Below are 115343 nucleotides of genomic sequence, written 5' to 3' on the forward strand. Positions count from 1 at the left end.
ACAACTCGTCGGGCACCAGCCGCCTCGACAAGGCGTCGGTCACGGCCAACGATTATGCAGCACAAGCGATCACATCACGAAACTCACGACGTGAGACACGGTCTAAGCTGCCGCGTCCTAGATCCGCACTTCGCTATGAATCGACCGTGTCGCCGTAGAAGCTGCCCGGTACTCGCGACTGACCAAGCTCGGACCGAACGGCGTTAAGGAACTGCTCAAACGCACGGCGAGCAGGACCCGACCACGACGCCAATCGTCGTCGCTGAACGCTTCAGCGGAAACGGGCAGCAGCCCATCAGCGACCTCGGCAAAGGCCGCTTCTCGGTGTCCGCGCACCGTCGGCGACCTCTGCCGAACCAGTAGGCGTTCTGGGCTGCGTCCGGATCGGTCGACATACCAGACCCCACATGTGTCGCCTGCAGCACGACCATGCGCTGCCCACCGATCCACGCCAACGACTCGAGGCAATTGCCGACCCAGTCCGAGTCAAGCTGATGCCATTGCCAATACGCCGGGCGAGCGAACTGGCGGTGAACTCGCCATCGCGCAGCCCGGATCGAACATGAAACACACTATGCCGCTTTCGATATCACGACAGCTTTGCGAAATCCCTACCCGCAGATGAAGCCACAGCGCCCTAACAAACATCAGCCCTCTGCTGCGAGTTGCCCACACGCCGCAGCGATCTCCTGGCCGCGGGTGTCGCGCACCGTGCACGACACCCCCTGGGCGATCACGCGGCGCACGAATTCCCGCTCGACCGGTTTCGGGCTGGCGTCCCACTCACTGCCCGGCGTCGGGTTCAGCGGGATCAGATTCACATGCACGAGCGCACCCAGCGCTTTGTGCAGCTTCTTGCCCAGCATGTCCGCCCGCCACGGCTGATCATTCACATCCCGAATCAACGCGTACTCGATCGACACCCGACGCCCGGACTTGTCGGCGTAATACCGTGCCGCATCGAGTACTTCGGCGATCGACCAGCGATTGTTCACCGGCACCAGGGTGTCGCGCAGTTCGTCGTCGGGGGTGTGCAGCGAGACCGCCAGGCGCACCGACATGTCCTCGTCGGCCAGCTTGTGGATCGCGGGCGCGAGACCGACGGTCGAGACCGTCACCGAGCGCTGCGAGATACCCAGACCATCGGGGGCGGGCGAGGTGATCCGGCGGACCGCGTTCACCACCCGCTTGTAGTTGGCCAGCGGCTCGCCCATGCCCATGAACACGATGTTGGACAGCCGGCCGGGACCACCGTGTACCTCGCCGTCGCGCAGCGCGGCGGCCGCGGCGCGCACCTGGTCGACGATCTCGGCGGTGGACAGGTTGCGGTTGAGGCCGGCCTGTCCGGTCGCGCAGAACGGGCAGGCCATGCCGCAGCCGGCCTGACTCGAGATGCATAGGGTGTTGCGGTCGGGGTAGCGCATGAGCACGCTCTCGAGCAGAGTGCCGTCGTGGGCGCGCCAGAGCGTCTTGCGGGTGTCGCCGGAGTCGCAGGCCAGGTGGCGCACTACCGACAGCAGCGGCGGGAACAGTGTTTCGCCGACCTTGTCGCGCACGTCGGCGGGCAGATCGGTCATCTGGGCCGGGTCGGCCTGCAACCTGCCGTAGTACTGGCGGGCCAGCTGGTCGGCCCGGAACTTCGGCAATCCCAGCTCCTGCACCGCAGTCTTGCGCTCGTCCGCGTCGAGATCGGCGAGGTGGCGCGGCGGCATACCGCGACGCGGGGCATCGAAGACGAGGGGCAGGGAGATGGCCATAATGGCACCATTCTCCCAAACGCGGACCGAGCGCCGGTCGGCGGGCCGCCACGCCGGGCGACGTTATCGAGAAGATGCGTGCACCGGCCATAGCCGTCGGCAATGATCGAGACATGTCCACCAACGCAGAATCGGGCGCCACCCCCGCCGCGGGCGAGCCGGTCCCCGAGTACTCCGGCGGCAAGCACCACCGGCCTGCGCCCGGCGATCAGTCCCCCGCCCACCGGCCGGTGCCGGACGCGCTGGTCAAATCGCGCACAGGCTACACCTGGATAGCGCTGCTGGCCGCGGCCGTGCTCGGCATCCTGCTGCTCATCTTCATCATCCAGAATCTCGACCAGGCCCCGGTCCAGCTGTTCTTCTGGGACTTCTCGCTGCCCCTTGGCATCACCGTGCTGCTCTCGGTGATCGTGGGTGCCCTGGTGATGGGCCTGGTCGGTGGCGTGCGCATCCTGCAGCTGCGCCGCGCCGCCAAAAAGCCGTGACCGTGCTCAGAGCAGGGCGCTGAGGACCAGCCAGGACACGAACGCCGAGGGCAGCATCGAGTCGAGCCGGTCCATGATGCCGCCGTGCCCGGGCAGCAGCGTGCCCATGTCCTTGATGCCGAGCTCGCGCTTGATCTGCGATTCGATCAGGTCGCCGACGGTGGCCACGACCACCAGGCCGACGCCGAGCACCACACCGATCATCGAGTTCGCGTCCAGCAGCAGCGTGACGGTCAGCAGACCGCCGATCACGCTGAACACCAGCGAACCGCAGAACCCCTCCCACGACTTCTTCGGGCTGATCGCGGGCACCATCGGATGCCTGCCGAACAGTACCCCGGCGACATAGCCGCCGACATCGGAGCAGACGACCAGGATCATGAACGTCAGCACCCGCAGGTTGCCGTCGGGTTCGAGCAGAAGCAGCGTCGAGAACGCCGCCAGCAGCGGAATCCAGGCCAAGGTGAACACCGTGATCGAGGTGTCGCGCAGGAAGTTCTTCGGTGCCGTGCTCAAGCCGTGGTCGAACAATCGCCACACCATGCAGACCAGCGCCGTCGCCGCGAACGCGCCGACCACGCCGCTCGCGCCCCACGGCCAGCCCAGCCAGAACACCGCCTGGCCGCCGACCAGCAGCGGAATCCGCGGCACCAGCACATCGGCCTCGCGCAGCCGCTTGGTGACCTCCCAGGTGGCGACCGCGACCGCCACTCCGACGACCCCGATGAACACCTTGGGGACGAACAGCAAGATCGCGATCAGCGACAAGCCGAGGCCGAGACCCACCGCCAAGGCCGCGGGCAGATTACGGCCCGCGCGTGACGCCGGTGGCGGCGTGGCCGCGTGCTCGGTCGCCTCGACCGTGTCCGGCATCGGTTCCGGTGCCGCTCCGGTGGCGGCGGCGTCTTCGGCCACGATTGTCCCGTCGCTCAACTCGTCGTTCCGTTCATCCCCCGCACGAGCGGGACTGGCGAGATCTGGCGCTCAGACCTCGAGCAGTTCGGCTTCCTTGTGCTTGACCAGCTCATCGATCTGGCCCACGTACTTGGCGGTGGTCTTGTCGAGCTCCTTCTCGGCGCGCCCGACCTCGTCCTCCCCCGCTTCGCCATCCTTCTGGATCCGGCCCAGTTCGTCCATCGCCTTGCGACGGACGTTGCGAATCGAGACCTTGGCGTCCTCACCCTTGCTCTTGGCCATCTTGACCATCTCGCGGCGGCGTTCCTCGGTGAGCTGCGGCACGGTGATGCGCAGGATGTCACCGTTGTTGGTCGGGTTCACGCCCAGGTCGGAGTTGCGGATCGCGTTCTCGATCGGGCCGAGCTGGCTCTGCTCGTAGGGCTTGATCACGACCATGCGCGGTTCGGGCACGGTGATGCTCGACATCTGGGTGATCGGCGTCGGCGAGCCGTAGTAGTCGACCACGACGCGGGCGAACATGCCCGGGTTGGCGCGGCCGGTGCGGATGGTGCCTAGGTCGTCCTTCGCCACCGAGACGGCCTTCTCCATCTTCTCCTCGGCGTCGAAGAGCGCTTCATCAATCACGACCGGTTCCTCCACAGCGTCATCGTCATCTTCCGCGGTTGCGGGATCAGGACCGAACCAAGGTGCCGATGTTCTCACCGGCGACCGCGCGGGCAATATTGCCCTTGATCAACAGATTGAACACCAGCATCGGCATCTGGTTGTCCATGCACAAGCTGAAGGCCGTCGCGTCGGCGACCTTGAGCCCCTTCTCGATCACTTCCTTGTGTGTGATCTCGGTGAACATGCTCGCGTTCTCATCCACCCGCGGGTCGGCGTCGAACACGCCGTCGACCGCCTTGGCCATCAGCACCACGTCGGCGCCGATCTCGAGCGCGCGCTGGGCGGCGGTGGTGTCGGTGGAGAAGTAGGGCATGCCCATGCCCGCGCCGAAGATCACGACCCGGCCCTTCTCCAGGTGCCGCTTGGCGCGCAGCGGGAGATACGGCTCGGCGACCTGGCCCATGGTGATGGCGGTCTGCACGCGGGTATCGATCCCCTGCTGCTGCAGGAAGTCCTGCAGCGCAAGGCTGTTCATCACGGTGCCGAGCATGCCCATGTAGTCCGAGCGGGCGCGTTCCATCCCGCGCTCCTCGAGCTCGGCGCCGCGGAAGAAGTTGCCGCCACCGATGACGACCGCCACCTGCACCCCGGTCTCGACGATCTCGGCGATCTGCTCGGCGACGGTCTGCACGACATCGGGATCGAGGCCGACCCCGCCGCCACCGAACATCTCCCCACCCAGCTTGAGCAGCACCCGGTTGTATCCAGGGCGTTCGTTACCCGGGTCGGTCATGGGTGTTCGTCTCCTTCGGCGAGGTCGAGATCGGATAGAACTGCGGGCGCGCGAACACGTCGCGGCACAAGGCAGAGCGGCATCCATCCTGCCTTATCCGGTTGCGAGCACCACACAAGACCCCCTTGCGTGCGGCGGCCACCCCGGAACCATGGGCATGGATCCACCGCGGGGCGAGCACGGCAAAACGCCCCCGACGCACAGCGGCATCGGGGGCGTTCTACACGACGGTCAGGACTGGCCGACCTCGAAGCGGGCGAAGCGCTTGACCTTCACGCCTGCCTCTTCCAGCAGCGCCTTGACGGTCTTCTTGGAGTCGGTGACGGCCGACTGCTCGAGCAGCACGACATCCTTGAAGAAGCCGTTGACGCGACCCTCGGTGATCTTCGGGAGGGCGGCCTCGGGCTTGCCCTCCTCACGCGCGGTCTGCTCGGCGATGCGGCGCTCGTTGTCGACGATGTCGGCCGGCACCTCCTCGCGGGTCAGGTACTTGGCCTTGAGCGCGGCGACCTGCATGCCCGCGGCGCGAGCGGCCTCGGCGGCGGCGTCGCCCTCACCCTCGTACTCGACCAGCACGCCGACGGCGGGCGGCAGATCCGAGGCACGCTTGTGCAGGTAGGTGGCGACCGGGCCGTCGAAGGCCACGACGCGACGCAGTTCCAGCTTCTCGCCGATCTTGGCGGCCAGCGCCTGCACGGCCTCGTCGACGGTGCTGTCGGCCAGCTTCAACGCCTTCAGCGACTCCAGGTCGGCCGGCTTGGCCGCGGCGGCCGCGGTGACGATCGCGTCGGCCAGCTCCTGGAACTCGGCGTTCTTGGCGACGAAGTCGGTCTCGGAGTTGATCTCGACCATGACGCCGTCCTTGGCGATGACCAGGCCCTCGGCGGTCGCGCGCTCGGCGCGCTTGCCGACATCCTTGGCGCCCTTGATGCGCAGCACCTCGACGGCCTTGTCGAAATCGCCGTCGGAGTCGGCCAGCGCGTTCTTGCAGTCCATCATGCCGGAGCCGGTGAGCTCCCGGAGCCGCTTCACATCAGCAGCGGTGTAGTTCGCCATCGGGGGCGAGCCTCCTGTGTCTTTGGCGGCTGGCGCCGCGGGTTTCTCGGCCCTGTGGGCCTCGATCTTCCCTCCCGGCGGGTACTCCTTCGTCGCACCCTCTGGTCAGTCCAGATCGAGGCGGCCGAGAAACCGGAAACGACATCTCGGCCGTGGGGCCAGGCAATGGTGTTCGGTGATTACGCCACCTTGCCGACCGCATCTGAACTCAGATGGGCCGGCAAGGTGAACAATCAGCTACCGATCAGCTCAGAAGTCGGCCGGGGTGTGCTGCGCCGGGTCGGCCTTGACCTCGGCAGCGGCCTCGGCGGGCGTCTCGGCAGCGGCCTCGGCGGCCGGGGTCGCCTGAGCCAGCAGCTCCTGCTCCCACTCGGCGAGCGGCTCGCCTGCGCCGGCCTCGGGCTTCGCGTCGCCGGAAGCCTGGCCCGCGCGGGCCTGCACGCCCTCGGCCACCGCGGAGGCGACGACCTTGGTGAGCAGAGCGGCGGAACGGATCGCGTCGTCGTTACCCGGGATCGGGTAGTCGACCAGGTCGGGATCGCAGTTGGTGTCCAGGATCGCGATGACCGGGATGTTCAGCTTGCGCGCCTCGCCGACGGCGATGTGCTCCTTGTTGGTGTCGACGACCCAGATGGCCGAGGGCACCTTGGCCATGTCGCGGATACCACCGAGGGTGCGGTCCAGCTTGGTCATCTCACGCGTGAGCATGAGGATTTCCTTCTTGGTGCGCCCCTCGAAGCCACCGGTCTGCTCCATGGCCTCGAGCTCCTTCAGGCGCTGCAGGCGCTTGTGGACGGTCGAGAAGTTGGTGAGCATGCCACCCAGCCAGCGCTGGTTGACGTAGGGCATCCCGACGCGAGTCGCCTCGGCCGCGATCGACTCCTGGGCCTGCTTCTTGGTGCCGACGAAGAGAACGGTGCCACCGTGGGCGACGGTCTCCTTGACGAACTCGTAGGCCTTGTCGATGTAGGTCAGCGTCTGCTGCAGGTCGATGATGTAGATGCCGTTGCGGTCGGTGAAGATGAACCGCTTCATCTTCGGGTTCCACCGACGAGTCTGGTGCCCGAAGTGCGCGCCGCTGTCGAGCAGCTGCTTCATGGTTACGACAGCCATAGCTCCCGTATCTCTCTTTCGTTGCCGGTTGTCGCGGTCGATCGGCGATCGACTGCCCTGGCGCCACCGAAACCGCCGGACCCGATTCGAGAACCGGGACCAGCCGACGATTTCACTGTTCATCCGCTCGGAGAAACTCGCGCTGACATGCCCTCTCGGAGGTCCGCAGAACGAGCGACGACCGGATGGACGAGCACGGGTGGCGCGCGAAGTCGGTCCGCGTCTCGGCATCAAGATGGTGCTGCCGAGCACAAACCGCTTGTTCAGTCTACGCGGGGCAGTCCCAGGCCCGAAATCGCCCCCTCACGACGACCTGCGGTTCCGGGAGATGAAGTGCGCGATATCCACAATCGGGAAAGTTGTCCACAATCTCCGGACGGCGGTTCCGGGCGGTCGGTCCGGCGCCCAGAGTTGGTGGCATGAACACGTTGACACGAATCCTGATCACCACGATCTCGCTGCTCTGCGCGGTGGGTGTCGCCGGTGCGCCTGCCGCGGCACAGCCGGTCGACCCGGTGCTCGCCGCACCGCCCGAGCCGATCACCGCATCGCCACCCGACGAGCCGTCCGCGGTGCAGACCGCGCCACTCGCCGATGAACCCCTGGTATCGGCCTCCGGTCCCGATACACCCGCTGGCGGCAGCCCGGTCGCCACCGAGCTCGTGGCGCCGGTCCCGCCACTGGCCGACAAACCTCTGGTGTCACCGTCCGGTTCCGGCACGCTGCCTGCCGGCCATCCGGTCGCCACCGAGTTCGTGGCGCCGGTCGCGACACTGCCGGTGCGTCGTTCGCCCGTCGCACAGCAGCCTGCGCCCGAACCAAGTCCTGTGACCCCGAAATGTGGCGTGGGCGCCGATCGCACCGTGCCCGCCCCGCTGCCGTCGAGTCACACCGAGATCCGGATGGTTCGGCGGGTGCCGTGTCCTGGCTCGATGGGCACCCGACCGGGATCGCCGGTGGAGGCGATCCCCGCCGGAACGGTGCCACAGCTCGTCCTCCTGCCCGCTCCTGTCCCGGTGCGGATCTCGGTCGTGGACCTCGCCGACGTCCCGCTGAAAACCCTCGCCGGGGAAGGTCAGCGACCCGCCGGGCGTGCAGGGGCGCCAGACCGTGCCGACACACCGCTACCTGCTCGGGTCGAGATCCTGGTGCGAAGCGGCGGTGGAAGTGGTTCGGCATCGGAGTTGCCCGAGGTCCTGCGCGAGATCGTGCAGGCGCTGGCTGCCGAGCACCGTGCCCGGACACCGCGCCCGCATCGGTGAGCCGGTGCCTCGGCCCGGTCGAGCGCGATACGGCGATGCCGGGTGAGCACGGCCATCGATCGGCACACCGCACCGATACGAGGACGAATGTGCCGGACGACAGCAGGTACGACTGTGCAAGCACCGCTACGAGCCTCGGACACCTGCGCGTGGAGCGATCGTTCCCGGAACGGGTGCATACGGCGCGATCAGCGGCTCAGCACAGGCACACATCCACACCGGTGCCCGACGCTGTCGAGGCTCAGCCCATGCGCACCCGCTGCGGTATCTCCACCAGCTCGAGGGCCGCGCGAGTGCGACGGCCGATCACTGCTCCGGCGCTGGTTTCGCAAGGGCGCGGCTCGGTCGTCTGCTCGACGCAGGTACGCGCGGCGATCGCGCGCTCGGTGCAGGGGGTGTGAATGCGGGCGGCGGCGGTGAGGACGGCGGGGAAGAGTACGCGCTGGTGGGTGTCGGTGCGCGGTGGCCGAGGCGGGGAGATCGTGGGGGCGGTTGTGTGTCTGCTGGTGGCGGTGGTGGCTGGGGCAGGGGTGGTGTCGGCGGCGGAGATCGGGGAATTCGGGTGGCCGTTGCGGCCGCGGCCGAGTGTGGAGCGGCGGTTCGACAAGCCGGAGCAGAACTGGTTGCCGGGGCATCGAGGGGTTGATCTGGCGGCCGTGGAAGGGCAGGTGGTGTCGGCGGCGGGGGCGGGCATCGTGGTGTTCGCGGGTGAGGTGGCGGGCAAGCCGGTGGTGTCGATCGATCACTCCGGTGGACTGCGCACCACGTATGAACCGGTGGCGGCGCGGGTGACCGTCGGTGCCCGGGTGCGCCGGGGCGAGCCGATCGGCACGGTGGTGGCCGGGCACGAGGGATGCCCGGTGGCCGCGTGTCTGCACTGGGGCGCGCGGCGGGAAGCGGGAGAACACAGCCGGCGGGAGTACGTCGACCCGCTCGGCCTGCTGCACGAGGTTCCGATCCGATTGAAGCCGCTACGGCCCTGATGTGACGATTCCCTCGGGTCCGACCTCGGTCCGGTGGACGAGAATCGGAGGGTGCCCGAGAAATCAGCGCCACTGACCTATCCCGATGTCGGCGCCACCCGCGCCACACTGCCCGCCGGCTATCACCGGTTCCGGCATCACAGGCCGATCGGCCACGGGCGTGATCTGTTCGAGCGCGCCGCGACCCACATCCTCGACTTCGGCATGCAGAAGGGTGTCGGCATCTTCCGGCACGCCGACACCGCCACCGCTGTCCCGGATACCGACCTGACAGTTTTCCTCGGTGTCGGCCCGCTCGGCATCACCGCACCGTGCCGGGTGGTCTATGTCCTCGACGAACCTGATCGCCGCGGATTCGCCTACGGCACCCTGCCCGGACATCCCGAGATCGGCGAGGAACTGTTCGCCGTCGAATACGACCCCGCCGACGACACCGTCTACGGGCTGGTCACCGCCTTCTCACGGCCCGGCGCCTGGTACGTGCGACTGGGTGGACCGATAGTCCGCCTGATCCAGCGCTGGTTCGCCGACCGCTACCTCCGGACCCTCCCCACCGGCACCTGAGATCACCCGATTCGAGAAGTGCCGGGAGAGCGTCGCCCTCGGCGACAACGAGATCGCGGCGCTCACGTACCGGCGAGAGTCGTATTCGACCCGTTGTGCGAATGGTTCCGGCCGCCGCGAGTTCGTAGCGGAAAGCTCTGTTGCACGGGGGTATTCGGCGGCCGTCCTGCACAATCGGGCCCAGGACACGGACTCTGCCCGAGGGCGAATCACTTCTGGACTTCGAGGACTTCGCCGACGGCGTCGACAGCGACGGCGTCTTTCGAGGCTTCGATCGGTGAACCCAGCGGTACGCAGTACTGGTCACCGGCCAGTCAGTCGCCCACGAAGACGCCGAGGATGGCGATCGATGACACTGCCGTGATGGTGAGGGCGGTGGTGGCGACCAGCCGGTGGCCGGAGGCCGTGTGTCCGTGGTGGAGTGCGTGTCCGCGCAGCCAGCCGAGCCAGCTCAGCAGCAGCGCCGCGATGGCGGCGACCAAGGGGAGGATGATGGTCGGCCAGCCGTCGCGGGTGGCCTCGTGGGCGAACAGCAGTGCGCAGCCCGCGGCGCCGAGCGAGGTGCGCCGCCAGGCCAGCGAGGTGCGTTCCATGGCCAGCGTCGGCGCGGTCACGACAGCAGCACCGCCAGGCAGGCGAGCGCGGCGACCGCGGCCACACCGACCGACAGCACCGGCACCAGGATCGTGCCCGGCAGCGGGAGTCCCGCGCGCATGGCCGAGGTGACACGGCGCCAATGCCGGTAGGCACCCGCCGCCACCGCGAATGCCATGACCAGGCAGCTCACCGCGATCACCCCACCGAAGCCGGCCAAGCGCAGCGGCTGGACGAGAGTGTGCACTGCGACGCCACCGGCGAGCAGACCGAGCGCGGTGCGGATCCAAGCCAGGAAGGTGCGTTCGTTGGCAAGCGTGAACCGATAGTCGAGTTCTTCCTCACCGTCATCGGATTCCGCCCCGACCTCAGGCAACGACATCTCCACCACCTCCCACCCCCATCTTGCCGCCAACCCCCCAACTACGAAGCCAACGCGCCGACCGACCGCTCCCATGACGACGACCGCGCGCCCGGCGACCAGCGAAGCACGGGCGAATACCGACGAGGCGCAGGCGATGGCCGCGCGAATGTGGGCGAAACTCGGACAACGCGGGACGAAGGCGACTCGAGGTCCTGCGACGCACAACCGACGCGGCGAAACCAAGACGACATACGGCCAAGCGCGGGCCTGCGCAGCGACGCCAGGCCACGGTGCGGCGACGCGCAGACCACGTGCGGCGAAGCTCGATGGCGGGGTGCCGGGGCAGTCCGTTCAGGTGGTCAGGCTCGGGGGTGGGCTTGGTCGTGGACTCGTTTGAGGCGTTCGACGGAGACGTGGGTGTAGAGCTGGGTCGTCGCCATGCTGGCGTGGCCGAGGAGTTCCTGGACGACGCGCAGGTCGGCGCCACCTTCGAGGAGGTGGGTGGCGGCGGTGTGGCGCAGGCCGTGCGGGCCGATGTCGGGGGCGCCCGGGATCGCGGCGACGACGTCGTGGACGACGGTGCGGGCCTGACGCTGGTCGAGGCGGCGGCCGCGCTGCCCGAGCAACAGGGCGCGGCCGGAGCTGTCGTTGGCCAGCATCGGGCGGCCCGCGCGAAGCCAGGCGTCGAGCGCGGCGTCGGCCGGGCCGCCGAAGGGCACCGAGCGTTCCTTGTTGCCCTTGCCGAGCACCCGGACGAGACGGCGCTCCCGATCCACGTCGTCGACGTCCAGACCGCACAGTTCGCTGACCCGGATCCCGGTGGCATAGAGCAGCTCTACGATCAGCCGGTCGCGCAGTGCCATCGGATCCTGTTGCGCTGCACCCGATTCCGCGGCATTCATCGCCTCGGCCGCATGCGCGCGCCCCAGCACGGCAGGCAGGATCCGATGCGCGGTTGGCGCCTGCAGCCGCAGCCCGGGATCGACCGCGAGCCGGCCGGTCTCGGTCAGCCATGCCGTGAAAGTTCTTGCCGCGGAGGCACGCCGGGACAACGTCGTCCGCGCCGCACCCCCCGCCGCGAGTTCGGCCAGCCACGACCGCAACAAGGCCAGATCCAGTTCCCGCACGGCCGAATCCGCCGACCGCGCATACAGATGCTCCAGCAGCGACCGCACATCACCCAGATAGGCCCGCACGGTATGCACCGAGCGATTCCGCCCCAACCGCAGATACCGCCCGAACTCCGTCACCAGCGCATCCAGATCCTCGGGCAACACATCCATTCCCCCACCGTCACCCCTCGCCCGCCCCCACGCAACCCCCCACGCCGCCGGCCCGTGATCGCGCAACAACCACGTCGACCGCGGACCGGACACCCATCCTGACACCACAGCTGACGCCGAACCCCACCGTGTGACGACTCACCCCGTGCGGCGGCCGCGGGTTCGGAACCATCCGTCGGAATCGCAGCCGACCAGTTCGGCGAGTTCGAGGCCGGGGAGGACGGCTCGGACGGTGGGCAGGTCGAGGCCGGATTGCTGGGCCAGTTCGCGCGGGAGGCGGGAACCGATGGTGGGGAGGGCAGCGTAGACCTCGGCTTCGGCGCCGCGGAGGTGGTCGGCGGGGTCGGTGGCGGGGTCGTCGCCGACGGGGAGGCGCAGGGGGCCCGCTTCGTCGATGATGTCCTCGGCGCGGGTGACCAGCAGGGCTTCGCCGTCTCTGATCATGCGGTGACAGCCGACCGAGGACGCCGAGCCGACGGGGCCGGGGATCGCCATCGCCGGACGACCCAGGCGCCTGGCCCATTTCACGGTGTTGCGGGCGCCGCTGCGCAGCCCGGCTTCGACGACCAGTACACCGTCGCCGAGGGTGGCGATGAGACGGTTGCGGGCCAGGAATCGATGTTTCTGGGCGGTGGTGCCGGGTGGGTATTCGCTGAGGACGAGGCCGGTGTCGGCGATGGCGGCGATCAGGCGGTCATGCTGCGCGGGATACGGGCGGTCGACACCGCAGGCCAGGACGGCGACGGTCGAGCCGCCGACCGTGAGCACGGCGCGGTGGGCGGCCGCGTCGATGCCGAAGGCGGCGCCGGAAACGATGGTCCAGCCTCGTCCGGCCAGGTCCGCGGAGATCTCGTTGGCCACCTGCACGCCGTATCCGCTGCTACAGCGCGAACCGACCACCGCGACAGCCCGTTCGGACGCGGTCGCCAGGGACAGCGGACCGCGTGCCCACAACACCAGGGGAACGGCGCCGTCCCGGTCGCGCTCGGTGTCGAGCTGGTTCAGCCCGAGCATCCGCCACCCGGGCCACTCGTCGTCGTCCGGGGTGATGACCCGGCCACCGAGCCGGTCCATCACCTCCAGATCCTGTGCTGCCGAATCGATCTCACGCCGTGCGGCCACCGGACCCCGCAGCGTCTCCGGCAGCTCGAGTTCCCGGACCGCCCGCGCCGCCTCACACACCCCCACCGAGGTGATCAAGGCCGACAACGGCGCGCACGGCCCCTGCACCACCCGCGACAGATACACCCAGGCCAACCTCCGCTCCTCGACGCTCCCCCGAGCAACCTCCGACCCGCTCACCACAACCCCCTCGCCGAACGTCTTATCCCGGCAGCAGCACGAGCCGGCACCGAACCAGCCGTTCCCTCCCCAGGCACACCACCGGTCATGCGCTCGCCATGCACACCACCAGCCACGCACCCGCCAGACACACCGGCCGTGCGCCCGCCACGCACAGCACCAGCCACGCGCGCGCCGCGCTCACCACCAGCCACGTACTCGCCGGGCGCACCAGCCGTGCGCCCGCCACGCCCACCAGCCACGCATCCACCAGACACACCAGCCGTGCGCCCGCCACGCCCACCCCCAGCCACGCACCCGCCAGACACACCAGCCGTGCACCCGCCACGCCCACCCCCAGCCACGCACCCGCCAGACACACCAGCCGTGCGCTTGCCAGGCACACCGCTAGCCACGCGCTCGCCACGCACAGCCACGCTCTTGCCGGGCACACCGGCCGTTCGCTCGCCAGACACACCACCGGCCATGCGCTCGCCGGGCACACCACCGGCCGACCAGCCCGCCATCACTGCGTGCCCCGCTGCCGGAAGTTCAACGACGACAGCACATCCTGCACCGACGGCAGTTCCCCGCCGCGGAGGTCGCAGACGGTCCAGGCGACGCGGATGGCGCGGTCGGCGCCGCGGGCGGACATCCGGCCCAGGCGCAGGGCGGTCTCGATCGGTGCTATCGACTCGCGGGGCAATCGGAAGCGCTGGCGCAGGATGTGGCCCGGCACTTCGGCATTGGCCTTCCAGCCGTCCGTGCTCCACCGTTCGGCCGCGCGGGCCCTGGCCTGGGCGACGCGGGCCGCCACCGCGGCGCTGGTCTCGGTCTGTTCGTCGCCGAAGGTCGCGCCGGCCTGGCCGTGCATCTGTACCCAGATGTCGATGCGGTCGAGCAGCGGGCCGGACAGTTTGCCGAGGTAGCGGCGGCGGGCCAGCGGCGCGCAGATGCAGTCGACGTCGCGGGCGGGTGCGCACGGGCACGGGTTGGCGGCGAGGACCAGCTGGAATCGGGCGGGGTAGCGGGCGACACCGTCGCGGCGGGCGATGCGCACCTCGCCTTCTTCGAGCGGGGTGCGCAGCGCTTCGAGGACCTTGGTACCGATCTCGGCGCATTCGTCGAGGAACAGCACACCGCGGTGCGCCCGGCTGACAGCGCCGGGACGTGCCATCCCGGACCCGCCGCCGATCATCGCGGTCACCGAGGTGGAGTGATGCGGGGCGACGAACGGAGCCAGGGTGAGCAGGGGCTGCTCGGCGGAGAGCGATCCGGCCATCGAATGGATCGCGGTGACCTCCAGCGACTCCGCCTCCGACAGCGGCGGCAGCAGGCCAGGAAGCCGTTGTGCCAGCATTGTTTTGCCGATCCCCGGCGGCCCGGTGAGCAGGAGATGGTGTCCGCCGGCTGCGGCGACCTCGAGCGCCCAGCGCGCCTCGTCCTGACCGACGACATCACTGAGATCGCCACACGGCCGCTGGGCGCCCGGCACGACGCCGTCGGGTTCCATCAGCGTGCCCTCACCGCGCAGCCAGGCGACCACCGCCCGCAGACTCGGTGCCCCGAGCACCTCGATTCCCTCGACCAGCCCCGCCTCGGCGACCGCTTCCGCGGGCACCACGACCGTGGGCAGTCCGGCATTGCGGGCCGCGATCACCGCGGGCAGTACCCCGCGCACGCGCCGGACCCGGCCGTCGAGCGCCAGCTCGCCCAGCAGTACCGTCTGCACCAGCCGCTCACCCGGCACCGCGCCGGAGGCGTCGAGCACCGCGACCGCGAGCGCCAGGTCATATACGCTCCCGATTTTCGGAAGCGTGGCCGGCGACAGTGCCAGGATGACCCGCCCGTCCGGCCACTTCTCCCCCGTGTTGGCGACCGCCGACCGCACCCGGTTACGCGATTCCTGCAGCGCGGTATCGGGCAGACCGACGAGATTCACCGACGGCAGGCCCTGACCGATATCGGCCTCGATCTCCACCAACTGCCCGTCGACCCCGGTCACCGCAACCGATATCGCCCGTCCGAGGGCCATCAGAAGGCCGCCGTCAGATGGTCGATGACCGGTTTGCACCCGCGCGGGAGCAGCACCGACACCACATCGAACCGGATCCGCCGCCACGGGCCTTCCTGCTGGGCCAGCCACAGCAGCGCCAATCGCCTGATCCGCTGCTGCTTGCGGAAGGTGACCGACTCGGCCGGACTGCCGAACCCCAGCCCCGACCGCGTCTTCACCTCGACGAACACCGTGACCGACGGATCCTGGACGATCAGATCCAGTTCCCCGTACCGGCACCGCCAATTACGCGCGATGATCTCCATGCCGGTCTCGCGCAGATACTGCGCCGCCAGCTTCTCCCCGTATGCGCCGAGCGCCTGTTTGCTTCCCACCCAGCCAACAATGCCGAGCTCCCGCTACCCGTCCCCCAGCACGACCTGCGCAAACAGAAACCCTGTGGATAACCCGAACCCTGTGGATAAACCCCACCTCATCCACGCCAGCCCCACCATCCCCGCACCTGCGGACAACCCCCTGATCCAGCCCACTCACCCCGCACCCGCGTACAACCCCTCATCCACCACATTCACCGCACCCACCCCCGCACCTACGAACAACCCACCACATTCACCGCACCTACGGACACCCACCTCATCCACCCCACTCAGCCCCGCACATCCCGACCTCGAGGAGGGATCGGCCGACGAAGTCGGCCGGTTCGCGGCCGTCCCGTCGATCAGGTGCCGGTGCGTACGCGACGAAGGAGCAAGCACCGGTGCCTGATCGACGGGACCCAAGGGGCCGCGAACTCGAGCGCGCCAGCGCTCAAACAAGCACAGCTCCAACTATTCAGGCAGGCGGAGGTCCGGTTTTTCGAGTTCCTCGATGTTCACGTCCTTGAACGTGATCACCCGGACATGCTTGACGAACCGCGCGGGCCGGTACATGTCCCAGACCCACGCGTCGCTCATCCGCACTTCGAAGTAGACCTCCCCGTCGGCGTTCTGCGGGCGCAGTTCGACGGAATTGGCCAGGTAGAAGCGGCGTTCGGTCTCCACCACGTACGAGAACTGGCCGACGATGTCCTTGTACTCGCGGTACAGGGACAGTTCCATCTCGGTTTCGTACTTCTCGAGGTCCTCAGCACTCATCGGGTGGGACGTCCTCCTGCTAGCAGCGCTGCGTTCATATTGATCACATCATCGCGCATGCGCGGTTCGAGTAGCTACTCGGCTACCGCCCGGCACCTCGAGTTCGCGCACATTCCGCCAGGATCGGCGGTGTTCGGTGCTCGGTCCGAGCTGGCGCAGGGCGGTGGTGTGTTCGGGCGTGTTGTAGCCCTTGTGCGCGGCGAAACCGTAGCCGGGCAGCTGCTCGTCGAGTGCGACCATCATCCGGTCCCTGGTCACTTTGGCCAGGATGCTCGCCGAGGCGATGCAGGCCGCCGTGCCGTCGCCGCCGATGACCGGCAGCGAGGGCGCGGACAGGCCGGGGACCTTGAATCCGTCGGTCAGGATGTAGCCGGGGATGCGCCCGAGCCCGGCGACGGCGCGGCGCATGCCTTCGATATTGGCGACGTGGATGCCGATCGAGTCGATCTCCCAGGCGGGCACCACGACGACGCTCCAGGCCAGCGCCAGCCGCTGAACCACCGGGAACAGCTCCTCACGGGCCGACTCGGTGAGTTTCTTGGAGTCGTCGAGGCCGGACAGCTTGTCGTAGGCCTTGGGCGCCAGCAGGCACGCGGCGACCACCAGCGGCCCGGCGCACGGGCCGCGGCCCGCCTCGTCGACACCGGCTACCGGTCCGAGGCCGCCGCGGATGAGGGCCGCTTCGAGCGTGCGTAGTCCGCCTGCCCGGCGCATCACCACGCGCGGCGGCCAACCGGTCCGATCCTGCCCCACAGTTCGATTGTCCCCGTGTCTCGTCGTTCTCAGTTCTCCTGCGCGTTCTGCGAGCGCACCGGGCCCATCCGGCTCGGCGGCCAGATCTTGAACACGGTCTTGCCGCGCACATTGTCCACCGGCACGGTGCCCTGCAGATCGTCGCTGACGTGGGCGCGCGAATCGGCCGATTCGTTGCGGTTGTCGCCCATCACCCACAGGTTGCCCTCGGGGACCTTCACCGGGCCGAACACCCGGCCCGCCGGGTACACGGCGTTGGGGCGATCGGTGTACCAGGGGTAGTCCTTCTTGATGTAGGGCTCGTCGAGCGGTTTGCCGTCGACCATCACCCGGCCCTGCGGGTCGCAACACTGCACGGTTTGCCCGCCGACCGCGATGACTCGCTTGACCAGGTCGTTCTCGTCGGGCGGGACGAGGCCGAAGTAGGACAGGAAGTTCTGTACACCGCGGATGACGGAGTTGTCGGAGCGGATCGACTTGTAGTGCCCGTTCCAGGACGGCGGCCCGACGAACACGACGACGTCGCCGGGTCCCGGCTCGGAGCCGTAGTAGCTGATCTTCTCCACGTAGATGCGGTCGCCGATCAGCAGCGTGTTCTCCATCGACTGCGACGGGATCACGTAGGGGCGCCCGACGAAAGTGACCATCAACGCGGCGATGACCGCCGCGATCACGATCAGTATCGGCAGCTCCTGCCAGAACGGTCGCTGCTTCTTGTCGGGGCGCTTCTTCCGGCGCCGCCCGCCTTCGTCTCCCGAATCTGACACCGACCCACTTTCGTCTGCCACGCCGAACAGAGTAGCCCGGCGCCCCGACCGAAGTCGGAGCGCCGGGCTACCTGAAATTTCCGAGCTCGCAAGAGCTACCGCAAGATCAGCGCTTTTCCTTGATCTTGGCGGCCTTACCGCGCAGGTCGCGCAGGTAGTACAGCTTGGCGCGACGCACGTCACCGCGGGTCACGACATCGATGTGGTCGATGTTGGGGCTGTGCACCGGGAAGGTGCGCTCGACACCCACACCGAAGGACACCTTGCGGACGGTGAAGGTCTCGCCGATGCCGCCGCCCTGACGCCGGATCACGACGCCCTTGAAGACCTGGATGCGCTCCTTCGAGCCTTCGATGACCTTCACGTGCACGTTCAGGGTGTCGCCCGGACGGAAGTCGGGGACATCGCTACGCAGCGACTTCTCGTCGACGAAATCAAGGGTGTTCATTTTCCACCTTTTCGGATTCTTTGCGCGAACAGAGGAACCTGGCGGCACTCGCGCGCTCGACCGGTTCATGCTCAGAACAGGAGTGCTCTCGGACATGACTCGCCCAAGGCAACCGGTTCATTGTGCCAGACCAGGCGGCCGTCGCCGAAATCGGGCGACGTGGCTCACTCGCCGGCGTCGGTGTCGCCGGTCGCGCCGGGGCGGCGGCGCGGCAGCAGATGCGGGTGCGGCGGCGGCGCGGACGGTGCCGCGACCACGGTGCGGCTGAGTTCGGCCTCGGCCGCGGTACGCGCGTGCTCGATATCGGGTGTGCCCGCGATCAGGTCCTGGATGAAGATCTTCGCGCGGATGACCGGGCGGCGATAGCGCCGTTCCCTGGCGATGGCCCGGTTCATCGTCTTGGGCCGGTTGCCGTAGCGCCAGCGGGCCCAGGGCGCGCCCGGCCTGCTCAGCCGCACCGCGCCGATCAGCAGCAGGGGCGCGAAGAACATACCGAACAGTCCGGTCCAGATCTTGCCCTTGGCGATCACCACCGCGGCCAGCAGCAGGTTCAGCAGCAGTGAGAGGCCGAGGCCGACCCGCACCCAGCCGCCGCGCGACTGCCGGAAGTCGTCGTAGTCGAGGAAGGTCGCGGGCTGCACGCCGAGCAGCAGCAGTCCGGTCACGGCCACCGCGACGAACACCGCGTCGACCGAGGTCCGCCCCTGTTCGGACCAGTACACGTCGCGCAGGTAGAAGATCAGCGCGAACTCGTCGAGGACCAGCGCGGCACCGATCCCGAACAGGGCGGCCAGGACACTCGAGGTGACCTGGGTGGAGTCCTCGGCCGTCGCGATCAGGCCGATGCCCGACAGCAGCACGGTGATCACGCCGAACACCATGTGATGGATGTGGGTGTCGCCGGCTTTGACATTGCCCGGCCACCAGCGGACCTGGGCCCGGATCAGCCGCACGCTGATTCGGATCACCACGAAACCGAGGATGAACCCCAGCAGAAAACAGAGCAGGGGCAGGCGGCCGTGCGCGATCACATCGTCTTCGAGCCACCGTCGCATGCCGCCCGCCCTGTCGTCGTATTACTGACCGAACCCCGCTCGCCGCAGCGCGTCGGCCATCGATCCGGTCGGCGCCGCCGCCGGCTTGCGCTGGTTGCCGCCGCGACCCTGGCCCTGGCCGCGACCCTGTGCTTGCCCACGGTCGCCGCCCTGGCCGCGTCCACCGCCCTGCGGACGGCCCTGACCGCGACCCTGGCCGCGCGCGGCGCCGCCTCCCCGATTGTCCCCCTGCGCGGGCTTGCCCGGCTCGTCATCGAGCCGCAGCGTCAAACCGATCCGCTGCCGGGCGACGTCGACCTCGAGCACCTTGACCTTCACGACGTCGCCGGACTTGACCACTTCGCGCGGATCCTTGACGAAGTTGTGCGACAGCGCCGAGACGTGCACCAGACCGTCCTGGTGCACACCCACGTCGACGAAGGCGCCGAACGCGGCCACATTGGTGACCACGCCCTCGAGCACCATGCCGGGCTTCAAATCGGCGACTTTCTCGATGCCCGCGGCGAATTCGGCGGTCTTGAACTCCGGGCGCGGGTCGCGGCCGGGCTTCTCCAGCTCCGCGATGATGTCGCTGACGGTCGGCACACCGAACTTCTCGTCGGTGAAGTCGGCCGGTTTCAGCGCGCGCAGGGTGCCGGTGTTGCCGATGATCTCGGCCATCGGGCGGCCGGTGGTCTCCAGGATGCGGCGCACCACCGGGTAGGCCTCGGGGTGCACGGCCGAGGTGTCGAGGGGGTCCTCACCGCCGCGGATGCGCAGGAAGCCGGCGCACTGTTCGAAGGCCTTCGGGCCCAGGCGCGGCACCTCCAGCAGCGCGGTGCGGCTGCGGAACGGGCCGTGCTGGTCGCGGTGGGCGACAATGCTTTCCGCGACCGACCCGGACACGCCGGACACCCGCGAGAGCAGCGGCACCGAGGCGGTGTTCACGTCGACGCCGACCGCGTTCACCGCGTCCTCGACGACGGCGCCCAGCGAGCGGGCCAGCAGCGTCTCGGACACGTCGTGCTGGTACTGGCCCACGCCGATCGACTTGGGGTCGATCTTCACCAGCTCGGCCAGCGGGTCCTGCAGGCGCCGGGCGATGGAGACCGCGCCGCGCAGCGAGACGTCCATGTCGGGCAGTTCGGCCGAGGCGTAGGCCGAGGCGGAGTACACCGACGCGCCCGCTTCCGACACCACGATCTTGGTCGGCTTGTTCTCGGGGATGCGGGCGATGAGTTCGGTGGCCAGTGCGTCGGTTTCGCGCGAGGCGGTGCCGTTGCCGATGGCGATGAGTTCGACACCGAAGCGGGCCACCAGCGCGCCGAGCACGGCCAGGGATTTCTCGGTCTGGCCCTGCGGCTTGTGCGGGTAGATGACCTCGGTCGCGACGGCCTTGCCGGTGGCGTCGACGACGGCGACCTTGACACCGGTGCGGTAGCCCGGATCGAGGCCCATCGTGGTGCGGGTGCCTGCGGGCGCGGCCAGCAGCAGGTCGCGCAGGTTGGCGGCGAACACGTCGACCGCGTCCTTCTCGGCGGCTTGACGCAACCGCATCCTGGTGTCGATCCCCAGGCTGACCTGCAGTTTGGTCCGCCAGGCCCAGCGCACGGTGTCGAGCAGCCAGGAATCGGCCGGGCGGCCCTGATCGGCGATTCCGAAGGCGACCGCGATCCGGCCTTCGTAGACGGTGCGTTCGCCCGGTGCGGGCTCCTCGGTGTCGGGCTCGAGGTGCAGGGTGAGCACGTCTTCCTTCTCCCCGCGCAGCAGCGCCAGGATCCGGTGCGAGGGCAGTTTGTGGAAGGGCTCGCTGAACTCGAAGTAGTCGGCGAACTTCGCGCCTGCCTCCTCCTTGCCCGCGCGCACCGTGGAGCTGACCTGGCCGCGATTCCACATCAGTTCGCGCAGTTCACCGACGAGATCGGCGTCCTCGGCGAACCGTTCGACGAGGATCGCGCGGGCGCCGTCGAGCTGTTCGGCGGTGTAGCCGGCCGGGTCGGTACCCGGGTCGCCGATCAGCGCGTCGGCGACGGGCTCATGGCCGGCCTCGCGCGCGATCTGGGCTTTGGTGCGGCGCTTGGGCTTGTAGGGCAGGTAGATGTCTTCGAGGCGGGCCTTGGTCTCGGCGAGCATGATCTGGCCGTGCAGAGCGGGATCGAGTTTGCCCTGGCCACGGATGGATTCGATGATCGCGCCACGGCGCTCGTCGAGCTCGCGCAGGTAACCGAGACGTTCCTCGAGCTGCCGCAGCTGGGCGTCGTCGAGGCCGTCGGTGACCTCCTTGCGGTAGCGCGCGATGAACGGGACCGTCGAACCGCTGTCGAGCAGTTCGACGGCGGCGCGGACCTGGGTCTCGCGCACCCCCAGTTCGTCCGCGATCCGCCTGCCCACGCTGGCCAGGGTGGTCGTGCTTGCAGTCTCGGGCGCTGTCGTCACGACCGCAGAGACTACAGCTCCACCCCGACACCTGGCGGACTCCCAGGTCAGCGGACCGTCGCGAGCTCCGGATCAGCCGAGCAGATCCCTGGCCAGTTCGCGCATCTCGGCTTTGCGGATCTTCCCGGTGACCGTCATCGGGAACTCCTCGACCACGTGGACGTAGCGCGGGATCTTGTAGTGCGCCAGGCGTCCGGTGCAGTAGTCGCGCAGTGCGGCGGCGTCCAGGGGTGCGGCGCCGTCGCGCAGGCGCAGCCAGACCATGAGTTCCTCACCGTATTTCGCGTCGGGCACCCCGATGACCTGGGCATCGACGATATCGGGGTGGGTGTAGAGGAACTCCTCGATCTCGCGTGGATAGATGTTCTCGCCGCCACGGATCACCATGTCCTTGATCCGGCCGGTGACCGCGATGTAGCCCTCGTCGTCCATCACGCCGATGTCGCCGGTGTGCATCCAGCGGGCGGCGTCGATGGCCTCGGCGGTCTTGTCGGGCTGGTCCCAGTAGCCGAGCATCACCGAATAGCCCCGGGTGCACAGTTCGCCCGGTTCGCCGCGTGGCAGGGTGCGGCCGGTGGCCGGGTCGATCACCTTGACCTCCAGATGCGGTCCCACCCGGCCGACGGTGGCGGTGCGGCGGTCGATGCTGTCGTCACGGCGGGTCTGGGTGGACACCGGCGAGGTCTCGGTCATGCCGTAACAGATGGAGACCTCGGTCATCCCCATCCGGTCGATGACCCGTTTCATCACCTCGACCGGGCACGGCGAGCCCGCCATGATGCCGGTACGCAGGGTCGACAGATCCGGTGTCGCACCGGCGTCGAGTTCGGCCAGCATGGCGATGAACATGGTCGGTACGCCGTAGAGCGAGGTGCACTGCTGGGCGGCGACGGCGGCCAGCGTCGCGGCGGGGTCGAACGACGGCGCCGGGATCACCACCGCCGCACCGTGCGAGGTGGCCGCGAGATTGCCCATGACCATGCCGAAGCAGTGATAGAAGGGGACGCCGAGGCAGATCCGGTCGGCCGCGGTGTAGCCGCACAGTTCGCCGACGAAGTAGCCGTTGTTGAGGATGTTGTGGTGGCTCAGCGTCGCGCCCTTGGGGAAACCCGTGGTGCCCGAGGTGTATTGGATGTTGATCGGGTCGTCGGCCGACAGCGTCGCGGCGATGGCGGCGAGCCGGTCCGCATCGGGGGCGGTGCCCGCGATCTGCTGCCACGGCGGCGTGCCGAGGATCAGGACCTGTTCCAGCGCCGGGCAATTCGGCCGGACCTGCACGATCATCGACACATAGTCCGAGGTCTTGAACTCCGGTGCGGCGATCAGCAGCCGCACCCCGGCCTGGCCGAGAACGTATTCGAGTTCGCTGGTGCGATAGGCCGGGTTGATATTGACCAGCACCGCGCCGATCTTGGCGGTGGCGTACTGCACGAGAAACCATTCCGCGCAGTTGGGCGCCCAGATGCCGACCCGGTCACCCGCGACGATGCCCTGGGCGGCCAGTGCGGTGGCGAGCGCGTCCACCGCGACGCCCAGCTCCCGGTAGGTCCAGCGGCGGCCGGTCGGCTGGTCGACGAGCGCGTCGCGGTCGGGGTGGGCCGCGACGGTGCGATCGAGGTTCGCGCCGATGGTTTCGCCGAGCAGCGGGGTGTCGGCCAGGCCGCAGGCATAGCTGAGTTCGGTCATCACCGGGTCTCCTTGCCGCGCAGCAGGAATCGCTGCACCTTACCGCTGGGTGTCTTGGGCAGGCTGTCCACGAAATGCACCCGGCGCGGATAGGCGTGGGCGGCGAACTCGTCCTTGACCAGTCGCTGGAGTTCGGCGGCCAGTTCGTCGCTGCCCGCGCTGCCGGGACGCAGGACGACGAAGGCCTCGATCACCTCGCCGCGCAGTTCGTCGGGCATGCCGACCACGGCGGCCTCGGCGACCTGCTCGTGCAGTACCAGCACGCTCTCCACCTCGAACGGGCCGATCCGGTAGCCGGCCATGATGATCACGTCGTCGTCGCGGGAGCTGAAACGGAAGAAGCCGTCGGCGTCGCGGGCGCCGACGTCACCGGTGAGGTACCAGCGGCCGTCGGCGGTGAAACGGTTCGCGGTGCGCTCCGGGTCGTCGAGGTAGCCGAGGAACCACAGCAGCGGGCTGTGGTCGGTGGAGATGGCGACCCGGCCGATCTCACCGGGTGCCGCCTCGATGTCGGCGTCGTCGGTGAGGACCGCGCACGACCAGCCGGGCAGCTGCCTGCCCATCGACCCGGCCGGCGCGGGGACGTCGAGCTCGGGGTGCCAGGCGTGGCAGACGACCATGCCGTGCTCGGTCTGGCCGTAGTGGTCGCGCACGGCGACCCCGAGCGCGCGCTGCGACCAGCTGACGACGTCCGGGGTGAGCGGCTCCCCTGCCGAGGAGGCCCGCCGCAGCGCGAAGTCCGCGTCGAAGGCGCCGTCGTCGGCGCGCAGCGCGCGGTAGACCGTGGGGGCCGCGGCGAAATTGGTGACACCGAAGCGTTGCAGCACCGCGCGGGTGAGCGGCGCGGAGAATCCGGCGTGCAGCAGCAGGCTGCGCACACCGGTGGCCAGCGGTGCCAGGATCGCGTAGTAGAGGCCGTAGGCCCAGCCCGGGTCGGCGGCGTTCCAGTAGACGTCACCGGGCCGTACGTCGAGGGCGAACTCCTGGTAGGCGTGGAAGGAGGCCAGCGCGCGCACCGGGATCGGCACGCCCTTGGGGGTGCCGGTGGTGCCGCTGGTGAACAGCTGGACCAGCAGCCCGTCGCCGCCGACCACGGCCGCCTCGGCGCGCGGATCGTCGGCGGTGTGCGCGGCGAGCAGTTCGTCCCAGGCCAGCGTGCCGGGCAGCGCGGCGCCACCCACGATGATCGTGTGCCGGTCGGATTCGCCCAGCTTGGCCGCCTGATCGGCATCGGCGACGACGACCTTCGCGCGACTGGCGTCGAGCCGGAAGTCGATCGCGGGCGCGGCGAAGGCGGTGAACAGCGGCACATGCACCGCGCCGCGGCGCCAGATCCCGAGCAGCGCGACGACGAGATCGGCCGACTTGGCCATCAGCGTGGCCACCCGGTCGCCGGGTTCGACGCCGAGCTCGGCCAGCGCGGCGGCGAAGCGCCGCGAACGCTCCCGCAGCTCGCCGTAGGTCAGATCGTGGGCGCTCAGATCGGCCTCGACGACGGTGCAGGCGACGCGATCGGCGGGGTGCCGGTCGCACAGCAGCTCGGCCGCGCAGGCCGACGGTCCATCGTAGTGGTCGAGCAGGGTGCCCACCCGCGCGTCCAGGTCGGTACTCATCGCAGTTCTCCTCAACGCCTGGGCCGGTCCGCCAGGTCTGTCCTAGAATGTGGCACAGCTCACGTACCCCACTACCCCCGAAAAGGGGTGACCCGATGACGGCCACATCCCTGCTGCGCCCACGCGACGGTGACGCCCTGCGCGCCGAGATCCGCTGGGTCGCGCGCCGGGCCGGTGTGCCCGTGGTGTTCGGCGGCGCGGTGGACGAGGACACCCTGCTGCTCACCGAGTTCGTCGGGACGGTGACCACCGGCATGCGGGGCCTGTCGGTGCTGCGCACCTCCGGGCTCGGCGGCCAGGCGATGGAGTACGGCAGGCCGACGGCGGTCGCGGACTATCGGGGCGCGTCCACGATCACGCACCACTACGACGCCCCGGTGGTGGGCGAGGGGCTGCGGTCGGTGATGGCGGTGCCGATCGTGGTCGGCGACCGGTCCAGGGCGGTGCTGTACGCGGCCAGCCGGGGCGTCGGTCCGCTCGGTGACCGCGCCGCCGAGGTGCTCATGCAGGCGGGCAGGCGGCTGGCGCACGAGATCGCGGTGCGCGACGAGGTCGACCGGCGGGTCCGGCTGCTCGAGCTCGCGACCCCGCCTGCTGCCGCCCCGGCGGTGACCGAGGAACTGCGTGAGATCCACGCCGAGCTGCGTGCACTGTCGGCCGCGGTCGGTGACGCCGCGCTGCGCGATCGGTTGTCGGGGGTGTGTAATCGGTTGACCGGAGTGCTGACCGGCGAGCCGCCGGGTCCGGTACCGCGCCTGTCGCGCCGCGAACTCGATGTGCTCGCCCAGATCGCGCTCGGGTGCACCAATCAGGAAGCGGCGCTGCGGCTGTCGCTCGGCGCGGAAACGGTCAAGAGTTACCTGCGCCAGGCGATGACCAAGCTCGACGCGCGCACCCGGCACGAGGCGGTCGCGGTCGCACGCCGCCACGGTCTGCTCCCCTGAATCCCGCCTCGCGGGTGTGGAATTTGTCACTCGCGAAGCCGCCGGCACCGGCCGCCGACATCGTTGCCTCGCCTCACGATCGAGCACGCGAGGGGATCGCGGTGCCACCGCACCGGACTCCGGGCGCACCGGGCTACCCTGCGCGGATCATCGAATCATCAAGGGATACAGTGCTTGTCCTGCGCGCATCGGCCGACCGCGCGAAAATCCCGCGCGTACGGGCACACCGGCCACCGGCCGGCAACGCGGCCCGAGCCTTTCCGGATGGAACAAGCAATCCACAGCTTGGACGATCGCACAACGAATGACCCTCGTGGATACCCAAATGTCTTTAGGGCAAAACAAACTCGGGCAGGTTTCCGACCGGTAGCGTCCATCCGATGACGGAGCCCTTTCAGCTGGCCGGCCTCTCGCTGGACTGTGACGACCCCGAGTCCCTCGCCCGCTTCTATCTCGGGCTGCTCGGTGGCCGGGTGCTGTGGAACGACGCGCACAGCGTCGGAATCCGGATCCCGTCGGGCCTGACGGTCGCCGCCCAGCACGTCGCGGACTACAGCCCGCCGCAGTGGCCCGGCACCGCCGCGGTGCACCTGGATCTCGCCGCCGACGCCGATCTGGACCTGTGCGAACAGCACGCCCTGGCGATCGGCGCGAAACCCGCACCAGTGCAACCGGATCCACGCTGGCGGGTGCTGCTAGATCCCGCCGGGCACCCGTTCTGCATCACCACCCGGGTGGTCCCGAACTGAGTCGCGCGGCTATTCGGGCAGGAGGTCGGGCCTGCGTTCACGGGTCCGCTCCAGCGACTGCTCGTGCCGCCAGGCGGCCACCTTCGCGTGGTCACCCGAGAGCAGGATCGGCGGCACGTCCAGACCGCGCCAGGACACCGGACGGGTGTAGCTGGGGCCTTCGAGCAGGCCGTCGGAGAACGAATCCTCCTGGTGGGACTGCTGATTGCCGAGCACACCGGGGATGAGACGGACGACAGCCTCGGTCATCACCAGCACCGCGGCCTCGCCGCCGATGAGCACGTAGTCACCGATGCTCACCTCTTCCACCCGCACCCGGCGGGCGGCATCGTCGAAGACCCGCTGATCGATGCCCTCGTAGCGGCCGCAGGCGAACACGAGGTGCCGCTCGGTGGACCAGCGCTGCGCGGTGGCCTGGGTGAAGGGCACACCGGCCGGCGTGGGGACGACGAGCAGGGCGTCGTCGGGGCACACCTCATCGAGCGCGGCACCCCAGACAGTGGGCTTCATGACCATGCCCGGCCCGCCACCGTAGGGCGAATCGTCGACGGACTTGTGCACGTCGTGGGTCCAGCGGCGCAGATCGTGCACACCCACCGAGATCAGGCCCTTGTCGACGGCCTTGCCGAGCAGCGCGGTCCGCAGCGGCTCGAGGTACTCCGGGAAGATCGTGACGACGTCGAGTTGCACGAATTACTCCGGATCGAGCAGGCCCTCGGGCGGCGTGATGACCACCAGACCATCGGCGATCGACACGGTCGGCACGATGGCGGTGACAAAGGGAACGAGAATTTCGCGGCCGTCCTCGGCGGCACGCACCGACAGCAGCTCGCCGGCGGCCGAATGCAGCACCTCGGTGACCGTGCCGACGACGGTGCCGTCGGTGAGCTCGACGCGCAGGCCTTCGAGCTCGTGGTCGTAGAAGGCGTCCTCGTCGTCGGACGGCGGCAGGGACTCGCTGTCGACGACGAACAGCATGCCGCGCAGTGCGTCGGCGGCGGTGCGGTCGTCGATGCCGTCGACGAACACCAGAAGCCGGCCCGAGTGCTCTCGGGCCGACTTCACGGTGTAGTCACGGGTCGCCGCGGATTTCGGCATCCTGCCGTGCAGGGTGGCACCGGGGGCGAACCGGAGTTCCGGCTCGTCGGTGCGCACCTCGACGACGAGTTCGCCGCGCACGCCGTGCGACTTGGCGACCCGACCTACGACGAGTTCCATCTAGGCGTCGGTGTCGACCACGTCGACCCGGATCCCACGGCCGCCGATACCGGCGACCAGGGTGCGCAGCGCGGTCGCGGTGCGACCACCGCGCCCGATCACCTTGCCCAGGTCCTCAGGATGGACGTGCACCTCGACGGTGCGTCCGCGGCGGCCGGTGATCAGCTCGACGCGGACATCGTCGGGGTTGGCGACGATGCCGCGAACCAGATGTTCGACGGCATCGGCAACAACAGCAGTCATTACTCGGCAGCCTCGGTGGCGGCTTCCTCAGCGGCAGCCTCGTCCTTCTTGGCGGCCTTCTTCTTGGGGGTGACGGCCTCGGCGACGGGCTCGTTGTCGGCGGCGGCCAGCGCGGCGTTGAACAGGTCCAGCTTGGACGGCTTGGCGGCCTTCACCTTGAGGGTGCCCTCGGTGCCCGGCAGGCCCTTGAACTTCTGCCAGTCGCCGGTGATCTCCAGCAGACGCTGCACGGACTCGGTCGGCTGCGCGCCGACGGACAGCCAGTACGCCACACGATCGGCATCGATCTCGATCAGCGAGGGCTCTTCCTTCGGGTGGTACTTGCCGATGGCCTCGATGGCGCGGCCGTCACGACGGGTGCGGGCGTCGGCAACCACGACGCGGTACTGCGGGTTGCGGATCTTGCCCAGGCGGGTGAGCTTGATGCGAACAGCCATGCTGATCTGCCTCTTTCAGTAGTTGGTCACCACGCGATTCAGCGACCCGCACGGTCTGCGGGTCCGGTTTCGCGCATGGAGTGCGTGACCGCCGCGCGGTACGGAACCGGAGACGGGCTGACACTGTCCAGCAAGGACGGTTGACCATTGTGCCAGACCGCCGCCTTCTCCCCGAAATCGCCTCCGTGCTGGTTCAGCGCAACTGCGAGGTATCGATGACAACCGGCACCGGACCGGGCGCCTTCACCGTTTCCCCGCTGTCGGCGAAGACCTCTTGCCGGTAGCCGGTCTCGCCCAGCGCGTAGCCCCAGAATCGAACGGGTTTCCCCATCGGCAACTCTACGATCCAGAGATTCTGAATCCTGGCCGACGCGTAGGCCGCGACCTTGGTGTCCCGCTCTTCACGTGAGTTGCCGGGCGACCAGACCTCGACGGCGAGCAGAACGTCCTCGGCGGCGAAGTTCACATGGCTGATCCCGCCGGACACCACCGAGATGTCGGGGATCACACCGGTGCGCAGCGGCGTGCTGATACGAACTCCGACGGCAGGAAGAACGTGGAGGTCGAGCCGTTCGGCGGCCCGCAGCGCGTCCCGCAATATCACGGCCAATTCGAATGACGCGTACTGATGCGAACCACCGGGCGGCGGCGTCATGTGCAGGTACCCCCAGATGAGTTCGAGTCGCGATCCATCGTCCGGCTGCTCTTCGGCGAGCCAGTCTTCCACAGTCTTCGGGCCCAACGGGTGGATCATCGAAACCTCGGCGCTCATGGTCATCTCCGCCGATCTCCCCTGTTCGTACCGACAAATGGACAACTCGGACCGGCTTCGTATTCATGGTCGACTCTACTAGGTAGAGCTGATCGGGCCCGGTAGAACGCTCAGCCGCGCAGAGGTCGACACCTACGTTCTCAGCGATGACCGGTGACGGGGTTCGGGGTTTTGACGACGAGGCCGCGCAGGACGACCCATTGAGGGTCGGTCAAGGACTGCGGGTGGGCGCGAGGGTCCTCGGTGTAGATGACGAAGTCGGCGGGGGCGCCTTCTTCGATGCTGGGGCGGCCGAGCCAGGTGCGGGCGTTCCAGGAGGCGGCGCCGAGGGCGTCGTGGGGAGACAGGCCGGCGCCGGTCAGGGCGGTGATCTCGTCGGCGATGCGGCCGTGGCGGATGGAACCGCCCGCGTCGGTGCCCGCGTAGATCGGGATGCCTGCCTCGTGGGCGCGGCCTACCGTGTCGCGGACGCGGCGGTGCAGGTCGCGCATGTGGGCGGCGTAGACGGGGAACTTGGTGGCGCTGTCGGCGATGCCGGGGAAGGTGTCGATATTGATCAGGGTGGGGACCAGGGCGGTGCCGTGGGCGAGCATCATCTCGATGGTGTCGTCGGTGATGCCGGTGCCGTGTTCGAGGCAGTCGATACCGGCATTGATCAGGCCGGGCAGCGCGTCCTCGCCGAAGACATGGGCGGTGACGCGGGCGCCGTTGGCGTGGGCGGCGTCGATGGCCTGCTTCAGGATGTCGTCGCTCCACAGCGGGCGCAGGTCGCCGACCGAGCGGTCGATCCAGTCGCCGACGATCTTGACCCAGCCGTCGCCGAAGCGGGCCTGCTCGGCGACGATCTCGGGCAGGTCGCGTTCGTCGTCGAGTTCGATGCCCAGTTCGCGGATGTAGCGCTTGGGGCGGGCGATGTGGCGGCCCGCGCGGATGATGCGCGGGAGTTCGGCGTGTTCGTCGATGTAGTGGGTGTCGATGGGTGAGCCGGCGTCGCGCAGCAGCAGCGCGCCCGCGTCACGTTCGGTCGCGGCCTGTTCGATCGCGCCCTCGCGCGTTTCGTCCCCGCCGCCGTAGCGGATGCCGACGTGGCAGTGCGCGTCGACCAGGCCGGGCACGATCCAGCCTGCGCCGCACAGGGTTTCGGCGCCGCGCACCGGCTCGAAGGTGACGGTGCCGTCGACGACCCACAGGTCGCGCTGCTCGTCACCGGGCAGAACCACACCACGCAGATGCACACGAACCTCCAGGGTCGGCCTCGGACCCAAACTACCGCCCCCGATCCTCGAACGCACCCACGTGCGGAGGCCGGGACCGGGACTTGGCACGAACCTCCGACGCCCCACGCACCGGAGCCGGGGCCGATCGGACCATCGCGCGCACAGCTCACTTCGCCGGACCCCGACCCCGGATGGGACGTCGCGCACACACTCACTTCGCCGGAGCCGGAACCCCGGATGAGTCGTCGCGCAATCAGTCGTCGACGGTGTCGAGGAAGACGGTGACCGCGGCGATCCGCGCGGACCCCGGCGCGAAGTCCACGAACGCGACGCCGTGCGCGTCCCCGATCCGCACGCTCGCGCTGACCGTGCGCCCGGCGGCGATCATCTTGGACCACTGGATCTCTCGCGCCCGCTCGGCGAACTCCCCGACCGTGACCTGGGTGCCCGCGGGCAGCTGGATCTCGGTGCGCGCGTCGAGCAGCGCGTGCACCCGGGCGGTGTCGCCCGCGGCCACCGCGGTGAACAACCGGCGGACCAGGCGTTTGCCGTGCCCGCCGACGCCGCGCAGCGCGCGCATCATGCCTACCGCACCACCGATGCCCAGCTCACCGACCAGCTGCGGCCCGAGCTTGGCTCCGGCGAGCACGCCCGAGGTCCCGGTGCCGAGCAGGCGCGCGACCATCACCGCCAGTTCCCAGTGCGCGGCCAGGCGGGAGATGCGCCAGCCGTCGGCCGTCTCGACGAGGTCGTAACGCAGGTGCATGGGCACGACGACGGTGGCGCCGGTCGACATGGTCGTCGCGATATGCAGGTCGCGCACCACCGAATGCCCGGCGACCAGATCGCGATCGACCCGGAAGACGATGCCGTTGGGGGCGATGAACGTGTTATAGAACCGCGAGATGGCCTCGGTCCCGACATGCGGCCGCGAACCGACCGGATCGTTGACCGCGGCATCCGCGGTGAACAGTCCCACCCAGGCGGCTTTGTCGTGCGCGCCGACCGCCCGTGGCGAGGCGTGCACCGCCGCCAGCAGGTCCTCGGATGTCCGATCCAGCGGCATGTTTCCCGTCCTCAACCTCGTCGTGTACTCGCGCGATCCATGATAGAACGTGTTCTAGTTTTTGTGTCGGCGATCGTGCACACGCGCCTCGCCCTGTTCGACGGAGAGTCTCGATGGATTGGTACACCGGGAACACCACCTACGACACCGTGCTGACCATCGGCTTCGCCTTCGCCGCCTTCGTGATGATCGGCGGGCTGTTCGCCCAGAGTCCGTACGGGCGCTTCACCTCCACCAAGGTGGGGCTCAACCTCAATCCGAAACTGGGTTGGTGGCTGATGGAGCTACCGGCCACCGTGGTGTTCGCGGTGTTCTTCCTGAGCGGCCCCGACCCGTTCTCCCCGACGCCGCTGGTACTCGCCGCGATCTGGGTGCTGCACTACGCCAACCGGGGCTGGTTCTTCCCGCTCTCGATCCGGCAGGTGCCGGGCAAGACCAGCAGTTTCAATATCGGTGTCGTCGCGGCCGGGGTGTTCGTCACCGCGCTGCACGGCTACCTCAACGGCGCGCTGTTCAGCCACGACTACCTCGACCAGTACAGCACCGCGTGGCTCACCGACCCGCGCTTCCTGATCGGCCTGGTGGTGTACCTGTGCGGCTTCGCGCTGCTGGTGCGCTCGGAGGCGATCGTGCGCAACCTGCGCGACAAGGACAACCCCGGCGCCACCGAATACCGCATCCCCCACGGCGGCGGCTTCCGTTTCGTCAGCAGCCCCGCCTACCTCGGCGAACTCATCGCCTGGACCGGCTTCGCCCTGCTGACCTGGTCACTGGCCGGCGTGGTGATCCTGCTGATCACCGCGGGCAACCTGGTCCCCCGCGCCTTCGCCACCCACCGCTGGTACCAGGAGAAATTCGCCGACTACCCCACTACCCGCAAAGCATTGATCCCCGGCGTCATCTGAGATCGACACAGCGCGGCCGGTGATCCGTTTCGGATCACCGGCCGTTCTCCCTAATTCTTGGGGAACTTCAGCTGGGACAGGTCGATGCCGTCCAGGCCGGGCGGCAGCTGATCGAGACCCGGCGGCATCTGCGACAGGTCCATACCCGGCGGCAGACCGGGCATCCCGGCGGGCATGCCGGGGAAACCGCCGCGCATCTTCGGCGGGGTCGGGCCGCGGCCGCCCTTCTTGCCCTTCTTGCCCTTCTTGTTGTTGCCGCGGCGCGCACCGGGCAGGCCCATCTGACGGCCCATCATGGCCATCATCTTCTTGGCCTCGAAGAAGCGGTCGACGAGCTGGTTGACCTCGGAGACCTGCACGCCCGAGCCGTTGGCGATGCGCAGCCGGCGGGAGGCGTTGATGATCTTCGGGTTGTCGCGCTCGGCGGGGGTCATGCCGCGGATGATGGCCTGCACGCGGTCGAGCTGCTTGTCGTCGACGGCGGCGAGCGCGTCCTTCATCTGGCCCGCACCGGGCAGCATGCCGAGCAGGTTGCCGATCGGGCCCATCTTGCGGATGGCCAGCATCTGGTCGAGGAAGTCCTCGAGGGTGAGTTCGCCGCTGCCGATCTTGCGGGCGGTCTCCTCGGCCTGCTGCGCGTCGTAGACCTGTTCGGCCTGCTCGATGAGGGTGAGCACATCGCCCATGCCGAGGATGCGCGAGGCCATCCGGTCGGGATGGAAGACGTCGAAGTCCTCGAGCTTCTCACCGGTGGAGGCGAACATGATCGGCGCGCCGGTGACATTGCGCACCGACAGCGCGGCACCACCGCGGGCGTCACCGTCGAGCTTGGTGAGCACGACACCGGTGAAGCCGACGCCGTCGCGGAAGGCTTCGGCGGTGCTGACCGCGTCCTGGCCGATCATGGCGTCGAGCACGAACAGCGTCTCGTCGGGCCGTACGGCGTCGCGGATGCCCGCGGCCTGGTTCATCAGCTCGGCGTCGATGCCGAGGCGGCCCGCGGTGTCGACGATGACCACGTCGTACTGCTTGGCCTTGGCTTCCTCGATACCGGCCGAGGCGACCGCGACCGGATCGGCCGCGGAGATGCCGAGCGGGTTCTCGCCGCCGCCGACGGAGGTGCCGGGGTGCGGGGCGAACACGGGCACGCCCGCGCGCTCACCGACGACCTGCAGCTGGGTGACCGCGCCGGGACGCTGGAGGTCACAGGCCACCAGCAAGGGCTGATGCCCCTGACCCTTGAGCCACTTGGCGAGCTTGCCGGCCAGGGTCGTCTTACCGGCACCCTGCAGACCGGCCAGCATGATGACCGTCGGCGGGTTCTTGGCAAGGGTGAGCCTGCGGGTCTCGCCGCCGAGGATGCCGACGAGCTCCTCGTTGACGATCTTGACGACCTGCTGCGCCGGGTTGAGCGCGGCGGAGACCTCCGCGCCCTTGGCGCGTTCCTTGATGTTGGCGATGAAGCCGCGCACCACGGGCAGCGCGACGTCGGCCTCGAGGAGTGCGAGGCGGATCTCGCGCGCGGTGGCGTCGATGTCGGCCGGTGACAGCCGCCCCTTACCGCGCAGATCCTGCAGTGCACCGGTAAGCCGGTCGGACAGGGATTCGAACACCGATCGCGCTCCTGATCTGAAAGGGACGTGTATTGCCCTCCCAGGGTAATGGGTGTTATTCCCGGTGGCGCACGTGCGGGGGCGCGGTGCGGCGCAATTCGTGATTCTCGATGTTCACCAGGTACACCGCTTCGCGTCCGGTGAGGCCCAGTTCCCGCGAGAGGGCCTCGATCCGATCCCATTCGGAGTCGGGACTGTCGAGGTGATGGGCGGTGGTCGAGGCGATGGTCATCGCGGCGAGCGCCTGGGCGCCGGTGAGGGTGCGGCCCGGGAGCCAGGAAACCACCCACAGGTCACCGCCGACGCACCGCGCGATGTGCGCGGTCGCGTCGCTGGTCATCATCGATGCGGAAACGACTTCGATAGCCACGGATCTGCTCTCCCCTCGATCGAGTGACAGCCAGACCTCAGGAATGCTATAGGTCCCATCTCGACTTATCGGGCAGCGCGCGGCTTTCGCGGGCAACCTGATAGCAATCGGTGAGTAAACCGTGTCCTGACAGTGTCAGGCGCCGCCGTCGGCCGGCTCCGGCGGCGGTGGCGGGGCGGGGTGCGGAACCACGTCGAGAACGGCCTGCTCGATGCCGGCTCGTAGCTGCGGGCTGTCGCTGTCACCGAGGTCCAGGCAGAACGCGTCGACGACGGCCGAACCCATCGTGACCGCCTTGGCCCAGCGCACATCGGCGCCCACTGCGGCGAAGGCACCGGCCAGCCGCGACAGCAGGCCGACCCGGTCCTCGGCGCGCAACTCCAGGATCACCTGTCCCGGTGTGCTGGTCGCCGACCAGAGCACCCGCGGCTCGGCCAGCGCATAGCGGCCCGGTCCGGCGCCGACGGCCTCGGCCTCGCGCTCGGCCAGCGCCTCGGGCAGCTTCAGCGTGCCGTTGATGGCCTTGATCAGTTCCTGGCGCAGCAGACCCGCGTCGGGCGGGTTGCCGAATTTCGGGGTCACCACGAAGGTGTTGACCGCCGACTCGCCCGCCGCGCCCAGCGAGGCCGACAGCACGCGCAGCGAGTGCAGCGCGAGCACGCCCGCCGCGTCGGAGAGCAGGCCGGGCTCGTCGGGCGCGATCACCGTGACGAGGTAGGTGTGTTTGCCCTCGCCCGGCGCCAGGGTGACGTGCACGCCGCCGGCCCGCGCCCGCTCCAGCAGCTGGGCATCGATCGGCTCCGGTTGCGGCAGCGGCTCCCCCGCCATCGCCAGCTTGCAGCGGCGGACCAGCTCGCCGATCAGCGAGGCCTTCCAATCACCCCACACCCCGGGACCGGTCGCCATCGAATCGGCTTCGGCGAGCGCGTGCAGCAGCTCCAGCAGCCCGATGTCGCCGTCGAGCGCGTCGGCCACGCGCTGCACGGTGGCCGGGTCGTCGAGGTCACGGCGGGTCGCGGTGTCGGGCAGCAGCAGGTGGTAGCGCACGATCGCGCTGAGGGTACCCACATCCGAGGGCCACAGGCCGAGCCTGCGGCCGATGTGGACGGCGAGCTCGGCGCCGACGACGCTGTGGTCGCCCGCGCGGCCCTTGCCGATGTCGTGCAGCAGGGCGCCGAGGATGAGCAGGTCGGGCCGGGCGACACGGGTGCTCAGCCCACCCGCGTACGCGACGGTCTCCATCAGGTGCCGGTCCACCGTCCAGGTGTGCAGGACATCGCGCGGGGGCAGGTCACGGACCGCGCCCCACTCCGGAAAGAGCCTGCCCCACAAGCCCGTCCGGTCCAGCGCCTCGACCGCGTCGATGCCGGCGCGGCCCGAGCCGAGCAGCACGAGCAGGTCGTTGAGCGCGTCCTTGGGCCACGGCTCGCGCAGCTCGGGCGCGTCCTCGGAGAGCCGGTTGAGCGTGGTCGCCGACATCGGCAGACCGGTGCGCGCCGAGGCCGCGGCCACCCGCAGGATCAGGCCGGGATCGCGCTGCGGCCGTGCGTCCCTGGCCAGCACCACCTCGCCGGCGTGCTCGACCACCCCCTCATCGAGTGGTCGGCGCACCGGCATCCGGCGCAGCCTGGCCAGGCCGCGCCGCGGCAGCGCGTTGGCCGCGGTGCGCAGGCCGACGTCGCAGGAGTAGCTCACGGTGCGGGCGGAGTCACTGAGCGTGCGGGCCAGATCGAAACGGTCGCCGATGCGCAGGGCGGCGCCGATCTCGTCGGCGTCCTGGGCGCGCAGCTGATCGCGGGCCCGGCCCGCGACCCGGTGCAGTTCGGTGCGCACGTCGAGCAGCTTGCGGTGTGCCTGCTGCAGGCCGCCGCCGGGGACCTCGGGGCCCAGGCCGGGCATGGCGTCGGTGAGCTGGGCGATGGCCAGGGCGTCGAGCAGCTGGATATCGCGCAGGCCACCGCGGCCGTTCTTCAGGTCGGGTTCGGCGCGATGGGCGATCTCGCCGCTGCGCTGCCAGCGCGCGGTGGTCTGCGCGATCAGCTCGTCGAAGCGGGAGCGGATGCCGGTGCGCCATTCCCGGCGCACCCCGCCGATGAGCAGATTGCTGAGATCCTCGTCGCCGACGATGTGGCGGGCCTCGAGCAGGCCGAGCCCGGCGATCAGGTCGTCGGCGGCCACCCGCAGCGCCTGTGGCACCGTGCGCACGCTGTGGTCGAGCTTGATGTGGGCGTCCCAGAGCGGGTACCAGAGCTGATCGGCCACCTCGGCCACCACGGCCGGGTCGACGTCGTCGTGCAGCAGCACCAGATCCAGATCGGAGTAGGGCAGCATCTCCCGCCTGCCGAGGCCGCCGACCGCGACCAGGGCCAGTCCGCTGTCGGCGGTGATGCCCAGTTCGTTGCCCTTGCCGGTGAGCCAGAGCTCGAACAGGTCGACCAGTGCCGACCGCAACGATTCCGGGTCGAGGCGCGGATTGCGCGTTCCGGCGCCCTCGAGCAGCGCCGCCCTGGCCTTGACCAGGTCCGCCGCGCCGTTGTGCTGAATACCGCCGTTCTGTCGTGCCACAGCCCCACCGCCATTCATGCGCGCGGCCCCGCCCCGACCGGAGAACCGGTGGGAGCGGGGCCGCCGCTCGATCGTTTACTGGTGCTTCGCTACCGAATTACAGTGCGTCGCTTCCGCGTTCGCCGGTGCGGACGCGGATGATGGTGTCCACCGGGGTCACCCACACCTTGCCGTCACCGATCTTGCCGGTGCGCGAGGCCTCGACGATCACCTCGACGACCTTCTCCACCGACGCATCGTCGACGACGACCTCGACGCGAACCTTCGGGACGAAGTCCACCGAGTACTCCGCACCGCGGTAGACCTCGGTGTGGCCCTTCTGCCTGCCGTACCCCTGGACTTCGCTGACGGTCATGCCGAGCACGCCTGCTTGTTCCAGCCCGGTCTTCACATCCTCGAGCGTGAACGGTTTGACGATTGCCGTAACCAGTTTCATGTTCGTCATGCCTCCTTGACGAGCGAGCGTGCCGTGCCACCCACAGCAGCGAAATCGTAAGCGGTTTCCGCGTGCTCAGCCTCGTCCAGACCCGCCGACTCGGACTCATCGCTCGCGCGCAGGCCGATGGTGAACTTGATCGCGTAGGCGATCACGGCCGTCGCGACGAGCGAGTAGGCGAGGACGGCGAACGCCCCGACAGCCTGCAGCTTCAACTGCTCGACTCCACCACCGTAGAACAGACCGTCGACACCCGCGGGAGCTTCGGCCGTGGCGACCAGGCCGACCAGCAGGGTACCGATCAGACCACCGACGAGGTGCACACCGACGACGTCGAGCGAGTCGTCGAAGCCGAAGCGGAACTTCAGGCCGACGGCCAGGGCGCAGACCGCGCCGGAGACGATACCGACGACCAGCGCGCCGACCACGTTCACCGACGAACACGCCGGGGTGATGGCGACCAGACCGGCCACGATGCCCGATGCGGCGCCGAGGGAGGTCGGGTGACCGTCGCGGATCTTCTCCACGATCAGCCAGGCGATCATCGCGGCCGCGGTGGCGATGGTGGTGGTGAGGAAGGTGGCGCCGGCGATGCCGTTGGCACCCAGGGCCGAACCGGCGTTGAAGCCGTACCAGCCGAACCACAGCAGACCGGCGCCGAGCATCACGAACGGCAGGTTGTGCGGGCGGAACGGCGTCTTCGGCCAGCCCTTGCGCTTGCCGAGGATCAGGCACAGGACCAGACCGGCCGCACCGGCGTTGATGTGCACGGCGGTACCGCCGGCGAAGTCGATCGCCTTGAGGTTGTTGGCGATCCAGCCGCCGTTCTCACCGGTGTAACCGCTGAAGGCGAAGACCCAGTGCGCGACGGGGAAGTAGACGACCGTGGCCCAGATTCCGGCAAATACGAGCCACGAGCCGAACTTGAGGCGGTCGGCGACCGCGCCCGAGATGAGTGCGACGGTGATGATCGCGAACATGAGCTGGAACGCCACGAACACCGAGAGCGGGATCGTGCCGAACAGCGGGATCGCGGCGGGGGCCGCGGGGTCGGTGGTGGCGAGGTAGTCGCCGCCGAAGACGCCCTTCAGACCGAAGTACTGCAGGGGGTCACCGACCAGCTTGCCCTTGTCCTCGCCGAAGGCCATCGAGAAGCCGTAGAGACACCACAGCACGGTCACCAGACCCATAGCCGAGATGCTCATCATGATCATGTTCAGGACGTTCTTGCCACGGACCATACCGCCGTAGAAGAAGGCCAGGCCCGGCGTCATCAACAGCACGAGCGCGGCCGAAGCCAGCATCCATGCGGTGTCACCGGCACTGGGCTCGCCGATTACGGGAAATGCCACCTTGTATTCCTCCTCATCTCGGGCCCCGCCGAAGACGGCGAAAGGACCTGTACAGAAGGGTCGCCACTCGGTGTTTCATCCGTTGAGCTGTGGTGTTTCACCTGCGTGAACGGATGGCGCGGTTGTGTTGCTTCCAGGTTTCGTGGGGTTGGTCACCGGCAGGGAGCTCACGGTGAGCACGGTGCGGCTGTGCGATTCGCCACCGGTTCGCCGCGCCCGTCACCGGCCCTGTTCGCCCTGGATACAGCGCTGCCCGCCCGGTCGCGCGACCGGGCGGGCAGCGGGACGAACGCGGCGGAACTACGAGGTACCGCCGAGCAGCGCGTCGACGAAGGCGCCGGGCTCGAACGGCGCCAGATCGTCGGCCCCCTCGCCCAGCCCGACCAGCTTCACCGGCACGCCCAGCTCGTGCTGCACCTGGAAGACGATGCCGCCCTTGGCGGTGCCGTCCAGCTTGGTGAGCACCACGCCGGTGATATCGACGACGTCGGCGAAGACCCGCGCCTGCATGAGCCCGTTCTGGCCGACGGTCGAGTCGAGGACCAGCAGCACCTCGTCGACCTCGGCCTTCTTCTCCACCACGCGCTTGACCTTGCCCAGCTCGTCCATCAGGCCGGTCTTGGTGTGCAGGCGGCCCGCGGTGTCGATCAGCACCGCGTCGACGCCACGGTCGATGCCCGCGGTGACCGCGTCGAAGGCGACGGCGGCCGGGTCGGCGGCCTCCTTGCCGCGCACGGTCTCGGCGCCGACCCGTTCACCCCAGGTCTGCAGCTGATCGGCGGCGGCGGCGCGGAAGGTGTCGGCGGCGCCGAGCAGCACCCGGCGGCCGTCGGCGACGAGCACGCGGGCCAGCTTGCCGGTGGTGGTGGTCTTGCCGGTGCCGTTGACGCCGACGACCAGCAGGATCGCCGGGTGATCGGCGTGCGGCAGGGCGTGGATGGACCGATCCAGTTCGGGGCGCAGTGCCTCGATCAGCACGTCGCGCAGGGTGGCGCGGGCCTGCTCGGGGGTGCGCACGCTGCGGGTGGCCATCTCGGCGCGCAGCCGCTCGACGATCTTGGCGGTGCTCGCGGTGCCGATATCGGCCAGCACCAGGGTGTCCTCGACCTCCTCCCACGAATCCTCGTCGAGGTCGCCGCCGCCGAGCAGGCCGAGCAGACTCTTGCCGACCGCGTTCTGGGAGCGCGACAGGCGCCCGCGCAGGCGCTCGAGGCGGCCCGCGGTGGGGTCGATCTCCTCGATCGCGGTGGCGACGTCATCGGCCGGAGCCGTCGGTGCGGTGGCGGCGGGGGCGGCCTCGGCCGGCGCCGGGGTGGTCTCGGCGGGCGCGGTCTCGGTCGGGGCCGGGGTGGTCGGGGCTGTATCGGCGGGGGCAGTCTCGGTCGGCGCCGGCGCGGTCGGGGCGGTGTCGGCGGGCGCGGTGCCGGTCGGCGCGGTCTCGGTCGGCGCGGCCTCGGCGGGCGCGGTGTCGGCGGGCGCGGTGTCGGCGGAGGCCTGGGTGGTGTCGAGGCTGCTCAGGTCGTCGGGGACCACCACCGACTCGGCGGTCTGCACGTCGGCGTCGGGCAGCGGCACATCGGTGATGCCACGGCGCGGAGCGTCGCGGGGGACGGCGGCGTCGTCGCCGATGTGCGGCTGGCCCTCGTCGTCGGTGCGCTCACCGGCCGGTTCGGGCCGTGGCAGCGTCGTCGCCGTGCCGCCCTGGCTGAAATTGAACCCGCCTGCGGCGGTATAGCCGCCGGAGCGGTCGGTCAGCTCCTTGTCGGGCTCGGGTGGGGCCAAGGAGATCTGGCGCCGCTTGTACAGGACGAAACCCGCGACGAGCGCCACCAACAGCACGGCGGCGATCGCGGCGATCAGGATCCACGCTTGCGAACTCACCCGGCCGAGTCTATTCGGGCAGCACGTCGGGCCACGTCGGCGGCGTCGGCGCGGCGGGTCGAGGCCCGCTTTTCCGGCCGGTCGGCACGCCGCGGAAACACTACAGATTCGTTGTCCTGCGGAACTTCTGGCGCTCTCCCCATAGGATCGGCGACGTGACCGATCGAAACGTGCTTGGGGGGCCGCTGGAAGAGTGCGGCACCGATCCTCTCACGGGCTTCTACCGGGACGGGTGCTGCAGCACCGGTCCGGAGGATCTCGGCAGCCACACCGTGTGCACCGTCGCGACAGCGGAATTCTTGGAGCATCAGGCCTCTATCGGCAACGATTTGAGCACGCCGCGCCCGGAGAACAACTTCCCCGGCCTGCAGCCGGGCGACCGCTGGTGCGTGGTAGCCGTGCGATGGCTGCACGCCCACGAGGACGGTGTCGCCGCGCCGGTGGTGCTGGCCGCCACCCACGAGAACGCGCTGGAAGTGATCTCCATGGACATCCTGCGCAAATACGCCGTCGATGTCCCAGACGACGTAAGCGACCTCCTCTGACTCAGCCGGCGGGCACCCCGACCGATTCCGGCTCGGCTGGGGTTGCGGTGTCGGCGCGGTTCAGCCGTTGGGAGATCACCTGGGTGATGCCGTCGCCGCGCATGCTCACGCCGTAGAGGGCGTCGGCGATCTCCATGGTGGGCTTCTGGTGGGTGATCACGATCAGCTGGCTCTTCTCCCGCAACTGCTCGAACAGGCCGATCAGCCGGCGCAGGTTGGTGTCGTCGAGCGCCGCCTCGACCTCGTCCATCACATAGAACGGGGACGGGCGGGCCCGGAAGATGGCGACCAGCAGCGCCACCGCGGTCAGTGACTTCTCGCCGCCGGAGAGCAGCGAGAGCCGCTTGACCTTCTTGCCCGGCGGCCGCGCCTCCACCTCGATACCGGTGGTGAGCATGTCGGACGGGTCGGTGAGCACCAGCCTGCCCTCACCGCCGGGGAACAGTTTCGCGAAGACGCCGACGAACTCGCGTTCCACATCGGCGTAGGCCTCGGTGAACACCTGCAGGATGCGCGCGTCCACCTCGGCGACCACATCGAGGAGATCCTTGCGGGCGTTCTTGACGTCCTCGAGCTGGGTGGCCAGGAAGTTGTAGCGTTCCTCGAGCGCCGCGAACTCTTCCAGCGCAAGGGGATTCACCTTGCCGAGGGTGGTGAGATCCTTCTCGGCGCGCTTGGCGCGGCGCTCCTGGGTGGCCCGGTCGTACGGCATCGGCTGCGGCGCGCTGACCTGTTCACCGCGCTCTTTGGCGTCCTCGTACTCCTGCAGTTCCAATGCCGAGGGCGGCAGCGCGACATCCGGACCATATTCGGCGACGAGGTCGGCCAGGGCGATGCCGAACTGCTCGGCGATGGTGGTCTCCAGCTGCTCGATCCGCAGGGCCGCTTGGGCTTTGGCGACCTCGTCGCGGTGCACGGCGTCGGTGAGCTGGGCCAGCTGGGTGGTCAGCACCCTGGCGCGTTCCTTCACCTGTTCGAGCGCGGCGGCGCATTCGCCCCGGCGGCGGACCAGTTCGTCGCGGCGCGCGGCCGCGGCGGCGACGACCTGTTCGAGTTCGTGCGCGATCTTGGCGCCGGAGTCGGCGACCGCGGCCGCCACCGCGGCGGCCCGGCGGCGCGCGGCCTGGGCGCGTTCGGCGCGGGCGCGGGTCTCACGTTCGGCGCGGGCGGCCCGGCGCAGCGAATCCGCTTTGCCGCGCACCGATTCCGCGCGTTCCTCGGCGGTACGCACCGTCAGCCTGGCTTCGACCTCCATGGTGCGGGCCTCGGCCAGCGCGGCCGCGGCCTCCTCCCGGGCGCGGCCGGCGGTCTCGGTGCTCGCGGCGCCGTAGCTGTCGTCGCTGCCGTCGTGTTCGATCTCGGCGTGCCGCAGCCGGTCCTCCAGCTCGGCGAGCGAGGCCAGGGACTTCTCCCGGGCGGCCTCGGCCTCGGCGCGCTGACCGGCGAGCCGTTCGCCCTCGGTCTGGGCCGCGCGCGCCGTCTGGCCGACGCGGGCGAGACGGTCGTAGATCGCCAGCAGTGCCTGGTCGGATTCGTGCAGCGCCATCAGCGCGTGGTCGGCGGCGTCCTTGCGGTCGGTCTGCTCGGCCAGCGCACCGGCCAGCGCCGCTTCCAGCTCTTCGGCCCGGCGCTGCGCGGCCACCAGTTCCGCGGTGGCGGCATCGATGTCGGCCTGCACCTCGAGCTGGCTCGGCATCCGCTCCGAGCCGCCCACGATCCAGCCGGAACCGGCCAGATCGCCGTCGCGGGTGACCACCCGCAGTTCCGGACGCAGCGCGACGAGTTCGGTGGCGGCGGCCAGATCCTCGACCACCGCCACCCCGGCGGTGAGCGCCGCCAGCGCGGGACGCACCTGGTCGGCGCCGTCGAGCACCTCGGCCAGCCAGGTCGCCCCGGCGGGCAGCGCGGTGGGCGCGGCGGGCACCGTGCCAGTGGTCTCGAAGACGAAGGCCACCCGGCCACCGTCACCGGAGCGCAGTTCCCGCACGGCCGCGTCGGCGGCGGTGGCGGACTCGGCGGTGACGGCGTCGGCGAGCGGGCCGAGCAGCGCGGCGACCGCGGCCTCGAAACCGGCGCGCACCCGCAGCTCCCCGGACAGCCGGCCGCCGAGCCCGGTGACGCCGTGTTCGAGCAGCCAGGCCGCGCCGTCCTTGCGGGCCAGGTTCATGCCGAGCGCCTCGATGCGCGCGCCGAGGCGGGCGACCAGTTTGCTCGCCTCCCGGTCCTGTTCGCGCAGTTCACGCACCCGTTCGTCGGCCAGGTCCAGAGCGGCGACCGCGTGCTCGTGCTGGGCGTCGAGGCCCTTCTCCCCCGCGTCGAGGTCACCGAGCTCGTCCTGCACGGCGTCGTACTCGACCTGCGCGGACTCACCTCGATGCCGGGCATCGGCGATGGCGACCGAGAGCCGCGCGATCTCGGCATCCACGGACTGGGCCCGGGTCCGCAGGGTGTCGACCTGGCCGGAAAGCCGGGCCAGGCCCTCACGCCGGTCGGCGATGGCCCGGACGGCGGCCAGATGCGCCTGCTCGGCGGCCTTGGCGGCGTGCTCCCGCTCGGCAAGTGCCTCGCGGGCGGCCTCCAGGGTCTCGGCGGCCATCTCGACGGCGTAGCGCAGCTCGGCTTCCTCGGCCTCGATCCGGTCGGCCTCGGCCTCGAGCTGCTCGGGATCACGGCCGGTGCCCACCGGAGTCTCGGTATCGAGGTGGCGGGCACGGTCACCGGCGATCCGGATGGTGGCATTGACCCGCTCGGCCAGCGCCGAGAGCTGGAACCAGGTCTGCGCGGCGGCGTCGGCGCTGGGACTCAGCTTGGCCAGCTGGAACTCCTGCTGGGCCAGCGCGGCATTGGCGGCGTCGAGCTCGGACTGCACGGTGATCTGCTGCTCGCGCGCGTATGCCTCCTTGCTGAGCTGGGACTCCAGCTCACCGCGGCGGGTCACCAGGTCGTCGGCGGCCAGCCGCAACCGGGCATCACGCAGATCGGCCTGCACGGTCTGCGCGCGCCGCGCCACCTCGGCCTGCCTGCCCAGCGGCTTGAGCTGGCGGCGCAGTTCGGTGGTGAGATCGGTGAGCCGGGCGAGATTGGCCTGCATCGCGTCGAGCTTGCGGACCGCCTTCTCCTTGCGCCGACGGTGCTTGAGCACACCAGCGGCCTCTTCGACGAAGGCGCGACGATCCTCCGGACGCGACTCCAGGATCGCCGAGAGCTGCCCCTGACCGACGATGACGTGCATCTCGCGCCCGATACCGGAATCGGAGAGCAGTTCCTGCACATCCATCAACCGGCAGCTGCTGCCGTTGATCTCGTACTCGCCCGCACCGTCACGGAACATGCGCCGGGTGATCGACACCTCGGCGTAGTCGATCGGCAGCGCGCCGTCGGAATTGTCGATGGTCAACGTCACCTCGGCGCGCCCGAGCGGGGCCCGCCCGCTGGTCCCGGCGAAGATGACGTCCTGCATCTTGCCGCCCCGCAATGCCTTCGCGCCCTGTTCACCCATCACCCAGGTGAGCGCGTCGACGACATTGGACTTGCCGGACCCGTTCGGGCCGACGACGCAGGTGATGCCCGGTTCGAACCGCAGGGTGGTCGCGGAGGCGAAGGACTTGAAACCCTTCAACGTCAGGCTCTTCAGGTGCAAGCTGTGCCCCTCTCCGCGAATCTGGCCGGACCTGGGCGCGGGCAGGACAGAACACGCGGTCGGCGGTGGTCGGGTCGGGCCGGGTTAGCCGGCCGATGACCCGTGTGCTCGCGTGAGCCTAACCGAAGACGGTGACACCACCGTCCCGCCTGGCTGCGATTCGGCCCGGGTCAGTGCGGATCGCGCGGACCGAGGTGTTTGCCGTGCGGGTCGAGGTGGTTCATGTGCTTCTGCATCTGGCGTAGGTGGGTCTGGGTGCCGGGGGTGGCTTCCCAGCCGGTGATGACGCGGAAGAGCAGGACCGCGCCCCAGGGGCCGATCACCCACATGGGCCAGAAATAGGTGAGTTCGCCTGCGGTCAGGCTGATCAGGCCCCAGATGACGACCACGATGACGCTGACACCGGCCCAGCTGCCTGCCTCGATGCGCTGCCAGACCGGGATCCGCTTGCCGGGCTTGCGGGCCGGGGTGGCGGGGTCCTGCTGCGGCTTCAGCGGCGGCAGGTCGGACAGGACGACGGCGAGCTGATCGCGGGTGGTCGTCTCGTACACCTTGGCGACGCGCTGGTCGTATTCGGCGAGGTCGAGCCTGCCGTCGGCCAGATGCGTGCCCAGCTGGGCGACGATCGCGTTGCGTTCGGCGTCGGACGCGCGTGTACCCGGGGTGATATCCATGCCGACGTCCTCTCGGTCACCATCACAGTGGACTACTGAATTCCAGCGTCCACCCTCCACTGTGCGATGTCAACTCTCGCAGTGGTCAGAGAATCGCGAACGCCACCACGAGACCGAGCGCGAAGTGCGCGGCGGCCACCACGAGCACCTCGGGGGTGTAGGTGTCCGCGTGCAGCGTGCGGCCGATGTCGATGCCGGTGACCTTCTCGATGACGCGCACCGACACCACCTGGGCGATGATGCCGACCAGGCCGTACACGATCGCCGCGATCAGCCCCTCCGACAGCTTGTTCACCCCGCCGGTGGCCAGCACCGCGAACACGACGATGAACGCCATGCTGATCATGCCCGCGGCCGAGACGATCAGTGCGTTGGGCTTGCCCGCGACCACCAGATCACGCAGCTTGCCCGGGGTGGTCAGGTCGATGGCGAAGAAGCCGATCAGCATCAGCGCCAGGCCGATCAGGCAGTACAGGATGATGGCGCCGACGCCTTCACCGAGTGCACTCCAATAGCCCGATTCGAGGGCGAGGGCGGTCATCGTGGTCCTTTCGAAAAAGTGGTGGGTGGTCAGTCGACGATGCGGTGCGGCACGAAGGCCGCGCCGTCATCGGTGATCAGGCCCGCGGTCTCGCGGATGCCGAGCCCGGCGGCGGTGTCGCCGACGACCCAGGCGCCCAGCACCGGGCGCATGCCGTCGAATTCCGGGAGCGGGTCGAGCAGCTGGTAGACGAAGCCCTCGTGGCCGTACACGCCACCGGTGGCGGTCTCCATGCCCGCGCCGACGATGGTCATGTTCGCGCCCTCACGCCCGAGCTTGGGTTTGCGGATGTACTCGGTGAGTTCGTGCGGGTCGTCGAGGTAGGCGGGCAGCAGATTGGGGTGGCCGGGGTACATCTCCCACAGGATCGCCAGGATCGCCTTGTTGCTCAGCAGCGTCGTCCACAGCGGTTCCACCCAGGCGGTGGCCGGCAGGCTCGCCACCACGCGCTTGCCGAAATCGTCGTCGAGGATCCACTCCCAGGGATACAGCTTGAAAACCGCCTCGATCGGCGCCTCGGCGAGATCGACGAACCGGTCGAGCTCGATGTCGAAACCGACCTCCTCGATCGGCAGCGCGACGGTGTCGAAGCCGGCCTCGGCCGCGGTCTCCTGCATGTACGCGGTGGTGACATTGTCCTCACCGGTCGCGTCCGCGCCCGACCAGGTGAAGTGCAGTTCGGTGCCGGGCAGCACGCCGCGCAGCTCGGTCCAGCGTTCCACCAGCTTCTCGTGCAGCGAATTCCATTGGTCGCCCCCGGGATACACCTGCTGGAGCCAATGCCACTGGATGATCGCGGCCTCGAGCAGCGAGGTGGGGGTGTCGGCGTTGTACTCGAGCAGCTTGGCCGGGCGGCGCGCGTCGTAGCGCAGATCGAAGCGACCGTAGACGTACGGGTCGCTGCGCCGCCAGGATTCGGTGATCGGGCCCCAACTCCATTCCGGCAGACCGAAATCGGCGAAGCGTTCGGTGAGCACCACGTGCTCGGCCGCGTGCAGGCACATCGACTGCAGCAGTTCCACATCGGCTTCCAGCGCGAGGATCTCGTCCATCGAGAACTCGTAGTGCACCGATTCGTCCCAGTACGGACGCGGCTGGCCACTGGCATCCCGCCCGGGTACGCCGTAGACCAGGCCCTGGCTCTCGATGATCTGCTGCCAGCCGGGGCGCGGCGTATTCGTCGCGCGCCGCATCAGGATCCGCTCCCGCCGGTGGACTTGCTGCCCAGGCCGCCGCGCTGGATGGTGGTGCCGGACTTGGTCTTGATCTCGGCGTTGCGGGGCTTCACCGAACTGCCGCCGCTGGGCGGTTTGCCGATGGTGGAGCTGCCGCCGTAGTGGTAGCGGTACTGCGGCCAGCCCAGCAGGATCAGGCTGCCGCCGCCACCGTGGCTGGTGTCGCCGCGGAAGTTGGTTTTGCCGTCGCCGCAGTACTCGTCGGCCACGACGACCTCGTTGCCGTTCTCATCGATCTGCACGCACGACGCGGTGACCTGTTCGGGTGCGGCGATCGCCCGGTAGGCCAGATACCCACCGCCGACGAGCGCGGCGACACCGACGACGGCGACACCGCCCATCATCACGCGTTTCCTGGTGCGCCGCTTGGCGTCCTCGGCCTCGGCGGCGGCGCGCTGGGCCTGTTCGGCCTGCTTGCGCGCCTTGTCCCTGGCCCGCGCCTCGGCCACGGTCGGCGGACGCGGCTGCGTGCTGCCCGGTTCCTGGCGTTCCATCCGGCCCTGGCGCGGCGGCTCGGCGGCGGGCGGTTCGGGCGGCTGCTGCGGCATCGGCGGCCAGCCTGCGCCGGGATCCGGTGGCGTCCACGGCGACTGCCCGGTCCCGCCGTCGTCGGGTTGTCCCGGCTGATCGGGCGGACCAGGGTTCTGTGTGCTCACCGCTGCCGCCCCCTAGCCCCCGAAGTCACCACTAGCGCTCCTCGAATCCGGTCATGTCGCCCCGCGCGGGCTCCCAGCTTTCCACAACCAGGTCGACCCGGCCAGGCGGTGGGGTGCCCGCGCGATCGGCCACTGCGCCGGACCGTAGCAGCTCCAGGAGTTTCTCGCCCGCCGTTCGGCTGCCTTCGGCGACGATGTGCACCCGCCCGTCGCGATGGTTGCGGGCATAGCCGACCAGGCCGAGTTCCAGTGCGCGCGAACGCGTCCACCACCGGAAACCGACACCCTGAATGTAGCCGTGTACCCAGGCGCTGAGCCGAACCGGCGCGTCGCTCATGCGTCGATCTGGAAGTTCAGGCTCACCTTGGTGCCCGCCTTCAGCGTGCGGCCCACAGTGCACACCTTGTCGACGGCGCGCTGCACGGTGACCAGCAGGCGCTCGCGGGCGGCCTCGTCGAGCTCGGACAGGTCCAGCTCCATGATCTCGTCGAGCTGCGGGTACACCTCGTTCTCGCGATCGGCGTCGCCGGAGACGCGGACGGTCGCGTCGAAGTCGTCGCCGAGGCGGCGCGACAGCGGCAGATCCGAGCTCAGTCCGGTGCAGGCGGCCAGTGCGATCTTCATCAGCTCACCGGGGGTGAAGGCACCTTCGACGCCCTGCGAGGCGATCAGCACCTCGGCGCCGCGCGAGCTGCGCCCGGTGTAGGCCCGGGTTCCGGTGCGCTCGACCCAGAGTTCGGTCGGTGCGGTGGTCACGTTCTGCTCAGCCATGTCCTTGATCCTGGCATGACCGCCTCCCCGCGATTCATGCCGCCCGCTATCAATCGCTACCGATCCGCCCCGGTCCTGCGTTTCTCATCGCTCGAGTTCTGGGCGTACCCGACGAGTTACCCATGTGCTGACGAAATCAGCGGCCGGCTTTCATTCCTGGAAGCGGTACCCCATGCCCGCTTCGGTCAGCAGGTGGCGGGGGTGGGCCGGGTCGTCTTCGAGTTTGCGGCGCAACTGCGCGAGATAGACACGCAGGTAATGGGTTTCGGTGACGTAGGACGGGCCCCATACCTCTTGCAGGAGTTCCTTGCGGCCGACCAGCTTGCCGCGGTGGCGCACCAGCATCTCGAGCATGCCCCATTCGGTCGGGGTCAGGTGCACCGGTGCGCCGTTCTTGGTGACCTTCTTGGCCACCAGATCGACGGTGAACGACGCCGTCTCCACCACCGGATCCACCGCCTCCACCGCCGCGGCGCCACGCCGGACTGCCGCACGCAGCCGGGCCAGCAGTTCGTCCATGCCGAACGGCTTGGTGACGTAGTCGTCGGCGCCCGCATCCAGCGCCTCGACCTTGTCGGCGGAATCGGTGCGCGCCGACAGCACCAGCACCGGCGCCGTGGTCCAGCCGCGCAACCCCGCGAGCACCTCGATCCCGTCCATATCGGGCAGCCCGAGGTCGAGGATGATCACATCGGGGTGTTTCTCGGCGGCGGCGCGCAGGGCGGCCGCGCCGTTGCCTGCGGTGATCACCTCGTAGCCGCGCACCGACAGATTGATCCGCAGCGCGCGCACGATCTGCGGTTCGTCATCCACCACCAGCACTGTTCCGCCTCTCCGCGATTTCTGGCCAGGCTCGGGTGCGGGGTCCGTCGGGCGGGCGGCCGGCGGTCCTGGAGGTGGGGTGCGGTCGCCCGTACCCGGCGAGTTACCCATGTGCTCACTTTCCTCGGTGGTCTGGTGGAGGTGCCGGTGTCCCCGAGGGTAGGTCGACGAGCATCGTCAGGCCGCCGCCCGGCGTCGGTTCGGCATGCACCGTTCCGCCCATCGCCTCGACGAAGCCGCGCACCACCGACAAACCGAGGCCTACGCCGGTGGTGTTGTCGTGGTCGCCGAGGCGCTGGAAGGGTTCGAACAGCTGCTCCTCGGTGCCGGCGGGGACGCCGGGGCCGAGGTCGACGACCGCGATCGACACCCGATCGCGGTCCCGTTCGGCGGTGACCCGCACCGGCGTCTCGCGACCGCCGTGGCGCAGGGCGTTGTCGATCAGATTGGCCAGTACCCGCTCGAGCAGGCCACCGTCGGCGCGCACCGACACCTCACCGACCTGCACCTGCACCCGGTCCATCGCCGCGCGCCGCAGCCCACGGGCGCCCATCCCGACGCTGACCAGCGCGCGATGCACCGTCTCGTCCAGATAGGCCCGGCGCAGCTGGGGCGTGACCACGCCGACGGCCAGACGGGAGGAGTCGAGCAGGTTGCCGACCAGCGCGGTCAGCTGGTCGACGGACTCCTCGATCGCCTCCAGCAGTTCGCCGGTGTCCTCGGCGGAGAACTCGATGTCGTCGCTGCGCAGGCTCGACACCGCCGCCTTCGCACCGGCCAGCGGAGTCCGCAGATCATGGCTGACCGCCGAGAGCAGTGCCCGGCGCAACCGGTCGGCTTCGAGCAGCGCCGCCGCCGCGCTCGCCTCCTCGGCCAGCGCCGCCTGGCGGACCAGCCCCACCGCCTGATTGGCGACCGCGTTGAGCACCGGGCGGTCGGCGGCGTCGATCGAGCGGCCGGCCAGCAGCAGCTGACTGCGCGCGTCGCCTGCCTCGATCACGGTCCCCGCGTCCGAGGTCCGGTGCGGCGGCTCGGCGCCCACCGCGGCGACCACCTGATCACCGCTGCGCAGACTCACCGCGCGCTGGCCGTAGACCTCACGCACCTGCTCGAGCAGGTTCGGCAGGTCGGCGCCGTGCAGTACCGAGCCGGCGAACATGGTCAGCAGTTCGGCCTCGCGCGAGGCCTTGCGCGCCTGCCTGGTCCGTTTCGCCGCCACGTCGACCAGCGCCGCGACCGCCACCGCCACGATCAGCAACACCACCACGGTGACGAAGTTGTCCGGCTCGGCGATGGTGAAACTGAAGCGTGGATCGGTGAAATACCAGTTCAGCAGCAGTCCCGACAGCAATGCCGACAGCCCGGCCGGCACCACGCCGCCGAACAGCGCCACCGCGACGACACCGACGAAGAACATGGCGCTGAGCCCGCCCAGTTGCAGCCAGCGGTCGAGCAGCAGCCCGCAGGCCAGGCTCACCAGCACCGGCACGACCACCGCGGCCAGCCAGGCCAGGATCGGCCGGCGCGGGCGCAGCCAGTGCGCGCGCACCCCGCGATTGGCTTCCTCGTGGGTCACCATGTGCACGTCGATCTTGCCCGAGCGCTGCACCACGGTGGCGCCGATGCCCTCGTCGAGGATCCGCGCCCAGCGCGAGCGCCGCGAGGTGCCGAGCACCAGCTGGGTGGCGTTGACCTCGCGCGCGAAATCGAGCAGGGCGGTGGGCACGTCGTCGCCGGTGACGGTGTGCAGTGAGGCGTCCAGACCGGCAGCCAGCGCGCGCAGGGTGGCCATCCGCTCGGTGGACACTCCGGCCAGCCCGTCGCCGCGCACCACGTGCACCACGACCAGATCGGCGCTGGACTTGGAGGCGATCCGCCCGGCCCGGCGCACCACCGTCTCCGATTCGCGCCCACCGGTCACCGCGACGACCACGCGTTCGCGCGCCTCCCACAGCTCGGTGATCTTGTGTTCGGCACGGTATTTCGCCAGCGCGGCGTCGACCTGGTCGGCCAGCCACAGCAGCGCCAGTTCGCGCAGCGCGGTCAGGTTGCCGGGGCGGAAGTAGTTGCGCAGCGCGGCGTCGACCTTGTCGGCTGCGTAGACGTTGCCGTGGGAGAGCCTGCGCCGCAATGCTTCCGGCGTGAGGTCGACCAGTTCCACCTGATCGGCGGCACGGACCACCGCGTCCGGCACGGTCTCGCGCTGCTCGATGCCGGTGATCTGCGCGACCACGTCGTTGAGGCTCTCCAGGTGCTGCACGTTCACCGTCGAGATGACGTCGATGCCCGCGTCGAGCAGCTGCTCGACATCCTGCCAGCGCTTCTCGTGCACGCTGCCTGGCGCATTGGTGTGCGCGAGTTCGTCGACGAGCACCACCGCGGGTTTGCGGGCCAGCACCGCGTCGACATCGAGCTCGGGCAGTTCGGTACCCCGGTAGGTGATCAGCTTCGGCGCGATCCGCTCGAGGCCATCCAGCAGCTCGGCGGTCTTCTTGCGGCCGTGCGTCTCCACCACGGCCGCCACCACATCGCGACCGCGTTCGGACCGCCGGTGCGCTTCGCCGAGCATGGCGTAGGTCTTGCCCACGCCCGGCGCCGCACCGAGGTAGATGCGCAGCTGTCCGCGTTTCACTGATCCATCATCGCGGGTCGGCGCTGCGGAACCGGCGCCCGCACCGGCAACACACCGACGGTCACCATCGGCGCGTGCGAGGCATTGAGCCGATTCAGCACCCGGAGCAGCAGCAGTGATCCGACGAAACCGGCGATCACCGCAAGAGTCACCACAGACACCGCGATCTCACTTTCCCTACATCCAGTGGCGGCAGGCTCGCCGGCCGGTGCCCATTGTCGCCACGCCGCGCTGCCCTGAACTCGATCTTTACGGTGCTTTGACGGTTATCCGGCCTGCTTTGACGACATCCGCACAGCCGGACAGCGGCCCGGCGTCAACATTCCGCCAAGACCGGGCCACCCGGCGCTAAGGAGTCGTAAGGAACCAGCGCCGCGCCGCGAAACAGCGCTTCACTCGCTGTAGCGCTTCACCGCGGAGCGCAAGGAGGTCGGAAATGTCTGTCGTGGTGTTCACGGTGCTCACCGTGGCGATCTTCGCCCTGCTGGGCCTGATCCAGCGAGGGGTGGAGAAGCTGTGATCGCGAACCTCGTCGGTCTCGTACTGGCTGTTCTCGTCGCCGTGTTCATGGTCGCGGCGCTGCTCTTCCCCGAGAGGTTCTAGGTGAACACGACAACAGCGGGGATCGTCTTCGTGGCGGCCCTGGTCATCACACTGGCCTTGGTGCATGTGCCGCTCGGCGACTACATGTACCGGGTCTACAGCAGCGACAAGCACTCCCGCGCCGAGCGGCTGATCTACCGCGCCATCGGCGCGAAACCCGAGGTCGAACAGACCTGGCCGGTCTATGCCCGCAGCGTGCTGGCGTTCTCGGCGGTCGGCATCCTGTTCCTGTTCTTCTTCCAGCTGGTGCAGGGCGCGCTGCCGCTGCACCTGAACGATCCCGGCACCGAGATGACCCCGGCGCTGGCCTGGAACACCGCGGTCAGTTTCGTCACCAACACGAACTGGCAGAACTATTCCGGTGAGTCGACCCAGGGTCACCTGGTGCAGATGGCCGGGCTGGCGGTGCAGAATTTCGTCTCCGCGGCCGTCGGTATGGCGGTGGCGGTGGCGCTGGTGCGCGGGTTCGCCCGCCGTCATACCGGCGAGCTCGGCAACTTCTGGGTCGATCTGGTGCGCGGTACCCTGCGCATCCTGCTGCCGATCGCGTTCGTCTTCGCGATCATCCTGGTCGCGGGCGGTGTCATCCAGAACTTCCACCTGCACGATCAGGTCGCCCAGACTCTCGGTGGCGCCCAGCAGACCCTGACCGGCGGCCCGGTCGCCAGCCAGGAGGTCATCAAGGAACTCGGCACCAACGGTGGCGGCTTCTACAACGCCAACTCCGCGCATCCGTTCGAGAACGCGAGCACCTGGACGAATTTCCTGGAGATCTTCCTGCTGATGGTGATCGCCTTCTCGCTGCCGCGCACCTTCGGCCGGATGGTGGGCAGCACCAAGCAGGGCTACGCGATCGTGGCGGTGATGGGCACGATCGCGCTGGCCAGTATCACCCTGATCAACCTGTTCCAGCTGCAGCACCACGGCACCGTGCCGACCGCGATCGGCGCGTCCATGGAAGGTGTGGAAACCCGTTTCGGCGTGGCGAATTCGGCCACCTTCGCCGGCGCGACGACCCTCACCTCGACCGGTGCGGTGAACTCGTTCCACGATTCCTACACCAGCCTCGGCGGCCTGATGACGATGTTCAACATGCAGCTGGGCGAGGTGGCGCCCGGCGGCGTCGGCTCCGGTCTGTACGGCATGCTCATCCTCGCCGTGATCACGGTGTTCGTGGCGGGCCTGATGGTCGGCCGCACTCCGGAGTACCTCGGCAAGAAGATCACCCCGCGCGAAATCAAGCTGGCCGCTTCCTATTTCCTGGTGAGTCCGCTCATCGTGCTGGTCGGTACCGCCGTCGCCATGGCATTGCCCGGCCAGCGGGCGAGCATGCTCAACAGCGGCCCGCACGGTCTCTCGGAAGTGCTGTACGCCTTCACCTCCGCGGCCAACAACAACGGTTCCGCCTTCGCCGGACTCACCGGCAATACCGAGTGGTTCAATACCGCGCTCGGCCTGGCGATGGTGTTCGGCCGGTTCCTGCCGATCATCTTCGTGCTGGCCCTGGCCGGTTCACTGGCCCAGCAGGGCACCACTCCCGCCTCGATCGGCACGCTGCCGACGCACCGGCCGCAGTTCGTCGGCATGGTCGTCGGTGTGACGGTGATCCTGGTCGCGCTCACCTTCCTGCCCGCCCTCGCGCTCGGGCCGCTCGCCGAAGGAATCCACTGAGATGACAAGTTCCACCCTCGAAACACCGGCCGCACCCCGGCCCGAACACCGGACCAAGGGCGTTCAGAAGGGCGTCCTGGATCCGAAACTGCTGCTCACCTCACTTCCTGTCGCACTGCGCAAACTTGACCCGCGCACGCTGTGGAAGAACCCCGTGATGCTGATCGTGGAGATCGGCGCGGTGTGGTCGACCATCCTCGCTATCGCCGATCCGAGCTTCTTCGCCTGGGCGATCGTGGTGTGGCTGTGGCTGACCGTAGTGTTCGCCAACCTGGCCGAGGCCGTCGCCGAAGGGCGCGGCAAAGCCCAGGCCGACACCCTGCGAAAGGCCAAGACCGACACCGTCGCTCGCCGCCTGGCCGACTGGACGCCCGGCGGCCGCGTCGTCGAGGAGCGGGTCGCCGCGACCGAACTGCGCCGCGGTGACCACGTCGTGGTCGAGGCGGGCCAGGTCATCCCCGGTGACGGCGACGTCGTCGAAGGCATCGCCTCGGTGGACGAATCGGCCATCACCGGCGAATCCGCCCCGGTCATCCGCGAATCCGGCGGCGACCGGTCGGCCATCACCGGCGGCACCACGGTGCTCTCGGACCGGATCGTCGTCGAGATCACCCAGGAGCCCGGCGCCAGCTTCATCGACAAGATGATCGCGCTCGTCGAAGGCGCCAGCCGCCAGAAGACACCGAACGAGATCGCGCTCAATATCCTCCTCGCAGCGCTGACGATCATCTTCGTCTTCGCGGTCACCACGTTGCAGCCCCTGGCGATCTTCGCCAAGTCGAACAACCCCGGCGTGCCGGACACGTCGGCGCTCGACGCGCACGGCATCACCGGCATCGTGCTGGTCTCGCTGCTGGTCTGCCTCATCCCGACCACCATCGGCGCGCTGCTCTCGGCCATCGGCATCGCCGGCATGGACCGCCTGGTGCAGCGCAATGTGCTGGCCATGTCGGGTCGCGCGGTGGAAGCCGCGGGCGATGTGAACACGCTGCTGCTCGACAAGACCGGCACCATCACCCTCGGCAACCGGCAGGCGGCCGAATTCGTCCCGATGCCGGGCATTCCCGACGACGAACTCGCCGACGCGGCGCAGCTGTCGAGCCTGGCCGACGAGACGCCGGAGGGGCGCTCGATCGTCGTGTTCGCCAAGCAGACGTTCAACAAACGCGAACGCAGCGCGGGCGAGCTGCCCGGCGCCACCTGGGTGGAGTTCACCGCGCAGACCCGCATGTCGGGTGTCGACCTCGCCGACGGGCACCAGCTGCGCAAGGGGGCAGCCGGTGCGGTGACGGAATGGGTTCGCGCCCAGGGTGGTTCGGTTCCCGAGCAGGCGGCGGTGATCGTCGACGGCATCTCGGCCTCGGGCGGCACCCCGCTGGTGGTCGGTGAGGTCAAGGACGGCACCCCGCGGCTGCTCGGCGTCATCCATCTCAAGGACGTCGTCAAACAGGGCATGCGGGAACGCTTCGACGAGATGCGCCGCATGGGCATCCGCACGGTGATGATCACCGGCGACAACCCGTTGACCGCCAAAGCGATCGCCGACGAAGCCGGCGTCGACGACTTCCTCGCCGAAGCGACCCCGGAGGACAAGCTCGCCCTGATCAAGTCCGAACAGGACGGCGGCCGCCTGGTCGCCATGACCGGTGACGGCACCAACGACGCCCCTGCCTTGGCCCAGGCCGATGTGGGCGTGGCGATGAACACCGGCACCTCGGCCGCCAAAGAGGCGGGCAATATGGTCGATCTGGACTCGGACCCGACCAAGCTGATCGAGATCGTCGAGATCGGCAAGCAGCTGCTGATCACCCGTGGCGCGCTCACCACGTTCTCCATCGCCAACGACATCGCCAAGTACTTCGCGATCATTCCCGCGTTGTTCGTGGCACTGTTCCCCGGCCTGGACGCGCTGAACATCATGCGCCTGGCCAGCCCGCAGTCGGCGATCCTGTCCGCGGTCGTCTTCAACGCGATCGTCATCGTGGCGCTCATCCCCCTGGCCCTGCGCGGTGTCGACTACCGGCCGAGCAATGCCTCGACTCTGTTGAGCCGCAACCTCACGATCTACGGCCTGGGCGGCATCATCGCGCCGTTCCTCGGCATCAAGCTCATCGACCTGCTCGTCCAACTCCTCCCCGGGATGTCCTGAAATGCGTATGTCAACCTGGATCCGCCAGCACCTGGCCGCCCTGCGCGCCCTGCTCGTGCTGACCGTGATCACCGGAATCGTGTACCCCGTCGCGGTGTTCGCGGTCGCGCAACTGCCCGGGCTCAACGAGAAGGCCGACGGCTCGCTCATCGAACGCGACGGAGAACTGGTGGGCTCCAGCCTGATCGGGCAGTCGTTCACCGACGCCGACGGCAACGCCCTCACCCAGTACTTCCAGAGCCGCCCGTCCGCGGCCGGTGACGGCTACGACCCACTGTCCACCGCCGCGAGCAACCTCGGCCCGGAAGACATCGTCGACACCGCCACCCGCACCAGCCTGCTCACCACCGTGTGCACACGCTCGAAGGAGGTCGGCGACCGTGAGGGGGTCGACGGCACCCGGCAGTTCTGCACGAAAGACGGCGTGGGCGCGGTGCTCTCGGTAATCGGCCCCCGCGATGCCGACGGCGAGGTGTCGCGGCCGGTGCAGGTGGTCAGCGTCAACGAACTGTGCCCGGCACCACCGTTCCTGAGCACCTTCCGTGGGGTCGCCGTGGAATGCGCGCGCGAGGGCGAGGACTACTCGGTGGGCCGGATCATCCCGATCCTCGGTGGTGCCCCCACAGAGCCGGCCGTACCCGCCGACGCGGTGACCGCCAGCGGCAGCGGACTCGACCCGCACATCTCCCCCGAGTACGCGGCCATCCAGGTCGCCCGGGTGGCGCGCACCCGCGGCATCACCGCCGACCAGGTCACCGCCCTGGTCGCCGCCCACACCGCCGGCCGCACCCTCGGCTTCCTCGGTGAGCCACGGGTGAACGTCGTCGAACTCAATCTCGACCTGGACGAACACTTCCCATTCCAGGCCTGACCGACCTGCGCTGGGGCCGGATCCCTCCCGGATCCGGCCCCACGCGACGGTGCTACGCAGCGCCCGGCGGGCCGCAACGCGGCTCGATGTCCGTTTTGTGAGGGCTCACGAGGACGCTCCGATACCGTTCGGGTCGGCGGTTTCGACGGAAGGGGCGATGCTATGGCCAGCGACGGTTTTCTGCCGCAGGCGTTGTCGAGTTCGATGCGGAGTTTGGCGGGTGGAGTCCCACCCGCGCCGCTCGGCACGATCTTCGTACTGGGGACCGACGGCGGCTTCGCCGTCCCGCCGAGGGAATTCACCATGTACTTCGGCAGATCCGCGGACGACGTCCATATACCCGTCGGGGTCTGTGACGAGCGTGTCAGCCGTAGACACGGCGCCTTCGAGTACGACGGGCAACAGTGGCGGATCAGCAACTTGGGGCAGCTGCCGATCGAGTTTCCCGGCGAGGCGCTGCTGCTGAACGGCCAGCAGAGGGCTATCGAACCCGGCTACACCCCGATGTTCATCGGATCCAGGAAGGGACGGTCGCATCTGCTGGAGGTTCATGTGGTCCGTGCCCACACCGAGAATTCCACCGAACGACAGCACAGCCGCACCGTGCCGCCGAAGGCGTATCCCTTGAGCACGGATGAGAAATTGGTTCTGACCGCCCTCGCTCAACGGTATCTGCGCCAGGAACGCTTCCCGCAGCCCCTGTCGTGGCGGCAGGTGGCCGAAGAGCTGAACAGCCGCCCGGATGAGCGGATGTGGTCGCCCAGGACTGCGTCCTACATCGTCGAGGTGGTGCGAAACCGGCTGGCGATCGGCCCCGATCCGATCGATGGGATCCGGACCGAGGACGGAATCGGTGAACCTGTCGGTAATACCTTGAGCCACAATCTCATACAGGCTTTGCTACGATCTGCGACACTGGCAGCGGCAGACCTCCGAATGCTCGACAACACCCTCGACGACGACTCGGCTGAGCTGGTGTGACGGTAGCCCGACGAAATCTCCACGACGGCGGCAAGATCCGCCGCGGCGACACAGAGGTGCTGGAAGATGGCCCTGCGGCCAGGAGACACATTCGCCGGATACATCATCGAGGGCATTCTCGGCGTCGGCGGCATGGGCATCGTCTATCTGGCCCTGCACCCACGGATCAAAAAGCGCCGCGTGGCGTTGAAGGTTCTCGCCGACGCGCTCGCAGGCAATGAGGCTGCCCGTCGCGCTTTCGAGCGGGAGGCGGCGTTGGCGGCCGACCTCGAACACCCCAACATTGTCACGATCCACGACCGGAACCCGCCCGATGATCCAGCATTGTGGCTATCGATGCGTCATGTCCCTGGCGGCGATGTCAAGGCGCTGCTCGCTGATTCGCCGCGGGGATTGTCACCGGAATTGGTGCTACGGCTGCTCTCCGATGCCGCCGACGCACTGGATTTCGCCCACTCCAGGGGTGTCCTGCACCGCGATGTCAAACCGGCGAACCTGCTGATCGAACAGGCATTCCACGGTGGGCCGCGTGCTGTGCTGTGCGATTTCGGTATCGCGCGCGCACTCGACGAGACAGCGACGGCCTCGGCGATGGCGGTGACCTTCGCCTACGCGGCGCCGGAAAGGTTCATGGACAGCAAGGTCGATCACCGGGCGGATATCTATTCCCTCGGCTGCACTCTCCACGAACTTCTCACCGGACAGGCTCCGTACCCGCTCGACACCCAGGCCGCGGTCATGGGTGCGCACCTCACCGCCGCCCCGCCGTCACCGCACCGCATCCGACCGGACCTTCCCGTAGCGCTCGATGCCGTCATCGCGAAAGTCCTGGCCAAGGAACCCGACGATCGATATGCGAGCTGCGCCGAATTCATCGAGGCGACACGGCGATCACTCACGGGCGCAGCCGATCTGCCTGGATCCGGCGGTACCCACGCCACCATGGCCGCACCACCTGCCGCTGAACCCACCCCTCCCGTGACCGGCACGACGCGGGTGCCCACGGACACGGCGGCAGGCGCTCACAACAGCGGAGTTCGCCGGAGCACGTTGCCCTCGAAGTCCCCGATCCGCCACCGATTGACGGAACCGATGCTGCCAGGGCCGGGCGATCGGCAGATCAAACTCGGACAAACGTGGGGGGTGGGCTTTGTGGTCTTCCTGGTCTTGACTCTCATGGTCTGGGGCATTTCGGCGAACGGCACGAGCGACGACGATGGCGCGACACCCAGTGCGTACAGAACGACCCAGGCGTTGGACGAGCAGGCCGCCTACACTCGAACAGCGTCGCCGAGCACGACACCGGCGGAGCGCAGCAGCTCGGATGCCACGACGACTACCCGCCGGCCCACCAAATCGGCGTCGGCGACCTCGGCCATCGACCGGAGCACGGCGGTGACAACGACCGCACCGGTGGGGCGGTCGCGACCGCGCGCGTTGGTGGGTGACTGCATAGCGGTGGACACCGTCGGGAATCTGACGCGCGCTGGTTCCGACTGCGAGAACGGAGACCGCCCCTACAAGGTCAAGGCGATATTGTTTCCAGACGACCCCGACTGGGAATGCCCGGATTCGAGAGATGGCTTCATTGTCGATGAGGGTTACGTCCTGTGCCTCACCATCTTTATGGTCGCGAACTATTGTTACCGCCTGACCGACCCCGATGGTGCCATCCTCCCGGCGTCGTGCTCGCCCGGAAACTTCGTTGCCCTGCGTAGCACACGATCGGTGTCCGGATGCGGCGGACATGCCTCCTTGTCATTCCACGGGGACTCGATCACCTATTGCATCCGATATCTCTGACGGCCATCGCGGCGAACATCGTCGAGCTCAATCTGGCACTGGACGAACGGTTCCCGTTCCAGGGCTGAACGAGACGGGGCCGGATCCAGGACGGATCCGGCCCCGCTCTTGCTGTGCACTACCGGTTTTCGTCGGTGATCAACGCCCACCCGTCGGGCAGGCCCGTCACCGTCACCGTCGACCCGCAGACCTCGAGATCCACCGTCGCCTCACCGAGCCGGAACTCCGACAGCCGCACGCAGCCCCAGGTCGCGGGCACCTGCGGCCGTACGGTCAGGGTGCGGCCCGGCACATCGGGGTCGAGGCCGAGGAACGAGCGCACCAGCAGCAGTGGTGCCGCGCTGGCCCATGCCTGCGGGGAACACGAGGTGGGATAGGGCACCGGCGCCTGGAACCGGGCACGCGGGAACCCGCAGAACAGCTCGGGCAGCCTGCCGTCGAATGCCGCTGCGGCATCGAGCAATCCGGCCGAGAGCTTGGTCGCCAGTTCGACCGCGCCCGGCACGTGCTGGTATCGCATGAGCCCGGCGACCGCGATCGCGGTGTCGTGCGGCCAGACCGAACCGCAGTGATAACTCATCGGGTTGTAGGCGCCCATGTTGGAGGCCAGCGTGCGCAGCCCGAAGCCCGAGTCCATCTCCGCCTTGCCCAGGTTCTGGATGAGGATCTCGGCGTGTTCGTCGGTGGCGATGCCCGACCACAGGCAGTGCGCCGCATTGCTGGTGAGCGCGTCGATCTGGCGTTTGCTGCCGTCGAGGGCGACGGCGTACCAGCCGTAGTGCGGCAGCCAGAACTGCTCGGCGAACTTGGTCCGCAGTTCCGCGGCCCGCTCCCGCATCCGGCCGGCCAGGGCCGGGTCGTCGAACGCGTCGGCCAGTTCCGCGCGGGCCAGGTAGGCCGCGTAGACATAGCCCTGCACCTCGCACAGCGCGATCGGCGCCTGCGCGATATGCCCCGCGGCGTCGTTGATCCCGTCGAAGCTGTCCTTCCAGCCCTGGTTGATCAGGCCGCGGTCGGTGGCGCGCACGTACTCCACGAAACCGTCGTCGTCGCGATCGCCGAAATCGGTGATCCAGCCGATGGCGGCGTCGGCCGCGGGCAGCAGCGTGGCGATCGACGCCGGTTCGGCGCCCCAGCGCAGACATTCGGCCAGCAGCATCACGAACAGCGGGGTGGCGTCGACGGTTCCGTAGTAGATCTGGCCGCCCAGCACCTGCCCGACGGCCGGTCCGCGCCGCATCTCGTGCATGATCCGGCCCGGTTCCTCCTCCACCAGCGGATCGACGGTCTGCCCTTGCAATTCGGCCAGCTGCTGGAGCGTGCCCAGCGCCAGATCGGTTTCCAGCGGCAGCGACATCCACGCCGTCAGCAGCGAGTCACGGCCGAACAGGGTCATGAACCAGGGCGCGCCCGCCGCGACGAACGGGCGGCCGGTACCGGTGTCGGTGTGGATCTGCAAGGCGCCCAGGTCGCTCTCGCTGCGCCGCAGCACCTGATTGAGCAGCCCGGAGTCGGCGCTGATATCGGTGGCGGTGGCCCGCCACGCCTGGATCTTGCGCACCGGTTCGCTGGCCTTGTAGCGCTCCTTGGGCGTGCCCTGGGTCTGCGGACGCTGCGCGGCGCCTGCCGGTTGCGCGGTGATCTCGGTCTGCCAGCGACCGCCGGGCGGCACGACGACGCGCCAGATCATGGTGCCGGGCAACACCATCGGCTCGATCGTCGAGGTCAGCGCCAGCCCACGAGACAGGTCGGTGCGATCGTGCAGCAGCAGTTCGCCGTCGGAGGTGGTCATCTCCGAGCGGTGACTGCCCATCCGGCCTTCCTTCACCGAGAACAGATCGACGAAGTCGGCGTCGACGTGCAGTTCCAGCACCACCGCCGTCGCCTCGCGGCTCATGTTGTCCAGGGTGATCAGCTCGTGCATGCCCTCGGCGACGAGCCGGTCGCGCACCACCAGCAGGGTGCTGTCGGCCCGGCCCTGCTGCGGCGGCCTGCGCAGCACGAACCGCGCCGCGAAGGCCTCCGGGCTCAGCACCGACAGCGGCTCGGGCCGTTTGCCGTCGATCATCAGTTCCCAGCGCGAGATCACCCGGGCGTCCCGGAAGAACAGCCCCTGCGGCTTGCCCGGCTCGATGTCGCCGAGCCGGTCGGACAGGCAGAAGGTGCCGCCTTCGACGAGGGTGACGTTCCCCCCGCTGCCGCCGAGCCCCGCGGGTTCCCCCGCGTTGAGCGGGCTCGGCAGCCCCGCGTCGTCCTGACTCATGCGCGCCCGCTGGCCGCCCCGACGGGCATCGTGAGCGCGTACTCGTCGTCGAGCCCGATCGTGGTGCGCGCCAGCAACTGCCGGTACACCTGTTCGTAGCCGCGGCCGAGGATCTCGTCGCCGAAGTTGTCGACGACGTGGGCCCGGCAGGCCGCCGGATCGTAGCTCGCGACTTCGGCCATGGCGGCGGGCAATTCGGCCGGATCGTCACAGATCCGCCCGGTGACCCCGTCGACCACCACCTCGCTCACCGCGCCGCCGCGCAAGGCGACCACGGGCGTGCCACAGATCATCGCTTCGATCATCACCATGCCGAACGGCTCCTCCCAGCGGATGGGGAACAGCAGACACCGAGCTCCGGAAAGGAGTTTACGCTTGGCCGCCGCGTCGGCGAGGCCGAACATCTGATCGGTGTCGGTCATCCGGGGCCGGACGAATTCCTCGAAGTACGCCTTCTCCGGCGGCTCGCTGCACTTGCCCGCCATGATCAGCGGGACACCGGCCTCGTGGGCGGCGTCGAGGGCGAGGTGCGGGCCCTTGTCGGCGCTGAACCGGCCGAGGAACAGGGCGTAGTCCTGCTTCTCGGTCTGGTAGGGCCACTGGTCGGGCCGCAGCGCGTTGTGTACCCGGCCCGCCCACGGCAGGTCGGGGGCCAGCTCGCGCTGCCGGTCGCTGATCGCGACCAGCGAGCACTCCTGGCCCAATTCCCGGTAGTACCGGTAACAGTCGTCCTGCACCGGGCCGTGCACGGTGACCACCGTGGGCAGGCCGAGATCGGCGTAGGCGGGCGCGTTGAGCGGGCCGGCGAAGGTGTGGTCGTGGACCAGGTCCACCCCCTCCTCGGCGGCCAGGCGCTCGATCGCGCGGCGCACCCGCAGCGCGTGGACGATCTCGGGGAACGGATCACCCAGCCGTTCGGGCTGGATCCGGTCCCACAGCGGGACGAAATTCGCCTTGGTACCCGGCTCGCCCGCACCGAACAGGGTGACGTGATGGCCGCGCTCGCACAGCGAATCGACCAGATCGGCGACTACGGCTTCGACGCCGCCGTAGGCCTTGGGGGGAACATCGAAATACGGGGGAACAACCATCGCGATTCGCAGTGGGTTCTCGTAGAACCCGGCCGGCGTCATTGCCGACATGTCTGCACTCATGACCTTCCTTCCAGGGACACAACCTCGCAACACTTGCGCGAACAAGAGATGGCCGGAATGCGCACCCGCCCCAACAGAGTGGCCGTCATGCAACGTACCCCGCTACCGGTGAGTAAACCAGTGCCGCCGCGCGAAATCGCATCGGCGATTCCCTATCGAGACAGGAGATTCCACCGTCAGAGCCGGTCTACGGCGTACAGAATTTCTGTTCGGACTCGTCGGCACATGGGATGTTGCCGAACTCGATCATGGTGAGCCTGGCCTTACCACGGGTCAGATAGTCCAGGAACTGGGCAGCCAGCGAATCACCGGCGATCGGTCCGTGAGTGTACGCGTACTCCACACCGGTGAACGGATAGCTGCCCGCGCGCACCGTCTCCTGGCTCGGCGCGACACCGTCGATCGAGACCGCGCGCACTTCGGCGCTCACCGAGGAGGTCTCCAGATAGCCCACCGCACCAGGGATTTTGGCAACGAACGTAGCCACTTCCTCGGTGACGTCGACCTCGCACTGCGCGCCACCCGGGGCCATCCCGACGCAACTGGCGTAGCGGAACACCTTGCGGTTGTCCTCGAGCAGCTTGGCCTCGAGTGCGCGGCGGGTGCCCGAGCCCGCCGTGCGGTCGATCAGCACCACCGGCAGATCCGGACCGCCGATCTCGTTCCAGTTCCTGATGTTCCCGCGATACAGGTCGCGGATCTGCTGGGTGGTGAGATCGGTCAGCCCGACACCGGGGTGCACCACCATCGAGAACGAGCTCAGCACCAGCGGATGCTCGGTCAGCGACGCGAACGAGTCACCCTTGGAGCCGTCGCCGATCGCGACCATGTCCGGCGTCTCCCCGGCCAGGGTCAAGGTGCGCAGGCCGGGCTCGGTCCCAGCGAAGTCGAACTCGAATCGCGCGGCGGTGCAGGTCTTCTCGTAGTTCTCGGCCGCCTTGCGGACAGCGGGCGCCAGCGCGGTGGACCCGACGATGGTCAGCGTGCCGTCCGCACAGTCGCGCGGCGGCGGGTCGGGCCGCAGGACGGCCACCAGCAGCTGCGTCAGCACCACCACCGCCAGGAACACGCTCAGCCCGAGCAGGACGGGCTCGCGTCGCGAACCGCTCGAGGTCAGCACGAACCGGCCACCTTTGAGGCTGCCCACCTTCTGGATGACCCGGCTCGCGTTGCGGTCCAGCGGATCGGGGGCGGGCCCCTCCAGCACGGCCAGCACCTTGTAGTGCTCCCCGCGTTCGAGCCGTTCGGCGGGCAGCACGATCTCGGCGAGTCCGTCGCTGTCGGTCCCCGCGGCGATGGCGTGCAGTGCCGGACTGAGCGGCCGGATGGACGCGCCGGACTGATCGACCCGCTCGGTGACCTCGACGATGCCGACCCGATGGTGACGAAACGACAGCCGCGGCCGGCCGGCGTCCCCGTAGTCACTGTCCTCGATCGCGGCGTTGCCGTCGTTCTCGATCCGAATCAGCACCAGCGATTTCTGTTGTGGTGCTTCGGAATTCGCCGGCGTGGGCGCCGCATTGGGATCTTCGAGGATCCGGCTGGCCGGAGTGTTCATCTGCACGCGGTAACCGAGCCGCTTGCGGCCGACGAAGACGAACTCGCGCAGGAACGCGGCGACGGCCACGAGCAGACCGATCAGCGACAGCACGACATCGATCGGAAAATCGCCCATCGTCCCACCCCCCATTCGACCCCGATGACCCGTATCCGTATATCTACCAGCCGGATCCGACACCTACCGGCGCGCCATCGAATGTTCGGCCAGACTTCACTCGCCGGGTGCCTCGGTCCAGGTGAGCAACTCCTCGACCGGCCAGGTACCGATCACCCGCGCGGCCGTCACCCCGTGCGCCAGCGCCCGCTCACAGCCGTACCCCTGCCAGTCCAGCTGGCCCGGTGCGTGCGCGTCGGTGTCGATGCTGAACAGGCAGCCCAGCTCCACCGCCAGCTCGATCAGGCGACCCGGCGGATCGCGGCGTTCGGGTCTGCTGTTGATCTCGACCGCGGTGCCGTAGCGGCGGCACGCCTCGAAGACGAGTTCGGCGTCGAAACTGGACTCCGGCCGAGTACCGCGCCCGCCTTCGACCAGGCGGCCGGTGCAGTGCCCGAGAATGTCGACGTGCGGGTTCGCGACGGCATACACCATGCGTTTGGTCATTGTGGCGCTGTCGTCGCGCAGGTGCGAATGTACGCTGGCGACAACGATATCCAGGCGTTCGAGCAGGTCGGCTTCCTGATCGAGGGTGCCGTCGTCGAGGATGTCGACCTCGATGCCGGTGAGGATGCGAAACGGCGCCAGCTGCTCGTTGAGCGCGGCGACCACGTCGAGCTGGCGGCGCAGCCGTTCGGCGGACAGGCCGTTGGCCACCGTCAGCCGTGGGGAGTGGTCGGTCAGCGCGCAGTAGTCGTGCCCCAGCGCGGCGGCCACCGACATCATCTCGGCGATGGGGCTGCCGCCATCGGACCAGTCCGAATGGGTGTGCAGATCCCCGCGCAGGGCGCTGCGCAGGGCGGCGCCGGCCGGGGCGATCGGCGCGGCGGCGGCCCGCAACTCGACCAGCACGTCCGGCACCGCGCCCGCGGCGGCCTGTTCGATGACCGCGGCGGTCTTGGGCCCGATCCCGGCCAGTTCCCGCCAGCTGTGCTCACGCGCCCGCGCGGCATAATCCGGTGCGGGCAGCGTGGCGACGACATCGGCGGCACGGCGGTAGGCCTTCACCCGGTGGGTCTCGGCGCGCCCGCGTTCGAGCCAGAACGCGATCTCGCGCAGCGCCGCGACCGGACCGGGACTGCCCGCCGCCGTCATCGGCTACCTGATCCGGCCGTACTTGAGGAAGGCGACGCCGTCGGCGTACACCCGGCTGGTGATCACCCGGAACCGTTCCGGCGCGGGCAGTCTCGCGCCGCCGCCGAACAGCGGGCGCCCGGTACCGAGCACCACCGGATACAGCTTCAGGAACACCTGGTCGATCTCGGGCAGCAGCGTCTGCGCCAGCTCACCACCGCCACAGAGCCAGATACCCAGCCCCCCTTCCCGTTTGAGCGCCTGCACCGCGCCCACCGGATCGGAGCCGATCACCTCGACACCGGGCGCGGGCGATTCGGGCAGCGTGGTGGACACCACGTACTGACGCAGATGCTCGTACGGACTGGCCGTGCCGGTCCGCACCCCGAAATCGTGGGTCTTGCGGCCCATGATCACGGTGTCGAAGTAGACATTGCCCGCCGCGATACCGCGCGCCTCACGCACCTTCGTCGGCAACGTCTCGGGGTACTGGGTGATGATCGAGGGACCATGGTCGCCGCCGACAGGGAAGAAGTCCAGTGTCCCGTCTTCGGCGGCGATGAACCCGTCGATCGTCGATGCCACGAAATAGGTCAGCTTGCGCATAACGTCCTCCTGCACGGACCCGGCCGGTCACGACCCGTCAGTAGAAACCGTAGCGCGCCAGGATCAACGACGGCGAGGCTTCCGCTGACACTTGGGACAGGAAAAAGACGATCTGTTCATGAATTGCTCGCGCACCAGCAGTGCGCCGCACCGATCGCAGGGTTCGTTCTCCCGCCCGTAAGCGGCCAGCGACCGGGCGAAATAGCCGGATTCGCCGTTCACATCCACATACAGCGCGTCGAAGGAGGTGCCGCCGACGGCCAGCGCTTCGCTCATGACCGCGGTGACCCCGTCGAGCAGGGTGCGCACGACCGGGCGGGTGAGGTCGGCGGCGACGCGGGTGCCGTGCAGGCCGGCCCGCCACAGCGCCTCGTCGGCGTAGATGTTGCCGATGCCCGAGACCACCGTCTGATCCAGCAGTACCCGTTTGATCTCGGTGTTCTTCGCGCGGATCGCGGCGACCACCGCCTCGCGGTCGAAGCGGGGGTCGAGGGGATCGCGGGCGATGTGGGCGACCGCGTCGGGGACCACGGTGCCGTCGACCTCGACGAGTTCGCCCAGCGCCCAGCCGCCGAAGGTGCGCTGGTCGACGAAGCGCAGCTCGGTGCCGTCACCGAGCGTGGCCCGGATGTGGGCGTGTTTCTCGACGGGGGCGTGCGCGGGCCGCACGAGCATCTGCCCGCTCATGCCCAGGTGCACGATCAGCGCGGTGCCTGGCTCGTCGAAGGTGAGCCACAGGTACTTGCCGCGGCGTTGCGCGGCATCGATGCGCAGGCCGGTGAGCCGGGCGGCCAGATCCGCACCACCCGCGACGTGCCTGCGCACGGCGCGCGGGTGGGTGACGGTGAGGGTTTCGATGCTGCGCCCGACCGCATGCTCGGCCAGACCGCGCCGCACCACCTCGACTTCGGGCAGTTCGGGCATCGGCGGTTCAGGCTTCGGCGACGGGCTCGTCGGTGAGCGCCTTGTAGGCGGTCCCGGCGGCCTTCTGCTCGGCTTCCTTCTTGGAGCGGCCGACGCCCTGGCCGTACGGACGACCGGCGATCACCGTGGTCGCGGTGAACTCCTTGTTGTGGTCCGGACCGGTCGAGGTGATCTCGTAGGCGGGCACGCCAAGGCCACGTTCGGCGGTGAGCTCCTGCAGGCTGGTCTTCCAGTCGAGGCCGGCGCCCATTCGGGGGCCGCGCTCGAGCAGGTCGGCGAACAGGCGGAGCACGACGCTGCGGGCGACCTCGATGCCGTGCTCGAGGTGCACGGCGCCGAGCAGCGACTCCATGCCGTCGGCGAGGATGCTCGGCTTGTCCCGGCCGCCGGTGAGCTCTTCACCCTTGCCCAGCAGCAGGTATTGGCCGAGTCCGCCGTCGCCGAGACCACGAGCCACCTCGGCGAGCGCGTGCATATTCACCACGCTGGCGCGCAGCTTGGCGAGCTCGCCCTCGGACTTCTCCGGGTGCTCGGTGTAGAGGCGCTCGGTGATGCTCAGGCCGAGCACCGAGTCGCCGAGGAACTCGAGGCGCTCGTTGGTCGGCAGACCGCCGTTCTCGTACGCGTACGACCGGTGCGTCAGCGCGAGGCGCAGCAGCTCCGGTCGTACGTCGACACCGAGGGCGGTGAGCAGGCTGGCGTGATCTGCCGCGCCTACTGTGTCTTTGTCTTTGCTCGCTGTCACGAATCAGACAGCAGCGGTGACCTGGCGGCCCTTGTAGGTGCCGCAGGACGGGCACGCGATGTGCGGGAGGGTCTTCTCACCGCAGGCACGGTTCGGGCAGGTGACCAGGGTCGGCGCGACGGCCTTCCACTGGCTGCGCCGCGACCGGGTGTTGGAACGGGACATCCGGCGCTTGGGAACAGCCACGGCTACTTCTCCTCTGTGTTTTCGCTGGCCACGTGGACATCGTTTGCCACGGGAGCGGATCGGTCTGGGGTGGTGGAACCCTCAGCGGGGTCGCCGGTGCCGGGCGCGTCTGCGGCGAAACTCGCCAACTTCGCCCAGCGAGGGTCCAGTATCTCATGCCCATGATCGGAACCCGCAATCGCCATCCGCACACCGCACTCGGGGCACAGGCCACCGCAGTCCGGGGTGCACAGCGGCTGCAGCGGAAGCTCCAGGCCGATGGCGTCGAGGATCACCGGTTCGAGATCGATGAGGTCGTCTGCCATGCGGTAGACCTCGTCGTCCTCGGTCGTCTGCTCGGTGGTGCTGTCCGGATACGCGAACAGCTCCGTCAGACGAATCTCGACCTGGTCGTCGAACGGTTCGAGGCAGCGCGAGCACTCCCCCACCGTCGGCCCGGACACCGTGCCGGTGACCAGCACACCCTCCGAGACTGCCTGCAGCTGCAGGTCGAGTTCCACCGCGGCCTCGGCCGGGATGGCGATCAGGTCCAGACCCAGCCGCTCATGGTCGGTGACAGTGCGACGCAGTTCCCGCATGGTGCCCGGCCGACGGCCGAGACTGCGGACGTCCAGCACGAAACCGGCGTCGGACACAGGGCCGTTGGCCTTGCGCGGACGCGCGGGTGAACCGGAACCGGCGGACATCACTGACTCACTCACTCCTGAGGGGATAATGGGCAACCACTCAACAGTACGGCAGGACCCCGGCGGAACTCAAAACGCGCGATGCGTTCAGCGGCGGTGCTCGGCGGCGTATTCCGGATAGTCGGCGGGCGCCCCACGCATCTGCTGGCGGCCGCGGGTGATGGTGCGCCGGGTGGTGTTGAGCGTCTCCTCCAGGGCGGCCAGCTTGCCGCCGAAGTCGGCCATCCGCTCGTCGACATAGTCGTCGCATTCGGCGCGGACCCGATCGGACTCGGCCTGGGCGTCGTCGATCAGCCGGGCCGATTCGGCGTGCGCGGCGCGCACGACCTCGGTCTGGGCGACCAGGCGGGCCTGCTCGGCCTTGCCGTCGGCGACCGAGCGCTCGTAGGAGGCCTTGCCGGATTCGATGGCGCGATCGGCGTCGATCTGGGCGCGCCCGGTGAGCTCGTCGTATTCGGCGTTGCCGTCGGCGATGACCTGGTCGGCCTCGGCCTGGGCGGTGCTGACCAGCCGGTCGGCGTGCGCGGTGGCCTCGGCGACCATGCGGTCTGCGTGCGCCTTGGCGTCGGCGAGGATGCGGTCGGCCTCGGCCCTGGCCTTGTCGATGGTGTCGCGCGCCTGCTCGTTGGCGGTGGTGACGGTGGTCTCGGCACCGGCGCGGGCGTCACCGACGATCTTGTCGCGGTGATCGAGGACGTCCTGGGCGTCGTCGAGCTCGCCGGGCAGGGCGTCGCGGACGTCGTCGAGCAGTTCGAGGACATCGCCGCGGGGCACGATGCAGCTGCGGGTCGGCGGGATGCCGCGCGCCTCTTCGACGATGGCGACCAGTTCGTCGAGTGCTTCGAATACGCGATACATGCTCACTACCCTCCTGCGGACTCCCGGCGAAACCACTACCGCCGCCGCCCAGTGTGCCTGTCTCGAGCGCCGCTGCCGAATGTCGTCGCGGTGTGTCGCGACAGTGTCCTAGATCGCACCGCAATCAAGTGGAGTGAAGCCCTCCACTTCGGCTACCATCGGTGAGCACGACAATGCCGTCGCCGGGAAGTACCGCACGCCTTTCGCTGTTGTTCCTCTCGACGTCTGTTCTTTGCGATCGGAGTCGAAGCATGACCGTCCTGGAAACACCGAGACCCTCGGTGCTGCACATCGCGGGCATGTTCACACCCTGGGCCGGCCCCGTTCCGCTGGTCGTCGCACCGGTGCCCAAGGCCCGTCCGCGTGTCGAGAACACTCTGCGCTACCTGCGCGGTGACCGCGCGCTACCCCAGCTCATCCGTTTCGCCCTGGTCGGCGGCTCCAGCAATATCGCCTATGTCCTGCTGTTCTTCGCGATGGTCGGCGCCGGACCGCTGGTCGCCAATGTCGTCGGCTCGATCATCAGCACGGTGATCGCCAACGAACTGCACCGCCAACTCACCTTCCGCGCCACCGACCGGGTCAGCTGGTTCACCGCGCAGTGGGAAGGCGGCGGCCTGGCCCTGCTCGGCCTCGGCGTCACCACCGCGGGCCTGGCCGCCCTCGGCGTCTGGGCCCCCGGCCTCGGCGATACCACCCAGGCCCTGGTCGTCCTGGCCATCACCGCCGCCGTCGGCGGCATGCGCTTCCTCGCCCTACGCGGCCTCTTTCGCCTGCCTGTGACGTAGCCATACCCGGAGCGCTGTTCAGGCATCCATTAAGCTGGCCCGGAATCAGCGATTGCCAGGGCAGCGGGGGGAAGTCTGATGGGTGGGGATTCCAGCGGGAACGACGGCGTCCTGCCGATCATTCTCGATATCGGGGCAGTGCCGAGTGGTGCAGGGCAGCAGATTATCGAGCAGCTCGGTGCAACCCAGCAACGGGTAAGGGCTGCCACCGAAGCACTCGCCGGGAAAGGCGCGGGCACAGACAGGGTGAGACTCGGCCTTCCGCCACTGCGGCCCCGACTGCCCCGATTACGCAGAAGCACCGTCGACGTGCTGGTCCGTGATCCGACTCGATCGGATAAGGGGCGGGGTTGACCAATCCTGATACCGCTTCGCGGCTGCGCCGATTCGTGCCGATATTGACGGCGACGTCGGCACTTGTCCTGTCCTGTGCCGCGATTGCCTACTACGTCGGAATCGCGCTGGTGCTCGACGGTCTCGAGGAGTCGGTCAATGCCAAGGGGCGCGCTTCTGGTATCGGGGTGGTGATCGCGGCGGTGCTCAGCGCTCCGGCTGTGATCATGGCCGGTGGCGCGATCCTGATGTTCCGCCGACAAGCGATCGGCCGGATCCTGATCTCGGTCACCGCGGCACTGGCCGCCGCGGTGATGCTGGTGCTCGTCATCGGCTCGATCCTGGGCGGCGACTTCGATCCGGGCGTGATGATCGCCGCAGCCGCCCCGACCGCCGTGCTGCTGTTGTCGAACTCGTCGGCGTCGAAGAAGTGGACTGGCTGATTCCGGGCTCGACCAGCGAGTGGACCATGGGTCCTGAAATCCAGCTCGCACAGGAGAAACTCTGCCCAGAGCACGTCTTTGAACTCTGTGCACATCGCCGGCAGCTCGCCGCAGGTCGCCAGTACGTCGTCCACCACGACCTACAACCCGCGCAGTCGACCCGGACACCGGCAATCAACACCCGACGGTGACAGTCGTTCGTGCCGTTGATCTTCGAGCTCACCAATAATCGAGTCGACGTCGCCCGAGCCGGTCTAACTCCCGGCGGCGTTCGGCCTCGACTCGCTCGCGAATCGCGGCCACTGTCCGGTCCGGCGGGATCGGTTCCGGCCAGACGATCGCCACGAGCAGCACGAACAGGGGCAGGCCGACCGCCACCGCGAACCCAAGCGCGATCACCCGTCGGCCCGCTCGCCCGCGAGGCGGATCGAATGCGGTTGGTCGTCGCGCGCTTCGGCCGCTGTGAGCCAATCGCCGGCGTTATCGAGCGACCCGGTTACGACGACCCGAAATGGACTGTAGAGCTCCCACCCGTACGGCGGTTCGTGCGCCCGGCGGATCGCCATCGACCGCAGTGCGGCCCGCTCGGTGAGTTCGTCTAGGCGGGGTTGTGTCGCGCCGCTCATGACGCCCGCCGCTTCGGTTCCCACTGATCGAGCGCGGCGAGTAGACGCCGGATCACTTCGGGTGGTGCGATCGTCACCGGGTCGGAGTGCTTGGTGTTCGGTGTGCGTTGGGGCAGTGTCACGGGTCCCCCTGATGGTGCTGGGTTCGATTGGGTGTGCGCCCACCGCCGGAGAGCTTTTCGCCATCGTCCACGCAGCTCACTACGCCCGATGTGCCGAGCATCGTTGCCCGATATACCCCGGCGGTGGGGCTGTGTGAAAGCCTGCGCGCCGAGGACCGAGCGAACCGGTAGCGACGAACCACCGTGCGAGGTAGGGGGATTCCCCCCACCTGACTCCCTGGTGAGACCACACCAGCGGCCCTATCCTGGGGTGACCTCTTCGCGGAGGACATCACCCCCGGCCGACGGGCCGGGGGTATCCGCGAGGCGGTCCCATCCCGCGAAGAAGGCAGGCCGCAGATGCCGACTCCTGACGAACTCGCCGCCCGCGCTATAGGCGAGCGCATCCAGAACATCCGCACGCGCACGGGCCGGACCCGCGCCGTCGTCGCCGGTCTCGTCGGCCGGTCCGAGGATTGGCTGCGCGACATCGAGAAGGGCCGCCTACAGCACCCGCCGGGGCTTGAAATGCTGCTCAAGATCGGGCAGGCGCTCGGCGTGCGGGACCTGACCGAGATCACCGGGGAGCACGAGTTGTTGGTGGGCATCTCTCGCCGTGCCGGACACCCCGTAGTTCCGGCCATCCGCGAGGCGATCGAGGGAGTCGACCTCACCCCGTCGCCCTCGCCGATCGACACTGTCGAGTTCGCCGCGCGGGTCGAGCGCGCTTGGCGTCTGTGGCACACGTCGGCGACTCCGCGCGCCGACGCGGGCGCGATGCTGCCCGAACTCATCCGTGACGGCCGCCGCGCGCTGCGCACCCTCGACGGGCAGGAACGCCGCGCCGCTGCCGCTGCTCTGTCGGGTGCCTACGCCCTGTCCGAGCAAGTCCTTGCGTGGGTCGCCGACGCCCCGCTGTTGTGGCTCGCCGCCGACCGCTGCATGGCGGCCGCCGAGATCGCCGACGACCCGGTGACGCTCGCGTCCGCGTCGTGGGTACTCGGCAACGTCTGGCGCTCGACAGGCCGCGAGGAAGACGCCTACCGGCTCGCGTCCGACGCCGTCGCGCTGCTCGAACCTCACCTGGACGGCGACCAGGACGCACAAGCGCTCTGGGGTGCCTGCCAGTTGCACGGCGCGATCACCGCCGCCCGGATCGGCCGGGAGGGTGACGCGTTGCGAGGGATTGATCAGGCGATGGGGATGGCGCGTGCGCTCCCCGCCGGATCGGCACACCCGTGGACGCTGTTCGGCATCGCGAACACCGAAATCAGCGCGGTGTCGGTACAGGTCGACTTGCACAAGTCCGGGAGCGCGCTCGACGCGGCGAGCGTCGTCGACCCCGACGCGGTGCCGTCGGTCGACCGCCGGTCGCGGTTGTGGCTGGAGCTGTCCCGCGCGTACGCACAACAGCGGGACTGGCTCGGCACGCTCGGCGCACTGCGCACCGGCACCGCCGTTAGTGAGGAGTCGATGCGGTGCCACCCGCTGGCGCGCTCGCTCGTCGCCGAACTGGTCACGAACGGCGGTCGGCTCAACGAGCGTCAATCGCGCGCCCTGGCGGGACGGCTCGGCGTCACGGCCTGACCGAGGATCACAGCAGGTCTCAAGGCACCCGCACCGACAACGACGGCCCGGCGGATTCACCCGCCGGGCCGGTGCCGTTCGTTTGCTAGTGAGCTGACCAGGGAGAACTGGCTAACCCGCTGGTCAGGCCCACCGAATCGAGTTCATGTGTGCACGCTTTGCAGCACGAATTGAGCGACATTTGCCGTCATTGAGCGACATCTACCATCCGGGGTAACCCGGTGAGTTACCCATGTTCTTACGGGGTCAGGCGTTGCGTTCGGCAATTTTTGTGAGCAGGCGCTTGTGCGCCAGCGGGGGGAGCATATCGCTGACATCGCCGCCGTGGGCGGCCACTTCCTTCACCAGGGAGCTGGACAGGAAGCTCAGGGACGGGTTGGTGGCGATGAAATAGGTGTCGACGGCGGCGAGCTTGTAGTTCATCTGGGCCATTTGCAGTTCGTAGCCGAAGTCGCCCGCGTCGCGCATGCCCTTGACGATCGCGCCGACGCCCTCCTGCTTGGCGAAGTCGACGGTGAGCCCCTGCCACGACGCGACGCGCACGTTCGGCAAGTGGCCGACCGCGTCGCGCAACAGTTCGATGCGTTCCTCGACGGTGAACATGCCCTGTTTCTTGGGGTTCACCAGCACCGTGACGATCACCTCGTCGAACTGCGCGGCCGCGCGGGTGAACACGTCGAGGTGACCGTTGGTCACCGGGTCGAAGGAACCGGGGCACAGTGCAGCAGCCATGGCTCAGACGCTAGCACCGTATTCCGCGAGCTCGATTCTGGTCTCTCCGTACTTGCGGGTCTTCAGTGGCGCATAGCCTGCGGGCCAGACGATTTCGGGTGAGCGGATGGAGCGTTCGACGATCACCAGTGCCTCGGGGGCCAGCCAGCCGTTGGCGGCGAGGGCGGCCAGGTCGGTGGTGACATCGGCGGTGCTCACGTCGTAGGGCGGGTCGGCGAGGACCACGTCGTAGTCGGCGGGCGCGGGGTGCGCGAGCACGGTGGCGACCGGGGCGAGGCGCAGTTCGGCGCCGGGTAGGCCGAGTTCGGCGATATTGGCGCGCAGCACCGCGGCGGCCTTGCGGTCGGATTCGACCAGCAGCGCGTGCGCGGCGCCGCGGGAGAGTGCTTCCAGGCCCAGTGCGCCCGAGCCGGCGTACAGGTCGAGTACCCGGGCGCCGTCGAGGTCGAGGCGGGCGTCGATGGCGCTGAACAGCGCCTCACGGACCCGGTCCGAGGTGGGCCGGGTCCCGGCGGGCGGCACCTTCAGGCGCCGCCCGCCGGCCGTTCCTGCGACGATGCGGGTCATTCCGACTCGCGCGCGACCAGTTCCACCAGCAGGTCGCCGCCCTCGACCTGCTGCACCTTCGCGGTCGCGATCCGACCGACCACGCCACCACGCGGCGCGGTGATCGCCGCTTCCATCTTCATGGCCTCGATGGTGCCGATGGTGTCGCCGGCGTGGATCTCGTCGCCCTCGGCCACCGCCAAAGTCACCACACCCGCGAACGGTGCCGCGATATGACCCGGATTGTTCTTGTCGGCCTTCTCCGCCGCGGGCACCTCCGAAGCGATCGACCGGTCCCGCACCGCGATCGGGCGCAACTGCCCGTTCATGATGCACATGACCGTGCGCATCCCCTTCTCGTCCGGCTCCGAGATCGCCTCCAGGCCGATCAGCAGGGTGACACCCTTCTCCAACTGCACCCGATGTTCCTCACCGCGGCGCAGACCGTAGAAGAACTGGTTCTCCGACAGACCGGTGGTGTCGCCGTACTTGTCCCGATGCGCACGGAACTCGGCGGTCGGTCCGGGGAACAGCAACCGGTTGAGGGTCTCGCGACGCTCCAGCGAGGAACCATCGAGACCCGCCTGATCCGCCGCAGTCAGCGGGATCTCGGGCTTGGGCTCGTTGCGCCCAGCCAGCGCCTTGCTCCGGAACGGCTCCGGCCAGCCACCCGCCGGCTCACCGAGTTCCCCACGCAGGAACCCGATCACCGAATCCGGGATGTCGTAACGACCGGGATCAGCGGCGAAGTCCTCGATACCGACACCGGAACCCACCAGCGCCAAAGCCAGGTCACCGACCACCTTCGACGACGGGGTCACCTTGATCAAACGGCCGAGCAGCCGGTCTGCGGCCGCGTACTTGGCTTCGACCTCCTCGAACCGGTCACCCAGACCCAGCGCGATCGCCTGCTGACGCAGATTCGACAGCTGACCACCGGGAATCTCATGGGTGTAGACCCGCCCGGTGGGCGCCGGGAGCCCGGACTCGAACGGCGCGTACACCTTCCGCAACGCCTCCCAATACGGCTCCAGATCGCAGACATTCCGCAGATCCAGACCGGTGTCACGGTCGGTGTGCGCGGTAGCCGCGACGATCGCCGACAACGCCGGCTGCGAGGTGGTACCCGCCATCGCCGCCGACGCACCGTCCACGGCATCGGCACCGGCCTGCCACGCCGCCAGGTAGGTCGCCAGCTGACCACCCGGAGTGTCATGGGTATGCACATGCACCGGCAGATCGAAATTGCTGCGCAGCGCGGTGACGAGCTTCGCCGCCGACGGCGCACGCAACAGACCGGCCATGTCCTTGATCGCCAGCACGTGGGCGCCGGCGTCGACGATCTGCTCGGCCAGCTTCAGGTAGTAGTCGAGGGTGTAGAGCTGCTCGTCTGGATCGAGCAGGTCACCGGTGTAACTCAACGCGACTTCCGCGACAGCGGTACCGGTTTCACGCACCGCATCGATCGCCGGACGCATCTGGTCGACATTGTTGAGCGCGTCGAAGATCCGGAAGATATCGATACCGGTGGTCGCGGCCTCGGACACGAACGCGCGCGTCACCTGTTCGGGATACGGGGTGTAACCGACGGTATTGCGGCCACGCAACAGCATCTGCAAGCAGATGTTCGGCACAGCCTCACGCAGGGCGGCCAGCCGCTCCCACGGGTCTTCATGCAGGAACCGCAGCGCCACATCGTAAGTCGCGCCACCCCACGCCTCGATCGAGAGCAGTTCCGGGGTCAGCCGCGCGACATGCCCGGCCACACCCAGCAAACCGTTGGTGCGGACACGGGTGGCCAGCAGCGACTGATGCGCGTCACGGAAAGTGGTGTCGGTGACACCGAGCGCTTTCTGTTCCCGCAGAGCCCGCGCGAAACCCTCGGGCCCGAGAGTGAGCAGACGCTGACGCGAACCGTCCGGCGGCGGCAGGGTCAGGTCGATCGCGGGCAGCTTGTCATACGGGTACACCGTGGTCGGCCGTTCACCGTGCGGCTTGTTCACCGTCACATCGGCCAGGTAGCTCAGGATCTTGGTGCCACGGTCAGCCGAGGCACGCGAGGTGAGCAGCTGCGGACGTTCATCGATGAACGAGGTGGTCACCCGGCCCGCCTGGAAATCGGGGTCGTCGAGCACCGCCAGCAGGAACGGGATATTGGTCGTGACGCCACGGATGCGGAACTCGGCCAGCGCGCGACGAGCACGCGCGGCAGCAGCGGGCAGATCACGACCACGACAGGTCAGCTTGACCAGCATCGAGTCGAAGTAGGCACCGATCTCGGCACCCAGATTCGCCCCACCATCCAGACGGATACCCGCACCACCCGGCGTGCGATAGGCAGTGATCCGCCCGGTATCGGGCCGGAAACCATTGGCCGGGTCCTCGGTGGTGATCCGGCACTGCAACGCCGCACCACGAATCGACACCGTCTCCTGACTCAAACCCAGATCGGACAGGGACTCCCCCGCCGCGATCCGCAACTGCGCCTGCACCAGATCCACATCGGTGATCTCCTCGGTCACCGTGTGCTCCACCTGGATCCGCGGATTCATCTCGATGAACACATGATTACCGCGCTCGTCGAGCAGGAACTCGACCGTGCCCGCACAGCTGTAACCGATCTGGCGGGCGAAAGCCACCGCATCGGCGCAGATGCGTTCGCGCAGCGCGGGATCCAGATTCGGCGCAGGCGCCAGCTCGATCACCTTCTGATGCCGCCGCTGCACCGAACAATCCCGCTCGAACAGATGCATCACATTGCCGTGCTGATCAGCCAGGATCTGCACCTCGATATGACGCGGATTCACCACCGCCTGCTCGAGGAACACCGTCGGATCACCGAACGCCGACTCCGCCTCCCGCGACGCCGCCTCGATCGACTCACGCAACAGCTCGGGCGCGGCCACCCGCCGCATACCGCGACCACCACCACCGGCCACAGCCTTGACGAAGATCGGGTACTCGAGCTCGGCGGACGCGGCGAGCAACTCGTCGATATCGGCCGAGGGCGCGCTCGACTTCAAGACCGGCAGCCCGGCGGTGCGCGCCGCCTCGATCGCGGTCGCCTTGTTGCCTGCCATCTCGAGCACCTCGGCCGAAGGGCCGATGAAGGTGATTCCCTCACGCGCACACGCCGCCGCCAGGTCGGGATTCTCCGACAGGAAACCGTAACCGGGGTAGATGGCGTCGGCACCGGCCGACTTGGCCGCCTCGACGATCGCCTCGATCGATAGGTAGGCGCGAACGGGATGGCCCTGCTCACCGATCTGGTAGGACTCGGCTGCCTTCAGCCGGTGCACGGAATTGCGGTCCTCGTACGGGAACACCGCGACCGTTCCGATGCCGAGTTCGTAGGCCGCGCGGAAGGCACGGATGGCGATCTCGCCGCGATTGGCGACCAAGACTTTCGAGAACATTGGCCTACGGTACCCGGCCCCGGACCGGGGCCGGACAGGCAAGGTGGGTTCGTCGTATTCTTCACACCACATGCCCGCCGACCTGCGAAGTTGCGGTAATCCGGCCGTCACATCTCACCGCGCGGACCGCCAGGCGGTGCGGCCCGGCCGACCCGCGCGCAACCGCAGGTCACGGCCCCGCGCGCACGGCCGTGGTAGCTGCGGTCCCCGCACAGGCCTATGCTGGGCGGGCAGCTGGTTCGCCTGCGCGGTGGAAGAGTCGGAGCCCCGACCTCCCGCGCCGGCGTCGAAACTCGCACGGACAGCTTCCGTGCCGGGTGAGAGGGAACCCGGTGGGAATCCGGGACTGTCCCGCAGCGGTGAGCAGGAACGAACGCTGTCATCAGCACTGGGCACGATGCCTGGGAAGCGACGGCCAGTAGGTCGGTCGAGCACGACCGGTGCCCGCGAGTCCGAAGACCTGCCGACTGTGCCGGATACGCCGTATCCGGCGGCCACCGCCTCGTGGATCGGGCGCGCGGACCACCTCACCGACCTGTCCCGGCTGCGCCGGGGAGGTCTGTCCGGTCGTCGTGTCGTGCCCGCAAAAAGGCGTCGGCTCTCCCTGCACGACACTGGAGAAGCTCCGTGACTGTTTCCCCTACCCCGTTCACCGCAACGGTTCTCGGCCTGCCCCGGGTGGGCCCGAACCGCGAGCTCAAGCGGGCCACCGAGGCCTACTGGGCCGGCCGCGCCGACGCGGGCCACCTGCACACCGTCGGCCGGGAACTGCGCCGCGCGCAGCTGCTCGCGCTGCGCGCGGCGGGCCTGGACTCGGTGCCCGTCGGCACCTTCTCCTACTACGACCAGGTCCTCGACACCGCGGTGCTGCTCGGTGCCCTGCCGCCGCGCGTCGCCGGCATCGCCGACCCGCTGGATCGGTACTTCGCCGCCGCGCGCGGCACCGACACCGTCGCTCCGCTGGAGATGACCAAGTGGTTCGACACCAACTACCACTACCTCGTCCCCGAGATCGATGCCGAGACGGTCTTCACGCTGAATCCCACCAAGCTGCTGGCCGAGCTGGCCGAGGCGATCGAGCTCGGTGTCAGCGCCCGCCCGGTGGTGGTCGGCCCGATCACCTTCCTGAAGCTGGCCAAATCCACCGGCGGCGCGGCCCTGGACCGGCTGCCCGAGCTGATCACCCTCTACGGCGACCTGCTGATCCAGCTCGCCGAAGGCGGCGCGCAGTGGGTTCAGATCGATGAGCCAGTTCTGGTCACCGACCTGACCGACGCCGAGATCGCCCTCGTGCGCGACACCTACACCCAGCTCTCGGCGGTACCGCGGCGTCCGGCCATCCTGGTCGCCACCTACTTCGGGCATCCCGATGCCGCCCTCGGCGCGCTGGCCGACACGGGTATCGATGGCGTGGCGGTCGACTTCACCGCGGGCACCCGGGTCGCCGATCTCGCCTCGCTGCCCGCGCTGGCGAGCAAACTGCTCGTGGCGGGTGTCGTCGACGGCCGCAACATCTGGCGCACCGACCTCGACGCGGCCCTGAGCACGCTGGGCACCCTGCTCGGCAGCGCCGGTTCGGTCGCGGTATCGAGTTCGTCGTCGCTGCTGCACGTGCCGTACTCGCTGACCCCCGAGACCGGGCTCGACGAGCGGCTGCGGTCGTGGCTGGCCTTCGGTGCCGAGAAAGTCGCCGAGGTGCGCGTGCTGGCCACCGCCCTGACCACCGGCACCGACGCCGTCGCCACCGAGCTGGCCGCCGCGCGCGACGCGGCGCAGTCCCGGCGCACCGATCCGCGCCTGCACGTCGAGCAGGTCAGGGCCCGCCTGGCCGCCCTCGACGACAGCGACCTGAACCGTCTGCCCGCCGACGAGCGCCGCGCCCTGCAACGCGAGCACCTCGACCTGCCGCTGCTGCCGACCACCACCATCGGCTCCTACCCGCAGACCTCGGCGATTCGCCTGGCCCGCGCCGCGCTGCGCAAGGGCGAGATCGACGAGGCCGAGTACGTGCGCCGGATGCGGGCCGAGATCGCGGCGGTGATCACCTTGCAGGAGCAGCTCGGCCTGGACGTGCTGGTGCACGGCGAACCCGAGCGCAACGACATGGTGCAGTACTTCGCCGAACTGCTCGACGGCTTCGCCGCCACCGACAACGGCTGGGTGCAGTCCTACGGCACCCGCTGCGTGCGGCCGCCGATCCTGTTCGGTGACGTCTCGCGGCCGGACCCGATGACCCTGTCGTGGATCGGCTACGCCCAGTCGCTGACCACCAAGCCGGTCAAGGGCATGCTCACCGGGCCGGTGACCATCCTGGCGTGGTCGTTCGTGCGCGACGACCAGCCGCTGGGCGAGTCGGCCCGCCAGGTCGCGCTGGCCATCCGGGACGAGACCGTCGACCTGGAAGCCCAGGGCGCCCGCGTCATCCAGGTCGACGAGCCCGCCCTGCGCGAGCTGCTGCCGCTGCGCGCGGCCGACCAGCCCGCCTACCTGCGCTGGTCGGTGGACGCGTTCCGGTTGTCGACCGCTGGTGTGGCCGACACCACCCAGGTGCACACCCACCTGTGCTACTCGGAGTTCGGCGAGGTCATCTCGGCCATCGCCGGTCTGGACGCCGATGTCACCTCGATCGAGGCGGCCCGCTCGCACATGGAGGTGCTCGACGACCTGAACGCGGCCGGTTTCGCACTCGGCGTCGGTCCCGGTGTCTACGACATCCACTCGCCCCGGGTGCCCTCGGTCGAGGAGATCACCACCTCGCTGGCCGCGGCGTTGAAAGCCGTTCCGGCCGAACGGCTTTGGGTCAACCCCGACTGCGGACTGAAGACCCGCGGACCGGTGGAGGTCGAAGCGTCGCTGCGCAACCTGGTGACAGCGGCGGCGGCACTGCGCTGACCTGGCAAACCTCGTGAAACATCGTTGCGGGTGGAAGTCTTGCACCCGCAACGATGACCGCGGGCGCAGGCGCGTTTCGCACGCAGAAGAGGGGGCGTGCGAAACGCGCCGCACCCGCTTCGCACGTTACGCACCGGTAGCGGTACGCGAATATCCCTTGCCGGACTGGACATCTCCCGAGGTAATCGCCACTTTCAGCGAACATTGCAAACCTCGGGAGTTAGGATCTTCGACGTGCGGAAGATGTACGCGGGGGCCAGGCTACGACGGCTGCGCGAAGAACGGCGGATGACGCAAGCGGCACTCGCCAAATCGCTGGATCTCTCACCCAGCTATCTCAACCAGCTCGAACGCGATCAGCGGCCGCTGACCATTCCCGTTCTGCTGAAACTGAACTCGACCTTCGATCTCGACGTGCAGTTCTTCGCCGCCGATTCCGACGCGCGGCTGGTCTCGGACCTGCACGAGGTCCTGGTCGAGGCCGCGGGCGGCGGCGACACCGCGCCGATCACCGAAGTCGAGGAACTGGCCACCCGGCTGCCCGAGGTGGCCCGCATCGTCATCGCCATGCACCGGCGGCTGCGCGCGGCCACCGATCAGCTCGACCTGCTCTCCTCGCGCGTCGACACACCGAGCGGCGCGCCGGGCACCCCGATGCCCTACGAGGACGTGCGCGATTTCTTCTACGACCACCGCAACCACATCTCCACCCTCGACCACGCCGCCGAGCAGCTGTTCGAGGAATCCGGGCTGAGCATCGGCTCGCTGGACCGGCAACTGGCCAGAATCGCCGAGGAACGGGCCGGGGTCACCGTCCTGGTCCGCGGCGACGGCGCCGACCCGGCCATCCCGAAACGCCACTACGACCCCGACACCCGCACCCTCACCCTGGCCCGCAGGCTGCGGCCGGGTCAGCGGGCCTTCCAGATCGCCTCCACCCTCGGACTTCTGCTCTACGGCCGCGAGATCGACAATGTGCTCGCCGAATCCCGTGCGCTCACCGGCGAATCACGCACCCTCGCCCGGGTCGGGCTGGCCAACTATTTCGCGGGTGCGCTGATCCTGCCCTACGGCCGGTTCCTGCGCTCGGCCGAGGAATTGCGCTACGACGTGGACCTGCTCTCGCTGCGGTTCGAGGTCGGTTTCGAGACGGTCTGTCATCGGCTCAGCACCCTGCAACGCCAGGGCCAGCGCGGGGTGCCGTTCTTCCTGGTCCGCACCGACCGGGCGGGCAATATCTCGAAACGCCAGTCCGCCACCGCTTTCCACTTCTCCCGGGTCGGCGGCAGCTGCCCGCTGTGGGTCACCCACGAGGCCTTCGCCCATCCCGGCCGCATCCTCACCCAGATCTCGGAGATGCCCGACGGGCGCCGCTACCTGTGGATCGCGCGCACCACCCCGTCCGCGCCGCAGGGCTTCGGCGGCGCGTCGAAGAACTTCGTCATCGGGCTCGGCTGCGATATCGAGTACGCCGACCGGCTGGTGTACTCCCAGGGCGTGCAGCTCGACGATCCCCAGGTGGCCGTGCCGATCGGCGCGGGCTGCAAGGTGTGCGAGCGGCCGTCCTGCCCGCAACGCGCGTTCCCGCAGATCGGGCGGCCGCTCGCGGTAGCCGAACACACCAGCACCGACCTCCCCTACCCCCGCCTGCCACGCTAGGACCTGGTCGGCGTCATCACCCGGCGCCCGGTGGCCGGCGCACTCGAATCCGGCGTGGCGGGTCAGGACTTGGCGAGGTATTCGATGCGTTCGCCGTCGACGGCCGCGTGCATCATGCCGGCCAGACCGGGATGGCGGGCCAGGCCGGGGTCCTCGGCGACGACCTGCCTGGCCAGCTCCTGCGCCGCGGTGATCACCTCGAGGTCGTCGAGCAGCGACAGCAGCCGCAGCGAGCGGGCGGTACCGGACTGGGCCGCGCCGAGCACATCGCCTTCGCGGCGCTGACGCAGGTCAAGGATCGACAGCTCGAAACCGTCGGTGGTCGCTGCGACGGCTTCCAGGCGGGCCATCGCGGTGCCACCGGGCGCCGCGTCGGTGATCAGCAGGCACAGACCGGGGTGCTGCCCGCGCCCGATCCGGCCGCGCAGCTGGTGCAGCTGGCTCACGCCGAACCGGTCGGCGTCGACGATCACCATCACCGTGGCATTGGGCACATCGACACCGACCTCGACGACGGTGGTGCACACCAGCACGTCGATGGCGCCGTCGTTGAACTGGCGCATCACGTGATCTTTCTCGTCGGACGGCAGCCGTCCGTGCAGCAGCCCGACCCGCACCCCGGCCAGCGGCCCGGCACTGAGCGTCTCGTACATCTCGAGAGCGGCCTGGGTGGTCGGGCCTTCCTTCTCCTCGGCCTTCTTGCCTTTGGCCGGCGGCGCGTCGGGATCCTCACCGATGCGCGAGCACACCACATACGCCTGGCGGCCCTGCCCGACTTCTTCCACGATGCGCTCCCACGCGCGCTCGACCCAGCTCGGGTGCAGTTTGCGGGCAACGACTTTCGACGCGATCGGCGAGCGACCCTTGGGCAGCTGGGTGAGCGTGGAGGTTTCCAGATCGCCGAGGGTCGTCATGGCGATGGTGCGCGGGATCGGAGTCGCGGTCATCACCAGCAGATGCGGGCTGATGCCACCTTTGGCTTTGGCGCGCAATGCGTCTCGCTGTTCGACACCGAAGCGGTGCTGTTCGTCGACCACCACCAGGCCAAGATCGAAGAATTCGACCGCGTCCTGGATGAGCGCGTGCGTGCCGATGACCAGGCCCGCCTCGCCGGTCATCGCGTCCAGCAGCGCGGCCTTCTTGGCCGAGGCCGACATCGAACCGGTGACCAGCACCACCTTCGTCGCATGCTCGCCCGCGCCGAGCTCCCCCGCGGTGCCCAGATCGCCGAGCATCGCCCGCAGCGACCGATAGTGCTGGGCGGCAAGGACTTCGGTCGGTGCGAGCAGTGCGCACTGGCGGCCGGAGTCGACCACCTGCAACATGGCGTGCAGGGCGACGATGGTCTTGCCCGAGCCCACCTCACCCTGGAGCAGGCGGTGCATCGGGCGGGTGCGGGTGAGATCCTCGGAGATCTCGTCGATCACCTGCTGCTGGCCCTCGGTGAGTTCGAAGGGCAGCCGCTCGTCGAAGGCCGCGGCGATGCCGTCGGCGCGCGGCGGGCAGGCCGGGGCGGTGCGGCCCTCGACCTCGTGTCGGCGTTCGGCCAGCACCAGCTGCAAGGCCAGTGCCTCGTCGAAACGCAGCCGGTCCCTGGCTCGTTCGATGTCGAGCTTGTGTTCGGGCAGGTGGATCAGGCGCAGCGCGTCGGAGATTCCCAGGAGGTTGCGTTCGGCGCGCAGGTCGGCCGGGAGCGGATCGTCGATCGGGTCGAGCTGATCGAGGACCTGCCGGATACAGGCCAGCAGATCCCAGCTCTGCACCTTCGCGGTCGCCGGATAGACCGGGACGAATTCGCGCTCGAAGAACGCGGCATCCACTCCCCCAGCGCCTTTGGCGCTCTGGGCGAGCCCGCGCAGGGCGCCGCTGCCGCGCACCGAGGTGAGTTCCTCGACGCCGGCATCGGCGGTGTCCGGCAGGATCAGATAGTCCGGGTGTGAGAGGTTCCAGCGGTCGGGCCGCCACCAGTGCACGGTGCCCGACATCATCGCCCGCACACCGTCTTTGACCAGGTACCGCACCTTGTCGCCGTTGAAGAAGGTGGCCTCCACCGGGCGCTGGGCACCGGTGTCGAGCTGCACCTTCAGCAGCGAGCCGCGCCGGTTCTTCATCGGGCGCAGTTCGGTTTTGGTGATCCGGCCGATCACAGTGATGTGCGCGGACTCCTCCGGCTCCTCCTCGGTGAGCGGCTGCCCCTGGGTGGCATAGCGCGCCGGATAGTGGCGCAGCAGGTCTTCGACGGTGGTCATGTCGAAGGCCTCGGTCAGCCGGTCGGCCGCTTTGACGCCCAGCACATGATCGAGCCGGTCACTCAGTGTCGCCATCGTCTACTCGACCCCAATCTGCACCAGATCCGCTTGCTGCCCACCGGAATACACCACCACCTCGACGCCGGGGAAACCGGCCGTCACATGGTCGGTCAAGACCGGCGCCAGCTCGGGCCCCGCGTCCGCGCCCATCAGCAATGTCACCAATTCGCCGCCGAGACCGAGCATCCGGTCCAGCAGAATCCGTCCGGCTCCGACCACATCCGGGTCGATCACCACCACATCCTGGCCGACGAGGCCGAGGCCGTCGCCGGGCGAGCAGGTACCGACCATGGTCAGCGCCCGCACCCGCGCCGCCCGCAGCGCACCCCACCGCGTGGTCGCGGCCGCCTCGGACATGGCGAACGCGTCGTCGACCGCGATCCGCCCCCGATCGTGCATCGCGAGCGCGGCCAGCCCCTGCACCATCGAGGCGCTCGGCAACAGCAGCACATCGCGCGACCCGTCACGCGCGGCGACACCGACAGCGACCAGTTCCTGCGCGGGCAACGCCCCGTTGGGCAACACCAGCACCTCACGATGCGGCATGGCGCGAATCGCATGCAGCAGCGCGTGCGTATCGAACTGGCGATCACCGCGGAGCACCACCGCACCCGCGTCGGCGAACAGCCGCGCCGCCTCCGCACCAGCCACCACGGCGAGAATCCCACGATCGGCTTCGCCGGTGGACGCGACGTGCGCATTCACCCCGGCCTGCGCACCGGCCCTGCCCTGCACGTCAGCCCCGACCTGCGCATCGGCCCGGCCGAGCACGTTCGGCCCGGCAGGCACGTCGGCCCCAGCACCCGCGTCAGCCCCGACCTGCTCGCCGGCCCGGCCGAACTTGTTTGCCCAGGAATACACGTCCGTTCCGGCACGCACGCCGGCCCCGGCTTGCACGCCGCCTTCGGCAGGCATGTGGGCCCCGGAGTGGGTGGCCGCTTCCGCGTGTACGCCGAACGCCGGACGGGAATCGCCGGCGGCGCGATCGTTGCCGGCCGAGTGGTCGTGTGGGTCGCCGAATCCCGGTGTGCCCGGCCGGCCTGATCGGTTCGCGTGCGAATGGGTGCCGAGGTACCCGGCGGCCGTGGCATCGCGCACCGTGCCCGCCGACATCAGTACCTCCTCGTGGTGCCCACCGTGTGGTGCCGTCACCGCGAAACTCTCGATCCGGATACCGCTGAGCCGCCCGACCGCGAGCCCGGCCTCGATCGCGGCCCCCGCATCCCGGCAGTGCACATGCGCCGACCAGGTGCTGTCGCCGTCGCCGACCACCACCACCGAATCCCCGAGCACGGCGAGCCGGTCCCGCAGCGCCTCCGCCGCGGCCTCGTCGCTGCCCGAGATCAGATACATGACCTCGAAGTGCGGGTCCGGCGTCTGCTCCGGGTAGTCCCAGTCGTCGTCGGCGCGCGGGCCCGCACCCCCCGGCCGCCGATCGACCCCGGCTTCTTGCGCGGGCGACGACGGATCGGTGTCCGAGTTGCTGTCCACCCGTTCCCTGGCATAACTCGCGCGCGTCGGCGCCTCGCCGCACACCTCGGCGACCAGGCAATCGAGCAGCACCACGAGGCCACGGGCCCCGGCGTCGACCACGCCGGCCGCGCGCAGCACACCCAGCTGGGCCGGTGTCTCGTTCAGCGCGCGGGCGGCACCCTCGGCGGCGGCGCGCGCGACAGTGCTCAGCGACGGGTCGTCGGATTCGGCGGCGGCCACCGCGGCCCGATCGAGCACGGTCAGGATCGTGCCCTCGACCGGTGAACTCAGCCCGGTCCGCACCAGCACCGCCGCCCGCGTCAGCGCCACCCGCAACCGCTCCCCGGTCAGCGGCCCCTCGACCACCGCCTCGGCGATCCCGCGCAGCACCTGCGACAGGATGATCCCCGAGTTCCCCCGGGCTCCACTCGTCGCACCCCTGGCCAGCCCCCGCGCGACGCTATGCGCCGAGACCACGTCATCCACCGTCTCCTCGGCGCGGCGAACGGCAGCACCGCGCACGGAGTCGGCACCGTCACCGCGACCACCGGCGACCGCACCACCCGCCGTCAGCCGGTCGGCAGCGTGGGAACCAGAGTCTCGTTCGACGGCGGCGACGGCGGCGCGCATGGTGGCGAGGAGGTTGGTGCCGGTGTCGGCGTCGGCGATCGGGAAGACGTTGAGGGCGTCGATCTCGGCGCGGCGTTGTTCCAGGTCGGTGCGGCAGGTTCGGGCCCAGGTCAGTAACGCGGCGCCGTTCAGCGCCTCCCGCACGTGCGACACCGTCACCTCTCTCCCCGTTCCGGCGCCCGCGCGCCGAGCATCGCACGCCAGGTTAGCGCCAGCCGCCGACAGCGGTATGCTGACCGCGGACGGGCCCGTCATCCGGGCTGTGCTCGGCGTGTCGACCGGGACACCCGGTTTGGAAGATCACGGCCCGGCCAGCTACCCTTGCAGGGTTGCCTCGTGCGGCCCATCCGGTCTGCGCTGGCCGACGAAAGTCGGCAAGGCATTTGACGACATCAGTTTCCGGTACAGCGGGCATCCGTGCGCGCTGACCGCTTATGACATGAAGGAGCTCGCGACATGGCTGCCGTTTGCGACGTCTGCGCCAAGGGCCCCGGTTTCGGGAAGTCGGTCTCGCACTCGCACCGGCGCACCAACCGTCGCTGGAACCCGAACATCCAGACCGTGCGTGCGCAGGTTGCCCCTGGCAACACCCGCCGGATGAACGTGTGCACCTCCTGCCTGAAGGCGGGCAAGGTCGTCCGCGGCTGATTCTCAGCCCGTACATTCTGCCGACAGCACCCCGGCGCCCCGCGTGGGCGATCCGGGGTTTTGTCGTCGATGGGCACGGGCGTGACTGAGTGGCGGCTCGCGCCGCTCACCACTGCCCGCGTCACGGCGCTGGCCGCCTGTCATATCGCGAGCTGGCGCGAGGCCTACGACACGCTCGTCCCCGAGCACGTGCCGTCCGGTTTCGATCTGGACCGCTCGGCCACCACCTGGGAACGCCGCCGCGCCGAGGGCACCCATCGCATCCCCACCGCGCTCGCCGGTGACGAGCTGATCGGCTTCGCCGCCGCCACCGATGCCGAGCTCGAAGCCCTCTATGTCCGTGCGGCCTGGCACGGCACCGGTGTCGCCGACGCCCTCATCGACGCCGCCGCCCCGGGCTCGCCGTGCACGCTGTGGGTGTTCGCCGACTACCCGCGCGCCCACGGCTTCTATCGCAGGCACGGCTTCGCCGACACCGGCGTCCACCGCGTCGACCCGTTCACCATGCTGCCCGAACAGCTGTGGCGCCGCGCCGCTCGCTAATGTGACGCCATGAGTAGTTCTCCCGAACCGGTTCCCGCCGCCGAGATCGTCGACGGTGTCCTGCAGCTGACCATCGCCACCGCCGCCGCGGGCACATCGATGGACTTCGACCTGATCAACGCGGGCACCGCCGCGCTGCGCGACCTCGACCCGGGTGTCGGCGCCGTGCTGCTGACCGGCGCGGGCCGCAACTTCTGCGCGGGCGGCAATGTCGTGCACTTCGCCGCCGCCGAGGACCGTGGCGCCTACCTGCACCAGCTGGCGAGCGAACTGCACGACTTCGTGCGCGCGCTCGACGAGACCCCGGTGCCCGTCGTCGCCTCGGTGCACGGCTGGGCCGCCGGTGCGGGAATGAGCCTGGTGCTCGGCGCCGACATCGCGATCGGTGGACCGTCGACGAAACTGCGTCCGGCCTACCCCGGCATCGGCCTGAGCCCCGACGGCGGCATGTCCTGGCTGCTGCCGCGCATCGTCGGCGCGAGCCGCGCCAAGGAGATCCTGCTCACCGATGCCGTGATCGACGCCGACGAGGCCGTGCGCCTGGGCATCCTGAGCCGCGTCGTCGGCGACGACGACGTCCGCGCCGAAGCGCTCCAGGTCGCCCAGAGCTTCGTCGCAGGCCCGCGCACCACCTACACGGCCATGAAAAAGCTGCTGGCCCAGTCGCCCACAGCGACACTGGACCAGCAGCTCGATGCCGAACGCGACAGCATTTCCGCCGCCGCGAACGGCCGGATCGGCCAGGAAGGCGTCGACGCCTTCGTAGCCAAGCGCAAGCCCGACTACCTCGGGCTCAGCTGAGCAGAACTCAGCACGCAGCTCCTAGGGCGCTGAAGGTGTTCTGCAGGATGCAGGTCACCTTCGCGTTCACGCCGGAGGAGATGGTGGAGGTGCCGGTGGAGGTCCATTCCTCACCGATCTGGGTGGTGGCCACCGGCGCGGCCTGCTCGTCGTAGGGCTGGAGTGCCAGGCCGGCCGCGGAGGCCGAGGCCGCACCGGCGGTGAGGGCGGCGGCGACAGCGGCGGTCGCCACGGCGGCGCGGAGGGTGGTGCTGTGCATCGGGTTGTGCTCCTTCATCATTTTCTTCTGGTGCGGACGGCACCCCGGGTCAGGGCAGCCGCCAATCGACAGGTTCGGCGCCGAGTTCGTCGAGCAGTTCGTTGACCCGGGAGAAGGGCCGCGACCCGAAGAACCCGCGCGAGGCGGACAGGGGCGAGGGGTGGGCGGATTCGATATAGGGCACGTCGGCCTCGGCGAGGGTCGGCTTCAGCGAGCCTGCATCGCGACCCCAGAGCACCGCGACCAGCGGTTCGTCCCGGGCGACGAGCGCGCGGATGGCCTGCTCGGTGACCGCTTCCCAGCCCTTGCCGCGATGCGAGGCGGGTGTGCCGGGGGTGACGGTGAGCACCCGGTTGAGCAGCAGCACGCCCTGATCCGACCACGGACTCAGATCGCCGCAGCGGGGCGTATCGAAGCCCAGATCCTTGCAGTATTCGGCGAAGATGTTGGACAGACTGCGCGGGACCGGCGAAACATCCGGCGCGACAGAGAAACTCAGCCCCATCGCGTGACCGGGCGTCGGGTACGGATCCTGGCCGACGATCAGTACCCGCACCGCGTCGAACGGGCGCTGGAACGCACGCAACACGTTCTCCCCGGCGGGCAGATATCCGCGCCCCTGCGCGTTCTCGTCGCGTAAGAACTCGCCCATGTCGCTGATGCGGTCGGCGACCGGCTCCAGTGCCCGGGCCCAGCCCGGATCGATGATCTCCGACAGTGGTTTGGCACCCATGACCGCACAACCTATCGTTTCCGGCCGGTGGCGGTGGCGCCGGACCCTCGGAACGATTCCCAGCCGGTCCCACCGGTGGGCGCGGCACCGTCCACGGTGACACCGCTGCCTGCGCCGGCGACTCCGATCGGGCGCCAGCCCGGTGGCAGCGCGGTGCCCGCTGGCCAGGTTCCGGCGAAGGCGTGGTCCTCGCCACCGGCCAGAATCCATTGCGCCGCATCGGTATCGAGCCGTTCGGCGACCACGGCCAGCTCGGGATCGGCCAGCGCGGCGGCGTGCACGTCGATCGCGACGCCCGAGGCCGTCGCCAGGTGGCCCAGGTCGGCGAGCAGGCCGTCGGAGACGTCGGTGAGCGCGGTGGGAATCGTGGCGCCGAAGACGTCGATCACGGCGGCGTACGGCGGCTGCGGTACCCGGTGGACGGCCAGTGCCCGCGCGAAGGCAGGATCGGAAGTGTCTGCGCCGCAGGACAATACGGCCAGGCCGGCACCCGACCAGCCGAGGTCGCCGGCCACCGCGACGATATCGCCCACCCCGGCCCCCGCCCGCGTGATCGCGGCCTGGCCGCCGAGGTCACCGAACGCCGTCACCGAGATCACCAGCTGATCGCTGTCCACGAGGTCACCGCCGGCGATCGACCCGCCGGCGCGGGCCGCCTCGGTCCACATCCCGTCGGCGATGCCCTCGAGCAAGGCAACCGGGGTGTCACCTGGGCAGCCCAGCGAGACCACGAACGCGGTCGGCCGCGCACCCATCGACACGATGTCGGCCGCGTTCTGCGCGATCGCCTTGCGCCCGATCTCGACCGGTGCGGACCAGTCCAGCCGGAAGTGCCTGCCCTGGACGAGCATGTCGGTGCTCACCACGAACCGTCCGTCCGGCGCGGCGACCACCGCGGCATCGTCACCGGGGCCGAGCAGCACCTGCGGGCCGTGGCGCCGACCGGCGTTCATCCGGTCGATCACCGCGAACTCGCCCACCTCCCGCACCGTCCGCGCACGGCTGTCCTCGCTGATGACCGGCCCCTTCCCGCTGTGCTGCCGAGCTGACGAAATCGCCCCGACGGTACCCTTTCGGAGGCGATCGGACACCACCGACGGTGCACCCGATACCACTGAGCGGAAAGGACCACACGGCTATGGCGGCGGATTCGTCGGACCCAACCAACGATCGCGACGAGGCGGCACCCGCCGGGGCCGGAGCCGATGACGACGCTTCGTCGCCGTACTCCCCCGCGCTGATCGCGACCGCGGTCGCCCTGCCGGTGGTGCTGATCGTCGGCATCCTGGTCGCCGCCTTCATCGTCGCGCGCGCCCCCACCGAACGCGAGCCACTGGCCCTCGGCCCCGTTCCGGCGCCCGCCGACGACGGTCCCGCCTGCCTGGCGCTGCTCCCCGCCCTGCCTGCCGATCTTCCCGGCGACTACACCAAGTCCACCCTCGTCGAGCCCGCTCCGGCCGCCACCCGCGCCTGGCAGCTCGCCGACGGCGGCGAACCGATCGTCCTGCGCTGCGGCCTGGACCGCCCGCTCGAGTTCAATCGCGCCTCACCGCTCACCGAGATCAACGGCGTGCAATGGTTCCAGGTCCGCGACGAGCTGAGCCAGGTCGGCACCTGGTTCGCCGTCGACCGCGAGACCTACATCGCGGTGACCGTCCCCGACGGCTCCGGCACCGGCGCCATCCAGACGATCTCCGACACCATCACGGCAACTCTCCCCGCCCGCGAGCCGACCCCGGGAGAATTGTAGTTTCGGGGTACTCAGCGCAAGCCGGTGCCTCGGGCCACCGCTGACTCGATCAGGGTGGAAACCAGTGTCGGGTAGTCGATTCCGGTCGCTTCCCACATGCGGGGGTACTGCGAGATCGGGGTGAAGCCGGGCATGGTGTTGATCTCGTTGATCACCGGGCCGTCGGCGGTGACGAAGAAGTCGACGCGGGCCAGGCCCTGGCAGTCCAGGGCGCGGAAGGCGCGCACCGACAGTTCGCGGATCTGGTCGGCGACGTCGTCGTCGAGCTTGGCGGGGACGTCGAATTCGCAGACGTCGTCGAGGTATTTGGTGGCGAAGTCGTAGAACTCGGGCGCGGCCGCGTCGGCGTCGGGCATCCTGATCTCGGAGACCACGCTGCCGCGCACCTGACCGTCGGCGAATTCCAGGACGCCGCACTCGACTTCGCGTCCGACGATGCCCGCCTCCACGATCACCTTCGGATCGTGTTCGCGGGCGACGGCGACGGCGGCGTCGAGATCGGCCCAGTCGGTGATCTTGGTGATGCCGATGGAGGATCCGCCGCGAGCGGGCTTGACGAACGCGGGCAATCCGAGCCGCGCCCGGTCCGCCTCGGTCACTGTCGCGGTGCCCGGACGTAACACCACCTGGGTGCCGACAGGTAACCCCTCGGCCGCCAGCAACTTCTTGGTGAACTCCTTGTCCATGCCGGCAGCACTGGCCAGCACGCCCGCGCCGACGTAGGGCACACCGGCCAGTTCGAGCATTCCCTGCAGGGTGCCGTCCTCGCCGAACGGGCCGTGCAGGATCGGGAACACCACATCGACGCGGCCCAGCGCGGCCGCCGGATCGTCGAGGGCGACCAGCGCGCCGGATCGGCCCGGGTCCGCTGCCAGCGTCAGCGCGGTACCGGCGGCGTCGACCGCGGGCAGCGCGTCGTGGCTGAGCTCGAGCTGACCGATCCCCTCGGCCAGCACCCAGCTGCCGGTGGTGGTGATGCCGATCGGCACCACCTCGTAGCGCTCGGGATCGAGGTTGCGTAGCACGCTGCTCGCCGACACACACGACACGGCGTGCTCGCTGCTGCGCCCGCCGAAGACCACAGCTACCCTGATCCGGTTCGTCATGACCGTCAACTTAGTGGGTTATCGGCGCTGTGCGGGCATCGGCCTTACTCCGGCTTGATCTTTCTACCGAGCAGACTGTCGACGGCCTCGTTCACCGAAAGTCCCTCGTGACACACCCGGTGCACGGCGTCGGTCAGCGGCATCTCCACCTGGTGCGCGGCCGCGAGCGCGCGCACCGATGTGCACGACTTCACACCTTCGGCCACCTGACCGTTGGTCGCCTCCTGCGCGGCCTGCATCGAGCCACCCGACCCGAGCACATAGCCGAAGGACCGGTTGCGCGACAGCGGCGAGGTACAGGTCGCCACCAGATCGCCCACCCCGGCCAGCCCGGCCAGCGTCACCGGCTGCGCGCCGAGCGCGACCCCGAGCCGCATGACCTCGGCGAGCCCGCGGGTGATCAGGCTGGCGACCGAGTTGTCACCCAAACCCATCCCCGAGGCGATGCCGCAGGCCAGCGCGATGACGTTCTTGCACGCGCCGCCGATCTCGCAGCCGATCACATCGGTATTGGTGTACGGCCGGAAGTACCCGGTGGCACAGGCCCGCTGCGCCACCCCGGCCCGTTCGCTGTCGGTGCACGCGATCACCGTCGCCGCGGGCTGACGTTCGACGATCTCGTGCGCCAGATTCGGCCCCGACAGCACCGCGATGCGACTGGCCTCGGCTCCGGTGACCTCCGCGATCACCTGACTCATCCGCAGCAGCGTGCCGGTCTCGACCCCCTTCATCAGACTCAGCAGCGTGGCATCGGACCCGATATCGCCCTTCCACAGATCCAGGTTCGCCCGCAGCGACTGCGAGGGCACCGCGAGCACGACCAGGTCCGCACCGTCGAGCGCGACCCGGTGGTCGTCGGTGGCTCGCACCGGCGGCAGCTGCACGCCGGGCAGGTAGAACGGATTGCGATGATCGGTGTCGAGCGCCTGGGCCACCTCAGCACGTCTGGCCCAGATCGTGACATCGGTCCCCGCCTCCGCCAACACCTTTGCGAACGCCGTACCCCACGACCCCGCACCCATAACCGCCGCCCTCGTCATCAGCCCAATATGCCATGGAAGGATTGATGCCATGCGTCCGCACACCGTGCACGCCGTGATGGCGGTCAAGCACATCGACCGGGCCAAGAGCCGACTGGCCGGCATCCTCACCGCCGAGCAGCGCGGGCAGCTCGTCCTGGCCATGTTCGCCGACACCGCCGCCGCGGCCACCGCCGTGCCGGAGGTGCTCTCGCTGACCGTGGTCACCCCCGATCCGCTCGTCGCCGCCCGCGCCGCCGAACTGGGCGCGCACGTGCTGGCCGAACCGGCGGGCGCCGCGGATCCGCTCAACGCCGCGCTGTCCGCCGGCGCCGCGGACGTGCGCGACCGGCACGGCCCGACTCCCCTGCTCGCCCTGCAGGCCGACCTGCCCGCCCTGCGCCCGGCCGAGCTGGCCGAGCTGCTCGGAACCGCCCCGGCCGGCGCGCGCTCGGTGGTGATCGATCACACCGGCACCGGCACCGCCGCACTACTGGTCGGCGACGGCACCGCCGCGCTGGCACCCCGATTCGGCGCCGGATCGGCCAGCGCCCACCGCGCGGGCGGGGCGCGGCCGCTGTCCGGGCACTGGCCCGGCCTGCGCTACGACGTGGACACCCCCGCCGACCTCGACGCCGTCCGCGCGCTGGGCGTCGGCCGCCGCACCGCGAGCACCCTGCGCGAATTCGGTCTGACCACACCGGAAAGTGATCCCGTTCGCACCGTCTGCTGATCGATCGTCGCGCGCTGTTCAGCCGAGCCGAACTGGACAGGTGTCATGCTGCGGACTGCCCGGTTCGTAAGGGATGATCGATGACGTGAGCGACACGGAAACGATCAAGCAGCAGCCCCCGATTTCCCCGCCACCTGCCGCGGCCGCGGCAGCGGGCGGTGACGGCCTCGCGCGACGATTGCCCCGCGATCGCTATCTGAACCGGGAACTGAGCTGGCTCGACTTCAACGCCAGGGTGCTGGCGCTGGCCGAGGACGCCTCGCTGACGTTGCTGGAGCGCGCCAAGTTCCTGGCCATCTTCGCCTCCAATCTCGACGAGTTCTACATGGTGCGGGTCGCGGGGCTCAAACGTCGCGCCGAGACCGGACTGTCGGTGCGCTCGGCGGACGGTCGCTCCCCGTCCGAGCAGCTGGAGATGATCACCGCGCGCGCCCAGGAACTGGCGGTGCGGCACGCGAATGTCTTCCTCGACGAGGTGAACCCGGCGCTGGCCGCCGAGGGCATCGACATCATCGGCTGGGCCGATCTCGACGACGACGAACGTCATCGACTATCGGGCTACTTCACCGACCAGGTGTTCCCGGTCCTCACCCCGCTCGCCGTCGACCCGGCGCACCCGTTCCCCTACATCTCCGGCCTGAGTCTCAACCTCGCGGTGACGGTGAAGGACATCGGCACCGGCGGTGAGCACTTCGCCCGCGTGAAGGTGCCCGACAATGTCGACCGTTTCGTGCGCGTGCGCCGCACCGAAGCCCCCTCGGCGATCGCGGCCTTCCTGCCGATGGAAGACCTCATCGCCGCGCACCTGGATCTGCTGTTCCCCGGTTTGACCGTGGTGGAGACGCATTCGTTCCGGATCACCCGCAACGCCGACTTCGAGGTCGACGAGGACCGCGACGAGGACCTGCTGCAGGCGATGGAACGCGAACTCGCGCGCCGCCGTTTCGGCAAGCCGGTGCGGCTCGAGGTCTCCGACGACATGACCGAGCACATGCTGGAGTTGCTACTACGTGAGCTGGAGGTCGACCCCGCCGACGTCATCCAGGTGCCCGGTCTGCTCGACCTGTCCTGCCTGTGGCAGGTGTACGGCGTCGACCGCCCGGATCTCAAGGACGCGCCGTATGTTCCGGCCACCCCGGCCGCCTTCGGCGAACGCGAGACCCCGCGCAATGTCTTCTCCGCGCTGCGCGAGGGCGATGTGCTGGTGCACCACCCCTACGATTCGTTCTCCACCAGCGTGCAGCGCTTCATCGAGCAGGCCGCCGCCGACCCGCAGGTGCTGGCGATCAAGCAGACCCTCTACCGCACCTCCGGTGACTCCCCCATCATCAACGCGCTGATCGAGGCGGCCGAGGCGGGCAAGCAGGTCGTCGCGCTGGTCGAGATCAAGGCCCGCTTCGACGAGCAGGCCAACATCAAATGGGCACGCGCGCTGGAACAGGCGGGTGTGCACGTGGTCTACGGCCTGATCGGCCTCAAGACCCACTGCAAGACCTGCCTGGTGGTGCGTCGCGAGGGTGCCACCATCCGGCGCTACTGCCACATCGGCACCGGCAACTACAACCCGAAGACCGCGCGCCTCTACGAGGACGTCGGCTTGTTCACCGCGGCACCGGAAATCGGCGCCGATCTGACCGACCTGTTCAATTCGCTGACCGGTTACTCCCGCAAGGAGGACTACCGCAATCTGATGGTCGCGCCGCTCGGGGTGCGGGCCGGCATCGTCGAACGCATCGACCGCGAGACCGAATTGGCCGCCACCGGCGCCGCGGCGGGCATCCGGATCAAGGCCAACGCGATCGTCGACGAGCAGATCATCGACGCCCTCTACCGCGCCTCCCAGGCGGGCGTGCCGGTCCAGATCGTCGTGCGTGGCATCTGCGGGCTGCGCCCCGGCGTGCCGGGCCTGAGCGAGAACATCGAGGTGCGCTCGATTCTGGGCCGCTTCCTCGAGCATTCCCGGGTGCTGCAGTTCCGCGCCCAGGACGAGACCTGGATCGGCAGCGCCGACATGATGCACCGCAATCTGGACCGCCGCGTCGAGGTGATGGTGCAGGTCAAGGATCCGCGCCTGACCGAGCAGCTCGGTGCCGTGTTCGATTCCGCGCTCGATCCGACGACCCGCTGCTGGGTGCTGCTGCCCGAGGGCACCTGGCAGGCCAGTCCGACCGACGCGGCGGCCGATCAGGTCCGCGACCACCAGCAGTTCCTCATGCGGCTGCGCCGGCCCGATCAGCCGTGACCATGCGTGATCCTCAGGTGCGGCCGAATATCCACGCGGCAGGCGCGGTGCTGTGGCGACCGGGACCGGGCGGGCCCGAGATCGCCGTGATCCACCGGCCGAAATACGGTGACTGGTCGCTGCCCAAGGGCAAGCTCGATCCCGGGGAGACCCCGGTGGTGGCGGCGCTACGCGAGGTCGGTGAGGAAACCGGCCTGCCGTGCACGCTGGGGCGCTATCTGGGCCATGTCACCTATCCGATCCCGGGCCATCGGCTACTCAAGCGGGTCGACTACTGGGCGGCCGAGGCCGCGGCCGGGGAATTCACCGTCAACGCCGAAGTCGACCAGCTGCGCTGGTTCCCGCTCGATCGGGTGATGGACCAGCTGTCGTATCCGATGGACCGCCAGGTGGTGCGGATGTTCGCGCGGCTGCCCGCGCGCACGAACACCGTGCTGCTGGTGCGTCACGCCAAGGCGGGCAAGCGCCACGGTTTCGACGGGCCCGACGCGCTGCGTCCGCTGGAGGCCGCCGGACAACTGCAGGCGAAGGCATTGGTACCGAACCTGTTGGCGTTCGGCGCATCCGAGATCCATTCGGCCGATCCACTGCGCTGTATCCAAACCGTTACCCCGTTGGCCGAACAGCTGAACGTCGAAATCAATTGCGAGCCAATGTTTTCCGAGCAAGGTTACGATTCAGCGAAAAGCGCGGCACGGCAACGATTTCTGTCGTTGGTAACAGATCGGGGTGTACCGGCGGTGTGCAGTCAGGGCGGGGTCGTTCCCGATCTGGTGCAGTGGCTCGCCGAGCGCGGCGGACTGTCGCTGCCGTCGGCGCGCAATCGCAAGGGCAGCGTCTGGGCATTGTCGTTCGTCGCGGACCGATTGGTCGCGGCCGACCATATGGACCGTTCCCTGTCGACGGGAATCGTCACCGCCTGATTCGCTCGAACTACCCCGGACAGCCGAAACGGCCCCGCCGAAAGCGGGGCCGTTCTCGGTCCAGTGGTGGGTGATGCGGCTTACGTGCCCATTCCCCGACCCGATCCTGCTGCGGCAGGATCAACGAGCACGACGGGCAGCAGTCTTCTTAGCAGCAGTCTTCTTAGCAGGAGCCTTCTTGGCGGCGGTGGTCTTCTTGGCCGCCGTGGTCTTCTTGGCGGCCGCGGTGACCTTCTTGGCCGGCGCCTTCTTGGCCGCGGTCACTTTCTTTGCCGCCGTGGTCTTCTTGGCGGCGGCCGTCTTCTTGGCCGCCTTGGCTGCCGTGGTCTTCTTGGCGGCGGGTGCCTTGGTGGCTGCCTTACGGGCGGTGGTCTTGGCCGGACCCTTCGACGGCGTGGCCTTCTTGGCCGCCGTCTTCTTGGCCGCGGTCTTCTTGGCCGCCGCCTTCTTCGCCGCCACCGGGGCGTTCACGCCACGCTTGACGGCGGGGCCGGACGCGGCCAGCTTCTGCTTACCCGCGATCACCGCCTTGAACTGAGCGCCCGGCCGGAAGGCAGGCACCGAAGTCGCCTTCACCTTCACGGTTTCACCGGTACGCGGGTTACGGGCAACCCTGGGGGCACGCTTGCGCTGTTCGAACACACCGAAACCGGTGATGGTGACGCTCTGACCTTTGTGCACGGCACGGACGATGGTATCGACCACGTTCTCGACAGCCGCGGTAGCCGTACGCCTGTCCGTACCCAACTTTTCGGTCAGAACGTCGATCAGTTCCGCCTTGTTCATTGAATCCTCCGCAGACTAATGGCCCGTCGTCGGACCGACTAGGTACCACGGTAAACCCAGTTTGGGCAAGAGTCTATGTGCCACGCCAAAATTCATGTGGTTTAGCACACGTCCAGCTACCGCCCCCAGGGAAGCGCCGCCAATCGTCCCCGGTGATTACGCCTGCGAAATAGGCTCCGGCAGCGTCACGGGTTTCCATGACGGCCTTCCCTTTTCGAACTCGCCGATGGCGTCGGCTTGCCGCAGCGTGAGGCCGATGTCGTCCAAACCCTCCAGCAGGCGCCACCGGGTGTAGTCGTCAATTTCGAACGGCAACACGACGGTTCCCGCCGTGACGGTGCGTGCGGTCAGGTCGACAACCAATTCGAGCCCGGGCTGTTCCTCGATCAGCTTCCACAGCATTTCGACATCGTTCTGTGACATCTGCGCGGCCAGCAGACCGCCCTTCCCCGCATTCCCGCGGAAGATGTCGGCGAAACGCGACGAGATGACGACCCGAAAGCCGTAGTCCGACAGCGCCCACACGGCGTGCTCACGGGAGGAGCCGGTACCGAAATCCGGACCGGCCACCAGCACGCTGCCGTGCCGGTAGGGCTCGGTGTTCAGAATGAAGTCCGGATCGGCCCGCCAGCCCGCGAACAGGCCGTCCTCGAAACCGGTGCGGGTCACTCGCTTCAGGTAAACGGCGGGGATGATCTGGTCGGTGTCGACATTGGACCGGCGCAGCGGGACCCCGACGCCTTTGTGAACGGTGAAGGCTTCCATAACGATTCTCCTACAGATCGGCGGGCGAGGACAGGGTGCCGCGGACCGCGGTGGCGGCGGCGACCAGCGGCGAGACCAGGTGGGTACGGCCGCCCTTACCCTGTCTGCCTTCGAAATTGCGGTTCGAGGTCGAGGCACAGCGCTGACCGGGTTCGAGCTGATCCGGATTCATGCCCAGGCACATCGAGCAGCCCGCCTGGCGCCATTCCGCGCCCGCCGCGGTGAAAATCTCGCCGAGTCCTTCTTTTTCCGCCTGGGCGCGCACCCGCATCGACCCGGGTACGACCAGCATTCGCACGCCGTCGGCGACGTGGCGGCCCTTCAAAACATCGGCGACCGCGCGCAGGTCCTCGATCCGGCCGTTGGTGCAGGAACCGACGAATACGGTGTCGACGGTAACCTCGCGCAGCGGCATTCCCGGCGTCAGGTCCATGTAGCGCAAGGCCTTCTCGGCGGCGTCGCGCTCGCTCTCGTCGGAGATCTGGGCGGGATCGGGCACGTTGGCGCCCAGCGGCAGGCCCTGGCCCGGGTTGGTGCCCCAGGTGACGAACGGGGTCAGCGCGTTCGCGTCGATATGGACCTCGGCGTCGAATTCCGCGCCCTCGTCGGTGGTCAGCGCGTCCCAGGCGGCCACCGCGGCATCCCAGTCGGCTCCCTGCGGCGCGTGCGGGCGGCCCTTCAGGAATTCGTAGGTCACCGCGTCCGGGGCGATCATGCCCGCGCGTGCGCCCGCTTCGATGGACATGTTGCAGATCGTCATCCGCGCTTCCATCGACAGCTTGCGAATGGCCTCGCCGCGGTATTCCAGGACATAGCCCTGGCCGCCGCCGGTGCCGATCTGGGCGATCACGGCCAGGATCAGGTCCTTGCTCGTGACGCCGGGCGCCAGTTCACCGTCGACGGTGATGGCCATCGTCTTGAACGGGCGCAGCGACAGCGTCTGGGTGGCCAGCACGTGCTCGACCTCGCTGGTGCCGATGCCCATGGCCAGCGCGCCGAACGCGCCGTGGGTGGAGGTGTGGCTGTCACCGCACACCACGGTCATGCCCGGCTGGGTCAGGCCGAGCTGCGGGCCGACCACGTGCACGATGCCCTGCTCGCGATCGCCCATCGGGTGCAGGCGAACGCCGAACTCGGCGCAGTTGTGGCGCAGGGTCTCCACCTGGGTGCGCGAGACCGGGTCGGCGATCGGCTTGTCGATATCGACGGTGGGGACGTTGTGGTCCTCGGTGGCGATGGTGAGATCGGGACGGCGCACCGGCCTGCCCGCCGCGCGCAGACCGTCGAAGGCCTGCGGGCTGGTCACTTCGTGCACGAGGTGCAGATCAATGTAGATCAGGTCGGGTTCGCGGGAGGAACCTTCGCCTTCGCCTGGGACGACGACGTGCTGTTCCCACACCTTCTCGGCCAGTGTGCGGGCGCGCTCGGCCATTGCTTGATCACCTTTCGACGGACATACTTGGAATCTCAAGATATGAGACGTTAGTATCGTTCTATGAGACAGCATAGCGGTATCGGAGTTCTCGACAAAGCCGTGGCGGTGCTCTACGCCGTCGCGGACGAGCCTTGCGGTCTCAACGACCTGTGCACCCGCACCGGCCTGCCCCGCGCCACGGCGCACCGGCTGGCGGTCGGGCTGGAGACCCATCGGCTGCTGGCCAGGGACGGCAACGGGCTGTGGCGCCCCGGCCCCGCGCTCAGCGAGCTGTCGGCCGGCGCGGCCGATCCACTGGTGGAGGCCGCCGGTGCCATTCTGCCCCGGCTGCGCGAGATCACCGGCGAAAGTGTCCAGTTGTACTGCCGCGACGGCAACGCGCGCGTCTGCGTGGCCGCGCTGGAGCCGCCGGTCGGCCTGCGTGACACCGTGCCCGTCGGCTCCCGGCTGCCGCTCACCGCGGGCTCGGCGGCCAAGGTGCTGCTCGCCTGGGTGGACCCGGAACTACAGCGCACCGTCCTGGCTGACGCCGTGTTCGGCGATCGGGCGCTGGCCGAGGTCAGGAAGCGGGGCTGGGCGCAGAGCGCCGCAGAACGCGCGCAGGGCGTCGCGAGTGTGTCCGCGCCGGTGCGCGACGCAGGCGGGGTGGTGGTGGCCGCGGTCTCGGTCTCGGGCCCGATCGACCGGATGGGCCGCCGTCCCGGCGCGCGCTGGGCCGCCGACCTGGTCGCCGCCGCCGAGGCGCTGCACAAGCGGTTGTGAACGAGAAAGACCCCCGGCCGAATTCGACCGGGGGTCTTTCTTTGTAGCCCCGACGGGATTTGAACCCGCGCTACCGCCTTGAGAGGGCGGCGTCCTAGGCCGCTAGACGACGGGGCCTCGGACGATCTCACCGAAGTGAAACCTTGCTGGGGTACCAGGACTCGAACCTAGAATGGCTGAACCAGAATCAGCTGTGTTGCCAATTACACCATACCCCAAGGATGGAAACGCCCGACCTTGCATCTCACCGACTGGTTGTCGGTGTTGCGAGGCCGTGTTCCGCGGCGAGGAGAAGATTACCAAACATAGCGGGGTAAACTACAAATCGCCTGGTCAAAGGGCCCTTTTCGGCCGATTTCGGGGCCTGGGGCCGGGGCGGGAAGCGGGGCGGTGCCGCCTCCCGCCGCCACCGCCCTACGCCGCGGGCGGCGCCCAGCCGCGCGCCGCGCGCAACCGGTCCAGCGAGACCTCGCGGCCCAGCAGTTCCATCGACTCGTAGAGCGGCGGGCTGATGTGCGAGCCCGTCACCGCCACCCGCACCGGCGCGAACGCCTTGCGCGGCTTGAGCCCCAGATCCTCGATCAGCGCCTTCTTCAGCGCCTCCTCCAGCGCGGGCGTCGTCCACTCGGTCAGCGGCTCGATCGCGGCGAGCGCGGCATCGAGCACCTGATCGGCCTCGGCGCCCAGATTCTTGGCGCCCGCGGCGGCATCGATCGCGAACTCGGCCGGCGCGACGAACAGGAACTTCAGCAGATCCCACGCGTCGGCGAGCACCACGATGCGGGTCTGCACCAGCTCGGCGGCGGCCAGGAAGGCCTTCTCGTCGATATCGGCGCCGATATGACCCTGCGCGGTCAGGAACTCACGCAAACGGTGACCGAAATCGCCCGGCTCGAGCAGACGAATCTGCTCGGCATTGATCGCGTCGGCCTTCTTCTGATCGAAACGGGCCGGATTCGAATTCACTGTCGAAATATCGAATGCCGCCACCATCTCCGCCATGGAGAACACATCGCGGTCCTCGGCGATACTCCAGCCGAGCAGTGCGAGATAATTCAGCAAACCCTCGGGAATGAATCCCCGATCGCGATGCAGGAAAAGATTGGATTCCGGGTCGCGCTTGGACAGTTTCTTGTTGCCCTGGCCCATCACGAAGGGCAGGTGACCGAACTCCGGCGTGAACTCGGCAACCCCGATACGCTGCAGCGCGGCATACAGCGCGAGCTGTCGCGGGGTCGAGGAGAGCAGATCCTCACCGCGCAGCACATGGGTGATCCGCATCATCGCGTCGTCGACCGGATTCACCAAGGTGTAGAGCGGATCGCCATTCCCACGGGTGAGCGCGAAATCGGGGACAGTCCCCGCTTTGAAGGTTGTTTCCCCGCGCACGAGATCATTCCAGGCGAGATCCTGGTCGGGCATCCGCAGTCGGACCACTGCTGGTCGACCTTCGGTTTTGTATGCCGCGATCTGCTCGGCGGTGAGGTCCCGATCGAAATTGTCGTAACCGAGTTTCGGATCACGACCGGCGGCCCGATGCCGGGCCTCCACCTCCTCCGGCGTGGAAAACGCCTCATAGGCCTCGCCGGCCGCTAGCAGCCTGCGCACCACGTCCAGATGCTGGTCGCGGCGCAGCGACTGCCGGTAGGGCTCGTAGGGGCCACCGACCTCGGGCCCCTCGTCCCAGGTCAGGCCCAGCCAGCGCAGCGCGTCCAGCAGCGCGCGGTAGGAATCCTCGGAATCGCGTGCCGCGTCGGTGTCCTCGATGCGGAACACGAAGCTGCCGCCGTGATGGCGCGCGTACGCCCAGTTGAACAGCGCAGTGCGCACCAGTCCCACGTGCGGCGTGCCGGTCGGCGACGGGCAGAAACGGACCCGTACTTCAGTCATGACTCTCTTCTCCGCTGGTCTCAGCGCTTGGTGGCAACAGGATTGGTGAGGGTGCCGATGCCCTCGACGGTGACCGACACGTTCTGCCCGGCCCGCAGCGGGCCGACGCCTTCCGGTGTGCCGGTGAGGATCACGTCACCGGGCAGCAGCGTCATCACGGTGCTGATCCATTCGATGACCTTCGGGATGTCGTGCAGGAACAGCGACGTGCGGCTGCGCTGGCGGACCTCACCGTCGACCTCGGTGACGATCTCCAGATCGCCGGGGTCGAGCGAGGTTTCGATCCACGGGCCGAGCGGGCAGAAGGTGTCATAACCCTTGCCCCTGGTCCACTGTCCGTCGTGTCGCTGCTGGTCACGGGCGGTGACATCGTTGGCGACGGTGTAGCCCAGGATCACCTCGGCGGCCTTGGCGGCGGACACGTCCTTGCACGGGCGACCGATCACCACGGCCAGCTCGCCCTCGTAGTCGACCTGGGAAGAGCTGGGCGGCAGGATGATCGGGGCGTTCGGGCCGACGATCGAGGTGTTCGGCTTGAGGAAGATCACCGGATCGACCGGCGCCTCGCCGCCCATCTCGGCCGCGTGCGCGGCGTAGTTCTTACCGATGCAGATCACTTTGCTCGCCAGGATCGGCGCCAGCAGGCGGACATCGGCCAGCGGCCAGCTCCGGCCGGTGAACGTCGGCGAGCCGAACGGGTGTTCGGCGATCTCCTTGGCGACAGCGTCGCCGCCGTCGCCGTCGATGCTGACGAACGCGACTCCATCGGGACTGGCAACTCGACCTAAGCGCATGCCCCGGAGTCTATCGAGGCGCGCCCACCTGCCCGAACGCACCCGGGAGGCGGTGCCACCCCACTGCGCGAATGCGACCGAACTCACACGGCTGTGATTCGAAGTCGACTGCCCCCGTGCGGCATTCGCCCTGCGGCTGCGGGGCGTCGCATGTGATCTGTCAGACACCTGATCCGAGGATCACAAACAGCGGTCAGCGGTGTAGCGTGATCTTCAATGTTCATAACTTGAGACATCAATCTCAAATATTGAGATGCAATCGTGCAATCCGAGCGAGGTGGTAATCGTGACACAGGTGCGGCCGACGGCCGAGGTGACCGGAATCGGTAGCGGCAGACGCTGGCTGATGCTCGCCCTCGGTGTCTTCGCGCAGACCGCGAGCTCGATGTTCATCCACGGCACCCCGTTCCTGCTGCCCGCCCTCACCGCGCGCGGGGATTCGCTGGCCGCGGCAGGCGCGCTGGTGGCGCTGCCGACCGTCGGCCTGGTGTGCACCCTGATCGCCTGGGGCTATGTCGTCGACCGGATCGGCGAGCGGGTCGTGCTGGTCGCGGGCACGGCGGTGATGTTCGTCGCAGGTGTGGGCGCCGCCCTGGTCGACAACACCCTCGCCTTCGGCGCGCTGTTGCTGCTGGGCGGCATCGGCGCGGCCAGTTCCAACGGCGCCAGCGGCCGGGTGATCGTCGGCTGGTTCCCGCCGGACCGGCGCGGCCTGGCGATGGGCATCCGCCAGACCGCCCAGCCACTGGGCGTCGGCCTGGGCGCGCTGAGCATTCCGTGGGTCGCCCAGCAGCACGGCATCAGCGCCGCACTGCTGGTACCCGCCGTCATGGCCGGACTGGCCGCCGTCGGCTGCCTGGCCGGCATCGTCGACCCGCCGCGCCCGGCCACCAAGGCCGCCGACCGCGCCAACCCCTATCGCGGCGATTCCACCCTGTGGCGCATCCACGCGGTCTCGATCCTGCTGGTCTTCCCGCAGGCCACGCTGTGGACCTTCGGGCTGCTGTGGCTGCACCGCGACCTGGGCTGGTCGCTGGCCGCGGCGGGCGCGCTGATGACGGTCACCCAGTTCCTCGGCGCCGCAGGGCGAATCGGCGCGGGCGCGTGGTCGGACCGGGTCGGCAGCAGGCTGACCCCACTGCGCCAGGTCGCCATCGGCGCGGTCGTCTCGATGGCCGCGTTGAGCCTGGCCGCCTGGACCGAATGGTGGTGGGCGGCAGTCCCGTTGATGGTCGTCGCGTCAGTCGTCTCGGTCTCCGACAACGGCCTGGCCTTCACCGCCGTCGCCGAGATCGCGGGCCCCTTCTGGAGCGGCCGCGGCCTGGGCATCCAGAACACCGGCCAGAACCTCGTAATCGCCGCCATCCCCCCGGTTTTCGGCGCCCTCATCACCGCCACCGGCTTCTCCACGGCCTACGCCCTGGCCGCCGTCGCCGCCGTCGCCGCCATCCCGCTGGTTCCCACCGAGCGAGGAAAGTAACTATCCCGCAGCCACTTTCGTCACAGTGTCGAAAATGGCTGCGACACACGGAAACACCAGCAGGCCCGCCCCGGAATTCCGGAGCGGGCCAACGGTGATTCGGTGATCAGACGATGGCGGCGATGCGGTCGCCGACCTCGACGGTGGAGGCGGTGCCGGTGCGCGAGGCCAGGTCCTTGGCGACGGCGGACTCGATGCGGGTCGCGCCCTCGGTGTTGCCGAGGTGGTTGAGCAGCAGCGAGACCGACAGGATGGCGGCGGTCGGGTCGGCCTTGGACTGGCCGGCGATGTCGGGGGCGCTGCCGTGGACCGGCTCGAACATCGACGGGTTGGTGCCCGAGGCGTCGATGTTGCCGGAGGCGGCCAGGCCGATGCCACCGCTGACGGCGGCGGCCAGGTCGGTGATGATGTCGCCGAACAGGTTGTCGGTGACGATCACGTCGAAGCGGCCCGGGTCGGTCACCATGTGGATGGTGGCGGCGTCGATGTGCTGGTAGGCGGTCTGCACGTCGGGGAACTCGGCGGCGACCTCGTCGACGGTGCGCTGCCACAGCGAGCCGGCGAAGGCGAGCACGTTGTTCTTGTGCACCAGGGTCAGGTGCTTGCGCCGGGCCTGCGCGGTGGCGAAGGCGTAGCGGACCACGCGCTCGATGCCGAAGCGGGTGTTGTTGGAGACCTCGGTGGCCACCTCGTGCGGCGTGTCGACGCGGATCGCGCCGCCGGTACCGGTGTAGGGGCCTTCGGTGCCCTCACGCACGACCACGAAGTCGATGTCCGGGTTACCCGAGAGCGGGCTGGTGACACCCGCGTGCAGCTTCGACGGACGCAGATTCACGTGGTGATCCAGCGCGAACCGGGTCTTGAGCAGCAGCCCGCGCTCGAGCACGCCGCTGGGCACCGACGGGTCACCGATCGCGCCGAGCAGGATGGCGTCGTGCTGCTTGAGCTCGGGCAGCACCGACTCCGGCAGGATCTCCCCGGTCCGGTGGTAGCGCGCGGCACCCAGGTCGTACTCGGTCTTCTCGACACCGGGCACCACCACATCGAGCACCTTGAGCGCCTCGGCGATGACCTCGGGACCGATGCCGTCACCGGCGATTACTGCGAGTTTCATTGACTACTCCGTTCGAATCGGGTCATACGCGACGCGCCGCCACCCCGGACAAGGGTGGCGGCGCGGGCGTGCGGAAGACGATCAGGCCAGGTCGACCAGGACGACCTTCGACGCGCCGACGGCCTCGGCGATTGCGGTCTGCACCTCGGCGGGCACCTCGCGGTTGACGCGCAGCACCACGGTGGCACCTTCGGCGTCCACGTCCTGGCTCAGCTGCGCGGCCAGGATGTCGATCTCGGCCTCGCCCAGCTTGGTGCCGATCTTGCCCAGCGCGCCCGGCTTGTCGCTGTAGTTCAGCACGGCCAGGTTCAGGCCCTCGGCGCGCATGTCGTAGTTGCGGCCGTTGATGTTGACGATCTTCTCGACCAGGCTGGGCTCGGTCAGCGTGCCTGCCACGTTCAGGGTCGAGCCGTCGCCGAACACGGCGCGCAGGTCGACGACGCTGCGGTGGTTCGGGCTCTCGGTGGCGGTGGTGACCTCGGCGGTGATGCCACGCTCCTTGGCCAGCGCCGGGGCGTTGACGAAGGTGACCTGGTCCTCGACCAGCGCCGAGAACACCCCGCGCAGCGCGGACAGCTCCAGCACGGCCACATCCTGCGAGGCGAGCTCGCCGCGCACCTGCACCTCGACGCTGACGGGCAGCTCGCTGGCGATGGCACCGAGCAGCGCGCCCTGCTTGCGCACGACATCGAGCCACGGCGCGACAACATCGTTGACCGCGCCACCGGTGACGTTCACCGCACCCGGCACGAACTCACCGGCCAGCGCCAGCAGCACCGACTTGGCGACATCGGTGCCCGCGCGGTCCTGGGCCTCGGCGGTGGAGGCGCCCAGGTGCGGGGTCACGACGACCTCGGGCAGGTCGAACAGCGGGCTGTCGGTGCACGGCTCGGTCTCGAACACGTCCAGGCCTGCGGCGCGCACGTGGCCGGACTTGATGGCGTCGGCCAGCGCCTGCTCGTCGATCAGGCCACCGCGCGCGGCGTTGACGATGATGACGCCCGGCTTGGTCTTGGCCAGGGTCTCGGCGTTGAGCATGCCCTTGGTCTCGGGCGTCTTCGGCAGGTGGATGGAGATGAAGTCGGCGCGCTCGAGCACCTCCTCCAGGCTCAGCAGCTCGATGCCCAGCTGGGCGGCGCGCGCGGGCGAGGTGTAGGGGTCGTAGGCGACGATCTTGGTCTCGAAAGCCGCCAGACGCTGCGCGAACAGCTGGCCGATGCGGCCGAGGCCGATCACGCCGACGGTCTTGCCGAGGATCTCGACACCGTTGAACTTGCTGCGCTTCCAGGTCTTCTCGCGCAGGGTGGCGTCGGCGGCCGGGATCTGGCGCGCGGCCGCGAGCAGCAGGGTGACGGCGTGCTCGGCGGCGGTGTGGATGTTGGAGGTGGGCGCGTTGACGACCATCACGCCACGCTCGGTGGCGGCGGGCACGTCGACATTGTCGAGGCCGACGCCGGCCCGGGCGACGATCTGGAGCTTCTTGCCCGCGTCGAGCACGTCGGCGTCGACGGTGGTGGCGGAGCGCACGAGCAGCGCGTCGGCCTCGGGGACCGCGGCGAGCAGCGCCGGGCGGTCGGGGCCGTCGACCCAGCGAACCTCGACACCGTCACCGAGCGCGTCGACGGTCGACTGGGCGAGCTTGTCGGCGATCAGAACTACAGGACGGCCTGCTTGGCTCACTGTGGGGTACTCCTGGGGAAGAGAGGGGTCGGCAGTTTCCGCCGACCAGGATAGTCGGCGTTGGTTCGGGTGCCCTTACCCCCCTGCCCGAAAACCTGGTGAACGCTGCGCGCTGTGACCTCTACCATCACGCCATGTTCTTGCGCACCGTTCCCGACTCGATGGATCCGGCGGTGGTGGCCGCGGTCGACGCCGAACTCGACCGGGTCGCCGCCGAGCACCGGGTGTGCATCCGGCTGGCCATCGAAAGCGGTAGCCGCGCTTGGGGTTTCCCGTCCCCGGATTCCGATTACGACTGCCGTTTCGTCTATGTGGCGAGCCTGGAGACCTATCTGTCGCCGTGGCGCACCCGCGATGTCATCGAGACGCCGCTGGTCGGGCTGCTCGATGTCAACGGCTGGGACCTGGCCAAGGCGCTGCGACTGCTGGTGCAGGGCAATGCGGTGATCGTGGAGTGGCTGATGTCACCCATCGTCTATCGCGGTGACGAGGCCTTTCGCACCCGGCTGCGCGAGGTCGCCGCCGAGGTGGCCGATCGCGACCGGGTCGCCCGGCACTACCTGCACCTGGGCGAACGGCAGTGGCGGCTGTTCGAGCGCAACGGCGGCCTGAAGAAGGTGTTCTACGCGCTGCGCCCGGCGATGGCGCTGCGCTGGTTGCGTGAGCATCCCGGCGCGGCGGTGGCGCCGATGCACCTGCCGACGCTGCTGAGCCAGTGCGAGCTGCCCGCCGATTTCGTCGATGCGGTCACCGAGCTGACGGCGCTGAAGTCGCGGACCAGGGAGATGGGCACCGGCGCGGTCCCGGCCCCGATCGCGGCGTTCATTGCCACCGAGTTCCACACCGCGGCAGACACTTTCGCGTCCCGCGGCCCGCGCGATCTGACGGCGGCGCGCGCGATCACCGACGAGTTCTTCCGCACCGAGGCCCTCGCCGTGGGCTGAGACCCACCCCGGAAACGCAGAAACTCCGCACCGTCCGGTGCGGAGCTTCAACTCATACGCTGGTCAGCGCAGGAACTAGATGACGCGAACGTCCTGTGCCTGCGGGCCCTTCTGGCCCTGACCGATCTCGAACTCCACACGCTGACCCTCGTCGAGGGAGCGGAAGCCCGAGCCGCTAACAGCCGAGTAGTGCACGAAGACGTCGGGTCCGCCGCCGTCCTGCGCGATGAAGCCGAAGCCCTTCTCGCTGTTGAACCACTTCACAATGCCCTGAGCCATTTCTAAACCTTCTGTAGACGAGCCAGGTCCTAATAGTCCGGTCCCGGTCTCGCCAACCAACAATGCCACGATCCGGCGAATTCGGCCACATTCGCGGCCGCGGACTGTGAGGAAGCCAACGCCGCGACGGCGCCCGCCGGTGCTGTCACACAGTCGCGGCGACCCGGATCGGGTGGATGCTCGGCGTATGCCGAGGTAGTTGCGGTGCGGATGCCGGAACAGCCGGTAAGTGGGGAGCAAACCGACTGGAACGCTTCACCATCGAGAACTCTACGGGTCTGTGCGAGGTCACCGTCAGCGTCCCTTTACATTTTCCAGAAACCTAGTACGGCAAATTCTCTACCAGCGTACTTTCCGAGTTTGTGGGCGAGACCACACCCCATCGGGAAATCGCGCAAGGAGCAGAGCGTGCTGGACATCAACCATTTCACCTACGGCTGGGTGACCCCGTTGCTCGCCTATCTCATGTCGGTCCTCGGGTCGATGCTGGCATTGCGTTGCATGGTTCGCTCGCGCGCTTCCGGTAACCACGGCGGCTGGCTCACCGCGGCCGCCGTTGCCCTCGGCGGCACAGGTATCTGGGTCATGCATTTCATCGCGATGCTCGGCTTTTCCGTGCGCGGTGTGACCATCCGCTACAACGTCCCGATCACCTTGTTCAGCGCCGCCGTCGCGATGGCCGTGGTGTGGCTCGGACTCTCCATCGTCGTGCGCCGCAGCTGGGACAGCGCCGCGCTGCCTGTCGGCGGCACCATCACCGGTCTCGGCGTCGCCGCCATGCACTACGCGGGCATGTACGCGATGAAGACCGACGCCGAGATCATCTACGACCCGTTCGTGGTCGCGCTGTCCTTCGCCATCGCCGTGGTGGCCTCGATCGCGGCCCTGTGGTTCGCCCTGCACGTGCACGGCATCGTGGCCACCGTCGGCGCGGCCCTGCTGATGGGCGTCGCCGTCACCGGCATGCACTACACCGGCATGTTCTCCATGAGCGCGCACACCAGCGCCCACGTCGCCCATGCCACCGGCGCCTCGGCCGGGCAGCTGCTGACCCCGTTGATCATCGGCATCAGCATGGTCACCATGATCCTGTTGATGCAGGTCGGCATCACCGAGGCCGAGGACCCCAACCTGGCGCGACCGGTGCGCGGTCAGCGGGCGAGCCGGTTCTGGCCGAGCGGGCAGAACTGAACCTCACCCGATCCGCACCTGGTGCGCCTCGGGACCACGACGGGTCTCCCGGACCGTGTATTCCACCCGCTGACCGTCGCGCAGCGTGCGGAAACCCTCGCCCACCAGCTCGGTGTACTCGACGAACACTTCGGGCCCGCCGTCGTCGGGCCTGATGAACCCGAATCCCTTGCCACCGTCGAACCAGCTCACGACACCGCTGGGCATCAACCGACCTTCCGAATCCCGTGCCTGCCATAGGTGATTCGTTCATCGTCGCACGTCGCTGCCGAATTTCCACGGCCGGCCTGGATAAGCTGGGCCAGGTCCGCCCGGACCGGCTCGTCCGCGAGAACGGAGATCGGTGCAGCCCCTCACCGCAGCGCGACTCCGTGCCACCGCCGAGGCGACCACCGTGCTGGTCGCCACCGCCGTCGCGGTGCTCGCGATCATGCTGCCGATCAGTTTCTCCTCCCTCGCCGCCGCCCAGCACCTCGATCTGCTGGTGTTCAACGTGCCGCGGGCGATGACCGCCAGCGCGTTCGTCGCGGTGCTCACCGCGGCCGTCACCGTCGCGGTCGGCAGTGTCCGCACCGCGCGCTGGACCACCCTGCTCGCCCTGGTCGGCATCCTGGTGAACCATCTCGTCCTGCTTCCCCTCAACGACGGCCGGAACTTCAACGGCCTGTCGCTGCCCACCCTGAACTTCATCGACGCCCTGCTCGCCGGCGTGGCCTTCGGCGCACTGGCCGTCGCCGTGTGGGGCACGCCGCTGCTGCGCGCGGTCTACCTGTTCGCCGCGCTCGGCGCGACCGTCATCGGCGACCTCACCCAAACCCCGGTCGATGTCGAGTCCCACGGCTTCGCCGGCCTGCTCATCAGCGGTATGCCGCTGTGGTTCATCGCCGCGAGCGTGCTCGGCCTGGCCTATTTCGCGATCACCGAGGCCCCGCCGCCCCGGTTCTCCCCTGACACCGCGATTCCGCTGGCGCCGGTCTTCGCCGCTGTCCTCGCGTACTCGACCATCCTCGTCTCGTCGCTGAGTCTGGCCGCCCACAAGAGCAGCGCGGTGTATCTGATCCTCGGTTCGCTCGCCGTCGTCGCCGCCGCGACCGCCGCCGCCTTCGTCCTGCCCGACCGCGACGGCATCCTGGTGCTGCTCCTCACCGCCTACGCCGTGGTCGGCAGTCTCGTCATCACCCTGCCCCGCTCCGGCTGGGTCGATGTCGCCACCCTCGGCGCGGTCGGCGTCGGTCTGCTGGCCGGTCTGCGCGCTTCGCGGGTGCGGGCTGCCGCGGTGTGTGTGATCGCCCTGGGCGCGTTCACGCTCGCCTGCGACGTCTTCACCCCGCCGGCGGCGCTGGCCGCCGCGGTGGGCTGTCTGGCGCTCGGCGCGGTCGGCGGGTTCTGTGTGGGCACGGCGGTCCCGGTCAGCGCGTCCTCGGGGGTGGTCGCGCTGGCGATCCTGTTCGTCCCGTCCGTTGGAGTAGCGTTGAGCGACAGCAGTTTCGGCCATCTCGCGTACTCACCGTCCTGGTACCGCACGGCCGTGGTGGACCGTGGCGCCGTCCCCGCGACGGTCGGTATCGGCATCGCGCTCGGCTGCTCGGCCGCGGTCCTGCTGCTGCTCCGGCACCGTCCCCTAATCGGCCCGCAGCCCGTCCCCGAATAGTCACCGGCCGATCGTTCACCGTCACCCTCCCGATTCGTTGCCGGAAGACCCCCTACCGCAGCTACTTTCGCGGTATACCCAGTGCATGAGTTTCCCGGTGACCTTCGGGTTCGCCCAGGTGTGCCTGCTCGCCCTGCTCGCCCTGGCCGTCGCCCTGCTCGTCTGGGCCGGCCTGACCGCGTACCGCCGCCGCGGCCCCCGCGCCGTCCTCAACCGCGCGATCCCCGGCGCGGTCCTCCTCCTGGTCGCGGTCGTCCTGCTCTGGATCGCCACCCTCCTGCAGACCTACCTCGGCCTCACCGGCGAGATCAAAGCCGCCCACGTCGTCGCGAAACCCGTTGACGGCCAACCACATCAACTCGACCTGGTCCTCACCCAATACCACGAGGACGGCACCCCCTCCACCCCCACCACCCACCGCATCGAGGGCGACATGTGGGCGCTACAAGCCAACATCGTCGAACTAGAACCCTGGGTGAACGCCCTCGGCTTCCACTCCGGCTACAAGATCAGCCGCCTGTTCGGCCAGCGCCTCGACGGCAAATCCCCCACCCAGGACCAGATCTTCCTCAACGGCGGCGACCGCGACTTCTTCGAAGACATGAACAACAACCGCTGGTACACCTCCCCCTTCATCCGCTCCGCCTACGGCAACGCCACCATCGCCACCCCCGGCGAATACGACGTCTACATCTCCCGCGACGCCATCAAGGTCCGCCAGACCTCGTGAACCCGACGAACACAGCGCCCACCCGCGCACAACTGGGATGCACAGAACGACAGCGTCAACTCACAGAGATGTACAGGCTACCTGTACACTGAAGGCGTGAAGGAACTCCGATGGGTCGGCGATTCCCTTGATCGGTTGCGCGAGCTGCCACCGCCTGCGCAGCGCGGCCTTGGATACGGGCTGCACCGTGTGCAAACCGGCCAGACTCCGTTGGATTTCAAACCTATGCCCACTGTCGGAACCGGCGCATTCGAACTCCGATACCGCGATCGGTCAGGGTCCTACCGAATCTTCTATGTAGCCAGGTTCGGCGATGCAGTCTATGTGCTGCACACCTTCACAAAGAAAACGCAAAAGACCGCCCCCGGCGACCTGACAATCGGCCGGGACCGGTACCGCGCAGCCGAAGCGGATGCACGAAAGGGATAGTAAGTGATGGAAATTCAGCGAACTTCCGATGTCTGGGAGGCGATCGCGGAGTCGCCCGAAGAAGCGGAGCGACTCCGAGTCTGGGCCGATGCCCTCGACGCCGTACTCGCCCGAATCGAGGAGTTGGGGCTCACACCTACCCAAGCCGCCGAACGGCTCGGGGTAGCCCGGTCGCGCATCTACGAAATGCGCGCGGGAAAGCAAGGCGTCTACAGCTTGGAACGACTGATCGGGTTCGGTGCCCGTCTCGGCTTGCACACCCAGTTGACCATGCGAAAGACCGCATAGAGCAGGTGGCGGGCTTACCGCACCGCCACCCACTCCGGCAAAGGCTCCCGCGCAGCCAACCACTCCTCCGGAATCCCCCGCACCGCACCCCGGTCACCGACCCCGGTATACGCAGCGACAATCCCTCCGACGATCGCGGCTGTCGTATCCACATCCCCGCCGGCCCGAACACACGCCGTCACCGCGGCCGGATAGTTCCCGAGAAACGACGCCGCAGCCCACAACGTGAACGGCACCGTATCCTGCGCACTCACCTGCGCCCCGTTCCCCAGCTCATAGGCCGCCTCCTCCACCGGCCGCCCGAGCAACCCGCGC

At 68.9% G+C, this 115343-nt stretch carries 109 protein-coding genes, 2 tRNA genes and 1 riboswitch (1 of these 112 running past the window's edge); of the genes, 33 read left to right on the forward strand and 78 right to left on the reverse strand.

The window, feature by feature from the left end; genetic code table 11:
• Positions 1-647 precede the first annotated feature (647 nt).
• Complete coding sequence (gene rlmN, locus ACFXK0_RS00005; protein WP_379407365.1) at positions 648-1757, reverse strand: 23S rRNA (adenine(2503)-C(2))-methyltransferase RlmN; 1110 nt, start codon at positions 1755-1757, stop codon at positions 648-650.
• Between the two features lie 113 nt (positions 1758-1870).
• On the opposite strand from rlmN, the gene ACFXK0_RS00010 reads away from it, so the two are divergent.
• Positions 1871-2242, forward strand: a complete 372-nt coding sequence (locus tag ACFXK0_RS00010) for a lipopolysaccharide assembly LapA domain-containing protein (RefSeq protein ID WP_379407367.1) — start codon at positions 1871-1873, stop codon at positions 2240-2242.
• A gap of 6 nt (positions 2243-2248) precedes the next feature.
• Here the strand turns inward: ACFXK0_RS00010 and ACFXK0_RS00015 are convergent, their stop codons facing one another.
• From ACFXK0_RS00015 to rpsB, 5 genes are all read right to left on the reverse strand, one after another.
• Positions 2249-3115 (reverse strand): phosphatidate cytidylyltransferase, encoded by an 867-nt coding sequence (locus ACFXK0_RS00015; RefSeq protein WP_379408040.1) that lies wholly within the window; start codon positions 3113-3115, stop codon positions 2249-2251.
• Between the two features lie 111 nt (positions 3116-3226).
• Positions 3227-3784, reverse strand: coding sequence for a ribosome recycling factor (gene frr, locus ACFXK0_RS00020; RefSeq protein ID WP_379407368.1), 558 nt, complete (start codon positions 3782-3784; stop codon positions 3227-3229).
• Positions 3785-3830: 46 nt separating this feature from the next.
• Complete coding sequence (gene pyrH / locus ACFXK0_RS00025) at positions 3831-4559, reverse strand: UMP kinase (RefSeq protein WP_379407370.1); 729 nt, start codon at positions 4557-4559, stop codon at positions 3831-3833.
• A 231-nt stretch (positions 4560-4790) separates the two neighbouring features.
• The gene (tsf, locus tag ACFXK0_RS00030) at positions 4791-5615 is read right to left on the reverse strand and encodes a translation elongation factor Ts (protein ID WP_379407371.1); all 825 of its coding nucleotides are present in this window, start codon (positions 5613-5615) and stop codon (positions 4791-4793) included.
• A 249-nt stretch (positions 5616-5864) separates the two neighbouring features.
• Positions 5865-6728, reverse strand: a complete 864-nt coding sequence (gene rpsB / locus ACFXK0_RS00035) for a 30S ribosomal protein S2 (protein WP_278263866.1) — start codon at positions 6726-6728, stop codon at positions 5865-5867.
• Positions 6729-7147: 419 nt separating this feature from the next.
• Here rpsB and ACFXK0_RS00040 point away from each other — a divergent pair, with 419 nt between their 5' ends.
• A complete protein-coding gene (locus ACFXK0_RS00040; protein ID WP_379407373.1) occupies positions 7148-7990 on the forward strand; it encodes a hypothetical protein in 843 nt (280 codons plus the stop codon).
• Between the two features lie 241 nt (positions 7991-8231).
• Here ACFXK0_RS00040 and ACFXK0_RS00045 read toward each other — a convergent pair whose 3' ends face one another.
• Positions 8232-8597, reverse strand: coding sequence for a hypothetical protein (locus tag ACFXK0_RS00045; RefSeq protein ID WP_379408077.1), 366 nt, complete (start codon positions 8595-8597; stop codon positions 8232-8234).
• Between ACFXK0_RS00045 and ACFXK0_RS00050 the strand changes: the two genes are divergently transcribed.
• Together ACFXK0_RS00050 and ACFXK0_RS00055 are read left to right on the forward strand one after the other, a co-directional pair.
• Complete coding sequence (locus tag ACFXK0_RS00050) at positions 8524-8973, forward strand: M23 family metallopeptidase (protein ID WP_379408042.1); 450 nt, start codon at positions 8524-8526, stop codon at positions 8971-8973. The two genes, ACFXK0_RS00045 and ACFXK0_RS00050, sit on opposite strands and share 74 nt — an antisense overlap.
• A 51-nt stretch (positions 8974-9024) precedes the next feature.
• Positions 9025-9537: a DUF1990 family protein gene (locus tag ACFXK0_RS00055; protein ID WP_379407374.1), complete on the forward strand. Its 513-nt coding sequence runs from the start codon at positions 9025-9027 to the stop codon at positions 9535-9537.
• Between the two features lie 314 nt (positions 9538-9851).
• Here ACFXK0_RS00055 and ACFXK0_RS00060 read toward each other — a convergent pair whose 3' ends face one another.
• The 15 genes from ACFXK0_RS00060 to ACFXK0_RS00130 all read right to left on the reverse strand — a co-directional run bounded on the left by ACFXK0_RS00060 (position 9852) and on the right by ACFXK0_RS00130 (position 24946).
• Positions 9852-10151, reverse strand: coding sequence for a DUF202 domain-containing protein (locus ACFXK0_RS00060; RefSeq protein ID WP_379407376.1), 300 nt, complete (start codon positions 10149-10151; stop codon positions 9852-9854).
• Positions 10148-10513 (reverse strand): YidH family protein, encoded by a 366-nt coding sequence (locus tag ACFXK0_RS00065; protein ID WP_379407377.1) that lies wholly within the window; start codon positions 10511-10513, stop codon positions 10148-10150. Before ACFXK0_RS00065 ends, ACFXK0_RS00060 begins: the two co-directional genes overlap by 4 nt.
• A 341-nt stretch (positions 10514-10854) precedes the next feature.
• Complete coding sequence (locus ACFXK0_RS00070; RefSeq protein ID WP_379407379.1) at positions 10855-11778, reverse strand: tyrosine recombinase XerC; 924 nt, start codon at positions 11776-11778, stop codon at positions 10855-10857.
• A gap of 138 nt (positions 11779-11916) precedes the next feature.
• Entirely contained in the window at positions 11917-13035 is a 1119-nt protein-coding gene (gene dprA / locus ACFXK0_RS00075) for a DNA-processing protein DprA (protein WP_379407380.1), read from the reverse strand.
• Positions 13036-13165: 130 nt separating this feature from the next.
• A complete protein-coding gene (locus ACFXK0_RS00080; RefSeq protein WP_379407381.1) occupies positions 13166-13330 on the reverse strand; it encodes a hypothetical protein in 165 nt (54 codons plus the stop codon).
• Positions 13331-13585: 255 nt separating this feature from the next.
• Positions 13586-15094 (reverse strand): YifB family Mg chelatase-like AAA ATPase, encoded by a 1509-nt coding sequence (locus ACFXK0_RS00085; protein WP_379407382.1) that lies wholly within the window; start codon positions 15092-15094, stop codon positions 13586-13588.
• On the reverse strand, positions 15094-15450 hold the full coding sequence (locus ACFXK0_RS00090; protein WP_379407384.1) for a YraN family protein: 357 nt from the start codon (positions 15448-15450) through the stop codon (positions 15094-15096). The genes ACFXK0_RS00085 and ACFXK0_RS00090 overlap by 1 nt, the downstream gene beginning before the upstream one ends.
• Positions 15451-15903: 453 nt before the next feature.
• Entirely contained in the window at positions 15904-16209 is a 306-nt protein-coding gene (locus tag ACFXK0_RS00095) for a DUF2469 domain-containing protein (RefSeq protein ID WP_011210678.1), read from the reverse strand.
• Positions 16210-16257: 48 nt separating this feature from the next.
• The gene (locus tag ACFXK0_RS00100) at positions 16258-16962 is read right to left on the reverse strand and encodes a ribonuclease HII (RefSeq protein WP_379407385.1); all 705 of its coding nucleotides are present in this window, start codon (positions 16960-16962) and stop codon (positions 16258-16260) included.
• A 29-nt stretch (positions 16963-16991) separates the two neighbouring features.
• Positions 16992-17729, reverse strand: a complete 738-nt coding sequence (gene lepB / locus ACFXK0_RS00105; protein ID WP_379407387.1) for a signal peptidase I — start codon at positions 17727-17729, stop codon at positions 16992-16994.
• 106 nt (positions 17730-17835) lie between these two features.
• Positions 17836-18177, reverse strand: a complete 342-nt coding sequence (gene rplS / locus ACFXK0_RS00110) for a 50S ribosomal protein L19 (protein ID WP_019048201.1) — start codon at positions 18175-18177, stop codon at positions 17836-17838.
• A gap of 164 nt (positions 18178-18341) precedes the next feature.
• Positions 18342-19232 carry a hypothetical protein gene (locus ACFXK0_RS00115; protein ID WP_379407388.1) on the reverse strand — a complete coding sequence of 297 codons (891 nt, stop codon included), beginning with the start codon at positions 19230-19232 and terminating at the stop codon, positions 18342-18344.
• A gap of 21 nt (positions 19233-19253) precedes the next feature.
• Positions 19254-21647 (reverse strand): Tex family protein, encoded by a 2394-nt coding sequence (locus tag ACFXK0_RS00120; RefSeq protein ID WP_379407389.1) that lies wholly within the window; start codon positions 21645-21647, stop codon positions 19254-19256.
• Between the two features lie 72 nt (positions 21648-21719).
• On the reverse strand, positions 21720-23333 hold the full coding sequence (locus tag ACFXK0_RS00125; protein ID WP_379407391.1) for an AMP-binding protein: 1614 nt from the start codon (positions 23331-23333) through the stop codon (positions 21720-21722).
• Positions 23333-24946, reverse strand: coding sequence for an AMP-binding protein (locus tag ACFXK0_RS00130; protein WP_379407392.1), 1614 nt, complete (start codon positions 24944-24946; stop codon positions 23333-23335). The genes ACFXK0_RS00125 and ACFXK0_RS00130 overlap by 1 nt, the downstream gene beginning before the upstream one ends.
• 95 nt (positions 24947-25041) lie before the next feature.
• Here ACFXK0_RS00130 and ACFXK0_RS00135 point away from each other — a divergent pair, with 95 nt between their 5' ends.
• Both ACFXK0_RS00135 and ACFXK0_RS00140 read left to right on the forward strand, forming a co-directional pair.
• On the forward strand, positions 25042-25890 hold the full coding sequence (locus tag ACFXK0_RS00135) for a LuxR C-terminal-related transcriptional regulator (protein ID WP_379407394.1): 849 nt from the start codon (positions 25042-25044) through the stop codon (positions 25888-25890).
• 380 nt (positions 25891-26270) lie between these two features.
• Positions 26271-26639, forward strand: coding sequence for a VOC family protein (locus ACFXK0_RS00140; protein WP_379407395.1), 369 nt, complete (start codon positions 26271-26273; stop codon positions 26637-26639).
• 9 nt (positions 26640-26648) lie between these two features.
• Here the strand turns inward: ACFXK0_RS00140 and trmD are convergent, their stop codons facing one another.
• The 7 genes from trmD to ACFXK0_RS00175 form a co-directional block, all read right to left on the reverse strand.
• Complete coding sequence (gene trmD, locus ACFXK0_RS00145) at positions 26649-27329, reverse strand: tRNA (guanosine(37)-N1)-methyltransferase TrmD (protein WP_379407397.1); 681 nt, start codon at positions 27327-27329, stop codon at positions 26649-26651.
• A gap of 3 nt (positions 27330-27332) precedes the next feature.
• Positions 27333-27857 carry a ribosome maturation factor RimM gene (rimM, locus tag ACFXK0_RS00150; protein ID WP_379407398.1) on the reverse strand — a complete coding sequence of 175 codons (525 nt, stop codon included), beginning with the start codon at positions 27855-27857 and terminating at the stop codon, positions 27333-27335.
• A complete protein-coding gene (locus ACFXK0_RS00155; RefSeq protein WP_019048210.1) occupies positions 27858-28100 on the reverse strand; it encodes an RNA-binding protein in 243 nt (80 codons plus the stop codon).
• Entirely contained in the window at positions 28100-28537 is a 438-nt protein-coding gene (gene rpsP, locus ACFXK0_RS00160; protein WP_189024398.1) for a 30S ribosomal protein S16, read from the reverse strand. The genes ACFXK0_RS00155 and rpsP overlap by 1 nt, the downstream gene beginning before the upstream one ends.
• A 193-nt stretch (positions 28538-28730) precedes the next feature.
• Positions 28731-29309, reverse strand: coding sequence for a Uma2 family endonuclease (locus ACFXK0_RS00165; RefSeq protein ID WP_379407400.1), 579 nt, complete (start codon positions 29307-29309; stop codon positions 28731-28733).
• A gap of 140 nt (positions 29310-29449) precedes the next feature.
• The gene (locus tag ACFXK0_RS00170) at positions 29450-30544 is read right to left on the reverse strand and encodes an amidohydrolase family protein (RefSeq protein ID WP_379407401.1); all 1095 of its coding nucleotides are present in this window, start codon (positions 30542-30544) and stop codon (positions 29450-29452) included.
• Between the two features lie 235 nt (positions 30545-30779).
• Positions 30780-31592 carry a nuclear transport factor 2 family protein gene (locus ACFXK0_RS00175; RefSeq protein WP_379407403.1) on the reverse strand — a complete coding sequence of 271 codons (813 nt, stop codon included), beginning with the start codon at positions 31590-31592 and terminating at the stop codon, positions 30780-30782.
• A gap of 113 nt (positions 31593-31705) precedes the next feature.
• On the opposite strand from ACFXK0_RS00175, the gene ACFXK0_RS00180 reads away from it, so the two are divergent.
• On the forward strand, positions 31706-32497 hold the full coding sequence (locus ACFXK0_RS00180) for a 3-oxo-5-alpha-steroid 4-dehydrogenase (RefSeq protein WP_379407404.1): 792 nt from the start codon (positions 31706-31708) through the stop codon (positions 32495-32497).
• Positions 32498-32547: 50 nt separating this feature from the next.
• Here ACFXK0_RS00180 and ffh read toward each other — a convergent pair whose 3' ends face one another.
• The 6 genes from ffh to ftsY all read right to left on the reverse strand — a co-directional run bounded on the left by ffh (position 32548) and on the right by ftsY (position 40714).
• A complete protein-coding gene (ffh, locus tag ACFXK0_RS00185) occupies positions 32548-34110 on the reverse strand; it encodes a signal recognition particle protein (protein WP_379407405.1) in 1563 nt (520 codons plus the stop codon).
• A gap of 55 nt (positions 34111-34165) precedes the next feature.
• Entirely contained in the window at positions 34166-34480 is a 315-nt protein-coding gene (locus ACFXK0_RS00190; protein ID WP_379407407.1) for a hypothetical protein, read from the reverse strand.
• A gap of 135 nt (positions 34481-34615) precedes the next feature.
• Entirely contained in the window at positions 34616-37063 is a 2448-nt protein-coding gene (locus ACFXK0_RS00195; protein ID WP_379407408.1) for a [protein-PII] uridylyltransferase, read from the reverse strand.
• 79 nt (positions 37064-37142) lie between these two features.
• Positions 37143-37481, reverse strand: a complete 339-nt coding sequence (locus ACFXK0_RS00200; RefSeq protein WP_110036141.1) for a P-II family nitrogen regulator — start codon at positions 37479-37481, stop codon at positions 37143-37145.
• 5 nt (positions 37482-37486) lie between these two features.
• Positions 37487-38833, reverse strand: a complete 1347-nt coding sequence (locus tag ACFXK0_RS00205) for an ammonium transporter (protein WP_379407410.1) — start codon at positions 38831-38833, stop codon at positions 37487-37489.
• Between the two features lie 300 nt (positions 38834-39133).
• Positions 39134-40714 carry a signal recognition particle-docking protein FtsY gene (gene ftsY, locus ACFXK0_RS00210; RefSeq protein ID WP_379407411.1) on the reverse strand — a complete coding sequence of 527 codons (1581 nt, stop codon included), beginning with the start codon at positions 40712-40714 and terminating at the stop codon, positions 39134-39136.
• A gap of 155 nt (positions 40715-40869) precedes the next feature.
• Between ftsY and ACFXK0_RS00215 the strand changes: the two genes are divergently transcribed.
• Positions 40870-41259, forward strand: a complete 390-nt coding sequence (locus ACFXK0_RS00215) for a DUF2237 family protein (protein WP_379407412.1) — start codon at positions 40870-40872, stop codon at positions 41257-41259.
• Position 41260: 1 nt separating this feature from the next.
• Here ACFXK0_RS00215 and smc read toward each other — a convergent pair whose 3' ends face one another.
• From smc to ACFXK0_RS00265, 10 genes are all read right to left on the reverse strand, one after another.
• Complete coding sequence (gene smc, locus ACFXK0_RS00220) at positions 41261-44899, reverse strand: chromosome segregation protein SMC (RefSeq protein WP_379407414.1); 3639 nt, start codon at positions 44897-44899, stop codon at positions 41261-41263.
• A gap of 170 nt (positions 44900-45069) precedes the next feature.
• The gene (locus ACFXK0_RS00225; protein WP_379407415.1) at positions 45070-45573 is read right to left on the reverse strand and encodes a DUF1707 domain-containing protein; all 504 of its coding nucleotides are present in this window, start codon (positions 45571-45573) and stop codon (positions 45070-45072) included.
• A gap of 85 nt (positions 45574-45658) precedes the next feature.
• A complete protein-coding gene (locus ACFXK0_RS00230) occupies positions 45659-46114 on the reverse strand; it encodes a DUF350 domain-containing protein (protein WP_379407416.1) in 456 nt (151 codons plus the stop codon).
• A gap of 29 nt (positions 46115-46143) precedes the next feature.
• The gene (locus tag ACFXK0_RS00235) at positions 46144-47307 is read right to left on the reverse strand and encodes a glutathionylspermidine synthase family protein (RefSeq protein ID WP_379407417.1); all 1164 of its coding nucleotides are present in this window, start codon (positions 47305-47307) and stop codon (positions 46144-46146) included.
• Positions 47307-48005 carry a hypothetical protein gene (locus ACFXK0_RS00240; RefSeq protein WP_379407418.1) on the reverse strand — a complete coding sequence of 233 codons (699 nt, stop codon included), beginning with the start codon at positions 48003-48005 and terminating at the stop codon, positions 47307-47309. The genes ACFXK0_RS00235 and ACFXK0_RS00240 overlap by 1 nt, the downstream gene beginning before the upstream one ends.
• Before the next feature lie 31 nt (positions 48006-48036).
• Positions 48037-48342 (reverse strand): acylphosphatase, encoded by a 306-nt coding sequence (locus tag ACFXK0_RS00245; protein WP_379407419.1) that lies wholly within the window; start codon positions 48340-48342, stop codon positions 48037-48039.
• The gene (locus tag ACFXK0_RS00250; protein ID WP_379407420.1) at positions 48339-48776 is read right to left on the reverse strand and encodes an OsmC family protein; all 438 of its coding nucleotides are present in this window, start codon (positions 48774-48776) and stop codon (positions 48339-48341) included. The genes ACFXK0_RS00245 and ACFXK0_RS00250 overlap by 4 nt, the downstream gene beginning before the upstream one ends.
• Before the next feature lie 150 nt (positions 48777-48926).
• Positions 48927-49598 (reverse strand): response regulator, encoded by a 672-nt coding sequence (locus ACFXK0_RS00255; RefSeq protein ID WP_379407422.1) that lies wholly within the window; start codon positions 49596-49598, stop codon positions 48927-48929.
• Between the two features lie 115 nt (positions 49599-49713).
• On the reverse strand, positions 49714-52230 hold the full coding sequence (locus ACFXK0_RS00260; RefSeq protein ID WP_379407423.1) for an ATP-binding protein: 2517 nt from the start codon (positions 52228-52230) through the stop codon (positions 49714-49716).
• A complete protein-coding gene (locus tag ACFXK0_RS00265; protein ID WP_379407425.1) occupies positions 52227-52382 on the reverse strand; it encodes a hypothetical protein in 156 nt (51 codons plus the stop codon). Before ACFXK0_RS00265 ends, ACFXK0_RS00260 begins: the two co-directional genes overlap by 4 nt.
• Positions 52383-52833: 451 nt before the next feature.
• Between ACFXK0_RS00265 and kdpA the strand changes: the two genes are divergently transcribed.
• The 5 genes from kdpA to ACFXK0_RS00290 all read left to right on the forward strand — a co-directional run bounded on the left by kdpA (position 52834) and on the right by ACFXK0_RS00290 (position 60308).
• Entirely contained in the window at positions 52834-54504 is a 1671-nt protein-coding gene (kdpA, locus tag ACFXK0_RS00270) for a potassium-transporting ATPase subunit KdpA (RefSeq protein WP_379407426.1), read from the forward strand.
• Position 54505: 1 nt separating this feature from the next.
• The gene (gene kdpB, locus ACFXK0_RS00275) at positions 54506-56653 is read left to right on the forward strand and encodes a potassium-transporting ATPase subunit KdpB (RefSeq protein ID WP_379407427.1); all 2148 of its coding nucleotides are present in this window, start codon (positions 54506-54508) and stop codon (positions 56651-56653) included.
• Position 56654: 1 nt separating this feature from the next.
• Positions 56655-57524, forward strand: coding sequence for a potassium-transporting ATPase subunit C (locus ACFXK0_RS00280; RefSeq protein WP_379407428.1), 870 nt, complete (start codon positions 56655-56657; stop codon positions 57522-57524).
• Between the two features lie 162 nt (positions 57525-57686).
• Positions 57687-58505, forward strand: coding sequence for an FHA domain-containing protein (locus ACFXK0_RS00285; protein ID WP_379407430.1), 819 nt, complete (start codon positions 57687-57689; stop codon positions 58503-58505).
• A gap of 66 nt (positions 58506-58571) precedes the next feature.
• Positions 58572-60308, forward strand: coding sequence for a serine/threonine protein kinase (locus ACFXK0_RS00290; RefSeq protein WP_379407431.1), 1737 nt, complete (start codon positions 58572-58574; stop codon positions 60306-60308).
• 118 nt (positions 60309-60426) lie between these two features.
• Here the strand turns inward: ACFXK0_RS00290 and ACFXK0_RS00295 are convergent, their stop codons facing one another.
• The 10 genes from ACFXK0_RS00295 to ACFXK0_RS00340 all read right to left on the reverse strand — a co-directional run bounded on the left by ACFXK0_RS00295 (position 60427) and on the right by ACFXK0_RS00340 (position 70518).
• Positions 60427-62571 carry a glycogen debranching N-terminal domain-containing protein gene (locus ACFXK0_RS00295; RefSeq protein ID WP_379407432.1) on the reverse strand — a complete coding sequence of 715 codons (2145 nt, stop codon included), beginning with the start codon at positions 62569-62571 and terminating at the stop codon, positions 60427-60429.
• Positions 62568-63725 carry a glycosyltransferase family 4 protein gene (locus ACFXK0_RS00300; protein WP_379407433.1) on the reverse strand — a complete coding sequence of 386 codons (1158 nt, stop codon included), beginning with the start codon at positions 63723-63725 and terminating at the stop codon, positions 62568-62570. The genes ACFXK0_RS00295 and ACFXK0_RS00300 overlap by 4 nt, the downstream gene beginning before the upstream one ends.
• Before the next feature lie 187 nt (positions 63726-63912).
• Entirely contained in the window at positions 63913-65400 is a 1488-nt protein-coding gene (locus ACFXK0_RS00305) for a PstS family phosphate ABC transporter substrate-binding protein (RefSeq protein ID WP_379407434.1), read from the reverse strand.
• Positions 65401-65496: 96 nt separating this feature from the next.
• Positions 65497-66534, reverse strand: coding sequence for a PHP domain-containing protein (locus ACFXK0_RS00310; RefSeq protein WP_379407436.1), 1038 nt, complete (start codon positions 66532-66534; stop codon positions 65497-65499).
• A 3-nt stretch (positions 66535-66537) separates the two neighbouring features.
• On the reverse strand, positions 66538-67119 hold the full coding sequence (locus ACFXK0_RS00315) for a dihydrofolate reductase family protein (RefSeq protein WP_379407438.1): 582 nt from the start codon (positions 67117-67119) through the stop codon (positions 66538-66540).
• 63 nt (positions 67120-67182) lie between these two features.
• Complete coding sequence (gene mutM / locus ACFXK0_RS00320) at positions 67183-68043, reverse strand: bifunctional DNA-formamidopyrimidine glycosylase/DNA-(apurinic or apyrimidinic site) lyase (RefSeq protein WP_379407439.1); 861 nt, start codon at positions 68041-68043, stop codon at positions 67183-67185.
• Positions 68044-68050: 7 nt separating this feature from the next.
• Positions 68051-68788, reverse strand: a complete 738-nt coding sequence (gene rnc, locus ACFXK0_RS00325) for a ribonuclease III (RefSeq protein ID WP_379407440.1) — start codon at positions 68786-68788, stop codon at positions 68051-68053.
• A 3-nt stretch (positions 68789-68791) separates the two neighbouring features.
• On the reverse strand, positions 68792-68974 hold the full coding sequence (gene rpmF, locus ACFXK0_RS00330; RefSeq protein ID WP_022565580.1) for a 50S ribosomal protein L32: 183 nt from the start codon (positions 68972-68974) through the stop codon (positions 68792-68794).
• A 2-nt stretch (positions 68975-68976) separates the two neighbouring features.
• Positions 68977-69660, reverse strand: a complete 684-nt coding sequence (locus tag ACFXK0_RS00335) for a YceD family protein (protein ID WP_379407441.1) — start codon at positions 69658-69660, stop codon at positions 68977-68979.
• Between the two features lie 87 nt (positions 69661-69747).
• Positions 69748-70518 carry a DivIVA domain-containing protein gene (locus tag ACFXK0_RS00340; RefSeq protein ID WP_379407442.1) on the reverse strand — a complete coding sequence of 257 codons (771 nt, stop codon included), beginning with the start codon at positions 70516-70518 and terminating at the stop codon, positions 69748-69750.
• 251 nt (positions 70519-70769) lie between these two features.
• Between ACFXK0_RS00340 and ACFXK0_RS00345 the strand changes: the two genes are divergently transcribed.
• Both ACFXK0_RS00345 and ACFXK0_RS00350 read left to right on the forward strand, forming a co-directional pair.
• Positions 70770-71306 carry a GtrA family protein gene (locus ACFXK0_RS00345; protein ID WP_379407443.1) on the forward strand — a complete coding sequence of 179 codons (537 nt, stop codon included), beginning with the start codon at positions 70770-70772 and terminating at the stop codon, positions 71304-71306.
• Positions 71307-71656: 350 nt separating this feature from the next.
• Positions 71657-72082, forward strand: a complete 426-nt coding sequence (locus ACFXK0_RS00350; protein ID WP_379407444.1) for a hypothetical protein — start codon at positions 71657-71659, stop codon at positions 72080-72082.
• Positions 72083-72477: 395 nt separating this feature from the next.
• Here the strand turns inward: ACFXK0_RS00350 and ACFXK0_RS00355 are convergent, their stop codons facing one another.
• Positions 72478-72732: a hypothetical protein gene (locus ACFXK0_RS00355; RefSeq protein ID WP_379407446.1), complete on the reverse strand. Its 255-nt coding sequence runs from the start codon at positions 72730-72732 to the stop codon at positions 72478-72480.
• 437 nt (positions 72733-73169) lie between these two features.
• Here ACFXK0_RS00355 and ACFXK0_RS00360 point away from each other — a divergent pair, with 437 nt between their 5' ends.
• On the forward strand, positions 73170-74396 hold the full coding sequence (locus ACFXK0_RS00360) for a helix-turn-helix domain-containing protein (RefSeq protein ID WP_379407447.1): 1227 nt from the start codon (positions 73170-73172) through the stop codon (positions 74394-74396).
• Between the two features lie 246 nt (positions 74397-74642).
• Here the strand turns inward: ACFXK0_RS00360 and coaD are convergent, their stop codons facing one another.
• The 3 genes from coaD to ACFXK0_RS00375 are packed head-to-tail and all read right to left on the reverse strand — an operon-like array spanning position 74643 to position 79090.
• Complete coding sequence (gene coaD, locus ACFXK0_RS00365) at positions 74643-75128, reverse strand: pantetheine-phosphate adenylyltransferase (protein ID WP_379407448.1); 486 nt, start codon at positions 75126-75128, stop codon at positions 74643-74645.
• A 3-nt stretch (positions 75129-75131) separates the two neighbouring features.
• Positions 75132-75695, reverse strand: a complete 564-nt coding sequence (gene rsmD, locus ACFXK0_RS00370) for a 16S rRNA (guanine(966)-N(2))-methyltransferase RsmD (RefSeq protein WP_379407449.1) — start codon at positions 75693-75695, stop codon at positions 75132-75134.
• Positions 75692-79090, reverse strand: coding sequence for a pyruvate carboxylase (locus ACFXK0_RS00375; protein ID WP_379407451.1), 3399 nt, complete (start codon positions 79088-79090; stop codon positions 75692-75694). Before ACFXK0_RS00375 ends, rsmD begins: the two co-directional genes overlap by 4 nt.
• 285 nt (positions 79091-79375) lie before the next feature.
• Positions 79376-79573, forward strand: a riboswitch (cobalamin riboswitch).
• Between the two features lie 144 nt (positions 79574-79717).
• Between ACFXK0_RS00375 and metE the strand changes: the two genes are divergently transcribed.
• Positions 79718-81982, forward strand: coding sequence for a 5-methyltetrahydropteroyltriglutamate--homocysteine S-methyltransferase (gene metE, locus ACFXK0_RS00380; protein WP_379407452.1), 2265 nt, complete (start codon positions 79718-79720; stop codon positions 81980-81982).
• A gap of 234 nt (positions 81983-82216) precedes the next feature.
• On the forward strand, positions 82217-83641 hold the full coding sequence (locus ACFXK0_RS00385) for a short-chain fatty acyl-CoA regulator family protein (protein WP_379407453.1): 1425 nt from the start codon (positions 82217-82219) through the stop codon (positions 83639-83641).
• Positions 83642-83703: 62 nt separating this feature from the next.
• Here ACFXK0_RS00385 and recG read toward each other — a convergent pair whose 3' ends face one another.
• Together recG and ACFXK0_RS00395 are read right to left on the reverse strand one after the other, a co-directional pair.
• On the reverse strand, positions 83704-85965 hold the full coding sequence (recG, locus tag ACFXK0_RS00390; RefSeq protein WP_379407454.1) for an ATP-dependent DNA helicase RecG: 2262 nt from the start codon (positions 85963-85965) through the stop codon (positions 83704-83706).
• A 3-nt stretch (positions 85966-85968) separates the two neighbouring features.
• Positions 85969-88212, reverse strand: a complete 2244-nt coding sequence (locus ACFXK0_RS00395; RefSeq protein WP_379407455.1) for a DAK2 domain-containing protein — start codon at positions 88210-88212, stop codon at positions 85969-85971.
• Between the two features lie 297 nt (positions 88213-88509).
• Here ACFXK0_RS00395 and rpmB point away from each other — a divergent pair, with 297 nt between their 5' ends.
• From rpmB to ACFXK0_RS00410, 3 genes are all read left to right on the forward strand, one after another.
• Entirely contained in the window at positions 88510-88701 is a 192-nt protein-coding gene (gene rpmB / locus ACFXK0_RS00400; RefSeq protein WP_011210730.1) for a 50S ribosomal protein L28, read from the forward strand.
• Positions 88702-88782: 81 nt separating this feature from the next.
• On the forward strand, positions 88783-89244 hold the full coding sequence (locus ACFXK0_RS00405; protein WP_379407456.1) for a GNAT family N-acetyltransferase: 462 nt from the start codon (positions 88783-88785) through the stop codon (positions 89242-89244).
• Between the two features lie 9 nt (positions 89245-89253).
• The gene (locus ACFXK0_RS00410; protein ID WP_379407457.1) at positions 89254-90045 is read left to right on the forward strand and encodes an enoyl-CoA hydratase/isomerase family protein; all 792 of its coding nucleotides are present in this window, start codon (positions 89254-89256) and stop codon (positions 90043-90045) included.
• 7 nt (positions 90046-90052) lie between these two features.
• Here the strand turns inward: ACFXK0_RS00410 and ACFXK0_RS00415 are convergent, their stop codons facing one another.
• The 3 genes from ACFXK0_RS00415 to ACFXK0_RS00425 are packed head-to-tail and all read right to left on the reverse strand — an operon-like array spanning position 90053 to position 92053.
• On the reverse strand, positions 90053-90304 hold the full coding sequence (locus tag ACFXK0_RS00415; RefSeq protein ID WP_379407458.1) for a hypothetical protein: 252 nt from the start codon (positions 90302-90304) through the stop codon (positions 90053-90055).
• A gap of 49 nt (positions 90305-90353) precedes the next feature.
• Entirely contained in the window at positions 90354-91037 is a 684-nt protein-coding gene (locus ACFXK0_RS00420) for a uracil-DNA glycosylase (RefSeq protein ID WP_379407459.1), read from the reverse strand.
• Positions 91038-91048: 11 nt separating this feature from the next.
• Complete coding sequence (locus ACFXK0_RS00425) at positions 91049-92053, reverse strand: thiamine-phosphate kinase (protein ID WP_379408043.1); 1005 nt, start codon at positions 92051-92053, stop codon at positions 91049-91051.
• A gap of 122 nt (positions 92054-92175) precedes the next feature.
• Here ACFXK0_RS00425 and ACFXK0_RS00430 point away from each other — a divergent pair, with 122 nt between their 5' ends.
• Positions 92176-92787, forward strand: coding sequence for a DUF3515 domain-containing protein (locus tag ACFXK0_RS00430; RefSeq protein WP_379407461.1), 612 nt, complete (start codon positions 92176-92178; stop codon positions 92785-92787).
• Positions 92788-92798: 11 nt separating this feature from the next.
• Here the strand turns inward: ACFXK0_RS00430 and ACFXK0_RS00435 are convergent, their stop codons facing one another.
• Entirely contained in the window at positions 92799-93893 is a 1095-nt protein-coding gene (locus ACFXK0_RS00435) for a D-alanine--D-alanine ligase family protein (protein WP_379407463.1), read from the reverse strand.
• 44 nt (positions 93894-93937) lie between these two features.
• Positions 93938-94933, reverse strand: coding sequence for an NAD(P)H-dependent glycerol-3-phosphate dehydrogenase (locus ACFXK0_RS00440; protein ID WP_379407464.1), 996 nt, complete (start codon positions 94931-94933; stop codon positions 93938-93940).
• A 31-nt stretch (positions 94934-94964) separates the two neighbouring features.
• Between ACFXK0_RS00440 and cofC the strand changes: the two genes are divergently transcribed.
• From cofC to ACFXK0_RS00455, 3 genes are all read left to right on the forward strand, one after another.
• Positions 94965-95645 (forward strand): 2-phospho-L-lactate guanylyltransferase, encoded by a 681-nt coding sequence (gene cofC, locus ACFXK0_RS00445; protein ID WP_379407465.1) that lies wholly within the window; start codon positions 94965-94967, stop codon positions 95643-95645.
• A gap of 73 nt (positions 95646-95718) precedes the next feature.
• Positions 95719-97887 (forward strand): RNA degradosome polyphosphate kinase, encoded by a 2169-nt coding sequence (locus tag ACFXK0_RS00450; protein ID WP_379407466.1) that lies wholly within the window; start codon positions 95719-95721, stop codon positions 97885-97887.
• Positions 97888-97889: 2 nt separating this feature from the next.
• Entirely contained in the window at positions 97890-98810 is a 921-nt protein-coding gene (locus ACFXK0_RS00455; RefSeq protein ID WP_379408045.1) for an NUDIX domain-containing protein, read from the forward strand.
• A 120-nt stretch (positions 98811-98930) separates the two neighbouring features.
• On the opposite strand, the gene ACFXK0_RS00460 is transcribed toward ACFXK0_RS00455, so the two are convergent.
• The 3 genes from ACFXK0_RS00460 to leuC all read right to left on the reverse strand — a co-directional run bounded on the left by ACFXK0_RS00460 (position 98931) and on the right by leuC (position 101793).
• Positions 98931-99596 carry an HU family DNA-binding protein gene (locus tag ACFXK0_RS00460; RefSeq protein ID WP_379407467.1) on the reverse strand — a complete coding sequence of 222 codons (666 nt, stop codon included), beginning with the start codon at positions 99594-99596 and terminating at the stop codon, positions 98931-98933.
• Between the two features lie 156 nt (positions 99597-99752).
• Positions 99753-100361, reverse strand: coding sequence for a 3-isopropylmalate dehydratase small subunit (gene leuD / locus ACFXK0_RS00465; protein WP_379407468.1), 609 nt, complete (start codon positions 100359-100361; stop codon positions 99753-99755).
• Positions 100362-100371: 10 nt separating this feature from the next.
• Positions 100372-101793 carry a 3-isopropylmalate dehydratase large subunit gene (leuC, locus tag ACFXK0_RS00470; RefSeq protein WP_379407469.1) on the reverse strand — a complete coding sequence of 474 codons (1422 nt, stop codon included), beginning with the start codon at positions 101791-101793 and terminating at the stop codon, positions 100372-100374.
• A 63-nt stretch (positions 101794-101856) separates the two neighbouring features.
• On the opposite strand from leuC, the gene ACFXK0_RS00475 reads away from it, so the two are divergent.
• On the forward strand, positions 101857-102558 hold the full coding sequence (locus ACFXK0_RS00475; protein ID WP_379407470.1) for an IclR family transcriptional regulator: 702 nt from the start codon (positions 101857-101859) through the stop codon (positions 102556-102558).
• A gap of 44 nt (positions 102559-102602) precedes the next feature.
• Here the strand turns inward: ACFXK0_RS00475 and ACFXK0_RS00480 are convergent.
• From ACFXK0_RS00480 to ACFXK0_RS00495, 4 genes are all read right to left on the reverse strand, one after another.
• Positions 102603-102675 (reverse strand) — tRNA-Glu (locus tag ACFXK0_RS00480).
• Positions 102676-102704: 29 nt separating this feature from the next.
• Positions 102705-102776 (reverse strand) — tRNA-Gln (locus ACFXK0_RS00485).
• A gap of 196 nt (positions 102777-102972) precedes the next feature.
• Entirely contained in the window at positions 102973-104448 is a 1476-nt protein-coding gene (gene gltX / locus ACFXK0_RS00490) for a glutamate--tRNA ligase (protein ID WP_379407471.1), read from the reverse strand.
• A gap of 20 nt (positions 104449-104468) precedes the next feature.
• Positions 104469-105242: a fumarylacetoacetate hydrolase family protein gene (locus ACFXK0_RS00495; RefSeq protein WP_379407472.1), complete on the reverse strand. Its 774-nt coding sequence runs from the start codon at positions 105240-105242 to the stop codon at positions 104469-104471.
• 346 nt (positions 105243-105588) lie between these two features.
• On the opposite strand from ACFXK0_RS00495, the gene ACFXK0_RS00500 reads away from it, so the two are divergent.
• Positions 105589-106722 carry an MFS transporter gene (locus tag ACFXK0_RS00500; protein ID WP_379408046.1) on the forward strand — a complete coding sequence of 378 codons (1134 nt, stop codon included), beginning with the start codon at positions 105589-105591 and terminating at the stop codon, positions 106720-106722.
• A 106-nt stretch (positions 106723-106828) separates the two neighbouring features.
• Here ACFXK0_RS00500 and ACFXK0_RS00505 read toward each other — a convergent pair whose 3' ends face one another.
• Complete coding sequence (locus ACFXK0_RS00505) at positions 106829-107836, reverse strand: 3-isopropylmalate dehydrogenase (RefSeq protein ID WP_379407473.1); 1008 nt, start codon at positions 107834-107836, stop codon at positions 106829-106831.
• An 81-nt stretch (positions 107837-107917) separates the two neighbouring features.
• Positions 107918-109516: a phosphoglycerate dehydrogenase gene (gene serA / locus ACFXK0_RS00510; RefSeq protein WP_379407474.1), complete on the reverse strand. Its 1599-nt coding sequence runs from the start codon at positions 109514-109516 to the stop codon at positions 107918-107920.
• A gap of 134 nt (positions 109517-109650) precedes the next feature.
• Between serA and ACFXK0_RS00515 the strand changes: the two genes are divergently transcribed.
• Entirely contained in the window at positions 109651-110460 is an 810-nt protein-coding gene (locus ACFXK0_RS00515) for a DNA polymerase beta superfamily protein (RefSeq protein ID WP_379407475.1), read from the forward strand.
• Between the two features lie 75 nt (positions 110461-110535).
• On the opposite strand, the gene ACFXK0_RS00520 is transcribed toward ACFXK0_RS00515, so the two are convergent.
• Complete coding sequence (locus ACFXK0_RS00520) at positions 110536-110739, reverse strand: cold-shock protein (protein ID WP_019048280.1); 204 nt, start codon at positions 110737-110739, stop codon at positions 110536-110538.
• A gap of 408 nt (positions 110740-111147) precedes the next feature.
• On the opposite strand from ACFXK0_RS00520, the gene ACFXK0_RS00525 reads away from it, so the two are divergent.
• Positions 111148-111930, forward strand: coding sequence for an MHYT domain-containing protein (locus tag ACFXK0_RS00525; protein ID WP_379407476.1), 783 nt, complete (start codon positions 111148-111150; stop codon positions 111928-111930).
• A 3-nt stretch (positions 111931-111933) separates the two neighbouring features.
• On the opposite strand, the gene ACFXK0_RS00530 is transcribed toward ACFXK0_RS00525, so the two are convergent.
• Positions 111934-112137, reverse strand: a complete 204-nt coding sequence (locus ACFXK0_RS00530) for a cold-shock protein (protein WP_379407477.1) — start codon at positions 112135-112137, stop codon at positions 111934-111936.
• A gap of 136 nt (positions 112138-112273) precedes the next feature.
• Here ACFXK0_RS00530 and ACFXK0_RS00535 point away from each other — a divergent pair, with 136 nt between their 5' ends.
• From ACFXK0_RS00535 to ACFXK0_RS00550, 4 genes are all read left to right on the forward strand, one after another.
• Positions 112274-113581, forward strand: coding sequence for a hypothetical protein (locus ACFXK0_RS00535; protein WP_379407478.1), 1308 nt, complete (start codon positions 112274-112276; stop codon positions 113579-113581).
• 85 nt (positions 113582-113666) lie between these two features.
• Positions 113667-114311 carry a hypothetical protein gene (locus ACFXK0_RS00540; RefSeq protein ID WP_379407479.1) on the forward strand — a complete coding sequence of 215 codons (645 nt, stop codon included), beginning with the start codon at positions 113667-113669 and terminating at the stop codon, positions 114309-114311.
• 96 nt (positions 114312-114407) lie between these two features.
• Positions 114408-114740: a type II toxin-antitoxin system RelE/ParE family toxin gene (locus ACFXK0_RS00545; RefSeq protein WP_379407480.1), complete on the forward strand. Its 333-nt coding sequence runs from the start codon at positions 114408-114410 to the stop codon at positions 114738-114740.
• A gap of 6 nt (positions 114741-114746) precedes the next feature.
• Positions 114747-115028 carry a helix-turn-helix domain-containing protein gene (locus ACFXK0_RS00550; protein ID WP_379408047.1) on the forward strand — a complete coding sequence of 94 codons (282 nt, stop codon included), beginning with the start codon at positions 114747-114749 and terminating at the stop codon, positions 115026-115028.
• A gap of 14 nt (positions 115029-115042) precedes the next feature.
• Here the strand turns inward: ACFXK0_RS00550 and ACFXK0_RS00555 are convergent, their stop codons facing one another.
• On the reverse strand, positions 115043-115343 hold the 3' end of the coding sequence (locus ACFXK0_RS00555; RefSeq protein ID WP_379407481.1) for an ADP-ribosylglycohydrolase family protein. The gene runs 608 nt beyond the window's last position; 301 of the gene's 909 nt are visible here — the last part of the coding sequence; its start codon lies beyond the right edge, outside the window; its stop codon occupies positions 115043-115045.

It is taken from the genome of Nocardia sp. NPDC059177, assembly GCF_042755165.1.
GTDB lineage: Bacteria > Actinomycetota > Actinomycetes > Mycobacteriales > Mycobacteriaceae > Nocardia.

Coding starts and splice junctions, on each gene's coding strand:
- rlmN (WP_379407365.1), bottom strand. CDS start 1,757: ATGGCCATCTCCCTGCCCCTCGTCTTCGATGCCCCGCGTCGCGGTATG.
- ACFXK0_RS00010 (WP_379407367.1), top strand. CDS start 1,871: ATGTCCACCAACGCAGAATCGGGCGCCACCCCCGCCGCGGGCGAGCCG.
- ACFXK0_RS00015 (WP_379408040.1), bottom strand. CDS start 3,115: ATGCCGGACACGGTCGAGGCGACCGAGCACGCGGCCACGCCGCCACCG.
- pyrH (WP_379407370.1), bottom strand. CDS start 4,559: ATGACCGACCCGGGTAACGAACGCCCTGGATACAACCGGGTGCTGCTC.
- tsf (WP_379407371.1), bottom strand. CDS start 5,615: ATGGCGAACTACACCGCTGCTGATGTGAAGCGGCTCCGGGAGCTCACC.
- rpsB (WP_278263866.1), bottom strand. CDS start 6,728: ATGGCTGTCGTAACCATGAAGCAGCTGCTCGACAGCGGCGCGCACTTC.
- ACFXK0_RS00040 (WP_379407373.1), top strand. CDS start 7,148: ATGAACACGTTGACACGAATCCTGATCACCACGATCTCGCTGCTCTGC.
- ACFXK0_RS00065 (WP_379407377.1), bottom strand. CDS start 10,513: ATGTCGTTGCCTGAGGTCGGGGCGGAATCCGATGACGGTGAGGAAGAA.
- ACFXK0_RS00070 (WP_379407379.1), bottom strand. CDS start 11,778: ATGGATGTGTTGCCCGAGGATCTGGATGCGCTGGTGACGGAGTTCGGG.
- ACFXK0_RS00085 (WP_379407382.1), bottom strand. CDS start 15,094: ATGGCCCTCGGACGGGCGATATCGGTTGCGGTGACCGGGGTCGACGGG.
- ACFXK0_RS00095 (WP_011210678.1), bottom strand. CDS start 16,209: ATGAGTGCTGAGGACCTCGAGAAGTACGAAACCGAGATGGAACTGTCC.
- rplS (WP_019048201.1), bottom strand. CDS start 18,177: ATGAACACCCTTGATTTCGTCGACGAGAAGTCGCTGCGTAGCGATGTC.
- ACFXK0_RS00115 (WP_379407388.1), bottom strand. CDS start 19,232: ATGCGACGGTGGCTCGAAGACGATGTGATCGCGCACGGCCGCCTGCCC.
- ACFXK0_RS00125 (WP_379407391.1), bottom strand. CDS start 23,333: ATGACCGAACTCAGCTATGCCTGCGGCCTGGCCGACACCCCGCTGCTC.
- ACFXK0_RS00130 (WP_379407392.1), bottom strand. CDS start 24,946: ATGAGTACCGACCTGGACGCGCGGGTGGGCACCCTGCTCGACCACTAC.
- ACFXK0_RS00135 (WP_379407394.1), top strand. CDS start 25,042: ATGACGGCCACATCCCTGCTGCGCCCACGCGACGGTGACGCCCTGCGC.
- ACFXK0_RS00140 (WP_379407395.1), top strand. CDS start 26,271: ATGACGGAGCCCTTTCAGCTGGCCGGCCTCTCGCTGGACTGTGACGAC.
- rimM (WP_379407398.1), bottom strand. CDS start 27,857: ATGGAACTCGTCGTAGGTCGGGTCGCCAAGTCGCACGGCGTGCGCGGC.
- ACFXK0_RS00155 (WP_019048210.1), bottom strand. CDS start 28,100: ATGACTGCTGTTGTTGCCGATGCCGTCGAACATCTGGTTCGCGGCATC.
- rpsP (WP_189024398.1), bottom strand. CDS start 28,537: ATGGCTGTTCGCATCAAGCTCACCCGCCTGGGCAAGATCCGCAACCCG.
- ACFXK0_RS00165 (WP_379407400.1), bottom strand. CDS start 29,309: ATGAGCGCCGAGGTTTCGATGATCCACCCGTTGGGCCCGAAGACTGTG.
- ACFXK0_RS00175 (WP_379407403.1), bottom strand. CDS start 31,592: ATGCCGCTGGATCGGACATCCGAGGACCTGCTGGCGGCGGTGCACGCC.
- ACFXK0_RS00180 (WP_379407404.1), top strand. CDS start 31,706: ATGGATTGGTACACCGGGAACACCACCTACGACACCGTGCTGACCATC.
- ACFXK0_RS00195 (WP_379407408.1), bottom strand. CDS start 37,063: ATGAATGGCGGTGGGGCTGTGGCACGACAGAACGGCGGTATTCAGCAC.
- ACFXK0_RS00200 (WP_110036141.1), bottom strand. CDS start 37,481: ATGAAACTGGTTACGGCAATCGTCAAACCGTTCACGCTCGAGGATGTG.
- ACFXK0_RS00225 (WP_379407415.1), bottom strand. CDS start 45,573: ATGGATATCACCCCGGGTACACGCGCGTCCGACGCCGAACGCAACGCG.
- ACFXK0_RS00230 (WP_379407416.1), bottom strand. CDS start 46,114: ATGACCGCCCTCGCCCTCGAATCGGGCTATTGGAGTGCACTCGGTGAA.
- ACFXK0_RS00235 (WP_379407417.1), bottom strand. CDS start 47,307: ATGCGGCGCGCGACGAATACGCCGCGCCCCGGCTGGCAGCAGATCATC.
- ACFXK0_RS00245 (WP_379407419.1), bottom strand. CDS start 48,342: ATGAGCGACGCGCCGGTTCGGCTCAGCGCCTGGGTACACGGCTACATT.
- ACFXK0_RS00250 (WP_379407420.1), bottom strand. CDS start 48,776: ATGGCTGAGCAGAACGTGACCACCGCACCGACCGAACTCTGGGTCGAG.
- kdpB (WP_379407427.1), top strand. CDS start 54,506: ATGACAAGTTCCACCCTCGAAACACCGGCCGCACCCCGGCCCGAACAC.
- ACFXK0_RS00280 (WP_379407428.1), top strand. CDS start 56,655: ATGCGTATGTCAACCTGGATCCGCCAGCACCTGGCCGCCCTGCGCGCC.
- ACFXK0_RS00285 (WP_379407430.1), top strand. CDS start 57,687: ATGGCCAGCGACGGTTTTCTGCCGCAGGCGTTGTCGAGTTCGATGCGG.
- ACFXK0_RS00290 (WP_379407431.1), top strand. CDS start 58,572: ATGGCCCTGCGGCCAGGAGACACATTCGCCGGATACATCATCGAGGGC.
- ACFXK0_RS00295 (WP_379407432.1), bottom strand. CDS start 62,571: ATGAGTCAGGACGACGCGGGGCTGCCGAGCCCGCTCAACGCGGGGGAA.
- ACFXK0_RS00300 (WP_379407433.1), bottom strand. CDS start 63,725: ATGAGTGCAGACATGTCGGCAATGACGCCGGCCGGGTTCTACGAGAAC.
- ACFXK0_RS00305 (WP_379407434.1), bottom strand. CDS start 65,400: ATGGGCGATTTTCCGATCGATGTCGTGCTGTCGCTGATCGGTCTGCTC.
- ACFXK0_RS00310 (WP_379407436.1), bottom strand. CDS start 66,534: ATGACGGCGGCGGGCAGTCCCGGTCCGGTCGCGGCGCTGCGCGAGATC.
- ACFXK0_RS00315 (WP_379407438.1), bottom strand. CDS start 67,119: ATGCGCAAGCTGACCTATTTCGTGGCATCGACGATCGACGGGTTCATC.
- mutM (WP_379407439.1), bottom strand. CDS start 68,043: ATGCCCGAACTGCCCGAAGTCGAGGTGGTGCGGCGCGGTCTGGCCGAG.
- ACFXK0_RS00335 (WP_379407441.1), bottom strand. CDS start 69,660: ATGTCCGCCGGTTCCGGTTCACCCGCGCGTCCGCGCAAGGCCAACGGC.
- ACFXK0_RS00340 (WP_379407442.1), bottom strand. CDS start 70,518: ATGTATCGCGTATTCGAAGCACTCGACGAACTGGTCGCCATCGTCGAA.
- ACFXK0_RS00345 (WP_379407443.1), top strand. CDS start 70,770: ATGACCGTCCTGGAAACACCGAGACCCTCGGTGCTGCACATCGCGGGC.
- ACFXK0_RS00360 (WP_379407447.1), top strand. CDS start 73,170: ATGCCGACTCCTGACGAACTCGCCGCCCGCGCTATAGGCGAGCGCATC.
- coaD (WP_379407448.1), bottom strand. CDS start 75,128: ATGGCTGCTGCACTGTGCCCCGGTTCCTTCGACCCGGTGACCAACGGT.
- rsmD (WP_379407449.1), bottom strand. CDS start 75,695: ATGACCCGCATCGTCGCAGGAACGGCCGGCGGGCGGCGCCTGAAGGTG.
- ACFXK0_RS00375 (WP_379407451.1), bottom strand. CDS start 79,090: ATGTTCTCGAAAGTCTTGGTCGCCAATCGCGGCGAGATCGCCATCCGT.
- recG (WP_379407454.1), bottom strand. CDS start 85,965: ATGGCGACACTGAGTGACCGGCTCGATCATGTGCTGGGCGTCAAAGCG.
- rpmB (WP_011210730.1), top strand. CDS start 88,510: ATGGCTGCCGTTTGCGACGTCTGCGCCAAGGGCCCCGGTTTCGGGAAG.
- ACFXK0_RS00410 (WP_379407457.1), top strand. CDS start 89,254: ATGAGTAGTTCTCCCGAACCGGTTCCCGCCGCCGAGATCGTCGACGGT.
- ACFXK0_RS00415 (WP_379407458.1), bottom strand. CDS start 90,304: ATGCACAGCACCACCCTCCGCGCCGCCGTGGCGACCGCCGCTGTCGCC.
- ACFXK0_RS00420 (WP_379407459.1), bottom strand. CDS start 91,037: ATGGGTGCCAAACCACTGTCGGAGATCATCGATCCGGGCTGGGCCCGG.
- ACFXK0_RS00430 (WP_379407461.1), top strand. CDS start 92,176: ATGGCGGCGGATTCGTCGGACCCAACCAACGATCGCGACGAGGCGGCA.
- ACFXK0_RS00435 (WP_379407463.1), bottom strand. CDS start 93,893: ATGACGAACCGGATCAGGGTAGCTGTGGTCTTCGGCGGGCGCAGCAGC.
- ACFXK0_RS00440 (WP_379407464.1), bottom strand. CDS start 94,933: ATGACGAGGGCGGCGGTTATGGGTGCGGGGTCGTGGGGTACGGCGTTC.
- cofC (WP_379407465.1), top strand. CDS start 94,965: ATGCGTCCGCACACCGTGCACGCCGTGATGGCGGTCAAGCACATCGAC.
- ACFXK0_RS00450 (WP_379407466.1), top strand. CDS start 95,719: ATGATCGATGACGTGAGCGACACGGAAACGATCAAGCAGCAGCCCCCG.
- ACFXK0_RS00455 (WP_379408045.1), top strand. CDS start 97,890: ATGCGTGATCCTCAGGTGCGGCCGAATATCCACGCGGCAGGCGCGGTG.
- ACFXK0_RS00460 (WP_379407467.1), bottom strand. CDS start 99,596: ATGAACAAGGCGGAACTGATCGACGTTCTGACCGAAAAGTTGGGTACG.
- leuD (WP_379407468.1), bottom strand. CDS start 100,361: ATGGAAGCCTTCACCGTTCACAAAGGCGTCGGGGTCCCGCTGCGCCGG.
- leuC (WP_379407469.1), bottom strand. CDS start 101,793: ATGGCCGAGCGCGCCCGCACACTGGCCGAGAAGGTGTGGGAACAGCAC.
- ACFXK0_RS00475 (WP_379407470.1), top strand. CDS start 101,857: ATGAGACAGCATAGCGGTATCGGAGTTCTCGACAAAGCCGTGGCGGTG.
- gltX (WP_379407471.1), bottom strand. CDS start 104,448: ATGACTGAAGTACGGGTCCGTTTCTGCCCGTCGCCGACCGGCACGCCG.
- ACFXK0_RS00495 (WP_379407472.1), bottom strand. CDS start 105,242: ATGCGCTTAGGTCGAGTTGCCAGTCCCGATGGAGTCGCGTTCGTCAGC.
- ACFXK0_RS00500 (WP_379408046.1), top strand. CDS start 105,589: ATGCTCGCCCTCGGTGTCTTCGCGCAGACCGCGAGCTCGATGTTCATC.
- ACFXK0_RS00505 (WP_379407473.1), bottom strand. CDS start 107,836: ATGAAACTCGCAGTAATCGCCGGTGACGGCATCGGTCCCGAGGTCATC.
- ACFXK0_RS00515 (WP_379407475.1), top strand. CDS start 109,651: ATGTTCTTGCGCACCGTTCCCGACTCGATGGATCCGGCGGTGGTGGCC.
- ACFXK0_RS00520 (WP_019048280.1), bottom strand. CDS start 110,739: ATGGCTCAGGGCATTGTGAAGTGGTTCAACAGCGAGAAGGGCTTCGGC.
- ACFXK0_RS00530 (WP_379407477.1), bottom strand. CDS start 112,137: ATGCCCAGCGGTGTCGTGAGCTGGTTCGACGGTGGCAAGGGATTCGGG.
- ACFXK0_RS00540 (WP_379407479.1), top strand. CDS start 113,667: ATGAGTTTCCCGGTGACCTTCGGGTTCGCCCAGGTGTGCCTGCTCGCC.
- ACFXK0_RS00550 (WP_379408047.1), top strand. CDS start 114,747: ATGGAAATTCAGCGAACTTCCGATGTCTGGGAGGCGATCGCGGAGTCG.